The sequence below is a fragment of the Vibrio sp. 10N.286.55.E10 genome (assembly GCF_002872555.1).
Classification (GTDB): Bacteria; Pseudomonadota; Gammaproteobacteria; order Enterobacterales; family Vibrionaceae; genus Vibrio; species Vibrio crassostreae.
The window spans coordinates 57,672-167,341 of record NZ_MCSD01000002.1 but is presented as its reverse complement, the minus strand read 5'-3'; the positions used below and the strand labels follow the sequence as shown (position 1 = coordinate 167,341).

At 44.4% G+C, this 109,670-nt stretch carries 84 protein-coding genes, 1 tRNA gene and 1 riboswitch; of the genes, 53 read left to right on the top strand and 32 right to left on the bottom strand.

What is annotated here, in order from left to right:
• Positions 1-949: 949 nt before the first annotated feature.
• Positions 950-2,230 carry a sodium:proton antiporter gene (locus BCV39_RS01895; RefSeq protein WP_017061334.1) on the bottom strand — a complete coding sequence of 427 codons (1,281 nt, stop codon included), beginning with the start codon at positions 2,228-2,230 and terminating at the stop codon, positions 950-952.
• Positions 2,231-2,399: 169 nt separating this feature from the next.
• Between BCV39_RS01895 and metH the strand changes: the two genes are divergently transcribed.
• The gene (gene metH, locus BCV39_RS01890; protein ID WP_102433144.1) at positions 2,400-6,077 is read left to right on the top strand and encodes a methionine synthase; all 3,678 of its coding nucleotides are present in this window, start codon (positions 2,400-2,402) and stop codon (positions 6,075-6,077) included.
• A 115-nt stretch (positions 6,078-6,192) separates the two neighbouring features.
• Here the strand turns inward: metH and lysC are convergent, their stop codons facing one another.
• Complete coding sequence (gene lysC, locus BCV39_RS01885) at positions 6,193-7,560, bottom strand: lysine-sensitive aspartokinase 3 (RefSeq protein WP_102433143.1); 1,368 nt, start codon at positions 7,558-7,560, stop codon at positions 6,193-6,195.
• Between the two features lie 108 nt (positions 7,561-7,668).
• Positions 7,669-7,846, bottom strand: a riboswitch (Lysine riboswitch).
• 176 nt (positions 7,847-8,022) lie between these two features.
• Here lysC and BCV39_RS01880 point away from each other — a divergent pair.
• Positions 8,023-9,162, top strand: a complete 1,140-nt coding sequence (locus tag BCV39_RS01880; RefSeq protein ID WP_048618113.1) for an alanine--glyoxylate aminotransferase family protein — start codon at positions 8,023-8,025, stop codon at positions 9,160-9,162.
• 107 nt (positions 9,163-9,269) lie between these two features.
• Here the strand turns inward: BCV39_RS01880 and BCV39_RS01875 are convergent, their stop codons facing one another.
• From BCV39_RS01875 to BCV39_RS01860, 4 genes are all read right to left on the bottom strand, one after another.
• Complete coding sequence (locus BCV39_RS01875) at positions 9,270-11,033, bottom strand: PglL family O-oligosaccharyltransferase (protein ID WP_102433142.1); 1,764 nt, start codon at positions 11,031-11,033, stop codon at positions 9,270-9,272.
• Positions 11,034-11,129: 96 nt separating this feature from the next.
• A complete protein-coding gene (gene uvrA / locus BCV39_RS01870) occupies positions 11,130-13,961 on the bottom strand; it encodes an excinuclease ABC subunit UvrA (protein WP_102433141.1) in 2,832 nt (943 codons plus the stop codon).
• Between the two features lie 149 nt (positions 13,962-14,110).
• Positions 14,111-14,983 (bottom strand): UTP--glucose-1-phosphate uridylyltransferase GalU, encoded by an 873-nt coding sequence (gene galU / locus BCV39_RS01865; RefSeq protein ID WP_048657943.1) that lies wholly within the window; start codon positions 14,981-14,983, stop codon positions 14,111-14,113.
• A gap of 156 nt (positions 14,984-15,139) precedes the next feature.
• A complete protein-coding gene (locus tag BCV39_RS01860; RefSeq protein WP_029222919.1) occupies positions 15,140-15,787 on the bottom strand; it encodes a LuxR C-terminal-related transcriptional regulator in 648 nt (215 codons plus the stop codon).
• Positions 15,788-16,065: 278 nt separating this feature from the next.
• Here BCV39_RS01860 and BCV39_RS01855 point away from each other — a divergent pair, with 278 nt between their 5' ends.
• The 26 genes from BCV39_RS01855 (at position 16,066) to tldD (ending at position 46,865) form a co-directional block, all read left to right on the top strand.
• Entirely contained in the window at positions 16,066-16,623 is a 558-nt protein-coding gene (locus BCV39_RS01855) for a single-stranded DNA-binding protein (protein WP_017061342.1), read from the top strand.
• Between the two features lie 161 nt (positions 16,624-16,784).
• Complete coding sequence (csrD, locus tag BCV39_RS01850) at positions 16,785-18,800, top strand: RNase E specificity factor CsrD (RefSeq protein ID WP_048662719.1); 2,016 nt, start codon at positions 16,785-16,787, stop codon at positions 18,798-18,800.
• A gap of 2 nt (positions 18,801-18,802) precedes the next feature.
• Positions 18,803-20,245: an MSHA biogenesis protein MshI gene (locus BCV39_RS01845; protein ID WP_102432808.1), complete on the top strand. Its 1,443-nt coding sequence runs from the start codon at positions 18,803-18,805 to the stop codon at positions 20,243-20,245.
• Positions 20,245-20,892, top strand: a complete 648-nt coding sequence (pilO, locus tag BCV39_RS01840; RefSeq protein ID WP_102432807.1) for a type 4a pilus biogenesis protein PilO — start codon at positions 20,245-20,247, stop codon at positions 20,890-20,892. Before BCV39_RS01845 ends, pilO begins: the two co-directional genes overlap by 1 nt.
• Positions 20,885-21,217 (top strand): hypothetical protein, encoded by a 333-nt coding sequence (locus BCV39_RS01835; RefSeq protein ID WP_048657948.1) that lies wholly within the window; start codon positions 20,885-20,887, stop codon positions 21,215-21,217. The genes pilO and BCV39_RS01835 overlap by 8 nt, the downstream gene beginning before the upstream one ends.
• A 15-nt stretch (positions 21,218-21,232) precedes the next feature.
• Complete coding sequence (gene mshL, locus BCV39_RS01830) at positions 21,233-22,903, top strand: pilus (MSHA type) biogenesis protein MshL (protein WP_048657949.1); 1,671 nt, start codon at positions 21,233-21,235, stop codon at positions 22,901-22,903.
• Between the two features lie 52 nt (positions 22,904-22,955).
• Positions 22,956-23,795 (top strand): AAA family ATPase, encoded by an 840-nt coding sequence (locus BCV39_RS01825; protein WP_102432806.1) that lies wholly within the window; start codon positions 22,956-22,958, stop codon positions 23,793-23,795.
• Positions 23,796-23,797: 2 nt separating this feature from the next.
• Positions 23,798-24,964 (top strand): MSHA biogenesis protein MshN, encoded by a 1,167-nt coding sequence (locus BCV39_RS01820; RefSeq protein ID WP_102432805.1) that lies wholly within the window; start codon positions 23,798-23,800, stop codon positions 24,962-24,964.
• Positions 24,954-26,678: a GspE/PulE family protein gene (locus BCV39_RS01815; protein WP_048657952.1), complete on the top strand. Its 1,725-nt coding sequence runs from the start codon at positions 24,954-24,956 to the stop codon at positions 26,676-26,678. The genes BCV39_RS01820 and BCV39_RS01815 overlap by 11 nt, the downstream gene beginning before the upstream one ends.
• 12 nt (positions 26,679-26,690) lie before the next feature.
• Positions 26,691-27,914, top strand: coding sequence for a type II secretion system F family protein (locus BCV39_RS01810; protein WP_102432804.1), 1,224 nt, complete (start codon positions 26,691-26,693; stop codon positions 27,912-27,914).
• Positions 27,915-27,917: 3 nt separating this feature from the next.
• Positions 27,918-28,373 carry a hypothetical protein gene (locus tag BCV39_RS01805; protein WP_048657954.1) on the top strand — a complete coding sequence of 152 codons (456 nt, stop codon included), beginning with the start codon at positions 27,918-27,920 and terminating at the stop codon, positions 28,371-28,373.
• A 79-nt stretch (positions 28,374-28,452) separates the two neighbouring features.
• Positions 28,453-29,028, top strand: a complete 576-nt coding sequence (locus BCV39_RS01800; RefSeq protein WP_048657956.1) for a prepilin-type N-terminal cleavage/methylation domain-containing protein — start codon at positions 28,453-28,455, stop codon at positions 29,026-29,028.
• 35 nt (positions 29,029-29,063) lie between these two features.
• Complete coding sequence (locus tag BCV39_RS01795) at positions 29,064-29,555, top strand: type II secretion system protein (RefSeq protein WP_102432803.1); 492 nt, start codon at positions 29,064-29,066, stop codon at positions 29,553-29,555.
• A 122-nt stretch (positions 29,556-29,677) separates the two neighbouring features.
• Positions 29,678-30,175, top strand: coding sequence for a type II secretion system protein (locus BCV39_RS01790; protein ID WP_102432802.1), 498 nt, complete (start codon positions 29,678-29,680; stop codon positions 30,173-30,175).
• A complete protein-coding gene (locus BCV39_RS01785; RefSeq protein ID WP_102432801.1) occupies positions 30,172-30,534 on the top strand; it encodes a type II secretion system protein in 363 nt (120 codons plus the stop codon). Before BCV39_RS01790 ends, BCV39_RS01785 begins: the two co-directional genes overlap by 4 nt.
• On the top strand, positions 30,534-31,256 hold the full coding sequence (locus tag BCV39_RS01780) for a prepilin-type N-terminal cleavage/methylation domain-containing protein (protein WP_102432800.1): 723 nt from the start codon (positions 30,534-30,536) through the stop codon (positions 31,254-31,256). Before BCV39_RS01785 ends, BCV39_RS01780 begins: the two co-directional genes overlap by 1 nt.
• Entirely contained in the window at positions 31,246-31,704 is a 459-nt protein-coding gene (locus BCV39_RS01775) for an MSHA biogenesis protein MshP (RefSeq protein ID WP_102432799.1), read from the top strand. Before BCV39_RS01780 ends, BCV39_RS01775 begins: the two co-directional genes overlap by 11 nt.
• Positions 31,701-35,855, top strand: a complete 4,155-nt coding sequence (locus BCV39_RS01770; protein ID WP_102432798.1) for a DUF6701 domain-containing protein — start codon at positions 31,701-31,703, stop codon at positions 35,853-35,855. Before BCV39_RS01775 ends, BCV39_RS01770 begins: the two co-directional genes overlap by 4 nt.
• A 150-nt stretch (positions 35,856-36,005) precedes the next feature.
• Positions 36,006-37,049 (top strand): rod shape-determining protein, encoded by a 1,044-nt coding sequence (locus BCV39_RS01765; RefSeq protein ID WP_017062957.1) that lies wholly within the window; start codon positions 36,006-36,008, stop codon positions 37,047-37,049.
• Between the two features lie 94 nt (positions 37,050-37,143).
• The gene (gene mreC / locus BCV39_RS01760) at positions 37,144-38,031 is read left to right on the top strand and encodes a rod shape-determining protein MreC (RefSeq protein WP_048657962.1); all 888 of its coding nucleotides are present in this window, start codon (positions 37,144-37,146) and stop codon (positions 38,029-38,031) included.
• The gene (gene mreD, locus BCV39_RS01755) at positions 38,021-38,509 is read left to right on the top strand and encodes a rod shape-determining protein MreD (RefSeq protein ID WP_004735926.1); all 489 of its coding nucleotides are present in this window, start codon (positions 38,021-38,023) and stop codon (positions 38,507-38,509) included. Before mreC ends, mreD begins: the two co-directional genes overlap by 11 nt.
• A gap of 7 nt (positions 38,510-38,516) precedes the next feature.
• Positions 38,517-39,140, top strand: coding sequence for a Maf family protein (locus BCV39_RS01750; protein WP_102432797.1), 624 nt, complete (start codon positions 38,517-38,519; stop codon positions 39,138-39,140).
• A 20-nt stretch (positions 39,141-39,160) separates the two neighbouring features.
• Positions 39,161-40,630 (top strand): ribonuclease G, encoded by a 1,470-nt coding sequence (gene rng, locus BCV39_RS01745; RefSeq protein ID WP_017061363.1) that lies wholly within the window; start codon positions 39,161-39,163, stop codon positions 40,628-40,630.
• 10 nt (positions 40,631-40,640) lie between these two features.
• Positions 40,641-44,513 carry a YhdP family protein gene (locus tag BCV39_RS01740; RefSeq protein ID WP_102432796.1) on the top strand — a complete coding sequence of 1,291 codons (3,873 nt, stop codon included), beginning with the start codon at positions 40,641-40,643 and terminating at the stop codon, positions 44,511-44,513.
• Positions 44,514-44,587: 74 nt separating this feature from the next.
• A complete protein-coding gene (locus BCV39_RS01735) occupies positions 44,588-45,400 on the top strand; it encodes a carbon-nitrogen hydrolase family protein (protein ID WP_102432795.1) in 813 nt (270 codons plus the stop codon).
• 19 nt (positions 45,401-45,419) lie between these two features.
• Positions 45,420-46,865, top strand: a complete 1,446-nt coding sequence (tldD, locus tag BCV39_RS01730; RefSeq protein WP_008220563.1) for a metalloprotease TldD — start codon at positions 45,420-45,422, stop codon at positions 46,863-46,865.
• Between the two features lie 106 nt (positions 46,866-46,971).
• Here the strand turns inward: tldD and BCV39_RS01725 are convergent, their stop codons facing one another.
• Positions 46,972-48,351, bottom strand: a complete 1,380-nt coding sequence (locus tag BCV39_RS01725) for a PhoH family protein (protein ID WP_048657967.1) — start codon at positions 48,349-48,351, stop codon at positions 46,972-46,974.
• A gap of 466 nt (positions 48,352-48,817) precedes the next feature.
• Here BCV39_RS01725 and rapA point away from each other — a divergent pair, with 466 nt between their 5' ends.
• A complete protein-coding gene (rapA, locus tag BCV39_RS01720) occupies positions 48,818-51,727 on the top strand; it encodes an RNA polymerase-associated protein RapA (protein WP_102432794.1) in 2,910 nt (969 codons plus the stop codon).
• A gap of 110 nt (positions 51,728-51,837) precedes the next feature.
• Here the strand turns inward: rapA and BCV39_RS01715 are convergent, their stop codons facing one another.
• Positions 51,838-53,115 (bottom strand): divalent metal cation transporter, encoded by a 1,278-nt coding sequence (locus BCV39_RS01715; RefSeq protein ID WP_048657969.1) that lies wholly within the window; start codon positions 53,113-53,115, stop codon positions 51,838-51,840.
• Between the two features lie 158 nt (positions 53,116-53,273).
• Between BCV39_RS01715 and rluA the strand changes: the two genes are divergently transcribed.
• Positions 53,274-54,008 (top strand): bifunctional tRNA pseudouridine(32) synthase/23S rRNA pseudouridine(746) synthase RluA, encoded by a 735-nt coding sequence (rluA, locus tag BCV39_RS01710; protein WP_102432793.1) that lies wholly within the window; start codon positions 53,274-53,276, stop codon positions 54,006-54,008.
• Positions 54,009-54,042: 34 nt separating this feature from the next.
• The gene (locus BCV39_RS01705) at positions 54,043-55,005 is read left to right on the top strand and encodes a D-2-hydroxyacid dehydrogenase (protein ID WP_102432792.1); all 963 of its coding nucleotides are present in this window, start codon (positions 54,043-54,045) and stop codon (positions 55,003-55,005) included.
• Positions 55,006-55,109: 104 nt separating this feature from the next.
• Here the strand turns inward: BCV39_RS01705 and BCV39_RS01700 are convergent, their stop codons facing one another.
• The 4 genes from BCV39_RS01700 to argR form a co-directional block, all read right to left on the bottom strand.
• Positions 55,110-55,547 (bottom strand): universal stress protein, encoded by a 438-nt coding sequence (locus tag BCV39_RS01700; protein WP_010434405.1) that lies wholly within the window; start codon positions 55,545-55,547, stop codon positions 55,110-55,112.
• Positions 55,548-55,654: 107 nt separating this feature from the next.
• On the bottom strand, positions 55,655-58,234 hold the full coding sequence (locus BCV39_RS01695) for a TRAP transporter permease (RefSeq protein WP_048657972.1): 2,580 nt from the start codon (positions 58,232-58,234) through the stop codon (positions 55,655-55,657).
• Positions 58,235-58,489: 255 nt separating this feature from the next.
• A complete protein-coding gene (locus BCV39_RS01690) occupies positions 58,490-59,458 on the bottom strand; it encodes a TAXI family TRAP transporter solute-binding subunit (protein WP_017061374.1) in 969 nt (322 codons plus the stop codon).
• 342 nt (positions 59,459-59,800) lie between these two features.
• Positions 59,801-60,271, bottom strand: coding sequence for a transcriptional regulator ArgR (gene argR / locus BCV39_RS01685; protein ID WP_004740827.1), 471 nt, complete (start codon positions 60,269-60,271; stop codon positions 59,801-59,803).
• A 332-nt stretch (positions 60,272-60,603) separates the two neighbouring features.
• Between argR and mdh the strand changes: the two genes are divergently transcribed.
• Together mdh and BCV39_RS01675 are read left to right on the top strand one after the other, a co-directional pair.
• A complete protein-coding gene (gene mdh / locus BCV39_RS01680) occupies positions 60,604-61,539 on the top strand; it encodes a malate dehydrogenase (protein ID WP_009847834.1) in 936 nt (311 codons plus the stop codon).
• A gap of 125 nt (positions 61,540-61,664) precedes the next feature.
• On the top strand, positions 61,665-61,859 hold the full coding sequence (locus BCV39_RS01675) for a hypothetical protein (protein ID WP_102432791.1): 195 nt from the start codon (positions 61,665-61,667) through the stop codon (positions 61,857-61,859).
• Positions 61,860-61,959: 100 nt separating this feature from the next.
• Here BCV39_RS01675 and ispB read toward each other — a convergent pair whose 3' ends face one another.
• Positions 61,960-62,931 carry an octaprenyl diphosphate synthase gene (gene ispB, locus BCV39_RS01670; protein ID WP_048657974.1) on the bottom strand — a complete coding sequence of 324 codons (972 nt, stop codon included), beginning with the start codon at positions 62,929-62,931 and terminating at the stop codon, positions 61,960-61,962.
• A 268-nt stretch (positions 62,932-63,199) separates the two neighbouring features.
• Here ispB and rplU point away from each other — a divergent pair, with 268 nt between their 5' ends.
• The 6 genes from rplU (at position 63,200) to folA (ending at position 67,314) form a co-directional block, all read left to right on the top strand.
• Positions 63,200-63,511: a 50S ribosomal protein L21 gene (gene rplU, locus BCV39_RS01665; RefSeq protein WP_004740823.1), complete on the top strand. Its 312-nt coding sequence runs from the start codon at positions 63,200-63,202 to the stop codon at positions 63,509-63,511.
• A 19-nt stretch (positions 63,512-63,530) separates the two neighbouring features.
• Positions 63,531-63,788 carry a 50S ribosomal protein L27 gene (rpmA, locus tag BCV39_RS01660; protein WP_004735905.1) on the top strand — a complete coding sequence of 86 codons (258 nt, stop codon included), beginning with the start codon at positions 63,531-63,533 and terminating at the stop codon, positions 63,786-63,788.
• A gap of 264 nt (positions 63,789-64,052) precedes the next feature.
• Entirely contained in the window at positions 64,053-65,225 is a 1,173-nt protein-coding gene (gene cgtA / locus BCV39_RS01655; RefSeq protein WP_017061377.1) for an Obg family GTPase CgtA, read from the top strand.
• 329 nt (positions 65,226-65,554) lie between these two features.
• The gene (locus BCV39_RS01650; RefSeq protein WP_048657975.1) at positions 65,555-66,322 is read left to right on the top strand and encodes a threonine/serine exporter ThrE family protein; all 768 of its coding nucleotides are present in this window, start codon (positions 65,555-65,557) and stop codon (positions 66,320-66,322) included.
• A complete protein-coding gene (locus BCV39_RS01645; RefSeq protein ID WP_017062945.1) occupies positions 66,322-66,795 on the top strand; it encodes a threonine/serine exporter family protein in 474 nt (157 codons plus the stop codon). The genes BCV39_RS01650 and BCV39_RS01645 overlap by 1 nt, the downstream gene beginning before the upstream one ends.
• Before the next feature lie 39 nt (positions 66,796-66,834).
• Positions 66,835-67,314: a type 3 dihydrofolate reductase gene (gene folA / locus BCV39_RS01640; RefSeq protein ID WP_102432790.1), complete on the top strand. Its 480-nt coding sequence runs from the start codon at positions 66,835-66,837 to the stop codon at positions 67,312-67,314.
• Between the two features lie 56 nt (positions 67,315-67,370).
• On the opposite strand, the gene BCV39_RS01635 is transcribed toward folA, so the two are convergent.
• The 6 genes from BCV39_RS01635 to lptD form a co-directional block, all read right to left on the bottom strand.
• Positions 67,371-68,174: a symmetrical bis(5'-nucleosyl)-tetraphosphatase gene (locus BCV39_RS01635; RefSeq protein ID WP_048657978.1), complete on the bottom strand. Its 804-nt coding sequence runs from the start codon at positions 68,172-68,174 to the stop codon at positions 67,371-67,373.
• A gap of 29 nt (positions 68,175-68,203) precedes the next feature.
• Positions 68,204-68,584 (bottom strand): Co2+/Mg2+ efflux protein ApaG, encoded by a 381-nt coding sequence (apaG, locus tag BCV39_RS01630; protein ID WP_004735899.1) that lies wholly within the window; start codon positions 68,582-68,584, stop codon positions 68,204-68,206.
• Between the two features lie 88 nt (positions 68,585-68,672).
• Positions 68,673-69,488: a 16S rRNA (adenine(1518)-N(6)/adenine(1519)-N(6))-dimethyltransferase RsmA gene (gene rsmA, locus BCV39_RS01625; protein WP_017062942.1), complete on the bottom strand. Its 816-nt coding sequence runs from the start codon at positions 69,486-69,488 to the stop codon at positions 68,673-68,675.
• Complete coding sequence (pdxA, locus tag BCV39_RS01620; RefSeq protein ID WP_048662744.1) at positions 69,485-70,477, bottom strand: 4-hydroxythreonine-4-phosphate dehydrogenase PdxA; 993 nt, start codon at positions 70,475-70,477, stop codon at positions 69,485-69,487. Before pdxA ends, rsmA begins: the two co-directional genes overlap by 4 nt.
• Positions 70,464-71,762, bottom strand: coding sequence for a peptidylprolyl isomerase SurA (gene surA, locus BCV39_RS01615; protein WP_050646340.1), 1,299 nt, complete (start codon positions 71,760-71,762; stop codon positions 70,464-70,466). The genes pdxA and surA overlap by 14 nt, the downstream gene beginning before the upstream one ends.
• 42 nt (positions 71,763-71,804) lie before the next feature.
• Positions 71,805-74,153, bottom strand: a complete 2,349-nt coding sequence (gene lptD / locus BCV39_RS01610; RefSeq protein ID WP_102432789.1) for an LPS assembly protein LptD — start codon at positions 74,151-74,153, stop codon at positions 71,805-71,807.
• A 149-nt stretch (positions 74,154-74,302) separates the two neighbouring features.
• Between lptD and djlA the strand changes: the two genes are divergently transcribed.
• Entirely contained in the window at positions 74,303-75,157 is an 855-nt protein-coding gene (gene djlA / locus BCV39_RS01605) for a co-chaperone DjlA (protein ID WP_010434455.1), read from the top strand.
• 57 nt (positions 75,158-75,214) lie between these two features.
• Entirely contained in the window at positions 75,215-75,760 is a 546-nt protein-coding gene (locus BCV39_RS01600) for a DUF924 family protein (protein WP_102432788.1), read from the top strand.
• 93 nt (positions 75,761-75,853) lie between these two features.
• Here the strand turns inward: BCV39_RS01600 and BCV39_RS01595 are convergent, their stop codons facing one another.
• The 5 genes from BCV39_RS01595 to leuA form a co-directional block, all read right to left on the bottom strand.
• Complete coding sequence (locus tag BCV39_RS01595; protein WP_102432787.1) at positions 75,854-76,636, bottom strand: DUF547 domain-containing protein; 783 nt, start codon at positions 76,634-76,636, stop codon at positions 75,854-75,856.
• A 175-nt stretch (positions 76,637-76,811) separates the two neighbouring features.
• Positions 76,812-77,414: a 3-isopropylmalate dehydratase small subunit gene (gene leuD, locus BCV39_RS01590; protein ID WP_017061388.1), complete on the bottom strand. Its 603-nt coding sequence runs from the start codon at positions 77,412-77,414 to the stop codon at positions 76,812-76,814.
• Between the two features lie 14 nt (positions 77,415-77,428).
• Positions 77,429-78,841 carry a 3-isopropylmalate dehydratase large subunit gene (gene leuC, locus BCV39_RS01585; RefSeq protein ID WP_052880134.1) on the bottom strand — a complete coding sequence of 471 codons (1,413 nt, stop codon included), beginning with the start codon at positions 78,839-78,841 and terminating at the stop codon, positions 77,429-77,431.
• A 117-nt stretch (positions 78,842-78,958) separates the two neighbouring features.
• Complete coding sequence (gene leuB / locus BCV39_RS01580) at positions 78,959-80,050, bottom strand: 3-isopropylmalate dehydrogenase (protein WP_102432786.1); 1,092 nt, start codon at positions 80,048-80,050, stop codon at positions 78,959-78,961.
• 98 nt (positions 80,051-80,148) lie between these two features.
• Positions 80,149-81,696 (bottom strand): 2-isopropylmalate synthase, encoded by a 1,548-nt coding sequence (gene leuA, locus BCV39_RS01575; RefSeq protein ID WP_048657988.1) that lies wholly within the window; start codon positions 81,694-81,696, stop codon positions 80,149-80,151.
• Positions 81,697-82,264: 568 nt separating this feature from the next.
• On the opposite strand from leuA, the gene BCV39_RS01570 reads away from it, so the two are divergent.
• The 10 genes from BCV39_RS01570 to BCV39_RS01525 all read left to right on the top strand — a co-directional run bounded on the left by BCV39_RS01570 (position 82,265) and on the right by BCV39_RS01525 (position 97,232).
• A complete protein-coding gene (locus BCV39_RS01570) occupies positions 82,265-82,924 on the top strand; it encodes a TetR/AcrR family transcriptional regulator (protein ID WP_048657989.1) in 660 nt (219 codons plus the stop codon).
• Positions 82,924-84,261 carry an HlyD family secretion protein gene (locus BCV39_RS01565; protein WP_102432785.1) on the top strand — a complete coding sequence of 446 codons (1,338 nt, stop codon included), beginning with the start codon at positions 82,924-82,926 and terminating at the stop codon, positions 84,259-84,261. The genes BCV39_RS01570 and BCV39_RS01565 overlap by 1 nt, the downstream gene beginning before the upstream one ends.
• Positions 84,258-87,365 (top strand): efflux RND transporter permease subunit, encoded by a 3,108-nt coding sequence (locus tag BCV39_RS01560; RefSeq protein ID WP_102432784.1) that lies wholly within the window; start codon positions 84,258-84,260, stop codon positions 87,363-87,365. The genes BCV39_RS01565 and BCV39_RS01560 overlap by 4 nt, the downstream gene beginning before the upstream one ends.
• A gap of 208 nt (positions 87,366-87,573) precedes the next feature.
• Positions 87,574-88,098 (top strand): phosphatase PAP2 family protein, encoded by a 525-nt coding sequence (locus BCV39_RS01555; RefSeq protein ID WP_102432783.1) that lies wholly within the window; start codon positions 87,574-87,576, stop codon positions 88,096-88,098.
• 54 nt (positions 88,099-88,152) lie between these two features.
• Positions 88,153-89,223 carry an MJ1255/VC2487 family glycosyltransferase gene (locus tag BCV39_RS01550; protein ID WP_102432782.1) on the top strand — a complete coding sequence of 357 codons (1,071 nt, stop codon included), beginning with the start codon at positions 88,153-88,155 and terminating at the stop codon, positions 89,221-89,223.
• Positions 89,224-89,569: 346 nt separating this feature from the next.
• The gene (gene leuO / locus BCV39_RS01545; RefSeq protein WP_019826889.1) at positions 89,570-90,529 is read left to right on the top strand and encodes a transcriptional regulator LeuO; all 960 of its coding nucleotides are present in this window, start codon (positions 89,570-89,572) and stop codon (positions 90,527-90,529) included.
• Between the two features lie 201 nt (positions 90,530-90,730).
• Positions 90,731-92,539: a long-chain fatty acid--CoA ligase gene (locus tag BCV39_RS01540; RefSeq protein ID WP_102433152.1), complete on the top strand. Its 1,809-nt coding sequence runs from the start codon at positions 90,731-90,733 to the stop codon at positions 92,537-92,539.
• 460 nt (positions 92,540-92,999) lie between these two features.
• Positions 93,000-94,739 carry an acetolactate synthase 3 large subunit gene (locus BCV39_RS01535; protein ID WP_048657996.1) on the top strand — a complete coding sequence of 580 codons (1,740 nt, stop codon included), beginning with the start codon at positions 93,000-93,002 and terminating at the stop codon, positions 94,737-94,739.
• A 1-nt stretch (position 94,740) separates the two neighbouring features.
• Entirely contained in the window at positions 94,741-95,235 is a 495-nt protein-coding gene (gene ilvN, locus BCV39_RS01530; protein ID WP_008219984.1) for an acetolactate synthase small subunit, read from the top strand.
• A gap of 113 nt (positions 95,236-95,348) precedes the next feature.
• Positions 95,349-97,232, top strand: coding sequence for a diguanylate cyclase (locus BCV39_RS01525; RefSeq protein WP_102433153.1), 1,884 nt, complete (start codon positions 95,349-95,351; stop codon positions 97,230-97,232).
• A gap of 574 nt (positions 97,233-97,806) precedes the next feature.
• On the opposite strand, the gene BCV39_RS01515 is transcribed toward BCV39_RS01525, so the two are convergent.
• Positions 97,807-98,478, bottom strand: coding sequence for a GntR family transcriptional regulator (locus tag BCV39_RS01515; protein ID WP_019826885.1), 672 nt, complete (start codon positions 98,476-98,478; stop codon positions 97,807-97,809).
• Between the two features lie 176 nt (positions 98,479-98,654).
• Positions 98,655-100,067, bottom strand: a complete 1,413-nt coding sequence (gene pykF, locus BCV39_RS01510; protein ID WP_017061403.1) for a pyruvate kinase PykF — start codon at positions 100,065-100,067, stop codon at positions 98,655-98,657.
• Between the two features lie 429 nt (positions 100,068-100,496).
• On the opposite strand from pykF, the gene BCV39_RS01505 reads away from it, so the two are divergent.
• Together BCV39_RS01505 and glmS are read left to right on the top strand one after the other, a co-directional pair.
• On the top strand, positions 100,497-101,267 hold the full coding sequence (locus BCV39_RS01505) for a DeoR family transcriptional regulator (RefSeq protein ID WP_048614888.1): 771 nt from the start codon (positions 100,497-100,499) through the stop codon (positions 101,265-101,267).
• 105 nt (positions 101,268-101,372) lie between these two features.
• On the top strand, positions 101,373-103,205 hold the full coding sequence (glmS, locus tag BCV39_RS01500) for a glutamine--fructose-6-phosphate transaminase (isomerizing) (RefSeq protein ID WP_048657998.1): 1,833 nt from the start codon (positions 101,373-101,375) through the stop codon (positions 103,203-103,205).
• An 85-nt stretch (positions 103,206-103,290) separates the two neighbouring features.
• Here the strand turns inward: glmS and BCV39_RS01495 are convergent, their stop codons facing one another.
• The 6 genes from BCV39_RS01495 to rpsU form a co-directional block, all read right to left on the bottom strand.
• Positions 103,291-104,559, bottom strand: coding sequence for an O-acetylhomoserine aminocarboxypropyltransferase/cysteine synthase (locus tag BCV39_RS01495; protein ID WP_102433154.1), 1,269 nt, complete (start codon positions 104,557-104,559; stop codon positions 103,291-103,293).
• 204 nt (positions 104,560-104,763) lie between these two features.
• Positions 104,764-104,839 (bottom strand) — tRNA-Ile (locus BCV39_RS01490).
• A gap of 163 nt (positions 104,840-105,002) precedes the next feature.
• The gene (gene rpoD, locus BCV39_RS01485; RefSeq protein ID WP_048614894.1) at positions 105,003-106,847 is read right to left on the bottom strand and encodes an RNA polymerase sigma factor RpoD; all 1,845 of its coding nucleotides are present in this window, start codon (positions 106,845-106,847) and stop codon (positions 105,003-105,005) included.
• A gap of 99 nt (positions 106,848-106,946) precedes the next feature.
• The gene (gene dnaG, locus BCV39_RS01480; RefSeq protein ID WP_102433155.1) at positions 106,947-108,698 is read right to left on the bottom strand and encodes a DNA primase; all 1,752 of its coding nucleotides are present in this window, start codon (positions 108,696-108,698) and stop codon (positions 106,947-106,949) included.
• 119 nt (positions 108,699-108,817) lie between these two features.
• Positions 108,818-109,261 (bottom strand): GatB/YqeY domain-containing protein, encoded by a 444-nt coding sequence (locus BCV39_RS01475; RefSeq protein ID WP_017061409.1) that lies wholly within the window; start codon positions 109,259-109,261, stop codon positions 108,818-108,820.
• A 25-nt stretch (positions 109,262-109,286) separates the two neighbouring features.
• Positions 109,287-109,502, bottom strand: coding sequence for a 30S ribosomal protein S21 (rpsU, locus tag BCV39_RS01470; protein ID WP_004396009.1), 216 nt, complete (start codon positions 109,500-109,502; stop codon positions 109,287-109,289).
• Positions 109,503-109,670 lie beyond the last annotated feature (168 nt).

Below are 109,670 nucleotides of genomic sequence, written 5' to 3'. Positions count from 1 at the left end.
TCTCTCCACCCCTGCCATATACGAAGCCTCAGCAGAAATGCTGAGGCTTTTTTACATCTGTTACTTCTACGAAGCAATGTTGGGAGCTGGATCGCCAGCCCGGTCTAATCTCCGGAGTGCCGGCCCAGTCCACCCCTGTCATATTTAAGGCTCTAGCAGAAATGCTAGAGCCTTTTTGCTTTCTGAATCTAAGATACGCTATTAGTAAGCCGCGGATTTCCCGAATTACTAAAATAGAGGATGCAGGAATTTCGAATCTCTCCACCCCGCCATATCAAAGCCTCAGTAGAAATGCTGGGGCTTGTTTACGTCTGTTGCTTTGCCAGCTAGCTCGAATCTCCGGAGGGACCCAAGTCCACCCCAGGCTAGACTGCGCGTCCCGTAGAAATGCTAGAGCCTTTATTATTCCTGTCATCTTTAGAAGTTACACTGGAAATACCAAGTGCTCCTTTAGCTATCTCTATCTACTCAACCTCTTGAACTCCTGCTTTGTATAGCCTTGTCGAATATGAAGACTTAGTTCAAAACCAGAGCTTTCTGATCAACACTCATTTTGCTCTGCAGTTTTGCTAATTAATAACTAGCGATATTAACGCTATTTAAGCGAGACGTTGAGTCCTGTTGTTTTTGTTTCCACATGAAAGGTGAAGCCTTTCATCTGGCACTTATACAATCTTGAGAGTGGTTTATTGGGTAGACTCGCGACTGCGAATAGGAACTAGTTCTCTGTATGGTTGAACTTCCTGAAAGAGTTCTGGCCAAATCTAGTGTTTACCCTACATTGAGATTTTTGATTACTCCAATATCAGTACATCAAATGTCCTAGATACGATCGATGTGCTACATATACCTTTAGCTAGAGCTTCAGTGAGAAAATTGGTAAGTCTGATTTTCATCAGGTATAAAAAAGGCTACCTAAATTAGGCAGCCTAGTTTAATTTTTTAGATGTTAATCTAGCTCTTTCTCAGCTTGCTTCGCTTTTTCTATCATAGGAGTGATCGTCGAGCCCTGAACGAGAATCGAGAACACTACTACGGCATAGGTCATAACAAGGATTATCTCTTTAACATCTATTGCCTTATCTTCTATTACCCAGATACCTGAAGGGATTGAAAGTGCCATCGCTAGAGCTAGACCACCACGCAAGCCACCCCAAGTTAGAATCTTAATCGACCATGGGTTGTAAGTTCTAAAGCGTTTAAATCCGATGTAAGACAAGAAAACACTCAAGTAGCGTGCACTCAATACTAGAGGGACTGCGAATGCCATTAAGATCCAGTCTTCTTGGTGGAATTTGAATAGCAGCATCGACATACCAATTAATAGGAATAATACGCCGTTTAAGAATTCATCTATTAATTCCCAGAAATGATCTAGGTGATCTTCACTCTCTTTTGAGAATCCGATAAAGCGAGTCCAGTTACCAATCATGATACCTGATACCACCATTGCTAATGGTCCTGATACATGTAGAACTTCAGCAAACGCATAACCAGCAGTTGGGATGCCGATCGTCAATAGTAACTCCATCGAGTGGTCATCGGTGTTGCTGATTAGGTAGTGGAATACGAGACCTAAAACAAAACCGTAGACAATGCCGCCAATCGCCTCTTGAACGAATAACATGGTGACACTACCGACAGTCGGTGCTTCTGTACCGAATGCGATAGTAAATAAGGTTACGAAGATAACCAAACCAAAACCATCGTTAAATAGAGACTCTCCCTCGATTTGAGTAGAGATTCGTCTTGGCGCATCGAGTTTCTTTACGATGGCTAGCACGGCAATGGGATCGGTAGGGGAGATTAGAGAGCCAAACAGTAGGCAGTAAATTAGATCAAATTGAATACCAATAAACTGACAGAACCCGTACAGCACAAAACCGATAAAGAATGTTGAAAACAGCGTTGCACCTAATGCGAGTACTGTTATTTCCCACTTCTGGTCTTTTAGGTTTGGTAATTTAATCCCCAAACCACCGGCAAAGAGCAAGAACCCCAAGATTCCCTTAAGTAAGAAATCTTCAAAGTTGATACTGGCAACGGTTTCTGAGGCGATGTCAGCCAATTGGAACCAATTGTTTTGTCCCGCAATGATAATCAATAGAGATAACATCATTGAGCCAGCTGTGATGGCGATGGTTGTCTGCATTTTACCAATTTTGGTATTCACGAAAGCAATAAGCATGGCTGCAGCGGACAAGAAGCATAAGGTGTAATAGACCGACATTGGGATTCCAACATGTAACAAAGTATGAATATGAATTTTCGTTGTCTCATGCTCAAATAGCAAACATTTTTTTGTCATGAGTCGGTAATCAATTTCCTTTTTTAGACGTCTAGACTCCTTTTTAATGTGTGATAGGATGGAGGGATAATTAAAGGAATGAGGTTGTACCGTGGGAAGTAATGTAAGGCAAAAGATTGACGCTCTGTTGAAGCAACGAATTTTACTGATTGATGGTGGCATGGGCACCATGATTCAGGATTATAAATTGGAAGAGCAAGACTATCGTGGTGAACGCTTTGCTGATTGGCACAGTGACTTAAAGGGCAACAATGACCTTTTAGTTCTTACACAGCCTAAGCTTATCAAAGATATCCATTCAGAATACTTGGAAGCTGGGGCTGACATCCTCGAAACCAATACCTTTAACGCTACAACCATCGCTATGGCCGACTATGATATGGAAAGCCTTAGTGAAGAAATTAACTTTGCTGCTGCCAAGCTTGCTCGTGAAGCGGCTGATGAATGGACCGCAAAGACCCCAGAAAAGCCTCGCTTCGTCGCGGGTGTATTAGGTCCAACTAACCGAACTTGTTCTATCTCGCCTGATGTAAACGATCCAGGTTATCGAAATGTTAGCTTTGACGAGTTAGTTGAAGCTTATTCTGAGTCGACTCGCGCGCTTATTAAGGGCGGTTCAGACTTAATTCTTATCGAAACTATCTTCGATACGTTGAACGCGAAAGCGTGTGCTTTTGCGGTTGAATCCGTTTTCGAAGAAGTGGGCATTACTCTACCTGTTATGATCTCCGGTACCATTACTGATGCTTCAGGTCGTACGCTTTCAGGTCAGACGACAGAAGCATTCTACAACGCACTTCGTCATGTAAAACCTATCTCATTTGGATTGAACTGTGCATTAGGTCCTGATGAACTGCGAGAGTACGTTGGTGAGATGTCTCGCATCTCAGAATGTAACGTTTCCGCTCACCCTAATGCAGGTTTGCCTAACGCATTTGGTGAGTATGACCTTTCGCCTGAAGATATGGCTGAGCACGTTAAGGAATGGGCTGAAAGTGGCTTCTTGAACCTAATTGGTGGCTGTTGTGGTACTACTCCAGAGCATATCCGCCAAATGGCTGAGGCAGTTGAAGGTGTAACGCCGCGTCAATTGCCGGATTTACCTGTTTCTTGCCGTCTTTCGGGACTAGAGCCACTGACGATAGCTAAAGAATCTTTGTTCGTGAACGTGGGTGAGCGTACTAACGTTACCGGTTCTGCCCGCTTTAAGCGCCTTATTAAGGAAGAGCTTTACGACGAAGCCTTGAGTGTTGCTCGAGAGCAAGTTGAGAACGGTGCTCAAATTATCGATATCAACATGGATGAAGGGATGCTAGACGCTGAGGCGTGTATGGTTAAATTCCTTAATCTATGTGCGTCAGAACCAGAAATCTCGAAAGTGCCAGTCATGGTCGACTCTTCTAAGTGGGAAGTTATCGAAGCTGGTCTGAAATGTATTCAAGGCAAAGGTATCGTTAACTCAATCTCTCTAAAAGAAGGCAAAGAGAAGTTTGTTGAGCAAGCCAAATTAGTTCGTCGTTATGGTGCAGCTGTCATTGTGATGGCGTTCGATGAAGTCGGGCAGGCTGATACTCGAGAGCGTAAAGTCGAGATCTGTACCAATGCCTACAACATTCTTGTTGATGAGGTTGGCTTCCCACCTGAAGACATTATTTTTGACCCGAACATCTTCGCGGTTGCTACTGGTATTGATGAACATAACAACTATGCGGTCGATTTCATCGAAGCTGTAGGGGATATCAAGCGTGATCTCCCTCATGCGATGATCTCTGGTGGTGTATCGAACGTGTCGTTCTCATTCCGCGGTAACAATTACGTTCGTGAGGCAATCCACGCAGTATTCCTATATCACTGTTTTAAAAATGGTATGGATATGGGCATCGTAAACGCTGGTCAACTGGAAATTTACGATAATGTTCCAGAAGATCTGCGTGATGCTGTTGAAGATGTTGTATTGAACCGTCGTGATGATTCGACTGAACGATTGCTTGAAATGGCGACCGAATACCTAGAGCGTGCTGTCGGTAAGGTTGAAGATAAATCTGCTCTAGAATGGAGAACTTGGCCTGTAGAGAAGCGCTTAGAGCACTCTTTGGTTAAAGGTATCACCGATTTTATCGTTGAAGATACCGAAGAAGCTCGCGTTAATGCCTCTCGCCCTATCGAGGTGATTGAAGGCCCTCTAATGGACGGCATGAACGTTGTCGGTGACCTATTTGGTGAAGGTAAGATGTTCTTACCACAGGTTGTAAAGTCTGCGCGTGTTATGAAACAAGCGGTTGCCCACCTAGAACCATTCATCAATGCATCGAAAGAAGTGGGCGCAACTAACGGTAAGATTCTATTAGCGACCGTTAAAGGTGACGTACACGATATTGGTAAGAATATCGTTGGCGTGGTTTTACAGTGTAATAACTACGAGATCATCGATTTAGGCGTAATGGTTTCTTGTGAGAAGATTCTCAAGGTCGCAAAAGAAGAGAATGTCGACATTATTGGCCTGTCTGGACTGATTACACCGTCTCTTGATGAAATGGTACACGTTGCCAAAGAGATGGAAAGACAAGGTTTTAAGCTTCCTCTATTGATCGGCGGCGCAACTACATCTAAAGCGCACACTGCGGTCAAGATTGAACAAAATTATTCAGAACCTGTTGTATACGTAAATAATGCCTCGCGCGCTGTAGGTGTGTGTACTTCACTACTTTCTGATGAATTGAAGCCCGCTTTCGTTGAGAAGCTAGATATCGACTATGATCGCGTTCGAGACCAGCACAATCGTAAGAAGCCGCGCACTAAGCCTGTCACACTTGAAAGAGCTCGTGCCAATAAAGTCGCTATCGATTGGGATGCGTATACGCCACCGGCACCCGCTAAGCCGGGAGTTCACATCTTCAATGATTTTGATGTAGCTACTCTGCGTCAGTACATCGATTGGACTCCATTCTTTATGACATGGTCATTGGTTGGTAAGTACCCTGCGATCATTGATCATGAAGAAGTGGGTGAAGAAGCAAAACGTTTATTCAAAGATGCCAATGATTTACTGGATCGCGTAGAGAAAGAGAAGCTGCTTGAAGCGCGTGGTATGTGTGCCATGTTCCCAGCGAACAGTGTTGGTGATGATATTGAAGTGTATACCGATGAATCTCGTACCGAAGTTCTAAAAGTTCTACACAACCTTCGTCAACAAACAGAGAAACCAAAAGGCTTTAACTATTGCCTGTCAGATTACATTGCGCCAAAAGAAAGCGGTAAAGCGGATTGGATTGGTGGCTTTGCGGTAACCGGTGGTATTGGTGAGCGAGAGCTGGCTGATGAATACAAAGCGAAAGGCGATGACTACAACGCAATCATGATTCAGGCGGTTGCTGACCGATTGGCTGAAGCGTTCGCAGAGTATCTGCATAAAGAAGTGAGAAAGGATATTTGGGGCTACTCGCCAGATGAGGATTTGTCTAACGACGATTTGATTCGAGAGAAATACCAAGGTATTCGTCCAGCTCCAGGTTACCCTGCTTGCCCAGAGCATACAGAGAAAGGCACGTTGTGGGAGCTGATGGACGTTGAAAAGGCAATCGATATGTCATTAACGACAAGCTACGCGATGTGGCCTGGTGCCTCAGTGTCTGGTATGTACTTCTCACACCCTGATGCTAGATACTTTGCTATTGCTCAGATTCAACAGGATCAAGTGGATAGCTATGCTGACCGCAAAGGTTGGGACATGTTAGAAGCCGAGAAGTGGTTAGGTCCAAACATTAACTAGTTTGAATCTATAACGAGCTTTGATTCGTAAAGTTAAAAAGAGAAAGGGTTGCTGAATGGCAACCCTTTTTGTATTTGTGATTTAGTTATTTATCTGTCGATGATAAACGGACTTTCTATTCAAATAACTCTTGGTGTAGTTTTTGAATCGCCAACTTAGAAACAGATTCATCTAGCAAGAAACACAGGTTGTGTGGGCTTGCTCCGTAACAAATCATGCGTAGGTTGAAATCTTCAAGAGTGCCGAATACCTGCTTCGCATAGCCTTTGCTTTCGCTCATGTTGTTACCAATAAGCGCAACAAGGCATAGGTCGTGCTCAATATCGACAGAACACAGCTCTTCAAGCTCAAGACGAGCGGCTTCAGGTAACTCAGGAGCACCACCTGAAGTGTCTGTTTGATCCAGAGTGAGTGACACACTGATCTCTGAGGTGGTGATAAGATCGACCGAGATCTTATGTTTAGCAAGGATCTCGAATACCTTTGCCAAGAAGCCATAGGCATGGAACATGTTAGCGCTGCGGAGTGTAACCATAGTTTGGTTGCAGCGTAGGGCAAGCGCTCTAAATAGAGGGGAGCTTTCAACTTCTTGACGAATCCAAGTTCCACCGAGCTCTGGTGCTTTAGAAGAGCCGACAAATACTGGGATTTGGTGGCGCAGTGCAGGTACTAGAGTTGATGGGTGTAAGATCTTCGCACCAAAGTTTGCCATTTCCGATGCTTCACTAAAGCTGATCTCTGGGATAGGAGAAGCTTTAGGTGCAATACGAGGATCAGTGGTGTAGATCCCCGGAACATCCGTCCAGATTTCTAAACCAATCGCCTGTACAGATTCGGCAATCAATGCTGCTGAGTAATCACTGCCACCGCGGCCTAAAGTCGTGGTGTTACCTTCGCTATCAGCACCGATAAAACCTTGGGTCACGACAACTTGTTGTTGGCAAAGTGGCATAAGTTTCTGTTGCGCTAGAGCGGCAATATCTTCGAGTTGAGGTTCGGCTTTACCAAAATCATCATTAGTGCGCATCACATCTCTGATATCAAAGCGAACTGCAGGAGTGCCTCGTTCACGGATGATCTGAGCCAAGATGTGTGTCGACATCAACTCGCCACATGCGACAAGGTGATCAGTCAGTTTAGTGCTTGTTTGGAATGATGCAGCCTCTGCAGCGCTCGCAATGTCATCAAGAATGCTATGAACTTCTTTTTCGATGCTGATTGGGTCTGCGAGTTGGTCAAGAATTGCGTCATGAATGTTCGCTAATTGGGTCATCAATTCCTGACGACGAGCTTTGTCTTGAACACCATTTGCCAGTTCAACCAGCAAGTTAGTGACACCAGAGCATGCACTACTCACGACCAGTTTCGTGTTTGAGTTGTTTTCAATAATGACAGCACAGCGGCTCATTGCTTCAAAGTTGGCAACACTTGTACCACCAAACTTAGCGACATTAAAAGAACCAGCTACATTAGATGCACTCACGATATATCTCCCACGACTTCCTAAAATAAAATTACGGTTGGGTAATCCAACGTCCGATGTTTTTCGAAGAGAGTTTTAGAGCAAAAAGAGAGGAATTATTAGAATAGTAACCTCAGAAGCTCTTCACCATATAGAAATGGCGACAGTTGACGGGATTCAGCCCGCTCAACCGATAATAAAGGTCCTGCATTCTTTTATTATCTCGGCACTGCTCCCCATAAATGTTTTGTATTGGAAATGCGGTTCCACAAAACACCTGCCTGGGCAGTGCTCCTCTTCTGCTAGATAGCCATTTCATTGAACGTGTTTGCGGTAACAATGTCAATCCGTAACTTGAGATAATTGAAAAATAATTTTAACAATTATGTGACAGTGGTTTGACCTCAATACTTATGGCTAATTGCTGAGGTAATCAATTTGCTTTAGGGTGGATTGTTCACAACATTAACGTAAGGGATGTACATGTCTAATTTAACACTCACTACTGCTATCGATAGCTTTTATCCACCACACCGAACGTTAATGGGACCAGGTCCTTCTGATATCTCACCTCAGGTACTGCAGGCTCTAAGCCGTCCGACGATTGGTCACTTAGATCCGCTTTTTATTGCGATGATGGATGAGCTTAAACAGCTTCTTAAATACGCTTTTCAGACTGAAAACGAATTTACGATTGCCGTTTCTGCACCGGGCAGTGCGGGTATGGAGACCTGTTTTGTTAACTTGATTGAGCCTGGTGAAAAGGTGATTGTTTGTCGTAACGGTGTCTTCGGTGAGCGTATGCGAGAAAACGTGGTGCGCTGTGGTGGCGAAGCCATCCTTGTTGATGACGAGTGGGGCAAGCCCGTTTCAGTTGAAAAGGTAGAACAAGCATTGGCAGAAAACCCCGATGCTGTTGCGGTTGCATTTGTGCATGCAGAGACATCAACTGGAGCGCTATCTGATGCTCAAGCTATCTCAGCTATCGCTCGTCAGTTTGATGCGTTAACGATTGTCGATGCAGTGACATCACTTGGTGGTGTGCCATTGCTGGTTGATGAGTGGCAGCTAGATGCGGTTTATTCTGGCAGCCAAAAGTGTCTGTCTTGTGTGCCAGGGCTATCTCCGGTGACTTTCTCTCAGCGTGCCGTTGATAAAATGAAAGCCCGCCAAGCTCCAGTGCAAAGCTGGTTCTTAGATCAAAGTTTAGTATTAGGTTACTGGAGCGGAGAAGGTAAGCGCAGCTACCACCATACCGCACCTGTAAATAGCCTCTATGCTCTGCATGAGTCGCTGGTTTTGTTGAAAAATGAAGGCTTAGATAATGCGTGGTCTCGTCATCATGCGATGCACCAGGAGCTTAAAGAAGGCGTAGAAGCTCTAGGGTTAAAGTTTGTGGTTGATGAAGAGAGTCGCCTGCCGCAGCTGAACGCACTTTATTTCCCTGAAGGAATTGATGAAGCTAAGATCAGAACGCAGCTTTTAGAAGAATACAATCTTGAAATCGGTGCAGGGCTGGGCTCTTTGGCTGGTAAGGCATGGCGTATCGGCCTAATGGGTTACGGTGCTCGTAAAGAGAATGTTGCGCTGTGTCTCAAAGCGTTAAAAGATGTTCTGAAATAGTAGTGGCAATGAACTGAAATTAAAGAGAAAAGCGCCCGAGAGATCGGGCGCTTTTTTGTGTCTAACCGAAAGGTCAAAAATGGTGCTTCAGTTCCGAATTCTAAACATCACTCAGCAGATGAAACGGTATCTTCTGCTTGTGACACTTTCTTATACTGAACCTTTGAAAAGTCTCTATCTGGGAACAAGAAGCTTGCTTCACTACGAATTTGTTCCGCCTTGCTGTGATCCCCCAATCCTTGATAAGCAAGAATAAGGTTGCTGTAAAAAGCCGGCCTAGGCTTACTCTTGATGATCTCTAACGACCAGTCGATGTAAGGCTGGATAAGGCTCGGGTCTGCTTTATAGAGACCAATATTAAGGTATGTGCTGTATATGTCCCAATCATAGCGATCTTTCCAGACTACGGGGTTGGTTACTTGCTTAAGAATGTCTGGGTTTTTAGGCTTAGACAGCTCAAACTTAGTCAGGACATAGTTGGTATGCAGAGCGCTCAACATATAAAAACTGACCAAGATAGGTATTACTAAGCTCGATACTCGAAACAAGGTTTTACTGATGATACTGAACGGCTGTTGATAGTGTCGGGAAGAGCGTTGATCGACCCAGTAAATCAATATAATGAATGTTATCCAGTGAATCGCCGAGTGGTAAAAAGGATACTCAAGTTGAGAGTGCAAAAGGATTGGGATGAATAACGCGAGCAGGGCTAGACGCGTTCCCTTTGCAGAACTTGCTATGCGTGACATAACCAATATTGCAGCAATCAAGATTCCGATGATTGGTACTATGCCCCCTTCAACTCCCCAAAGCAGGAACTCATTGTGAGGGTGATCCATTGAAGGAAGGCCGGGATGATAGTTCGAGTTGAGTTGATGTTGGCGAGCCGTATACAAGGTGTACTCAGATTCAAATTTCCCGTAACCATAACCGGTAAATGGCTTTTCGATCATCATATCTAGAGCTTGTGGGAAGGTATAAGCTCGTGGGCTTTCTAGATTCACCTTCTTGCTAGCGATACTGTCTGTAGCACTGAGGTTAATAACCGTAAACGCAACAGCGATACCAACCACTACTGATATACACCATCCGTAGAAGCGTTTCTTGGTCGAGAATTTGTATAGATAAGGCAGAATGCAGACAAACCCAATGACGGCAGCTAACCATCCTGTACGTGATGCGATGATGATCAGCAGTGGCACGGTTAAAGTTGGGGTCAGATACAGTAAGAAAGACTCACTGATCTTATGGTTATATTTAGCGGGCTGCCTTGCTAAAAGGTAAGCTGAAAGCACAAAGCCCGTAGCAAGGAAGCTTGCCATTACATTCGGTTGTTGGAATATCCCATATGGTCGGTTTGCCGCTGTGTTGTAGCCAAATAGGTTGCCAGGCTCCAAGAAGAAATATTGCACATAGCCAAATAGTGCTTGTATGACAACAGCAAGCACAATGAACCACAACATGCGCTGCTTGTGCTTATTGCTGAATTTAAATTGCTGCAGCACGACGAATAATGCAAAGCCCGCCCACAATCCAAGCAAGCGTCCTGAAGCTCCTTGAGGAGCTGCATTGCTGTATAAAATGGGTAGTGTGAGTATGACGCAGCTTATCAACAAGCCAATCGTTAATTTTGAATACTTAAGTACTCGGTTGGTAGCGAGTTGGTAAAAGCCAATTGCTAGCGTGAAGCTTAGCGCCAGCCAAGTTGTTGGGTTAAATGATAACGCAAGCCCCGAGCCTCCAGGGTTAGGCATGAAAAAATGCATGGCTAACAAGAATACAACAGCTAAAGAAGCCAGAAATGCTTTGTTGAGTGGTAGCTGAGTGACCTGATTTTCTAGCTGGGTACCGCTAGTGTGTATTGTTGCCATAAATCCCTAACCTTATAAAAACAGAGCTTGTTCCTTCTGAAACAAGCTCTGTTACTTTAACATTTTTCTGTCTGCTCGCAGGGCGCTATTTTACACCTACTTCAAATTTAACATAGGCTTAAGGAAGCGAGCGGTGTGTGAACCTTCGACTAAAGCCACATCTTCAGGTGTACCTTCTGCAACAATCTCGCCACCACCTTGACCACCTTCTGGGCCAAGATCTAGGATCCAGTCTGCTGTTTTAACGACATCTAGGTTGTGCTCAATCACGACAACCGTATTACCGTGATCACGCAACCTATGTAGTACTGTTAACAGCTGCTGAATATCGTGGAAATGAAGACCTGTTGTTGGTTCATCTAGAATGTACAAGGTTTTACCTGTGTCTCGCTTCGATAGCTCACGCGCCAATTTAACACGCTGCGCTTCACCACCAGATAAGGTTGTCGCTGCTTGCCCTAAGCGAATGTAAGATAGACCCACGTCCATGAGTGTTTGCAGTTTACGAGCAATCACTGGAACCGGATTGAAGAACTCACGCGCATCTTCTACGGTCATTTCAAGGACTTCGTCAATGGTTTTGCCCTTGTAACGAACTTCTAGTGTTTCACGGTTGTAGCGTTTACCTTTACACACATCACACGGTACATACACATCTGGCAAGAAGTGCATCTCTACTTTGATTACGCCATCACCCTGACAAGCCTCACAACGACCACCACGCACGTTAAAGCTGAATCGACCTGGTTTATAACCACGAGATCGTGACTCTTGTGTGCCTGCGAATAATTCACGGATAGGTGTGAAGATCCCTGTGTAGGTTGCAGGGTTTGACCTTGGTGTACGACCGATAGGGCTTTGATCTATGTCTATCACCTTATCAAAATGTTCTAATCCTTTAATCTTTTTGTGTTGTGCAGGAACAGCAGTCGTGGCCCCGTTTAATTGAGTGTGGGCGACTTTGAAGAAGGTGTCATTGATTAGTGTTGATTTACCTGAACCTGATACACCCGTAATACAACTGAATAAGCCTACAGGAATTGTCGCGGTGACATTCTTTAGGTTGTTCCCCGTTGCGCCTACGATCTCTACGACCTTTTTCTTGTCGATAGGTGTTCTCTTTTCTGGCACTGCAATTTCTTTGGCGCCGCTCAGGTATTGGCCTGTCAAAGAGTTCGGGTTCTTGATGATGTCTTGCATGGTGCCTTCTGCTACCACGTGTCCACCATGCACACCTGCACCTGGGCCGATATCGATAACATGGTCAGCACAACGGATTGCGTCTTCATCATGTTCAACAACAAGCACCGTATTACCTAGATCTCTGAGGTGAACCAAAGTTTGCAGCAGACGTTCATTATCGCGCTGGTGGAGGCCAATCGATGGTTCATCCAGTACATACATAACGCCAACTAAACCGGCACCGATTTGGCTCGCCAAACGAATACGTTGCGCCTCACCACCAGACAGCGTCTCGGCACTGCGTGATAGGTTAAGGTAGTTTAAACCAACGTTGACTAAGAAATGCAGACGATCATTGATCTCTTTCATCACTTTATCTGCGATCTGCCCACGCTGACCGTCTAATTTCAATTCTTGGAAAAATTGTAGTGCGTCAGCAATGCTCAGTTCAACGATTTCCGGCAGTGTTGTATCACCAATGAAAACATTTCGAGCCTCTAATCTTAAGCGAGTACCATCACAGCTAGAACATGATTTGGTTGATATATATTTGGCAAGATCTTCACGCACCGCGCTAGATTCAGTATCACGGTAACGGCGCTCTAAGGTATTTAATATTCCCTCGAATGGATGACGCTTAACTCGAATATCACCTCGGTCATTGATGTACTTGAATTCCACTTCAGTACGACCTGATCCTTTTAGAATGATCTCTTGAGTCTTTTTCGGTAGAGAATTAAATGGTGCATACAGGTCAAAACCATAATGTTCTGACAGCGATGTTAGCATTTGGAAATAGTAGTAGTTCTTTTGATCCCAACCTTTGATCGCACCTTCTGCGATACTTAGGTTCTCATCCAAAATCACTCGGCTTGGGTCAAAATACTGCTGAACCCCAAGACCATCACAAGTACCGCATGCCCCAGCTGGGTTATTGAAAGAGAATAGGCGAGGCTCTAGTTCCTGCATGCTGTAGCCACACTTTGGACAAGCGAAGTTAGCAGAGAATACGATCTCTTCTTGGTCTGTTTCATCCATCCAACCGACGACAGCGATGCCGCCAGATAGCTCTAATGTGGTCTCGAATGACTCAGCTAAACGCTGTTGAAGATCAGGACGAACTTTGAATCTGTCTACCACGACTTCAATGGTGTGTTTCTTATGAAGTTCAAGTGCTGGTGGATCGGATAGATCACAGGTTTCACCATCAATGCGCGCACGGATAAAGCCTTGTGCCGCTAAGTTTTCCAGTGTTTTAACATGCTCACCTTTGCGTTCTTTGACGATAGGCGCCAGTAACATCATTTTTGAGCCAGCTGGTAGTTCAAGTACCTTATCCACCATTTGGCTGATAGTTTGCGCAGCTAGAGGGATGTTGTGATCTGGACAACGAGGTTCGCCAACTCGCGCATACAGTAACCTAAGGTAATCATAGACTTCAGTAATAGTACCGACGGTTGAGCGGGGGTTATGTGACGTCGATTTTTGCTCTATCGAGATAGCTGGAGATAAACCTTCAATGTGGTCTACATCGGGTTTTTCCATAAGAGATAGAAATTGGCGAGCGTAGGCAGACAAAGACTCAACATAGCGACGTTGTCCTTCTGCGTAGAGAGTATCAAACGCAAGTGACGACTTCCCTGAACCGGATAGTCCAGTGATAACCGTGAGTTTATCGCGGGGAATCGTTAGGTTAACGTCTTTGAGGTTATGCGTACGAGCGCCTCTAATTTCTATTTTATCCATCTCAATAGACCATGTAATTTTAAGTGGCTAAAGTATTACATAGAGTGAGATTTGTGCAAAGTTTTACTGGATAAAAAAACAGTAAAACAAAAAAGGTGACTCATCGAGTCACCCTTTTACCATTCGAAACGCTAGTTATTAACCAGTCGTTATGCTTCTTTCTTTGTCGAGTGCTTACCTAGCTCAATTTGCTTTTGGTCTTTTTTGTATAGGTTTTCGAAGCAGTAGTTTGTTGCTTCGATATAACCTTCAACACTACCACAGTCAAAACGTTGGCCTTTAAATTTGTAAGCCAATACACAACCCGCTTTTGCTTGTTTTAACAATGCATCGGTAATCTGGATCTCGCCGCCTTTACCTGGTTCTGTTTGCTCAATTAGTTCAAAGATATCTGGAGTCAGAATATAACGACCAATGATCGCTAGGTTGCTTGGAGCAGTACCTTGTTCTGGCTTTTCTACCATGTCATCAACACGGAAAAGATCATCTTTAATCATTTCGCCTGAGATAACACCGTACTTGTGAGTTTCTTCTTCAGGAACTTCTTGTACAGCAACAATAGAACAGCGGAACTGTTTGTATAGCGCAACCATTTGAGCCAATACACCTTGTTGCTCGTTAACACAAAGGTCATCGGCAAGTACAACGGCGAATGGTTCATCACCTACAAGTTCGCGACCCGTCAAGATAGCGTGGCCAAGGCCTTTCATCTCACGTTGACGAATGTAGGTGAAGTTTGCTGCTTCAATCGTTTCACGGATATTAACCAATAGATCTTCTTTATTGGTACCGCTAATCTGGTGTTCAAGCTCGTAGTTTTTATCAAAGTGATCCATGATCGAGTGCTTACCACGTCCAGTAACGATGCACATTCCATCCATACCAGCTTCAATAGCTTCCTCTACACCGTATTCAATCAGAGGTTTGTTTACTACAGGCATCATTTCTTTAGGCATTGACTTGGTTGCAGGTAAAAAACGTGTACCGTAGCCAGCTGCCGGGAAAAGGCACTTTTTGATCATGATAAGACCCTTTATCTATAATAATTATTGATTCAACTGAGTTGTTGATATTTCTGAGGGCAACTCTAGCATAAGTTATGTCGAAAATTCAGCAACAATAGCCATGGTTTACTAGAGCTTCCCTCAAAATTATCGTCAGACTAAGAGGTGGGTCGATTATGCAAGCAGGTTCTGGTTTGCCCATGCTATCGCTTGAACTCTATTTTTTACCGCAAGCTTACGGAATATCTGATAGAGGTGAGATTTAACCGTGAACTCACTAATAAACAAGTCATCGGCGATTTGTGTGTTTGAAGACCCTGATTGAAGACAGCGAATCACCTGAATCTCACGAATGGTTAAATCAACATTGGTTGGTGTCGTGTTGGTATTGACCATATTGCGATAATAAAACAACAGTTGATTGGTTACCTTCCTTGGCAGCCAGTTATCGCCATCAATGACTTCTTGAAGACCACGAGCAATCTTGTCCTTTTGTTCAGTGTTGTAAAAGAGTCCTTTTAGTACCCCATAGGTAAGAAGCTCTGAGGTTGGAAGTTGCTGGGGGACATTGAATAAAATGATTTCGTGATTTTTCCACATAACAGTCAGGTTAGGACAAATAACCAGTAGTTGTGGTACCTCTCTGTAATCGACGAGTAAGATCCGGTTACTCTGCTTTCTATCAACTAGCATTAATTCGTCGGGTGTCATTTTGTAGAGAATAATAGATAAGTGCTTTTCTATCTCTTTTACATGTAGATAGGTATCGTTTGGGTCGATGCACAGAAAGTGTAAAGTGCGAGCGTATCTTGATTTTCTCATTGAAACGTCCTGTTTGAGTGGGATTAGATTCCACGTTGTCATGCAGGCTTTCGCTTCTCTAGCACCTTGATAGTGACTTGCGTTGAATATCAATTATCAAAGTAAATGAGTGGTTTGTAAGTGGAGAAAAAAGCAACATCGCTCTGAATATCATGATTTGTTACGTTTTTATTCTTTGTGGTGGAGTGAGAATAGGAAGCGATTTATCACAACAGAAAAGCATGCTATTCTTGTGCGCTAAAAATTTTCTGAGACTATGAATTTAGACGGAGCAAATCATGGCTAGCCGTGGAGTTAACAAAGTTATATTAGTGGGTAACCTAGGTAATGACCCTGAAATTCGTTACATGCCAAATGGCGGCGCAGTAGCGAACATTACCATTGCAACGTCAGAGTCATGGCGTGATAAAGCAACTGGCGAGCAGCGTGAAAAAACAGAATGGCACCGTGTTGCTCTGTTTGGCAAGCTTGCGGAAGTTGCTGGTGAGTACCTGCGTAAAGGTTCTCAAGTTTACATTGAAGGTCAACTTCAAACGCGTAAATGGCAAGATCAAAGCGGTCAAGATCGCTACACAACTGAAGTGGTTGTTCAAGGCTTCAACGGTGTAATGCAAATGCTTGGCGGCCGTGCTCAAGGTGGTGCTCCTGCTCAAGGTGGCATGGGTAACAACCAACAGCAAGGTGGTTGGGGTCAGCCACAGCAGCCACAACAACAGCAGCAACAATACAGTGCTCCAGCTCAACAGCAGCCGAAAGCACCTCAACAAGCTCCTCAGCAGGCTCAACCTCAATATAATGAGCCGCCAATGGATTTTGATGATGACATCCCATTTTAAGCTCTGTTTTTAATATATTATAAAGACAGTATTAAATTGGAAAAAGCCGCGTTCATCGCGGCTTTTTGTTACCTACAATTCTTAACGCTTTATTTACAACGTCAATTTATAGTATAAGTAGCAATACGGTATAATGTGAGTTGAAAAGGATTTCGTTATTCATGAGATATACCCCGACACTAAAGTTGAGCACCCGATTGGTCGCATTTGTCACCGTGATAGTGATCAGCGCGATGTTCATTCTTTTTATTGGTGGCACACTTTCCTTTAAGCGTATTGGACAGGAATATTTAGACCATTATTTGGTTGGTATTGTCGACGTTGTAGATAAAGAGATGGAAGATCCCGACGCCGCGTATTCAATGCAGCGTTGGATGCCTAAAATGTTGCAGGCGAGCAATATTGTTGAGATGAAACTCTCGAACAAGACTGGCATCGTCTATCGTTTCAAAGATACCTCCCCACAAATTGATCCCAATCGTCTTTATGAGAAAAGCTTCATTTTAGAGCGTAATGAAGGGTATCGAATCGAATTTAAAGCACTCCCTCCTTATATTGGCTACAACTACTCAATGGAAGCGATGTGGTCAATTACTTTGGCTGTCGCATTGGTCTTGTTCTGTCTGGCTCGCGGTGTTCGTTGGTTGAAAGAGCAACTCATGGGTTCTGAGATCTTAGAAGAGCGAGGAAGAATGATCCTTGCTGGACAGGTTGAACCTCACGCAAAGGGGGATGAGCGTGAATGGCCTTATACGGCAAGTGAAGCCTTAGATGTATTGATTGAAGAGCTACAAGATGCTCGTCAAGAGCGAAGTCGCTTTGATACCTTTATTCGTACCCATACCTTCCTAGATAAACTCACGGGCACGGCAAACCGAGTTTTATTTGATAATAAACTGGAATCGGTACTGCATGAAAGTGGTGCTCGAGGTGGTGTGTTACTGATACGTATCGACGAATGGGAACAAGTTCGTGATGCTAACGACAAGCAAATCACTGACGGCTTTATTATTGAAGTCGGTGAAGTCTTATCGAATATCGTTCAGCGTTATCCAGATGTCATTTTTTCTCGCTATTACGAAGCGGACTTTGCTGTATTCATCCCTCACCAGGGTGCAAAAGATATTGCGACCTTGGCAGGTCAATGTTTAAGGCAGTTGGATAAGCTAACCCCGCCAGAGCCTTTGGAATCTGATAACTGGTGTCATATCGGTGTGACTATGTATACCGAAGGTGATCGTCACAGCCAGATCATGGATGAAACGGAAACGGCATTAAAGAGTGCTCAGTTAGAGCGTATTAATAACTGGAGCCGTTACCCGAAACAGAATAAGAATGAGTTGGATAGAGGCAGTGTTCGTTGGAGAACATTACTTGATAAAGCGCTGCTTCCTGAAAATTTAGTAATCTTTGCTCAGCGGTGTTATCTTATGCCGGAATCTGGTCAAGCTAATGAATTACATAGAGAAATATTTACTAGAATTCAGGATCCTGATAAAGGTTTATTGAAATCGTCTCGATTTATGCCTGCGGTAGAGCAAGTGGGTTATCAAGCTCAAATGGACCAATCGGTTCTAAAGGTTGTGTTGAAATCGCTGAAAGAATCAACTCAACCTATCAACTATTCGGTGAATCTGAATGTTACCCCGTTTGCTAATAAACAGCACTTTAAGTGGTTTAGGAGTGAGTTGTTACAGCTTTCTGCTCAGCACCGCTCTCAGCTTTCATTTGAGTTTCCAGAAGGGCACTTGATTGCTCATCTTGATTATATGAGACCGGTGGCAAAGATGCTACGAGGTTTAGGGTGTAAAGTTGTGGTTGGTCAAGCGGGGCGAACCATTGTTAGCACTCACTATATAAAAGACTTAAAGGTTAATTACATTAAGCTTCATCGAAGCTTAATCAAGAAAATTGATCAAAGGCATGAGAATCAACTGTTTGTCCGAAGCTTAATTGGGGCATGCGGTGACTCTCCAACTCAAGTTATTGCCGTTGGAGTCGAGACAAAACAAGAGAAGAATACTTTGATAGAGTTAGGCATTAACGGCTATCAAGGAAGATATTTCGACGAAGAACAACAAATTATCCCTTTGCCTAACCACGTTGAAAAGGCTGCAAAAGCGGAATCTGTTGTAAAAGTTGGACGAAGAAATCGATGGCGTAAGAGTAGTAGTTAAGAATGAATTTTAAAGCGATTTTAGACAAGATAAAGCCAACGAATAATAAAGGTAGCTCGCAAGTTGTCCTGCTGGGCAATGATGCCATTTATATTTCATCGACAGAACAAGAACCTCAAGTAACCAGTATTCCCGTGGTTAATGGGGACTGGGAGAGTGCGCTAAAAAAATTGCTTAGCAGTGAGGCGTTTGCCAGTAATCGTCTCCAGTTGGTTGTCTGTGCTAACTACTACCAAACCTATCAACTTGATAAACCGGATATTCCAGAGAGTGAATGGTCGGTTGCGTTGCCATTTTTACTCAAAGATCTCGTCTCTGAAAGGGTTACTGAGATCACGGCGAGTGCGGTCGCGCTTCCGACGTCGAACAAGCTGCAAGTGTATGTCTTGCCTAAAAAGCTGTTAGATAAGCTTTTAAATATTGCCAACTCGGTTCAGATCGAATTAGTTGGAGTAGCTCCTGAAGATGAAATCTGGGGTTACAGTGCTGGCGAGTTGTTTAACTTCATCCTTTTACAGCGCAGCGCTAATTCACACTTTAAGTTGGGTGCGTTTGTTGAAAATACCGTTTGTTTTCAAAGAACGATTCGCAGTGTTGTTCCACCTTTAACGGGTGTTGCGTCAAGTGCTCTACAGTTAGACGGTCTCGCTTTAGAACTTCAACGCTCGATCGATTACCTTTCTTCACAAATTAAAGGTACGCAGCTTCACCAGCTGAAAATTTGCTGTGACGAAGAAGATGAAGCAGAGTTACAAAGTGCCTTAAATAGTACATTGAGCTCGACAGTTTCATTGTTGGTTGAAGATGAACGTGATAATTCAGAGAGTTTGTTGGTTAAACTCGCAGCTGAAAAAGAGACGTTTAAGGTCAATCTTTACCCTGAACATCTTAAGCCTAAAAAAGAATATTTTACGCTGACCAATGTTGTTGCGAGCTGGGGGCTAGTTTGTGTTTTATTGCTTGGTGGTTACTTCGCGATGCAGTACCAAGTATCTAATCTAGATAAAGAACTAACAGCCCTGCAACAAGACTCGAATCAACTTAACAAGCAAGTTAACCAATTGAATAGTAAGTTAACTCAACACAAACCGTCCCCAGAGAAAGTGGCGGCCGTTGCGCGTCTCAAACGTGAGACTCAAGCAAAAAAAGAGGCTTTGAAGGCGGTCGGGCAATACGACGAATCCCAACAAGTCGGGTATTCTGGCGTCATGAATTCCTTAGCTAAACTAGGCCGAAATGACATCTCTCTTTCGCACATCTACATGACCCACGATACTTTAGATCTTAGTGGCTTGGCTCGTAACGCAAATGTCGTTCCGAACTGGATTGGTCAGTTTAAAAGTGAGCTTAATTTAGTTGGACGTGCTTTTGAAAAACTAAAAATAGGTCGTAATGATCAGGATGTGGTGACGTTTGAGTTAAGTACTCGTCGGGAGAGTAAATAATGCAGCAGTGGAATCAACTTAGCGATAAGTTTCTTGCATTGAGCCAAAGAGAAAAATGGCTACTTTTCGTGTGTGGTTTTGTTGGCCTATCCATGTTGTTGTTTACCTTATTGGTAGAGCCCGCGTATCTCAACTTACAAGCGAAAAATGCCAAGGCGACCAGCCTGACTCAATCAAACCAAAGGCAGCAAGGTGAGTTACTTGTTCTACAAGCTAAGTTAAACAAAGACCCAGATAAAGAAATTAACCTCGAATACAAGAAACTAATGCGAGAGAGCCAAGATCTTTCATTGCAGCTTTCAGAGATTGTCGACGGGTTGATTACGCCTTCTCAAATGTCGCAATTATTGGAGAGTGTTCTTAATGCCGGCAATGGGCTTAAGCTTGAATCGCTAGAGTCGTTAAAACCAGAGGCGATTTCGAACAATAAAGAAACCAGTGAATATTCAGGCTACTTTCTTCACCCTGTGAGAATGGAACTAACAGGTAGTTACTTTGATATTTCAGCTTACCTTCAAGCACTTGAGTCTCTTCCTGTTAGCTATTACTGGCGCACATTTGAATACACGGTAGAGGAATATCCTAAAGCTCGACTGGTGTTCGAGGTTTATACATTAGGTACCAGACAGGAGTTTATCGGTGGTTAGAACTCTTTTGTTGTTTCTGCTGTTTAGCAGTTCCGTGGTGTGGGCTGAGCAAGATCCAACGGCGCCATTAGGCTGGCTTTCACCTCAACAGAAAACGGCACCTGCTAAGAAAGCACCAACTCGCTATCGCTTACCTTCTTTAGAAAGCATCGTGTGTAAGGGAGATACGCCTTGCTATGCGATTATGAATGGTCAGATTCTCGGCCAAGGGGAAACGATCAGAGGGTACCGAGTTAAGAACATAGATCCAGAATACGTCACTCTGCAGAGAAGCTCTAAGCAGTGGAAATTAGAGATGTTCTCTTTAGATGTTAAGAATAATTAAGGTTAGAGTGAAGACATGCGTAAACTTGTAGTTGCAATCCTAGTGTCATCTTTGGTCGGCTGTTCGATGGGGCATAGAGATCCTGTTGAGATTAAAGAATCTTTAAACGAATCAATTAATGAAGCCAATAGCAGAGCGCTTCATGAGCTGCCTTCGTCGGTACAAGATGACCTTATGCCTCAGCTTAGTTCTGACTCTATGTCTCCGGGGATGGAAACGGTTAAGCGTTTTCGTATTCAGGCAAAAGGTGTTGAAGCGAGAACCTTTTTTGCAAGCTTAGTGAAAGGTACTGAGTATAGTGCTGCTATTCATCCAAGTGTTTCTGGAAAGCTCACTTTTAATTTAACCGATGTGACGTTAGATGAAGTGCTGGCTGTTGCTCAGGACATGTATGGCTACGATATTGAAAAGCGTGGAAAAGTCATTCAGGTTTACCCTGCAGGTTTACGTACAGTAACGATTCCTGTTGATTACTTACAAGTTAAACGTTCTGGTCGCTCATTAACGACGATCACGACAGGGACTATCACGACTTCTGATTCAAACTCGTCGAGTTCTTCCAGTTCCAATTCAAATTCGTCGAATTCATCCAACTCTTCTAACTCATCGAATTCTACATCGAACGGTGGTACAGAGATTGAAACGACCTCTGAAAGTGACTTTTGGCCACAACTTGAAGCCGCCGTTGCTCACTTAATTGGTTCTGGTGATGGACAGAGCGTCGTTGTTACCCCGCAAGCCAGTGTGATTACTGTGCGTGCTTATCCTGATGAAATCCGTGAAGTTCGTGAGTTCTTAGGCATTTCTCAGAAGCGCTTACAACGCCAAGTGATCTTGGAAGCAAAGATCATGGAAGTGACTTTGAGTGATGGCTACCAGCAGGGTATTAACTGGACCAAGATGTTCTCGTCAAATGGTACTAACTACACAATTGGCATGGGCTCTATTGTTAAAGATGCAGCCGGTACGATAATCCCAGGTACATTGCCAGGGATGGACCCAATTGGTGCAGCTTTAGGTGGTCAATCTAACCTAGTTGTTTCTGGTGGTAGCTTTGAAGCAGTATTAAGTTTCATGGATACACAGGGAGATTTGAACGTGCTGTCTAGCCCTAGAGTGACAGCTGCGAATAACCAGAAAGCGGTTATTAAAGTCGGTACTGATGAATATTATGTAACTGATTTATCAAGTGCGGTTGGTAGTGGCGATAACGCGAATGTCGCTCCTGAGGTTGAATTAACCCCGTTTTTCTCTGGTATCTCTTTGGACGTGACACCTCAGATCGATGATAAAGGCAGTGTGTTTTTACATGTCCACCCGGCAGTTATTGAGGTGGATGAAGAGGTCAAAGAGCTTAACTTGGGTTCAACAACGGGGGTCGTGACGCTTCCTTTGGCAAAAAGCTCTATTCGTGAGTCTGACTCAGTGATTCGTGCTCAAGATGGTGATGTTGTGGTTATTGGTGGCTTGATGAAATCAAATACCAGCGATGTAACCTCTAAAGTTCCATTCCTTGGTGATATTCCAGCCCTCGGCCATTTATTCCGTAATACCAGTCAGTTGACGCAAAAAACTGAGCTTGTGATCTTGCTTAAACCGACAATCGTCGGTGTGAACACATGGCAAACAGAGTTAGAGCGTTCTCGAGATCTGCTTCAACAGTGGTTCCCAGATGATGAAGAGTAGTTACTTACTTTTTCAATGTAGATTGGCAGTATCTAACTAAGCTAGGTTACTTATGTATCAAGCTCATTTTGGTTTTGAACAACTGCCATTTACCTTAACGCCGAATACCGATTTTTTTTATGGTTTAGCGCCTCACTTTGAAGCGATTCAGACGGTAATATCGGCGTTAGAAATGGGCGAGGGCGTGATTAAGGTCACCGGAGAGGTCGGTACTGGAAAAACCATGGTTTGCCGGATGCTGGTCAATCACCTAAATGATTGCACAGCTCTAATTTACCTGCCAAACCCTGTGCTCTCAGGTGCAGACTTACGCCAAGCCGTTGCTAAAGAGCTCGGTTTGACTATCGACAGTGAAGCAACCTTGGTTGATAACATTCAGCATAAGCTCATTGAATTGCACAATTCGGGTTTAAGAGTGGTGGCAATTCTTGATGAAGCTCAGGCTCTATCGGATGAAGCTCTCGAAACACTAAGGCTGTTTGGCAACCTTGAAACAGAAGATAAGAAGCTGCTGCAGATGGTTTTATTGGGGCAGCCTGAGCTGGATGCTCGACTAGAGGCTTACCATCTCAGACAGCTTCGCCAAAGAATCACGTTTAGCTCAACTTTGAGGCCGCTGACTCTCGATGAAACGGTGGCGTATATTGATAACCGGATCGCTAAATCTGGTGGTAATCCTGAGTTGTTCAGTTTGAATCAAAAAAAGGCGATTTGTCGATCGTCGTTAGGTATCCCTAGATTGATCAATCAACTTTGTCATAAGGCTCTATTGCTTTCGTTCAGTGAAGATAAGAAAAGTATCGACAACCAGCATCTGTTTTCCGCTATGCATGAAACATACGATGTGTGTAAGCCTAAATTTAAAACGCCAATACTGTGGGGTTGGAATTAATTATGAGCGTCATTAACAACGCCTTGTCTGAATTGGCAAAGAAAAAATCAGCGACTTCGATTGAAGCGGCAGTCGTACCTAAAGTAAAAACACGTTCCCCATTGGTTTGGGTCACAGCCGGTTTTACTCTGAGTTTAGCAATGGGCGGTTGGGCGATATCGCAAGGTCCAGTGATTGAGCAGCCAATCTTAACTCGAGATTTACAGGTTCAGGTTTCTGTCGTTGATGATTCAAATGGTATTCAGGAAGCGGTTCAACCTATCTCATCACCAACTACGAAATTGGTGACCCTAGACACTGCCAGCTTTTCAACAGAAAACACTGCGATGGTAAAAAGCGCTAAAGCTAAGCCAGTCGTATCTGAACCGGTTGCAGCGTCTATCCCACAGCCGACAAAACAGCAAGCATCAACGAAATCTCTAAGCGCGCCTCAAACGACTAAGACTGAAATTCCTCAGCCGACTTATGTTGCTAATGTGGCAAAAACAGATTCAGCCTCAGCCTCTATCTCTAATGGGTCAGTAACTTCTGGTGGTTCAGGAAATAACGGAATGTTGATCGAACAGGTTGAGTTAACACCTGCGCAGTTATCTGTGAATGCACAAGGGCGTGCTCAAAAAGCGCTTGATGCGAATGATCTTACTGGTGCTCTGAAAGGCTACACTGAAGCTCTACGTTATACGCCACGAAATGAAGATGTTCGTCAGAAACTCGCGATTCTCTATTTTGGTAAGGGTGATACACGTAAAGCGTACGAGCTGTTTCAGTCAGGGATTAAGCTTAATATTAACAGCGAAAAGCTACGCTTGGGCCTATCTAAGCTTTTGGTTAAAGCAAACCAAGCAGAAGCGGCTTTGAGTCCATTGATACATTTACCGCCAAATCCAACTCAAGATTATCTAGCTATGCGTGCAGCATTGAGTCAAAAGTCTCAGCAAGAAGAAGTGGCCTTGGAAAGTTACCAAAAGTTGGTTGAGATTGATTCAGATAATGCTCGCTGGTGGTTAGGCTTAGCGATCCAGCAAGAACGTCAGCTCGATTTCGTAGCAGCTAAAGCGTCATACCAAGGTGCGTTAACCAGAGTAGGTATCTCATCTCAATCACAAAGCTTTGTGCGTGACAGGTTAAAAATACTCAATGCTTTAGAGGAGAGCGGCGATGCAAATTAGATTAAGAAAAAGGCTTGGTGATTTGCTTGTCGAAGAGGGCATTATCACGGAGACTCAAGTTGAGCAAGCACTGGCTGCTCAGAAAAGCACCGGTCGTAAGCTGGGTGATGCACTGATTGAACTTGGCTTCTTGTCAGAGCAACAGATGTTGAGTTTCTTGTCGCAGCAGTTAGCGATTCCTCTTATTGATCTAAGCCGAGCTGTTGTCGATGTTGAAGCGGTACAGCTTTTACCGGAAGTACATGCTCGTCGCCTTCGTGCATTGGTGATTGGACGCCAAGGTGACACTTTGCGTGTTGCAATGAGCGACCCTGCCGACCTGTTTGCCCAAGAATCTTTGCTTGGTCAGTTAGGAGATTACGCACTTGAATTCGTTGTCGCTCCAGAGAGGCAATTAGTTGATGGCTTCGATCGCTATTACCGAAGAACTAAAGAGATCGCCTCATTTGCTGAGCAGCTTCACGCTGAACACCAAGTTAATGATGCCTTTGATTTCGATATCGCTGAAGAAGACAGTGACGAAGTTACAGTAGTAAAGCTAATTAACTCGTTATTTGAAGATGCAATCCAAGTCGGCGCTTCTGATATCCATATAGAGCCAGACTCAAACGTACTGCGTCTTCGTCAGCGTATTGATGGTGTGCTGCATGAAACATTGCTGAACGAAGTGAACATTGCTTCTGCACTTGTACTGCGCTTAAAGCTGATGGCAAACCTCGATATCTCAGAAAAACGTCTTCCTCAAGATGGTCGCTTTAATATCCGTGCTAAAGGTCAGTCGGTTGATATTCGTATGTCGACCATGCCAGTGCAGCACGGTGAGTCTGTCGTGATGCGTCTGCTTAACCAATCTGCAGGACTACGTAAACTTGAAGCCTCGGGTATACCGAGCGATCTGTTGGTTCGTCTTCGTCAACAGCTGCGCCGCCCGCACGGTATGATCTTGGTTACTGGGCCGACAGGTTCGGGTAAAACCACAACCCTGTATGGGGCATTAAGTGAGCTCAACGAACCGGGTAAAAAGATCATTACCGCGGAAGATCCGGTGGAATACCGTCTTCCTCGTGTGAACCAAGTTCAGGTAAACCCTAAGATCAATCTCGACTTCTCTACAGTCCTAAGAACCTTCTTGCGTCAGGATCCCGATATCATTCTTATTGGTGAGATGCGTGACCACGAAACGGTTGAGATTGGCTTGAGAGCCGCGCTGACTGGCCACTTAGTATTAAGCACCCTCCATACCAATGATGCGGTAGACAGTGCACTGCGCATGATGGATATGGGAGCACCAGGTTACTTGGTCGCGAGCGCTGTTCGAGCGGTCGTTGCACAGCGATTGGTTCGCAAAGTTTGTACCGATTGTAAGGTTGAGGATGAGTTAGATGAACCTCGTAAGCAATGGCTGAGCGTTCGTTTCCCTAACCAAGTGGGTGTGCCGTTTATGAAAGGCCGTGGCTGTCAGAACTGTAATTTAACCGGTTACCGTGGGCGTATTGGTGTATTTGAAATGTTGGAGCTAGAACAAAACATGATGGATGCACTAAGAGCGAATGATGCAGTTGGTTTTGCTCAAACGGCGAGACAGTCTGAAAACTACAAACCGTTATTGGCTTCTGCGATGGAACTGGCTCTGCAAGGTGTTGTGAGTCTCGATGAGATCATGCATCTTGGCGAAGGTGATGCTTCTGGTGCCACCGACCCAATTTATCTTTAGGGGTAGAGTGATATGCCAACGTATCGTTATGTAGGTCGCAGCTCTGATGGTAGCCAAGTAAGTGGTCAATTGGATGCGAATAACGAAGATCTTGCTGCTGAAAGTTTGATGAGCAAGGGGATCATTCCAACCTCTATCAAACTAGGTAAAAGTGGCGGTTCAGTCTTAGATATGGATGTATCGAGCCTGTTCTCTCCGAGTGTACCTTTAGAGGTGTTGGTTCTGTTTTGTCGACAGTTATACAGCCTAACCAAAGCTGGCGTACCACTATTACGGTCGATGAAAGGCCTTACCCAAAACTGTGAAAATAAGCAGTTGAAGGCTGCTCTCGAAGAAGTGGTTGCTGAGCTAACTAATGGTCGAGGGTTGGCGGCATCGATGCAGATGCACTCTAAGGTGTTTAGTCCGCTGTTTGTCTCGATGATTGGGGTTGGTGAAAATACCGGTCGTTTAGATCAGGCTCTACTTCAGTTAGCTGGATACTATGAGCAGGAAGTTGAGACTCGCAAGCGAATCAAGACCGCGATGCGTTATCCAACGTTCGTGATTAGCTTTATTCTGATTGCGATGTTCATTCTTAACATCAAGGTGATTCCGCAGTTCTCTAGCATGTTTGCGCGCTTTGGCGTCGACTTGCCGCTACCTACACGTATCTTGATTGGTATGTCGGAATTCTTTGTGAATTACTGGGGCTTAATGCTTGGCGTGATCTTTGGCCTTATTTTTGCGTTTAAAGCCTGGGTTAAAACAGACAAAGGCTTGGAGAAGTGGGACCGATTACGCTTAAAAATGCCGGTTATTGGCGGGGTAGTGAATAGAGCACTATTGTCACGCTTCTCACGTACGTTTGCTTTGATGCTAAAAGCGGGCGTGCCACTAAACCAATCGTTAGCTTTATCCGCTGAGGCTTTGGATAACCGTTTTCTAGAGCTTCGAGTTCAAGCAATGAAGTCAGCCATTGAAGCCGGTAGTACGGTCTCATCGACCGCGGTCAACAGCGAAATTTTCACACCGCTAGTGATACAAATGATTTCAGTTGGTGAAGAGACGGGTCGTATTGATGAGTTGCTACTTGAAGTGGCTGATTTTTATGATCGCGAGGTCGATTACGATCTAAAAACCTTAACCGCCAGAATTGAACCCATTTTGTTAACCATCGTTGCGGGCATGGTGCTGATTTTAGCACTAGGTATATTCTTGCCGATGTGGGGCATGTTGGATGCAATCAAAGGCTAGGTGATGCTAAATAACCTACAACGCTCACGTTTTGTTATTTGGACTGTGGTTATTCTTTTTCTTATTGTCGGTGTGCTTTCGGCATTTAAAACGGTAGAAGAAGAAGCGACTAATACGGCATTTATTGTGGCGAGCAAGCGGATTTTAGAACAAGCCAATTTGTTCAAACAGCAGTATTTGTTATCAGGCTCCGAGCAAAACAATGATCCGGAGCACCCCAAAAGTTATAGTCGAACAGGCTGGTTAAAACCGATTCAAGGTACGGAGCGAGACTGTAATTATTGGCTGGATCAATTGTATCCCCAAGGGAGCATTTTAGGGCTAAGATCTCCAAGTGTTGAAGATAAAAGTGATAACATACTGTTTCACTGCGCTTATCATTATGCTGATAAGTATCAGCTAGATATATTGCTCGAAAAAGAAAGGTTTAGTGTGAAAGCCAATATTTTGGCTTTGTGAAAATATTGACAGTTTTTGTATGGTTTTATACGTGCGCGAATGTATAATGCGCGTTAATAATTAGATGAGTAGGTAGAAAATGCTTAAGAATCAAAAGGGTTTCTCCCTTGTCGAATTAGTGATAGTGATCGTGGTCGTTGGTTTATTGGCGGTTGCTGCATTACCTCGTTTTCTCGATGTAACTGATGAAGCCAAGAAATCAAGCATTGAAGGTGTCGCTGGTGGTTTTGCGACCGCTGTTTTGTCGGCAAGAGCACAGTGGGAAGCAGAAGCAAGACCGTCAGAGAAGATTGGTGTTGAGACATACAATACTGTAAATTATGATGGTGTTGATTTTTGGTTAACAAGATCAAAGAACAGTAGCAACGTCGATACTGACTTTCGAGATGGCTATCCGTGGACTCTGAACAATAATTCGAGCACCGCGCCACAAGATATTTCAGATGAAACATGTTCTGAGTTGATGGAAAACTTGCTGCAAAATCCACCTAAAGTGGGTCCTATCTCGGATGTTGCTAACGACTCAAACTACAAGTATTCAGCGCAAGCAAATTCTGGTGATGCAACCTGTACTTACGTTCAATTGGAAGGTAGTACAGAGCATGAATTTGTTTACGAAATTAAAACTGGTCGTGTGACCGTAACTTTGCAGTAAGTCTGCGTAAAATTAAACATAGAGAGAGCTTAACTATGAAAAGACAAGGCGGTTTCACCCTAATCGAACTAGTGGTTGTAATTGTTATTCTAGGTATTCTTGCTGTAACTGCGGCACCACGTTTCCTAAACCTGCAAGATGATGCTCGTGAGTCTTCACTTCAAGGTCTAAAAGGTGCAATTGATAGTGCTGCTGGTATCGTTTATGGCAAAGCTGCTGTAGAGGGCGTTGAGTCTCAAGAGTACACAGCAACGCCAACTCCAGAAGTAGAAGGCATTACAACTTCTTTTGGTTACCCAACAGCGGATGCTGATGGTATTGGTGCAGCAGTTGTTGGCTTATCTACAGATTGGGCTGTAACTGCTAGTGTTGCAAATACCAGTATTACATACTCATTTGTAGGTGCTAATGCTAACGCAGCGGCATGTGTCGTTACTTATACGCAAGCTACTGGTACAACAGCGGCAAGTGCTGCAACTACTACTGTAAATTTAGGTACTGCAACTGATGGCTGTGGTGGTGACTAGATTTTTGTTCTAGACCAGCTTCGGCTGGTCTTTTTTTGTATCTAATATGTTTAAACTGCTACTTTATCCTTCCATACAGTAATTTATAATCTAGATAGTCAAATTAACCAATTAAGGCTTATATGAATACAAAGCCAAACAAAGGTTTCACTCTAGTAGAATTAATTGTGGTGATTCTTTTACTTGCGATTATCTCTGTGACAGCTATCAGCCGATTTGGTGGTCGCCAAATTTATGAATTATATGCTCTTCAAGAGCAGGTCTCTTCTGTTATACGACAGATTCAGCTCAATAGAATGCAATCGAATATGGATATGTCTGTGTCAGGTGCTGAAAGTTTACGTTTAGTAGCTGCGAACAATTGTATCGGTTCGCAATCTGCTTGTGATAACACATCTGAAACAAGAAGTGATGTTATCGTTAGTGATGATTATAGTTTCGCGTCTGTACCTACCTCTAGCTACACTTTTCCAATCGAATTCAACCTTTTAGGTAACCCTGAAAATACCGCCTCATCTGGTGTTCAAATTACCATCTCATCCAATAATAGTTCAGACAAGGCTTGGGTTTGTATCAATTCTCAAGGTTTTGTTTATCCAAGTAATCAGGTATGCCCATGAAGTACGTAAATAGTGGCTTTACGCTTATCGAGTCGATCATTGTTATTGTACTACTTGGTTTTGCAATGCTCGCATTTACTACTTTTCTTGCACCACAATCCGCGCTTTCAGGGCAAGTGAATTATTCCAACCGAGCTTCAGCATTAGGTCAAAGTATTATGACTGATCTTTTAGCTCGAGATTACGGCTCGGTTAGCTCAGGGACTCCAATTGAAATCGGTAGCACTTATACTAATTTTGATGTGGATTTGGTTGTTGACAACGATACACCAACTGCTTCGATGCAGAAATTTACGTTAACAATCACCGCAAGCAATAATCCTCCTATCACCTTAGTTGCTTACAGAGGGGAGTATTGATGAAGGGGAAAGGGTTTACGCTTATAGAGATGATTTTAGCTATTGTCATCTCAAGTATCGTCTTGCTTGGTGTCGCGAATTTTACTGAGCTTGGTATGAGAGGCTATTTTGGCTCTGTAGAACGCTTTCGACTGCAAACTGAAGCCAGGTTTGTATTGGAAAAGCTTTCTCGTGAAGTTAGGCATGCTGTACCTAACTTGTTCCCTGCTTCTGTAAGTAGCGGTTGCGTATCATTTTATCCAATTGTTGACTCGGGTTTTTATGCTATATCGGGGGCAGATATTAACTTCTTAGTTAGTGATACTGGAGCGACAAGTAGTTCATTACAATCTATGTCTTTGGTTATAAATCCGACTAGACCACATACGGATATCAGTAACCTCAATAATATATACCCCCTTGATAGTGTGGTTCCTCCGAGCGCATCCGCTGCCTATTTTTCTATTCCAAATGGAGCTAACACTCTTGTTAGTGAATCTGTAGGTAAAAGGCACTACATTTTTGACTCAACTAACCTTGTGGAGTATTGCCTTACGAGTAGTAATTTACTAACTCGTAATGGTGTCACAATAAGTGATCGAGTTATGAGTGAGAATAGTACTCTGAGTTATCAACCTGCGGATGTTCAGAGTAATGGTGTTGTTGAGTTGACTCTCGAGTTTGCAGAAAATAATGAGTCCACAGTGTTTGAGCAAGATATACAGGTGATTAATGTCCCGTAAAGCAAGCCAAAGAGGTAGTGCGCTAGTCATGGTCATCTTTATTATCGTGGTGCTTGGTTTCTTAGCGACAAGTTTGAGTCGAACGAGTTGGTCAGATAGTGATTCAAACACTCGAGTTGTACTTGGTACACAAGCTTGGTTACTCAGTCATTCTGTTAATGAGTATGTTATGACTCAGTTTTATCCGGACCCTGATCCTCAGGCTTCTTCTGCTGTTGCTAGTGTTTGTAGCAGTAACGATCTCCAGCCTGGTGGTGGGATTTTTACGGTAGCAAGCTCTATGGTTAACACCGCTCCGGTGAATTGTTCTCTTGAGCGAATACAGTGTTCCAATCGGGGAGAACTTGATGGCTTTGTTTTCTATGTTCTAGAGTCTTCGGTAATTTGCGGTTCCGGTGTGAGCCAAGTGCAACGTAATCAAGAACTTTGGGTGAAGGAGGCTGAATGAAGCATCTAAGTATAATATTTGCGCTGCTATTTTTTTCTTTTCCTGCTTTCGCAGATTTTTCTTCGTCTCAATGTAGCTCACTTCATGCTGGAGACGATTTCTCTGTATGGTTTAAATTAGATCCTTCATCTGGGCAAGACACTATTTATGCAACCAAAAGGAACGGTGGTAGCCCGACGCCAATTTGGAGCAATGATAGTGGCGTTCGAAACCCTGTCATTGATGATAATGAAACATTAAATGGTGAGTTTTATGAAGTTTGGCTTGAATATGAAAGTAGCTCGAATAAGTCAGGATGGCTAACTTATAATTTATGGGAAGGAAACTCTTGGCGACAAGTTGGTTCGCCTCAATTTGCTGACCTTTCAGGGCTTTCTGCAGCGATTGCTGTATCGGGAGATGGAGCGAGTGAGGTTCAGTGTGATGATGGTATAACTCAACCACCACCAAGCTATGTCTCGCAAGCGCAGTACCAGTTTGGAGTTGCGCAATGTACAGGCTCAGAATGTAAGATTCCTCTAAATAAACCCTTCACGAATACACCACTTGTGTTCGTAATGCCTACTATTACTTCAAATAATCCTGACTTAGATGCTCCCGCAACGTTAGTTGTAACTAATGTTACGAAAACGGAAGCCACTATCGAGCAAATTAAAGCGCCTAAAAATGGTGGGGGCGCTGATTTAAACAGCCAGCCAATGACTGAGGTGAGCTATCTTGCCATCGAGCCTGGTGTGGCTGATTTTAATGGTCATGAAGTTATTGCTGGTTACTTGGATACGAATAGATACAAATCAAAAAATGGCACAAATGGTAATGCCGAGTCCGTTGCATATTCTACATTTGGAGCCCAACAAGCTTTTAATTCCCCAGTTGTTCTTCATCAACTTCAAACAAGGAATAATGGTAGTAGATGGGTGACATCCGGAAAACTTCTTGGGGGCAATGACAATAATGAAGCGAGGCTATTTTTAGAGTTATCGGCATCAAGAGTTGGCAATAATTACCAAGAAGAACGGGTGGGTTTTATCGCAACAAATTCCACAAGTGGCTCAATGCTTGAAGTCAATGGGTACAGGGTTCAATTTGCAAGAGGGTATGATACACCCAGTCAAAACGGTAATGACCCAATGTTGGATGGCTGTGAGGATAAGTATGCTACCACCTCTCTAACGAATGTTGATGGAATCATCGCCAATAAACAAGAGCGGGCTGGTGGACACGGAGGCTGGTTGCGTCGATGTAATATCAATAACGATCAGGTTAGTTTTGTTGTCGATGAAGACTTTAGAGACCGCACGCATATACCTGAAGAGGTTGGTTACTTTGCTTTTGAAATGGAAGATGTTCCATTAGATATATGTGATGTTGCTCCATATGTGGTTCAGTCTTGGGGGGATAATAGTAGCTTATTATGGACTTCAAATACGGCCTCGATTCAGATTGAAGGTACCTACCAGTCTAGTGGGCAAGTAGGCATATGGGTTGACCCGACAAACCCAACCGTTAACCCAAAGACACAATGTGATGGCAAGGAGTGTGTAGAGAACTCATCGCTATATATAACTGAGCCTAATATTGTCGATCTAGATTTACCAACAGGTCAAAATGTGGATGCCGGTTGGCAAGAAATCAACTTGGTTAGCGGTAAGTATAATACAGTATCCGCTGGAGGTTCAGGTACGATTAACTTGACTGGGGATACCTATTATATTGAGCATTTGATTGTAGGTGCTAGCGGTAAAATAATATTATCTCAAGATACTAAAATCTATGTGAATAGTTTTGAATTGTCGGGGACTGGGCAGGTCATCAATAACGATTTTAAACTATCTATATGGGCTGAAAATTATAAAGGTCATAATGCGTTAGTCCAAGTAGAAAGGAATTTGAATGCGCTTATTTTTAGTCGTGATAAAGTCCTTGTTGCTGGTGGTAACGGCCTTATAAATGGTCGAGTAACTGCGAAAAATATAGAATTACGACCTGATGGGAAAATTATTGATAATGGCCAGTTTTGTCCTGTGCAACCATCAGATTATCAATTGGATTTGACGCCTAACAAAGACTTCTCTCTATTGTGTGAAACTCCACAAGTGACGGTCACCGTAACTGATTCTCAAGGGAATCCAGCCACTGAGCAAGTTGAAGTTTATATTACGACACCTACCGGCATAACCGTTGATAGTGTTATTGAGGGACGCCATAACGGTGGCAACTCTTATTCGACAAATTTATCTGGGATATTAACACTCGGTTTGGATGCTGACTCAATTGGTACTTATAAAATTGAGGCTGAACTGGCGTCAGACTCCAATCAAAGTGACTCTGGCGACTTTTTAGTATCACTATACAAGTTTGAAGCAAGCGATATATATGCTGTAGCCGGTCTGGCTGCGAGCTTTGACCTGAAAGCTTTGGCTTGTAAAGATGATACGGCAACACCTGTTTTAGGCTATCAAGGGGATAAAACTCTCAATGTCTCGGACTTTTCATTGGTGAACCCCACTTCTACCCAGGGAGCCGTTGATGGAAACTTATTGGTAAAAAGTAAGAGCGACTGGAGCGATACCTCGGTAGTCTTTGAATTTGACAGTTCCGCTCAAACTACTGGTTCAATTATTTACAGCGAAGCGGGTAAGGTTAGCTTCAAACTTTCCGATCCTACTTTTGAATGCCCTACAGGATATGATTGTGAAGATAATGACGGTGAAAGTTGGGATGCATTAGAAGGTGTCGTCGATGTCTATGTCAGACCTTGGAAATTTGCCATCTGCACGAGCAATAATTCTGATGGAAACAGTAGTGGTGGGAGTGCGTTTGCTGCTGCTGGGGAAGAGTTTGACGCGTTTGCTAAACCTATTCGGTTCACGAGTGATGCAAGTCAGCAATGTAATAATAGCTTGGTAACACAAAACTATTTGCTTTCTTCAGGTGCAGTAGGTGCAACTCATACATTAGATACACCTAGTAACAGTGGTGCAGTGTTAGGGAGTTTAGAGCCGACTAGTCAACTTACTCAATCTAGCTCAGATATAGTACTTGCTGATAACGGCTATAAATTTAAAAATCTAAAATACTCAGAAGCGGGTAGCTTTAACTTCATTGCGACAGAAACTGGGAGTTTCTACGGTTCAATTTTAGGTGGCTTCTCTGGCAGTAAATCAATTGGCCGCTTCTATCCGAAGTACTTCCTGCAAGAGAACCCTGAATGGAATGTCGCGAATCAAAACGACATTGCTTATTTGAGTCAACCTTACGACTCAAGCGTTCATCAAGTGTATCCAATGGCATCTGGTGAAAGCAGTGTTGGTAGCGCGCTTAATAACTATCAATTTTTCGCCTCGAGCCTACAAGCTAATTTTGGTGTTCTAGAGGATACAGCTGTCGATAATCGGTTCTTACTAGATACTGATGCTGGGTCTTGGTTTACAGAACGCAAGCACTGGTTGTTGAGTGATAGTGCCGCTGTTCTTGAGCGAGTTACGGATTCTGATGGGGTTAGCCGCAAGGATAATCCCTTTAATACATCGGATACTAACTCTACCGTTACTCATTTCGGTTTAACGGTAGGCGGTGCTGATCCTGTGTCATTTACGGACTCTGACCCTGTTACTGATTCGGCAGTATTCCCAGTCCAACCTCCGGCCCGCTATGGTCGAATGGCGCTCGATGATATTGGTGGCAATTCCGGTTCTACTTTAACGATTCCACTTCGTGCTGAGTTTTGGAATGGCAGTGAGTTTGTTGTTAACGAGGATGATGACCGTAGCACATTCAATGGGGCTAATTCTTGTAAACAAGTGATCTGGCATAGCGACGGTGCGACAACCACGTTAGCTTCGCTTAACGGCAATGACAGCGTAGATGATGGAGAGGAAGACGTAGCTGCGAACCAAAACACGCCTTCTGGTACAGATGCACCTCGTGAGCAAGTCCGCTTGTGGTTAAGAATGGATGACTCAAAACCAACCACTAAAACTAGTGAAAACTCTATTACTTGCTCAGGTAGCGATCAAGAGCAACCATGGTTGCGCTACAACTGGCGACAGTTAGGCGATGAAGATCCCTCTACCGTAGTCACATTCGGCATCTACCGCGGTAACGATCGAGTGATCTATCGAGGAGAAAGTGGCTTAACAGGTCAGTAATAATATAATTTTTGCCCCTTAAGTTAGGAATCTGTAAGAAATTACGGGTTTCAGTCCATGTTTGTACTTCAATGCCTTGCCGTAACAGCAAGGCATTGGTACATTTAGTGCAATTTTTGTCTTCTAATTCTTGCAGGATGAGCGAAGAATATGTTTAAAAAACTTCGTGGCATGTTTTCAAACGACCTATCGATTGATTTAGGTACAGCCAATACCCTTATTTATGTAAAAGGCCAAGGCATTGTTCTTGATGAGCCTTCAGTTGTAGCTATTCGCCAAGATCGTGCGGGTTCTGCAAAGAGTGTCGCTGCTGTTGGTCACGCTGCTAAGCAAATGCTTGGTCGTACGCCTGGTAACATCTCAGCGATCCGTCCAATGAAAGACGGTGTAATTGCCGACTTTTACGTAACGGAAAAAATGCTTCAGCACTTCATTAAACAAGTGCATGACAACAGTGTGCTTAAACCAAGCCCTCGCGTTTTGGTTTGTGTTCCTTGTGGTTCTACGCAAGTAGAGCGTCGTGCTATTCGTGAATCAGCATTAGGTGCTGGTGCTCGTGAGGTTTACTTAATCGATGAGCCAATGGCTGCAGCGATTGGTGCTGGCCTACGTGTCTCTGAACCAACAGGTTCAATGGTTGTTGATATCGGTGGTGGTACTACTGAAGTTGCGGTTATCTCACTGAATGGTGTGGTTTACTCGTCTTCTGTACGTATCGGCGGTGACCGTTTTGATGAAGCGATCATCAACTACGTTCGTCGTAACTACGGCAGCTTGATCGGTGAAGCGACGGCAGAGAAGATCAAACACGAAATCGGTTCAGCTTACCCTGGCGATGAAGTAGAAGAGATCGAAGTACGTGGTCGTAACCTTGCTGAAGGTGTGCCTCGTAGCTTTAGCCTAAACTCAAACGAAATCCTTGAAGCACTTCAAGAGCCTCTATCTGGCATCGTATCTGCAGTAATGGTTGCACTAGAGCAGTGTCCGCCAGAGCTAGCTTCTGATATCTCAGAAAACGGTATGGTACTAACAGGTGGTGGTGCACTGCTTAAAGACCTTGATCGTCTGTTAACAGAAGAAACAGGCATCCCTGTTGTTGTTGCAGAAGAGCCATTAACGTGTGTTGCTCTAGGTGGCGGGAAAGCTCTAGAGATGATCGACATGCACGGCGGCGATCTGTTCAGCGAAGAATAATATCTAGTGTTAGGCTCTTTTATTATCTAGTTTTATGTAAAGAGCCTAGGACCTTGTCTATAGGAACAAATGTAGCTCTAGGACCAAATATAGAATGAAGCCAATTTTTGGTAGAGGTCCCTCTCTACAATTGCGCCTGTTTTTTGCTGTAATTTTATCAGCCAGCCTTATGCTGGCTGATAGTCGTTTAGATGCTTTCTCAAATGTCCGCTATCTATTGAACAGCATGGTTGCGCCTATCCAGTATGCAGCCAACTTGCCTCGCACTATGTTCGATGGTGTATATGACCGTTTTAGCACTCGCAAAGGGCTAATCGAATCCAACCATAATATTAAACGAGAAGTCTTGCGCCTGAAGAGCGAACTGATTCTGCTTGAGCAATATCAAGAGGAAAACAAACGCCTTCGTAAGCTATTAGGCTCACCGTTTATCCGTGATGAGAAGAAAGTCGTCACAGAAGTTATGGCCGTTGATACTTCACCCTATCGTCACCAAGTCGTGATCGACAAAGGTCAGATTGATGGAGTATATGAAGGTCAACCGGTGATCAACGAGAAAGGCATTGTGGGTCAAGTGACCTTTGTTGCTGCTCATAATAGCCGTGTCCTTCTACTCACTGATGCAAACAATGCGATTCCCGTGCAGGTTATTCGTAATGACATCCGTGTGATTGCTTCGGGGAATGGCATGATTGACGAGATCCAGCTAGAGCACATTCCAACCAGTACTGATATACAGGAAGAAGATCTGTTGGTGACATCGGGTCTTGGTGGGGTGTATCCAGAAGGTTACCCAGTCGCCTATGTTACTGCCGTTGATTACGACCCGAAACGAGAATTCGCCGTTATCAAAGCAGAGCCTGTGGTTGAGTTCGACAAGCTCAGATACTTGCTGCTTGTATGGCCTGATGAAAATAAACAGATGCAAGCGGATCAATCCAGCATAGAACAAGCATTGTTAGAGGATGAAGATGGCCAATAGCGTTTTAAGAAGCAAGGTCGTAATTGGCTGCTCATTTTTAGTAGCCCTTATTCTGCAAACGATCCCTTGGCCTGGTAGCTTAGATCTATTTAGACCATCTTGGTTGCTGCTGGTTACGTGTTACTGGGTTTTGGCTCTGCCACATCGTGTTAACGTAGGTAGTGCTTTGATTCTAGGCTTATTGTGGGACCTTTTGATCGGTTCTACTCTGGGTATTCGAGGTATGATGATGGCAATAGTGATGTACATTATTGCCATGAACTTCCTCGTTATTCGTAACATGGCGCTATGGCAGCAAGCGATGATCATTGCTGCGTTAACGGTGTTGTTTGAGGTATTGATCTTCTTTGGTGAATATTTGATCCAAGATGTCGTTTTCAACCCATTATCGCTATGGAGCGCATTGATAAACTGTATACTTTGGCCTTGGATGTTTTTATTAATGAGACGCGTGCGTCGCCATTGGCATGTGAGGTAGTGTGACAATGCAAAAGAAACATTTAGTTTTGGCATCCGGTTCACCACGCCGCAAAGAATTACTATCGCAACTCGGTTATGAGTTCTCTGTCCTTGTAACCGATGTTGAAGAGTGTAAACACGCTCAAGAAACCGCCGAAGAGTATGTTAAGCGACTATCTTTAGATAAAGCCTTAGCGGCATTGTCTTTATTGAAAGATAACCCTTCTGAAAGGCAGCATGTCGTTCCTAGTTCTGATACTGTAAGTAATGGCTCTGAGATAGTCGTTCTTGGTTCTGATACCGTCGTTGTTAGTCAAGGGCAAGTGCTTGAGAAGCCTAGCGATTTTTCTGACTCTAAGCGTATGCTTACTCAGTTAGCGAATGAACGTCACCAAGTGATGACGGCGGTTTCTGTGGTTTCAGAAGAAAAACAAAGAACAGAAATCATTATTACCGACGTATGGTTTAAACCCCTCAGTGAAAAAGAAATAGAACAATACTGGCAAACAGGGGAGCCATGCGATAAAGCCGGTAGCTATGGGATCCAAGGTTTGGGCGGACGCTTTGTTACCCGAATTGAAGGTAGTTATTACGCCGTTGTCGGCTTACCTTTATTTGAAACGGACCAGCTACTGCAAGAATTCTTATAATTACTAATCTGAGGTGCACCATGAGTGCTGAATTGTTGCTGAACGTGACCCCGAGTGAAACTCGTGTGGCCATGATTGAAGGGGGGGCTCTTCAAGAGATCCATGTCGAACGAGATGCTCGACGCGGTATCGTAGGAAATATCTATAAAGGACGTGTAAGCCGTGTTCTTCCGGGAATGCAGGCGGCTTTTGTGGATATAGGCCTTGAAAAAGCAGCTTTTTTACACGCCTCTGATATTGTTCCACACACTGAATGTGTTGCTGAAAATGAAAAGAAGCAGTTTCAAGTTCGTGACATTTCAGAGCTTGTTCGTCAAGGGCAAGACATTGTGGTGCAAGTGGTCAAAGACCCTCTTGGAACTAAAGGTGCTCGCCTAACCACGGATATCACTCTACCGTCTCGTTATCTGGTATTTATGCCGGGCGCAAGTCATGTCGGCGTTTCCCAACGAATCGACAGCGAGTCTGAGCGTAACCGTCTTAAAAAAGTCGTGTCTCGTTACTGTGACGAACACGGTGGCTTCATCATCCGCACTGCGGCTGAAGGCGCTGACTCGAATGAACTTGCACAAGATGCCGCTTTCTTGAAGCGACTTTGGCTAAAGGTTCTTGAGCGTCGTGGTAAACACAAAGCGCGCACTCGCTTGTATGGTGAACTTTGCCTAAGCCAACGTATCTTGCGTGATTTTGTCGGTACTGAGCTGAGTAAGATTCAGGTCGATTCTCGTCTAGAGTATGAAAACCTAAAAGAGTTTACCTCTGAATACGTGCCAGAGCTGACAGACAAGCTTGAGCTGTATGAAGGTGATAAACCTATCTTTGATATGTACGATACCGAGAACGAAATTCAGCGTTCATTGGATCGTAAAGTCGAATTAAAGTCTGGTGGATATTTGATTATTGACCAAACTGAAGCGATGACCACTGTTGATATCAACACTGGCGCGTTTGTTGGTCGCCGTAATCTAGAAGAGACGATTTTCAACACCAACGTAGAAGCGACTCAAGCGATTGCTCGCCAGCTACGTCTGCGTAACCTAGGTGGCATCATCATTATCGACTTTATTGATATGTTGTCAGAGGAACATCGTAAGCGAGTACTAACTTCTTTAGAGGCTGCGCTAGATAAAGACCGTGTGAAAACCAATATTAATGGCTTCACGCAGCTTGGTTTGGTTGAGATGACTCGTAAACGTACTCGTGAAAGTATTGAGCATATCCTGTGTTCGAGCTGTCCTGCTTGTGAAGGTCGCGGCAGTGTGAAGACCGTTGAAACCGTTTGTTATGAAATTCTTCGAGAGATCACGCGAGTGAATCGTGCATATGACGCCGATAAATTTGTGGTTTATGCGGCAGCTGCCGTAGCTGAGGCGTTAGAGGGCGATGAATCTCATGCGCTTGCTGAGCTTGAAGTCTTTATTGGTAAGCAAGTTAAAATCCAGGCTGAGCCTCTGTACATACAAGAGCAGTTTGATGTTGTTATGATGTAATGGAAATTTTGTGAGCTCAAGCGTTACTCTGATTCTACGTGCATGTTTATGGTTAGTGGTTACTCTCTTAGTAACGCTAGCCATTGCCGTAACTACACTGCGTGTAGCCTTACCCAATTTAAATAAGTATCAATCTGAAATTGAGCTTTGGGTAAACCAACATTCCGGTTTTGATTTTTCAATTCAAGACGTGGGCGGTTTTTGGCGTAACACTCACCCTTCTATTGCTCTGCAAGGCGTTAAAGCCAGCCTTCCTAATGCAGAAGATGTGACCTTTTCTGTCGAGCGTGTTGAAGTCGAGTTTGACTTGATTCAATCGCTTGTTCAAATGCGTCCGGTTGTGGCCGATTTGGTCATGAATCAAATGTATCTTGATATCCGTTCTATTGATCTGTTTGCCGGGCAAAATGGCAAAGACGAACCTAAAGATCCCGGTTCTTCCAAGCGAGTGGTACAAGAGCTCGATAATTTACTGCTGAAAACTTTGGTGGATGTGACCGCTAAAGATTCCTCTCTTTTGTATCGCACTATCTCTGATGAAGAACGTCAGCTTGATATCGAAACTCTGAAATGGCAAAACTCTGGTAAGCATCACCTTGCGGAGGGTGTGGTAAGTATCAAAGATGCCAATCTAAACTCTTTGTCAGTGAGTGCTAACTTTGTTGATGGCGGCTCGTTAACGGATATGACGGGCGAGTTTTATGTCAGTGCAGACAGCATTTCGGTTAAGCCTTGGTTAACTCGTTATATGCAGGCGGAATCCGGCATTGAGACGGGCACTGTGAGCTTGAATAGCTGGCTAACACTGCGTAATAGCAAACCTGTGAGCGCTTATGTTGAAGTTCTGCCTTCAGAGTTGACTTGGAAGGAAGATGGTAAGCATGACCTGATGCTTGAGTCAGGTATCTTTAAGTTGTCTCCGATTGATGATGGTTGGCAGGTAAATGGTCACTCACTTAATTTGAGAACTGACGATACGCCTTGGCCTGAGCTCGACGTTGCGTTCAAGTGGAACCAAGGTCCTTGGGAGCTCAATGTCTCTGAATTAAACATTGAGACAATTACGCCGTTGATTAAGCTGATGCCTGACTCTGAACAATCAACCAAAATGATCAACGTATTGGCGCCGGGCGGTACTGTTTCTGATATCCGTGTCTCAATGGATTCGGGAATCGATAGCCTACGCTACTCTGCCAGCTTTTCTGATCTTGCGATTGAGCAATGGGATTTAGTTCCAGGTTTTAGCCAAGTGTCAGGCAGTGTGTTTGGTTCGGCTTCGGAAGCCAAAGCTAGTCTGCATGTGATTGATGATGTGTTCCCATATGGTGATGTTTTCCAAGCCCCTTTGAACATCAAGCAAGGTCAGGTTGATATTGTTTGGCAGCAGGATGAAAACGGCTGGAAACTGTGGTCGGATAAAATCACGGCAGCCACACCAGACTTACAAGTACTAGGCGCATTTCGCTTAGACTTTCCAAAGGATGCGAGCCCATTCTTATCCTTCTATGGCGAAGCGGACGCTTACAATGTAGGTGAAACATGGCGTTACCTGCCGACACTGGCACTTGGACAAGACCTGACCGATTACCTTTCAACTGCGATTCAAGCCGGTAAGGCTGATACCGTAAAGCTATTGTGGCATGGTGATTTATCTCATTATCCCTACACTAATCATGATGGTATTTTCCAAGTTTGGGTCGGATTAGAAGATGCTAAATTCAGCTTTGATACAGCATGGCCATTGATTACCGACCTTCAGCTCGATCTGCTATTTGAAAATGATGCAATGTATCTAGATTCTCGCTCAGCACAGCTGATGGATGTGACTGCAGATCGCATCACTGGACGTATTCCTTATCTAGGGGAAGGCGGTCATATTGAGATTGAAGCCAAGGCAACGGCGTCTGGCAATGCGGTGCGTGATTACATGACGGCTTCGCCACTGGTTGACTCAGTAGGGGCCGCGTTAACCGCACTTCAAGTGAGTGGTGATGTCTCTTCCGAGTTCCAGCTCAATATTCCGTTTGATTCTGAAAGAGAAGCAAGAGCATGGGGTTATGCTGACCTTAGTGGTAACCATGTTGAGATTGAAGCGCCGCCAATGGTGCTTGAGAACACCACGGGCCGTATCGAGTTTGATAATGACGTAGTGACAGCAAATGGCCTCGCCGCTGATTTGCTTAAGCAAGGGATATCGCTTGATTTTAAAGGTCAGAATGATGGCCCTGGCTACGCAGTTGATATCGATGTGTTAGGCGATTGGGATGTTAAACCTTTAGAACCTTACATTGGTGAACAATGGCTAAGTCGCTTATCTGGTCATGCGCAGTGGCAAAGTCAGATTGATATCCAACTGAATGACATCGGTTTTACCTACCAATTGGATTTGCAGTCTGATTTAAAATATCTCGCGAGCGATTACCCATATCCATTGGCCAAAAAGTCATTGGAAAGTGGCTCTGCAAGGCTACAAGCATCGGGTAACCAAGAGTCGATTACTGCGCGTTTGCAACTGCCGAATACTAAGTACCAAGCTGAAATCGATATTACAGGTGATGTGCCTGAGTTAACGGCGACTAACTTAGTTCTGGGTCGTGGTGGCTATAAAATTAGCCCTGTTGTGGGTCATCATGCACTGATTCGTACTGACAAGTTTAATGCGGATGATTGGTTATCTGTCGTGATGGAACCTGTACAGCCGTCAACCGCTGTGCTGAGTCAAATGAACACGCCAACCATTCCTGCGCCAAGTCGTGTGACCTTCGAAAGTAAAGAGCTGATTCTAGGTGGTATCTCTTGGAATGACGTTGATTTTAGTGCTCGTAAGAACAAGCAAGCTTGGCAAATGGAAGTGTCTAGCCAAGAGTTAGAAGGCGATATTAATTACCTGCCACCTTACGATTTGACCGTTTCACTGGATCGTCTACATCTGTTCGTTCCTGAGTGGAGCGACAAGAAAAATCAAGAACAACTGCTGCAACGTAAAGCACAAGAAGCGCCATTGATCTCTCAGCTAGATAGGAAGATCCACGATGTGATGCCAAACCTGACCCTGACGTTGAACGACTTTTGGCTACAAGGCTACAAGGTTGGTAAGGTCGATGTTGAAATGACGAGGAACGAAGACCGTATCGAGTGGAACAAAATCCAGGTTCGAAGTGGTGGCAACAAAGCGGATGTGAGTGGCTGGTGGGAACTGCAAGGTGACAAGAGTCATTCATCATTAACCGTTGATGTTGAAGGTGAAAACAACAGTGAGTTGATGGAACGCTTTGGTATCACTTCAGGAATTCAAAAAGCACCATTTGCGTTAGAAGCTCAACTTGGTTGGGATGGTTCGCCTTGGGGCATTAAGATGGACACCCTTGATGGCAACGTGAAAACCAAGTTTGGTAAAGGCATTATCTCAGATGTGAGCGGCGCGGCTCGTCTACTTGGTCTGTTTAGCCTAGATTCGATCATCCGTAAGATGCAGCTCGATTTCTCAGATGTGTTTGATAAAGGCATGGCATTCAACAGCATCACAGGTACGGGCGAGATCCAAAACGGTATCTTCCTGACTAATGACTTGAATATGGATGCGGTGGCGGGTGAGATGAAGATCAAAGGCATCGCCAACCTAAATACGCGTCAGGTTGATGCAGAAGTGAACTTTACTCCAGATATCACTTCTGGAATTCCGGTATTAACGGCTTTTGCGGTAACCCCTCAAACGGCGCTGTACGTATTGGCGGTGACCACGGTTATTTCGCCGGTTGTTGAAGTCTTTACCCAAGTTAATTATTCGGTGAAAGGGCCATTGGATTCACCAACGGTGAGCGAGCTTTCTCGTAGCTCCGGTGAGTTCCAGCTACCAGAGAAACTCAGAAAGTTAGCCGAATAGGCCTTATATCCTAGTCAGCGAATATACGGTGAAATGCTGATTTCTGAATCATAATGAATGGAGGAGCGATACACATGGATTGTGTTGGGTTGATTCAAATGACATCTGGCCCTAGCCCTGAATTGAACTTTGAGTACCTTGTTCAAGAGGTAGCAAAGTGCAAAGAGTTAGGGGCGAAGTGGGTTGTGTGCCCTGAAAACGCGTTAGTCTTTGGCAGTAAAGCTGACTATCACCAGTATGCAGAGCCTCTAAATGATGGCCCACTGCAAAAGAAAATCTCTGAGCTAGCAAAGCTTCACCGAATTTGGATCGTTATTGGTAGTATGCCGATAAGCACAGCTAAAGGCGTGACTACCACAACCTTGGTGATTGACGATTTTGGCAGTTTAGTGGCTCATTACGACAAGCTACACATGTTTGACGTAGATGTCGCCGATGCCCATAAGTGCTATCGAGAGTCGGATATTTTCACACCGGGTGACCAAGTTGTGACAGCGGAAACGCCTTTTGGTCGCTTAGGTTTGAGTATTTGTTATGATGTGCGTTTTCCACACTTGTATTCTGAGTTACGTAAGCAAGGTGCGCAAATCATAGTGGTTCCAGCTGCGTTTACCGCAGTCACCGGACAGGCGCATTGGGAAGCACTATTAAGATGCCGTGCGATCGAAACACAATCGTGGATCGTCGCGGTAGGGCAAGGTGGCAAACACCCTTGCCAAAGAGAAACATGGGGACACTCTATGGTGGTTGATCCCTGGGGAAGAGTGGTCGCACAGTTAGATCAAGAACCTAAAAGTATGGTGGTTGAGATAGATACGTCCAGTTGCGAATCAATCAGGCAAAATATGCCCATCGCGCAACACTCTCGATTTACCAATCAATTTTAATTACAAACAAGAGCCATCTATGAGCATTAATCAAATTGAAGAAGCGCTACTGAACCCAACAGGGCTTACGGAGCAAAATATCGCAGATACATTGGCGAGCATTGCTACCCGCCAAATTGATTATGCTGATATCTACTTTCAGTCTAGCTGGCACGAATCTTTGGTGCTAGAAGATAGCATTATTAAAGACGGCTCTTTCAATATCGATTGCGGTGTTGGTGTTCGTGCAGTATCTGGCGAAAAGACCGGTTTTGCTTACTCTGACCAAATCCAATTGGATGGTCTTAAACAGAGCGCAATTGCGGCTCGTGGTATCGCGAAGCAAGGTCAAAACGGCAAGGTTCAAGCGTTTAAGCGCAACTCTAACCAAACTTACTATGATGCAGTTAACCCGCTAGCGAGCTGGGAAAAACAGCAGAAAACGGAACTACTGAAATCATTGGATGCTTACATTCGTACGAAAGAGCCTATGGTGACTGAGGTATCTGTGAGCCTAAGCGGTGTACATGAGCAGATGCTGGTTGCTGCGACTGATGGAACTTACGCTGGCGATATTCGTCCGCTGGTTCGTCTATCAATCAGTGTACTTGCTCAGAAAGGCGATCGCCGTGAACGTGGTAGTGCTGGTGGCGGTGGTCGTTTTGGTTACGACTTTTTCCTAAGCGATGACAAAGGCACTCAGGTTGCTTACCAATTTGCGGATGAAGCGATTCGCCAAGCGCTTGTTAACCTTGAAGCAGTTGCTGCGCCTGCTGGTGCAATGCCTGTGGTTCTTGGTTCTGGTTGGCCGGGCGTTCTTCTACACGAAGCCGTAGGCCACGGTTTAGAAGGCGACTTTAACCGTAAAGAGTCTTCAGTATTCTCGGGTAAAGTTGGCGAGCAAGTCACTTCAAGCCTATGTACGATTGTCGATGACGGTACATTGACTGATCTTCGTGGTTCATTGAACGTCGATGATGAAGGTGTCAATGGTCAGTACAATACGTTAATCGAAAACGGCATCTTAAAAGGTTACATGCAAGATAAGCTGAACGCTCGCCTAATGGGTGTAGCACCGACAGGTAATGGTCGTCGTGAGTCTTACGCGCATCTTCCAATGCCACGTATGACGAATACATACATGCTACCGGGCGAACACACGCCGGAAGAGATCATCGCAACGGTTGAGAAGGGTATCTATGCACCGAACTTCGGTGGCGGTCAGGTGGATATTACATCAGGTAAGTTTGTATTCTCAGCTTCTGAAGCGTACATGATTGAAAACGGCAAGATCACTCACCCAGTGAAAGGCGCGACGCTAATCGGTTCTGGTATTGAAGCAATGCAGCAGGTGTCTATGGTCGGTAACGACCTAAGTATCGACCGTGGTGTTGGTGTGTGTGGTAAGGCTGGTCAAAGTGTACCAGTGGGTGTTGGTCAACCAACATTGAAGCTAGACTCGCTAACTGTTGGTGGTACTGAGTAACTCAGGTTAGCCTCAACAAGTCTGTTTAAAAAATTAATTGAAAAGCGCCTCCAATGTGAGGCGCTTTTTGTTTTTATATTACTGATTCAGTAAGCGTATAGAGTCACTACATGTTCTCTTCTGCAAACTCAGCCAGTCGGCTTCGCACTACACCATTGAGGTGGATGTTGGCACTGCCTTCGAAGTTTTTAAAACGCTCGACCATGTAGGTTAAGCCAGAGGTCACAGGGGTTAGGTAAGAAGAATCTATCTGCGCTAGGTTTCCAGAACAGATAATCTTAGTACCTTCGCCACAACGAGTGATGATGGTTTTGATTTGTGAAGCGGTGAGGTTCTGACACTCATCGAGAAGTACAAACGCATTCTGAATTGAACGTCCGCGCATGAAGTTAATCGATTTAAACTGGATATTGGCTTTGTCACAGATGTACTTCATCGACCCTTCGGTACAATGGTCGTTCTTGTGCAGCGCTTCCAGTGTATCGGTCACTGCGGCTAACCAAGGCAACATCTTCTCTTCCTCAGTACCAGGAAGGAAACCTATCGACTCACCTATATCAGGTGTGTTTCGGGTTACGATGATCTTATCGAACTGCTTACGTTCAATGGTTTGCTCAAGTGCAGCAGCCATGGCGAGCAGCGTTTTACCACTCCCTGCCGCACCAGTTAGGATCACCAGGTCAATATCAGGGTCGAGCAGGGCATCAATCGCCATTCCTTGGTAAATGTTTTTTGGCGTGATGTCCCAAGCTCTTCGGTTCATTAAGCGTTCACGGCTTAAGTCCCTGAGTGTGATGGTTTCGGTATCAATCTCTTCAACTCTTGCTGCAAAGTCGCTCTCTTCATCAATCACATATTGGTTGAGGAAGGTCGGCTCAAAAGGCGCTCTAGCTAAGGTGTGCAGTGTCTTTCCACCTAAACTTCTGCTCTCGACATTGTCGATACCATCCCAAAATGATCCTTCGAGCTGTTGAAAGCCTTTGGTGAGATATTGAATATCATCAATCAGTTGGTCTGTTTGATAGTCTTCAACAAAGCGAACACCAGCGCCTTTGGCTCGTAAGCGCATGTTGATGTCTTTGGTGATGAGAACCACTTCGCGTGGCGCGCGTTTGTTTTGAAGGTAGAGTACAGCGTTGAGGATTCGGTTATCGCCTGCCTTGTCGTCGGCAAAGGCTTTGATGCTTTCTTGAAGTTCGTAATCGGCGAGTATTGAAATACTGCCTGAGGCTTTAATGTCTTTGGTGAAAGGGATACCTTCCGATATTTGGTCTGGTGTAGCTTCCCTGAATAGATCTTCGAGAGTTCGTATCGCAATTCTCGCATCTCGGGCAACGTCTCTCTTACTGTCTTTGATTCTGTCTAGTTCTTCTAGCACTGTCATGGGGATAACGACATCGTGCTCTTGGAAAGAAAATATAGCGAAGGGTTCGTGAAGTAGGATATTGGTGTCTAAAACAAATAGCTTCCGGTTGGTCTCGCCCATAGCATCTCCTTGCCGACGTGCGGCTTGCCTTGCATTCATTGAACGTAGATAAAGCTCATATAAAGATTAGTATCTGATTCTGGTGATAGTCAACTACTCACCTAAACTTCATCTAGAGGAATACCACCATATCGTTGTAGATGACTATGGCGTATTCGTTTGAGAGCAGCAATCTGCTACCTATAGATTAACCATGATTTTTTGACAGTTTGATTGCACTGGCGAAAACAGAAAAAAAGCACGAAATCATCTCCTTTAGGCGTGACCTAAATCACAGCATCGAGTAAGATTAGCGACCTTTTTCTGCACCATTTTCTTGAGATATTTATTATCTAGAGCGCACTTAAAAAGTGGCTGCAAACTAGGCATTTTTGGCTATATTTTTAGTTCAGGAGCGAGAACGTTCTTGTTTGAAACTGCAGTTAAAAAGACCAAATTCCAACTATAAGATTGAGGTAGTCGATTCATGACATTTGCTTTGGGGCAACGCTGGATAAGCGATACGGAGAGCGATTTAGGTTTAGGTACCGTTGTAGCAATGGATGCTCGCACAGTGACACTAATGTTTGCAGCGTCAGAAGAAAACCGTGTTTATGCACGTACTGATGCTCCCGTAACCCGAGTAACGTTTAATGTCGGCGATGTCATCGAATGCCAAGAAGGTTGGTCTCTGTCTGTCGAAGAAGTTATCGGAGACAAAGGACTGCTAACCTACTTAGGTACTCGCGAAGATACCCAAGAAACAGAAGTCACTCTGCGTGAAATCTTCTTAAGTAACCAGATCCGCTTTAACAAGCCACAAGATAAACTGTACGCAGGTCAAATCGACCGTATGGATAACTTCGTGTTGCGTTACCGCGCGTTGAGTAACCAGTACCAACAACACAAGAGCCCTATGCGTGGCTTGTGTGGTATGCGTGCTGGCTTGATCCCTCACCAGCTATACATCGCTCATGAAGTGGGCCGTCGTCACGCTCCGCGCGTTTTACTGGCTGATGAAGTTGGCCTAGGTAAAACCATCGAAGCGGGCATGATCATCCACCAACAGGTGTTGTCTGGCCGTGCTGAACGAATTCTGATTGTGGTTCCTGAAACTCTACAGCACCAATGGTTAGTAGAGATGATGCGCCGTTTCAATCTGCACTTCTCTATCTTCGATGAAGAGCGTTGTATTGAAGCGTTTGCTGAATCGGACAACCCATTTGATACCCAGCAGTACGTTCTGTGTTCTTTGGATTTCCTACGTAAGAGCCGTAAGCGCTACGAGCAAGCACTTGAAGGCGAGTGGGACTTGCTGGTTGTCGATGAAGCGCATCACCTTGAGTGGAGCCAAGACAAACCAAGCCGCGAATACCAGGTGGTTGAAGGCTTAGCGGAAAATACGTCTGGTGTGCTACTACTAACAGCAACGCCTGAACAACTAGGTCGTGAGAGTCACTTTGCACGTCTGCGTCTGCTTGATCCTGACCGCTTCTACGATTACGAAGCATTCGTTGAAGAAGAAGACCAATACGCACCGGTTGCTGATGCTGTTACTGCATTGTTCTCTGGTGTGAAGCTTGAAAACAGCGCGAAGAATCAGATTACTGAACTGCTTTCTGAGCAAGATGTAGAGCCGCTGTTTCGTGTTATCGAAGGTGATAGTAGCGAAGAAGAGCAAGCGTTAGCTCGCCAAGAATTAATTGATAACCTTATGGACCGCCATGGTACTGGCCGTGTTCTATTTAGAAACACGCGAGCTGCAATCAAAGGCTTCCCTAAGCGTAATGTAAACCTACTGCCTATGGAGATTCCAACGCAGTACACAACCTCAATGCGTGTATCTGGCATGATCGGTGGCAAGATGGCTCCCGAAGCTCGTGCTATGAAGATGCTGTACCCAGAAGAGATCTTCCAAGAGTTTGAAGGTGAAGACTCAAGCTGGTGGCAGTTCGATTCACGTGTTAACTGGTTGATTGAAAAAATCCAAGATAAGCGTAGTGAAAAGATCCTAGTGATCGCATCACGTGCAAGTACGGCGCTTCAATTAGAGCAAGCACTGCGTGAGCGTGAAGGTGTGCGTGCAACCGTATTCCATGAAGGCATGTCGATCCTTGAACGTGATAAAGCGGCGGCTTACTTTGCTCAAGAAGAGGGCGGTGCTCAGGTTCTGATCTGTAGTGAAATCGGCTCTGAAGGTCGTAACTTCCAGTTCGCGAACCAGCTAGTAATGTTCGATCTTCCGTTCAACCCAGACTTGCTTGAACAACGTATTGGTCGTTTGGACCGTATCGGTCAGCTGCGTGACATCGACATCCATGTCCCTTACTTAAAAGGTACGTCACAGGCGATTCTTGCGCGTTGGTTTGATGAGGGTCTAAATGCATTTGCAGAGACATGTCCAACTGGTCGCACAGTTTACGACAAGTACTCAGATGTTCTTATCGAAATGCTGGCTTCTGGTAATACAGAGCAGCTTGATGAAGTGATTGAAGAGTCTGCCAAGCTAAATCAAAGCCTAAAAGCGGATCTAGAAAAAGGCCGCGATCGCCTATTAGAGATGCACTCAAACGGCGGCGACAAAGCACACGAAATCGCAGAGAAGATTGCATCAACTGATGGCGATACTAACCTAGTAACGTTTGCACTGAGCTTGTTCGACACGATTGGTTTGAACCAAGACGACAAGGGTGAAAATGCGCTAGTCGTGACACCATCTGAGCACATGATGGTACCAAGCTACCCTGGCTTACCATACGAAGGCGCAACCATCACGTTCGATCGTGATACAGCCCTTTCTCGTGAAGACATGAACTTCATCAGCTGGGAGCACCCAATGATTCAAGGCGGTATTGATCTGCTACTGAGTGAAGGTGTGGGTGCATCAGCGGTATCATTGCTGAAAAACAAAGCGCTGCCAGTGGGTACTATCCTGCTTGAGTTGGTTTACCTTGTGGATGCGCAAGCACCGAAACGCAGCGGTATCAGTCAGTTCCTGCCTAAGACACCAATTCGTTTGATGATGGATGGCCGTGGTAACGATCTATCTGCTCAGGTTGAATTTGATAGCTTTAACCGTCAGCTAAGCCCTGTAAACCGTCACTTAGCGAGCAAACTAGTGAACTCGGTACAAGGCGAGATTCACAAGCTAATCGAAGCGGGTGAGACGCATGTACTGCCGAAGGTTGAAGAAGTTCGTCAGCAAGCTCAGAAAGATATGCAAACTAACTTGAACGGTGAACTAGAGCGTCTACAAGCGCTTAAAGCGGTGAACCCGAATATTCGTGATGAAGAGCTTGAGGTTATCGAAGCTCAAATCAATGAACTGACAGGTTACATCAGCAAAGCTCAGGTTCAGCTAGATTCATTACGCTTGATTGTGGTTTCTCACAACTAGTTTGAATTAGCGAAATGCTTCAACGAAATAAGGCCTTCATTACGAAGGCCTTATTGTTATCTAGCGTTTGAAAGATGTACTGGTTGTTGAAAGGTGTATTGACTGAGGAATTACATCAACCACTTCCACCAAACAAATACCGCTAGGAAACCAAATAGGTAAACCAGACCCGCTACAGACAACCATTTTAGTTTGGTGCCAATCGCTAGAGCTTCAGGAAGCTTGGCTTTGTTTACCAAAATGAAGTTAAGCAGAGCGAAGAACGGTGTCGTTGCAAACGCAAGTACCATCGCAAAATCCAACATTGGCATCAGCGCAGCACTAAAGAACATCACAATCGCCAAGGCCGCGATAGAGACAATGATGATCCAGCCTTGCAGCATGCGTGGGCTCGACTCTTTTTTAAATAATAGTCGCTGTGATTCAGCAAGTACGCGTGAGTAGCCATCGATAACGGTAATGGTGCTGCCAAAGATACAGAAGAAAGCGACGATGGCGATCAGTGGACGAGACCATTCACCAATCGTAGAAGCATAAATACCGACTAACTGGTGAGTAAAGCCAACACCAGAGCGAGACAGTTCAACCCCCGAGCCGTGAAGTACCAGAGCGCCTAACGCAACGAACACTAGTGCAAGTAGTGCAGTACCAATGTAGCCAACATTGAAATCGAATAGCGCTGATTGAGCCGTGACTTCTTGTTTCTCTTTTTGGCTCTTTAGCCACATAGAGGTGATGCTGGATATCTCGATAGGCGCAGGCATCCAACCCATAGTCACCACGATAAAGCCAATAGCAGCCAATGACCAAGGCGACGGTGGAACAAAAGCAGCATCAGGTTCGACTGGAGAGCCTATAGCAATGGCGACTGCAGCTAAGGTTGTGATGGTCAGGATCGCCATGATCGCCTTAGATAAGGTATCAAGAGCACGATAGTGGCCTGCAAATAGAATGATCAAGCATGTTGCTAAAACGATCATGCACAATGTGCTGGTGGCTAATTCGAAAGGAACAAAGTAGCTAAGTAAGCTTGCACTGAATAGCAACAAAGCAGCCGTGTTCACGACGGCGGAAATGGCGCTCAATATTGAAAAGATCACAAGGTATGGGCGACCTAGGTTAGAGTAGCCCTCAACCAAGCTTTGACCTGTTCCCAATGTATATTGGATACCGGCTCTAAAGAATGGGTATTTAAATACGTTAACCAGAATAATAAGAGCGGCGAGTTGCCAGCCATAAATCGCACCAGCTTTGGTCGAGGCAACTAAATGTGAGCCACCTACTGCCGCAGCAGCCATCATGATGCCAGGGCCAAGAGACTTGATTAAACTTGATAGGGGAGCAGAGGTTTGTGTTTTTTCTGTGGTTGTTTTAACCGTACTTTCCATCATTTTTCCTTTGATGCTGACTTCTTATTTTCCGTTACCCTATCAATACCATGTTTTGTAAAGTCGTCAACTTTTATGTACGAAAATGTTGGGAATTGTATTTAATAATAAACAAATCAACCGTAAATTATTTATTCACCAGTAATTAAGAGGCTTCAATGGCGTTAGAACAGTACACACCACCACGTGAACCGTGGGTCGACATTGTCTATCAAGATGACGATATTCTAGTGGTGAACAAGCCAGCAGGCCTACTTTCAGTGCCGGGAAGGTTACCAGAGCACTACGACAGTATGTGGAGTCGGTTGGTTGTGGATTTTCCGGAGATTCAGGTTGTGCATCGGTTGGATATGTCGACATCAGGCTTGATGTTGTTAGCTAAACATAAGCAGGCTGAGCGGCATTTGAAGAAGCAGTTCCAATATCGACTGACACATAAGCTCTATTACGCACGAGTGTGGGGGGCAGTAGAAGAAAAAGAAGGGCTTATTGATCTGCCACTCATCTGTGATTGGCCGAATCGCCCTAGGCAGAAAGTGTGTTTTGATGATGGCAAGCCATCAAAGACTCGTTATGTGGTAGAGCAAGAAGAGACTCAAACCACTTTGTTGAAGTTACTGCCGATTACCGGTCGCTCTCATCAGTTGCGTGTGCATTGTATGGAAATAGGGAACCCAATTGTTGGCGACGAGTTTTATGCAACGCCTGAAGCTTTTGAGTATAGCGATAGATTAGCTTTACATGCGTGTGAACTGAGCTTCTATCATCCGGAGAACAACCAACTGTTCAAAGCCTTTGTTCCTTGTGAATTTTACCCTCAAGCGTCACCACAAATTGAACAGCACTTTGAAATTGCGCCAGAGCTTCCAGACTACAGAAAGCTAAAAGCTTAGAATGGTGTCATCAATACCAATTCAAGGAAATACAATGCCGAAGCTGAAAGTGGTCTTTCTCGACCGAGCTACCATCCCATCTCAAATCAATTTAAAACCTCTTAGCTTTGAACATGAATGGATTGAGTTTGATTTTACTGCTCCAGAGCTCGTTGCTGAGCGCGTTGCGGGAGCAGATGTTGTTATCACCAATAAGGTTGTGCTCAACGCTGATAATTTAGCTCAAGCGCAACAACTCAAGTTGATCGCTGTTTCTGCGACAGGTGTCAACAATGTTGATGTGGAATACTGCAAGGGCAGTAATATCGCAGTGGCTAATGTGCAAGGCTATGCGACTCAGTCGGTACCTGAACATGTGATTGCTATGCTGTTTACGCTAAAGCGAAATCTTGTTGGCTACCATCAAGACATTGAAGCCGGGGAGTGGCAGAAGGGTAAGCAGTTCTGTTTCTTTACTCATCCGATTCAAGATGTAGCGGGCAGCACATTAGGTTTAATGGGCAGTGGAAGTTTAGGGCAAGCCACCGCGATATTAGCTAAAGCGATAGGCATGAATGTCATTTTTGCAGAGCGCAAAGGGGCTGACTCTTGTCGAGAAGGCTATCTGCCTTTTGAAACTGTTTTAAAGCAAGCGGATGCGATCAGTCTGCATTGCCCTTTGACTGATGCGACTCGCAACCTGATTTCAGAGCGAGAGCTCGCGATGATGAAACCGAGTGCAGTCTTAATCAATGCAGGGCGCGGTGGATTAGTTGATGAGCAAGCCTTAGTTGAGGCTTTGAAAAAACATGAGATTGCAGGCGCAGGTATGGATGTATTCACACAAGAGCCTGCAGACAATTCGAATCCACTCTTGGCTAACAGTCACTTACCTAATTTACTGCTAACGCCTCATGTTGCATGGGGCAGTGATAGCTCAATTCAAAAGCTGTCGGATATCTTAATGGACAACATAGATGGCTTTGTCGCAGGTAATCCGCAAAACTTAGTGCGTTGATTCTTGAGATCTTTATTACGATTGGTATTAAGCGAGTAGAGTTCAAAACAAAAAAGGTTGGCTTTTGGGCCAACCTTTTTAGATCGTTATGTCGATTAAGTGATTTAGCCTTGCGGCTTAACTACCAATACATTGATTGGTGAGTTCTGTACCACTTTGCTTGCAACAGAACCAAGAACCACTTTGTCGATTTTCGAACGCTTATGGCTAGGCATCACAATAAGGTCGGCGCCAAGCTTTTCTGCGTAATCAAGAATCGTCGTGTAAGTTTTACCTTCAGCTACGTGAACCTTATACACCACTTCATCGTCGATGTGTTTGTCGGCAAACTCTTTCAGCTGATTTTTAACATCAAGCTTCATTTGGTTCGCCGCATCTTTCGGGAAGTAAGACGCCACCATCGACATGTGAATGCCCGGTAGTACGTTCAGAATGTGGATTTCAGCATTGCTGTGTTTCGCGTGCCATACCGCTAGCTCGACTGCTTTATCAGAAAAGCCTTTGTCGTTAAGATCAACGGGAACAAGGATTTGTCTATACATGTATTCGTCTCTTTTTGAGCAGCGCTTAGCACATACCAAACGCTGTAATTATCTTTTCCATGTAGTAAAAAAGCCAAATAGAGTAGAGCGCTACTTGGCTCTATCCATTACGCGCTAATCTCATCCTTACGAGCACGCCTTCTTTGGTTCATCGCTAAACCAATCAAAATCAGTAGGGCAGGTAAGAATACCCACTCTTTCATTGGTCGATCTGCATCTTGGATAACGGATTTAATTTCCCAATCAAAGTCAATGCCAGCGGCTTCTGCAGGGCTACCAAACTCAACCATATCAACAATCATCTTGTTGTCAGCTTGTGTCAGCATTAGGCCCATTGAAGCAATGCGGTCTTCACTTGTTGTCGCAGAATCTTCAAATGGAAGGCGGACTGTCTTCTCAGAATAGTTACCTTCTAAGTTTTCGCCACCTACTCTCAATTCAAGTGATTGTCCCACAGATAAATTTTCTGTGATTTGAGCGATCTCAACTCCTGGCGAAAGAACTTTCTCTGGATAAATCATGTCCCACCAGAAACCTGGGCGGAAGAAAGAGAAAGTCAGAACGATAAGCAGTATGGTTTCCCACCACTTGTTCTTAGTGAACCACCAACCTTGAGTTGCTGCTGCAAAGATAAGTACCGCAGTAACCGAAGAGAAAATCGTTAGCGCTAAATGCCACCAAGAATCAATGCCCATCAACAGTAGTTGGGTATTGAATATGAACATGAATGGTAAGATTGCGGTCCGGATATCGTAGGTAAAACCTTGAATACCTGTACGAATCGGGTCTGATTTCGCAATCGCTGCTGCGGCAAATGCTGCCAGACCTACCGGAGGTGTGTCATCCGCAAGAATACCGAAGTAGAACACGAATAAGTGCACCGCAATCAGTGGGATGATAAGACCGTGCGCAGCGCCCAGAGTAACAATTACCGGCGCCATTAGCGTTGATACAACGATGTAGTTTGCTGTGGTTGGTAAGCCCATGCCTAGGATCAAGCTGATTACCGCGGTGAATAGCAACATAAGAATGATGCTACCGCCTGAGATGAACTCAACGAAATCAGTCATTACAAGGCCGATACCCGTTAGAGTCACCACACCAACAACCGTACCTGCGGCAGCTGTCGCTACACCGATACCAATCATGTTACGTGCGCCTGAAACCAAGCTCTCTGCTAGATCAACGAAACCAGCTTTAGTTTGCTCTGCAAGATCGTCTGATTTGTTCATCAGAGTCATCAAAGGACGCTGAGTGATCAAAATGAAGATCATGAAGACGGTTGCCCAGAATGCAGATAGACCTGGCGAGAAACGTTCAACGGTTAGACACCAAACTAGCACTACGATAGGCAGTAGGAAGTGCAAACCAGATTTAATTGTTGGACCTGGATCTGGAACTTCTTTCAGGTCCGCATCGATTTCCATGCCGCCTTCAGCTGCGTATTTTGCTGATACGCGAACCAGAGCAACATAAGCGATCAATAGCGCCACAGTTACGATCGGTGTTGCAGCATCGCCAAATACATCTTTCGTCCAACCCACACCGTAGTAAACCGCGGCACTAATAACACATAGACCTAATATGGTGCCAGTGAAAGAGAGTAGGCTTTGTACGATAGTTGGTGTGTGACGACGAGGTAAGCCGGTCATGCCAGCTTTACATGCTTCTAGGTGAACGATGTAAATCAGAGCTATGTAAGAGATCAGAGCTGGCAGTAGCGCCGCCTTGATAACTTCCACATACGAGATGCCCACATACTCAACCATCAAGAATGCCGCAGCACCCATGATCGGTGGCGTTAGTTGGCCATTGGTTGAAGCCGCAACTTCTACCGCACCTGCTTTTGTGCCCGGGAAACCAACACGCTTCATTAGCGGGATAGTAAAGGTACCTGTGGTTACCACGTTTGCAATAGATGAACCTGATACCAGACCAGATAACCCAGAGGCTACAACGGCTGCTTTTGCTGGGCCGCCTTTCATGTGACCAAGCAGAGAGAATGCAACCTTGATGAAGTAGGCACCAGCACCAGCGCGTTCTAGCATTGCACCAAACAGTACAAACAAGAATACGAATGACGTTGATACGCCAAGAGCAACACCGAATACACCTTCCGTTGTTAGCCACAGGTGCGACATTGCCTTGTTCAGGCTTGCACCTTTATGGGCGATAACGTCTGGCATGTGTGGACCGCCAAAGGTGTAAAGTAGGAATACTGCCGCCACAACCATAAGAGGTGGACCTAAAGCGCGTCGTGTTGCTTCAAGCAGTAAAACCATGCCGAATACAGCAGCAACAATATCGAATGTTGTTGGTGCGCCCGAACGACCGGCAAGTTCAGTGTAGAAAATATATATATAAGAAGCTGAAAAACTACCTACTAGCGCCAATATCCAGTCGACTGCAGGAATGCGATCCCGAGGCGAGTTCTTCATAGCTGGATAAGCGGTAAAGGCTAGGAAAATAGCAAACGTAAGGTGAATTGCTCGAGCTTCAGTGTCGTTTAAAATTGCGAAGTTAAAAATGAACGGCAGCGGAGATGCATACCAAAGTTGGAACAGTGACCAACATAGAGGCACAAACCATAAAATACGGCCTTGGATACCACGAGGGCTACGCGCACCAGTATCTGATTGTGCCACCATTTCTTGCACATCTGGAGACGGTGATGTTGTCTGCGTCATGTACTTTATCCTTATTATTGATGGTCTGCCTTTTCTTACGAACAACCAAACGTTATTTATTTCCTATCTAGTGTAGTGAATGGATAGGGAAATGCGTTCTTTGTTCGTCTTTGTCTTAGGCTTGATACGAAGGTAAGTCCTCCAAATTGGAGAAACTTAAAGGGTTGCTCTTTTCACTTAAGTTATTTTTATAAAACGTGAAAAGCCAATAAGGAGGGCTAGCCTCCTTATTGGTGTAGTAGGCTTAAAGTAGAATTACTTTAGAAGGCCCACTTCTTTGTAGTATTTTGCTGCGCCTGGGTGAAGAGGGATAGAGATACCCGCTTTAACCATGTCTTCTTTTTTCAGGTTCGCAAATGCTGGATGTAGGCGTTTGAAAGTGTCAAAGTTTTCAAATACTGCCTTAGCAACGTTGTATGCAACTTCTTCAGAAACGTCTGAAGTTGTTACCATTGTTGCTGCAACACCGAAGCTGTTTACGTCAGCGTCAGTACCACGGTACATGCCAGCAGGAACTGTGCTGTAAGCGTAGTATGGGTTTTCAGCTACGATCTTGTCGATCTGTGGACCCGTTGCTGAAACCAGTTTTGCATCACAAGACGTTGTTGCTTCTTTGATTGATCCGTTCGGGTGACCAACCATGTAGATAAATGCATCAATCTTGTTATCACAAAGTGCTTGTGAACGCTCAGAACCTTTAAGTTCAGAAGCAAGCTTGAAGCTGTCGTTCGTCCAACCCATTGCGTCCATTACAACACCCATCGTTGCACGGTCACCAGAGCCTGGATTACCAATGTTTACGCGCTTACCAGCTAGGTCAGAAACATTGTTAATGCCAGCATCGGTACGAGCGATGATGTTGAACGGTTCTGTATGTAGAGAGAACATAGCGCGAAGTTTCTTGTATTCGCCCTGATCTTTGAACTTACTTGTACCGTTGTAGCCGTGGTATTGCCAGTCCGATTGAACAACACCGAAATCTAGTTCACCAGCACGGATGGTGTTAACGTTGTAGATTGAACCACCAGTAGACTCTACAGAACAACGAATGTTGTGGTCTTTGCGGCCCTTGTTCACTAGTTTACAAATTGCACCACCAGTCGGGTAGTAAACACCCGTCACTGAACCAGTACCAATTGTGATGAACTCTTGAGCGTTAACAGCGCCAGCGCCCATTACAGCAGCTGCAATAGCACCAACTTTAATAAGTTTGGTAAATGCCATGAATTTCCCTTCCTTTATTCATTATTAACCCTGAAACAAGTGTAGTCGTTTCTGGAGTTTCCTATTTGGAAACGGCACCTTTTTCAATCCATGTGATGAAAAAGTGGCTGAATAATATCAAAAATTGGCAGAAAATTACTCGAATGTTAAAAGATATAGCTAAAAAATCTAACAAATGATGTCTAGATCTCGTGTTTAATTTGCTACTGAGTTTTTTAAAATCAATGATTTAGTGTAATTTCGGGAAGGGTGTATGGATATTCTAGGATGTGATTTGGATCACGAAGCGAATAGATGTTCGTGATCCATTAGTAAGGCTGATAGTTATGAAACAGTGAGCAATTATCCTGCGTATTCAAACAGTTCGCACACAGAATCAAACAGTTGCTTAGTGGTAACCGATAACGTTGGAGTAATAAAGATAGTGTCATCACCCGCGACCACACCCAGTATGCCTTCCGACTTACCTAGTGAGTCTAATAAGCGAGCGATAAGCTGAGCTGCACCAGGGCCAGTGTGTATCACAACTAATGCATTGTTGTGGTCAATATCTAGTACTAATTCTCGTAAAGAGCTAGAAACTGTCGGAACACCCAGTTCAGCAGGAAGACAGTAAACCATCTCCATTTTTGCGTTACGAGTTCGAACGGCACCAAACTTGGTTAACATACGCGAGACTTTAGACTGGTTGATGCTTTCAAAACCTTCGTGTTTTAGTGCATCTACAATTTCGCCTTGTGAGCCAAAACGTTCTTCTTTTAGTAAGGCTTTAAATGCACGAACTAAGTTGTCTTGCTTTTCTGTATTGCGCATATGTCATTCTTATTCATTAACAAAGATGTTTGCATATTCTCGCATACATATTCAATTTTAGCCAAAACATCCCTGTAATTTGTTAGTCATATCACTGTAAATATTTAATAGAATAATGTGTTATTTGCGACGACTTATTTTGTTATTTCAGTCGATTATCGCCATAATGCGAACTTGCTGTGTAGCACGGTTTTATTGACTTGCGCGAAGTCGCAAAGCTAGCGTTAATTGATTGTAATCACTTTGTGATTAATATAGTTTTTTAACTTAGATTTAGCTCAAGAATTACCCTACAAAGAATCTATAAGAGAAAGCTCTCAAGGAGAATAACAATGAAAGTAGCTGTTATTGGTGCCGCTGGTGGCATCGGTCAAGCCCTAGCCCTACTACTTAAGAACCGCCTACCTGCTGGTTCAGATCTTGCACTTTACGACATCGCTCCGGTAACACCGGGTGTTGCTGCCGATCTTAGCCATATCCCAACGCCTGTTTCGATCAAAGGTTACGCGGGTGAAGATCCAACACCAGCACTAGAAGGTGCGGATGTTGTACTTATTTCAGCGGGTGTTGCTCGTAAGCCTGGTATGGATCGTGCGGATCTTTTCAATGTGAACGCTGGCATTGTTAAGTCTCTTGCAGAGAAAATCGCAGTTACTTGTCCTACTGCTTGTGTTGGTATCATCACTAACCCAGTAAACACAACAGTGCCAATCGCAGCTGAAGTACTCAAGAAAGCAGGTGTTTACGATAAGCGTCGCCTATTCGGTATTACGACTCTTGATGTGATTCGTTCTGAAACGTTCGTTGCTGAACTAAAAGATAAAGATCCAGGCGACATCCGTGTTCCTGTTATCGGCGGTCACTCAGGCGTAACGATCCTTCCTCTGCTTTCTCAAGTTGAAGGCGTAGAGTTCACTGATGAAGAAATTGCAGCGCTAACGACTCGCATCCAAAATGCAGGTACTGAAGTAGTAGAAGCTAAAGCTGGCGGCGGCAGTGCGACACTGTCTATGGGTCAAGCGGCTTGTCGTTTCGGTCTTGCTCTAGTGAAAGCGCTTCAAGGTGAAGAGAACGTGATCGAATGTGCATACGTTGAAGGTGAAGGCGAACACGCACCATTCTTCGCTCAGCCAGTTAAGCTAGGTAAAGAGGGCGCAGAAGCGATCCTTAGCTACGGTGAACTGAGCGATTTCGAGCGTAACGCCTTAGACAGCATGCTTGAAACACTAAATGGCGATATCGAGATTGGTGTTGAGTTCGCTAAGTAAGCGATACAGCATTTAACTCAATTTAAAATTACTAATAAATGCCGGTCATTATGATCGGCTTTTTTGATCCTTGGATTTGCCTCGTTCGTAAATAGTGTTTTAGAGATGCAAGTGGGGCAGCAGTTATGAGTCGTATTCAAAAAGGAATGAACGTCCATTTCCATTTAGGTAGATTGGGAAAGATCCTTGTTATAGATGAGCAAGAGCAATTTGCGCTGGTTGAGTCATACAACAGCCACGAGCAGTACGCAGTGCCGCTGGAAGAGATAGAAGAAGTCGAAGCTCAACTTCCGTTGTCGTTAGAGTCGAGTCGTTATTGACAGTGGATTTGAAAAGATTTTCGTGAGGATCAAAAAAAGAGCCCTGAGGCTCTTTTTTATTATCTATGTAATGTCGCTATATAGAAGACAGTCTACAAAGTTACTTGCTGCGTTTAACAGCCAAGTGTGCAAGTGTGGTTAGTGCTTGCTTATATTCAGAGTCAGGCAGTACAGAAAGCTCAGCAATCGCTTTGTCGGCTTCTTCATAGGCTTTATTAGTCGTGTACTCTAATGAGCCTGTGTCTTTCATCACCGCCATAATGTCGTCGAGACGTTCCATGCCGTTCGCTTTCTCAATTGCTTCACGAATCATGCTTGCTTGTTCAGGAGAACCATTGTGCATTGCATATAGTAAAGGCAGCGTTGGTTTGCCTTCAGCAAGGTCGTCACCAACGTTCTTGCCCATCTCTTTACCATCAGCAGTGTAGTCCATCACATCGTCAATCAGTTGGAATGCGGTGCCTAGGTATTTACCGTAGTTTTGCATTGCCGTTTCGATTTCTGGTGATGATTCGCTAAGGATGGCACCGATTTGTGTTGCGGCTTCAAACAGGCGAGCGGTCTTAGAGTAGATCACTTGCATGTAGCTTTCTTCAGTGGTGTCTGGGTTGTTGCAGTTCATTAACTGTTGAACTTCACCCTCGGCAATCACGTTTACTGCTTCACTCATTAGTTCAAGGATCTTTAAGGATCCTAGCGTTGTCATCATTTGGAATGAGCGAGTATAAATAAAGTCACCCACCAAAACGCTAGCAGCATTACCAAAAGCTGCGTTGGCTGTCGCTTTACCGCGTCTCATGTCCGATTCGTCGACGACATCATCATGAAGTAGGGTTGCTGTGTGAATAAACTCGATAAAGGCTGCAGAGGTGATATGAGCTTCACCTTGGTAACCAAGTGCGCGAGCAGATAAAAGAGCAAGCAAAGGGCGTAGGCGTTTGCCACCACCGCTAACGATATAAAAACCAAGCTGGTTGATTAAACTTACGTCAGAATTAAGTTGGGCTTGAATTGTTTCATTCACTTTTGCCATATCATTGGCAGTAAGCGTTTGGATAGCTTTAAAATCCATTGTTCATCCGGCTGAAGTTAGACCCTGTAAGGCTTATACGTTGTATTTAATTGTTGAATAATACACTAAAAAACGTTGATTAATACATCGCTAAAGGGCATGATTGCCGCACTTTTCTTTGGCGAACAGGTTTTCGCCAATTTTTTAAAAATATGGCTTGTCATAGCGCCATGATTCCCGTAGAATCTGCGCCCTATTGATTAGTTTAGCGCACACCCGAGTTGTACAATTAACAACCATAGGCTGTGCGGAAAAAGCGGAGTAAAATATGTACGCTGTTTTCCAATCTGGTGGCAAACAACACCGAGTAAGCGAAGGTCAAACACTTCGTTTAGAGAAATTAGACGTTGAAACTGGTGCAACTGTAGAATTTGATAAAGTTCTTCTTGTTGCTAACGGCGAAGAAATCGCTGTTGGTGCACCTCTTGTTGAAGGTGGCAAGGTTACTGCAGAAGTAGTACAACACGGTCGTGGCGATAAAGTAAAAATCGTTAAGTTCCGTCGTCGTAAGCACTCGCGTAAGCAAGCTGGTCACCGTCAGTGGTTCACTGAAGTGAAAATCACTGGCATTAACGCTTAAGTATTAGGAGAGTTTAACAATGGCACATAAAAAAGCTGGCGGTTCTACTAATAACGGCCGCGATTCAGAAAGCAAACGTCTTGGTGTTAAGCGTTTTGGTGGTGAATCTGTTCTTGCAGGTAACATCATCGTTCGTCAACGTGGTACTAAATTCCACGCTGGCACAAACGTTGGCATCGGTAAAGACCACACTCTTTTCGCTCTTACTGAAGGTAAAGTGAAATTTGCTGTTAAAGGTCCTAAAAACCGTAAGTTTGTAAGCATCGAAGCTGAGTAATTTAATCTTTAATTAGATTATCTTATTAGCTTTCAAGCTGAATTCAAAAGCCCTGCCGATTCGGCAGGGTTTTTTATTTATAGCGAGAATAAAAAAGCAGACGCTCTTGCCTTAGCTTTAATAAGCTTAGCAAAGAACCTCTCCTTCTTTGTTCCTTGGTTGCAGGTCGGCCTAGATCTTAGGTGATCGATCTAAACACGGATCTGCTAGAATTTATATCACTCCTTGATGAGTGGTAACGCAACGTAAGTGCGGAGTTAAAAAATGAAATTCGTTGATGAAGCGGTAGTAAAAATAGAAGCCGGTGATGGCGGTAATGGTACAGTTAGCTTTTGGCGCGAAAAATTCGTCGCTAAAGGTGGCCCTGATGGCGGCGACGGCGGTGATGGTGGTGATGTTTACATCCAAGCGGATGAGAACTTAAACACACTGATCGATTATCGTTTCCAACGTTTTTACAACGCAGAGCGTGGTGAGAACGGTCGCGGTGGTAACTGTACTGGTAAACGTGGTAAAGACATTACACTGAAAGTGCCTGTAGGTACTCGTGCAGTTGATATCCACACCAACGAAATCGTTGCTGAAGTTGCTGAACACGGCAAGAAAGTGATGGTTGGTAAAGGTGGTTGGCACGGTCTTGGTAACACGCGTTTTAAATCGTCTGTTAACCGCGCTCCTCGTCAAAAGACAATGGGTACTAAAGGCGAAGTTCGCGAACTGCGTTTAGAGCTTCTTCTATTAGCTGACGTTGGTATGCTTGGCTTACCAAACGCAGGTAAATCTACTTTTATTCGTTCAGTATCTGCTGCGAAACCAAAAGTGGCTGATTACCCGTTCACTACCTTGATCCCAAGCTTGGGTGTAGTGAGTGTTGTTCCTGAAAAGAGCTTCGTTGTTGCCGATATCCCTGGTCTAATCGAAGGTGCAGCTGATGGCGCAGGCCTTGGTATTCGTTTCCTTAAGCACCTTGAGCGCTGTCGTGTTCTTCTGCATATGATCGATATTATGCCGATCGATCAATCTGATCCTATTCAGAATGCACTGACGATCATTGATGAGCTTGAGCAATACAGTGAAAAAGTTTCACAAAAACCTCGTTGGTTAGTGTTCAACAAAGTTGACCTAATGCCAGAAGACGAAGCAGACGAAAAGATTCAAGAAATCATCGATGCTTTGGGCTGGGAAGGCGAGTACTTCAAGATCTCTGCAGTGAATAAAATCGGCACCAAAGATCTTTGCTTCAAACTAGGTGAGTTTATGGAAAACCTACCTCGTGAAGTTGTAGAAGTTGAAGAAGAAGAGAAAGTAGACTTTATGTGGGATGACTACCATAAAGATGCAATGAGCGGTAAGAATGTCGTTACTGAAGATGACGACGATTGGGATGATTGGGATGACGAAGAAGATGACGGTCATGTTATCTATGTTCGTGACTAATCCCTCTTAACTTCTCATAAATCATCGGTCGCTTTTTCCAAGTACACTGATAGTTTTATTAAACCGCAATGAAAATTGCGGTTTTTTTGTATCTAAATCATTATGTACTGTCGAATTTTAATGCAGACTTTATTTCTAGATAATTAATACCAATCGTAGTAAATAACTGGTCACCCTAGCTTGTTAAAACGCTCGATAACTGCGTTAGAGATTTTGATTGTAGAATAACTACTTATCGAAAATCTCTGCCTTGTTCTCAAGCTTTTTTCTTGCGCTATTTCTGAACACTTACTTACTGTGATTGGTATAACGCCTATGGGAAGGAAATCATGGCATCAAAGCAAAGAGCGATCTCAAGACTTGTCGCTCAATCGGGACAAATGTTATTGGCTCACGGAGCCGAGAGCACACTGGTCGGCGATATCATGCGCCGTATCGGCATTGCTTGTGGGGTGAATGAGGTTGAAGTCGCACTGTCAGCCAATGCGCTTGTTGTTACTACTGTGATGGATGATCACTGTATTACCACCACTCGAAGTTGTGCTGATCGTGGCATTAACATGCAGGTTATCACTGACATTCAACGCATTTGCATCATGATGGAGAAGGGAATTCTTGATTATGATTTGGCGTATAAAAAGATTCAAAACATAAGCCCCGAGCGCTATAACCGTTGGCTAGTGGTTGTGATGATAGGATTATCATGTGCCTCTTTTAGCCGTCTTGCGGGCGGAGATTGGCAGGTATTCATGATGACTTTTATTGCTTCAGCCTGTGGCATGATCGTCAGACAAGAAATTGGGCATCGTCATTTCAATCCTTTATTAAATTTTGCGATCACCGCATTCGTTACCACTACCATCTCTGCTCAAGCCGTACTTTACAATATTGGCGGACAGCCCACGATCGTGATGGCTTCATCGGTATTGATGTTAGTACCCGGCTTCCCTCTGATTAACTCTGTCGCTGATATGCTTAAAGGCCATATTAATATGGGGTTAGCGCGCTTTACCATGGCCAGCTTATTAACTTTGGCGACGAGCTTGGGTATTGTGGCAGCGATGAGTTTATCTGATGTTTGGGGATGGGCGAGCTAATGAGTATTTTCGAACTGTTTTTAGGTTTGCTCAATGATATGTTTTTCGCCGCGATTCCTGCGGTTGGATTCGCATTGGTGTTTAACGTCCCGCAACGCGCTTTAATTTATTGTGCACTTGGCGGCTCTATCGGCCATGGTAGCCGTTATCTGATGATGCACTTTGGTATTCCAATCGAATGGGCAACGTTCTTTGCCGCGACGGTGGTTGGCATGATAGGGGTTCATTGGTCACATAAACTGTTAGCGCATCCTAAGGTATTTACGGTTGCTGCCTTGATTCCTATGGTCCCAGGCGTGTTTGCCTTCAAGGCAATGATTGCTATGGTAGAGATTAACAGGGCAGGCTATACGCCTGAGTTACTGGCAATGTTGATGGAGAACTTTTTGAAATCAATGTTCATTATCGCTGGACTGGCGGTTGGCTTAGCTGTACCAGGGCTGTTATTCTACCGACGCAGACCTATCGTCTAGCATCAAATCTCTTTCAGTTAAGGACAGGACTTTCGATTTATGATCATCAGTATGATTGCAGCAATGGCAAACAACCGTGTAATAGGTAAAGACAACCAGATGCCTTGGCACTTGCCTGCGGATTTTGCATGGTTTAAACGCTCGACTATGGGTAAGCCTGTAGTCATGGGGCGTAAAACCTATGATTCGATCGGGCGTCCTTTACCTGGTCGATTAAATGTTGTGATTAGCCGTGATGCGAACTTGGAAATTGAAGGGGTGACGACGGTTACTTCGATTGATAAAGCACTAGAGCTGGTCAACGATGTCGATGAAGTGATGATTATCGGTGGTGGTTCAATCTATGAAACTTGCCTACCTAAAGCAGACAAGTTGTATCTGACTTATATCGATTTTGATGTCGATGGAGATACACAATTTCCAGACTGGGGTGAAGGTTGGAAGCAGAGCTTTAACGAGAGCTATCAAGCTGACGAGAAAAACAAACACAACATGGAGTTTGTGATTCTAGAGCGTTAAGTCCTAATTTAAAAACACTTGCGCTGCTGCACGAGTAGCGCAAGTGTTTCGTATATCTACAACGCTTTTTGAGTAAAAAACTGTTTGTCTTCCCAGCGAAGTGCGGTTAAGTCTCCTCCCCAAACGCAGCCAGTATCAAGTCCAATCACGTCTTTTCCGTTATAGCCTTCAAGTGCAGCCCAGTGTCCAAAAACAACGGTTTTATCGAGCTTTATGCGTTGTGGAAGGTCAAACCACGGTACTAATGGTTCATCGGTAATTTCATTGGGTGGTAGCTTACATGCCATGTCGAGTCGACCGTCTTCAAAACAGAAGCGCATTCTTGTAAGGCTATTGATTGCATAGCGATAGCGCTCAATATCATGTAAATCCTGATGCCATAAATCAGGCGTGTTGCTGTACATGTTTTCGATAAGCCATTGCCATCTGTCCGACTTCAGCAAGGATACAACCTCTTGATTTTCGATACGTGCTGTTTCTATGCTCCATTGCGGCGAGATACCTGCATGGCACATCACGAACTCCGGGTGTTCTTGAAGCAAAGGTTGTTGCCTTAACCATTCGAGTAGTCGTTCACGATCTTCAGCATCAAGAATCGCTTGAGTCTTATCTTTTGGTTTCGCTGGAAATAGCCCTAAGGATACCGCCAGAAGGTGCAAGTCGTGGTTGCCTAATACAACCTTAGCTGCGTCACCAAGGCTACGAATAAAGCGTAGAGTTTCCAATGATTTTGGGCCTCGAGCGACTAGGTCTCCAGCTACCCATAAGGTATCTTGGTGTTTATCAAAGTTAATAGCTTCAAGCAGTAATTGAAGTTCGTCGAAGCACCCTTGGATGTCTCCGACAATATAATTCGACACAATAATTTCCTGTAGATACGGATGTACGGCTAATTAAGAATATTAGGGATTGCGAGTCTGAATGGGTCAACTTCGGTAATAAAATCAATGCCCTTGTTATCGGTCATCACGTAGTGACCTTGCATAACGCCAACAGGGGTTTCGATGACAGTGCCACTTGTGTAGGTGTATTCGTCGTTGGCTTCAATCACGGGTTGTTGCCCAACCACACCATCACCCTCAATGGTGAGTTGCTTGCCGTTAGAGTCGGTAATTAACCAGCGGCGAGACATAAGCTGCACCGTTGTTTTACTTAGATTTTTGATGGTAATAATGTAGGCGAAGACGTAACGATTCTTCGTTGGCTCAGATTGTTCTTCTATGTACTTAGAGTGAACCTGGCATTTGATACAAGGCGTAGATATATCCATATTCGCACCTTTTGTTGTTGATATACTTAATGTAATTAAAGTATTACATAAAAAAGGCTCCTAACCGAAGTGTAGGAGCCTTTTTTATTTATTTGTCAGCGTTGTGACTATCGTACAACCAGTTTGCCATGTCGACAAACTGCTCGAGCGTTAAGTTCTCAGGACGCATGCTTGGGTTGATACCAAGCTCTTCCAGTACTTCCTTATCGATCAAGCTCTTGTAGCAGTTGCGAACCGTTTTACGACGCTGGTTAAAGCCTTCACGACATACGCGATCAAGCCATTTCAGATCTTTTGCCGGGTAAGGCAGCACTTCGTATGGCTGTAGGCGAACAACTGCAGAGTCTACTTTCGGTGGCGGAACGAAGGCCGTTGGTGGCACTTCTAGCACAGGTGTCACTTTACAGTAGTACTGAGCCATCACAGTAAGACGGCCGTAAGCTTTGCTGCCTGGGCCAGCGGCTAGACGGTTAACTACTTCTTTTTGAAGCATAAAGTGCATGTCTTGCACGTCTTTATGGAATTCAAAAAGGTGGAACATCAATGGTGTAGAGATGTTGTATGGCAAGTTACCAAAAATACGTAGCTTGTTGTTTGGTTTAACCAGTTCTTGGAAGTCAAACTTCATCGCATCGCCTTCACGGATTGTTAGCTTATCAGCCAGATCCGGATGGTTACGCAGACGTTCTGCAAGGTCTCTATCCAATTCGATAACAGTAAATTTATCGACAAGCTTACCCACAGGCTCAGTAATAGCGCCTAGACCAGGACCGATCTCTACCAAGTTTTGACCAGGTAATGGGTTAATGCTCGATACGATGCCATCAATAATGTATGGATCGTTAAGGAAGTTTTGACCAAAACGTTTACGCGCTTTGTGCCCTAAGTGGACATCATTTCTCATTGCTTTTTCTCTACTAATTCAATGGCGTGCGTGAGCGCTGTTCTAAAGCTCCCTGTATCGGCTTGGCCTTTCCCTGCCAAGTCTAAGGCGGTACCGTGGTCGACTGATGTGCGAATAAACGGTAAGCCAAGCGTGATGTTCACTGAGCGACCAAACCCTTTGTATTTCAATACCGGGAGTACTTGGTCGTGATACATACCTAAAACAGCATCTGCATCTTGCAAATATTTTTCATTAAAGATGGTATCTGCTGGCAATGGGCCAACTAAATTGATGCCATCTATTTGGCGAATTTTTTCTAGCGTCGGGGTGATGGTTTCAATTTCTTCACGCCCTAAGCAACCATCTTCACCAGCATGTGGATTCAAGCCACACACGTAGATAGTTGGTTTCTCAATAGCAAATTTTTCAACCAAATCTTTATTCAGAATAGTAATAATTTGCTCTAATCTGTCTTCGGTCACTGCTTGAGATACATAAGCTAGTGGGATGTGAGTTGTTACTAGTGCAACACGCAGCCCTTCAGTTGCCAACATCATCACCACCAGTGGCGTATTGGACTTCTCTGCAAAGAACTCGGTATGGCCGCTAAAAGCAACGCCAGCTCGGTTAATTACACCCTTGTGAACAGGGCCGGTGACAATAGCATCAAATTCATCATTCATACAGCCAATTGCTGCGGTTTCTAAAGTATTTAATACGTAATGACCGTTAGCTTCGTTGAGTTGGCCTGCAACCGCCGTTTCAGCTAGTGGAACGTGTTTCACTACCAGTGTACCAGCGCGTTGAGGTGTCTTAGCTGCACTTGCGTCATAATCCAGCAGATCGACTTCGATGCCAAGAATTTTAGCTCGCTCGGATAGCAGTGTTTTATCAGCACAAACCACGAGTTGATGAGGCCAGCTTTCTTGAGATAGAGCCAGAGTTAAATCTGGACCTATACCTGCTGGTTCACCTGCGGTTATGACAATACGTTTAGTTGCTGTCATCTTGGTCGTCCTCAACCATTTCAACAAAGGCACTTGCTCTTACTTCTTGTAGCCAGGCGCCAGCTTCTTCGTTGAATTTACGGTTAAATAGAATTTGGTAAGCTTTGTTTTTCAAAGCTGAATCGGTACGGTCTACTTCGCGACGGTCTAGTACTTCAACAATGTGCCAACCGTGCACGGTTTTGAATGGCGCACTGATCTTACCTTCAGGTAGTGTTTCTACTTGGTGTTTGAACTCTGGTACATACAAATCTGGTGTTTGGTAGCCTAGCTCACCATCTTGTACTGCAGAACCTGGATCTTGACTGTATTGCTGTGCAAGGTCACCAAAGCTCGCTTCACCTGCGTTTACGCGGCGCGTGATTTCTTCAAGTTGCTCTTTCGCGCCATCATCACTCAAGATTACTGTTGGCTTAATCAGGATGTGACGAGCATTAACTTCTGTTACTGCAACGGTTTCTAAGCCTTTCACATCTTCAATTTTTAGAATGTGGAAACCTACACCGCTACGGAAAGGGCCAATGATGCTGCCTTTATTTTGCATTTTGATTTGGTCAGCAAAAATGGTTGGCATCTCTTCTTTACGCATCCAACCCCAATCACCACCTTGCAGCGCTTTAGGACCCTTAGAGTAAGTATACGCCATGGTGCTGAAATCTTTGCCTGAGTTCAGTTCTTCAACTAGCTCAGTAGCTTGCGCTTCTAACTCTTCTTTGGTTTGGTCGTCATTAAAGCGCAGTTGAATGTGGCCAATTTTGTATTGAACGGTCGCATTAGTCTCTTGCGCTAAGATATCTGCTAGGTTATCAACTTCCGCAGGAAGAATATTGATACGGCGACGAACTAAGGCGTTACGAGCTTCACTTGCTGCAATCTCTTTTCTTACTTGCTCTCGAAATGCATTGTAGCTAAGGCCTTCTTCCGCAACCGATGCGGTAAGTTGTTCAACCGTTTGGTTGTTGTCTTTCGCGATACCTTCGATTGCTTGATCGAGTCTAGCATCATCAATACGTACACCAATACGTTCCGCTTCTTGAGTTTGAATTGTATCGATGATCAGCTTTTCGAGCACTTGCTCATTGAGCACGTCTTGCGATGGCAGTGTTTGACCGCTTTTTTTAGCGTTTGCACGCAGCGTCTTCATCGAAGCATCGATGTCGCTTTGTAAGATAACGCCTTCGTTAACGATAACTTTTACGCTGTCTAGCTCAACCGGTGCTGCAAAGCTTGTTGATAAAGTACAAGTCGCTGCAATAGCAATTAATGTGCGTTTCCACAATGTCATGTGTAATCCTTTAAATTTACTGACATTTATCAGCAAAGAAAATTAGTTGTTTAAGAAGAATGGGCGACCATAGCTCAATGAGTTGTCTGAGCTACTATCTCCAACGGCGCCAGAGTCAGAGCCGATATTGGTACCAAAGCCGACAATACCGAAGTTCACACTGAAATTATTTTCGTAAACTGGCGTCGCGTTTGATGTGTTGATGTAATCACCTTCCCAGCTACGCAATTGGTTGCTGTAGGTGAAGCCGATATACCAACAATCCGATTTATAATTGAGTCGTGCTAACCATTCTAATTCTTCTTCTGTTGTTAAATCATAGAAGTATTGAGCACTGGCATTCCATTTTGGTGAAATTTGGTAAGCGCCGAGTAAGCCTGCTTGAGATATACCATCTTTGGTAATTGAGCCAACATTAAAATCGACGGTATCTTCAATATACTCTTTAGTTACGTAGCGGTAGTTGGTTTGTACGTAACCGCCCGCAAAGCGGTACTCGAGAGTACTGTTTGCCAGTTGCATCGCTGATGTATCAATATCGTATTGTACACCGCCGTGATAAAACAGGTAATCGTCGTAGTTAAAGTCGACCTCAACAGCCCAAGAAGAGTAGTTGGAATTTCTATTTGCTTCGTCTTGGTTTAAGTTTTGTTTTGTGTCTTTATCGATATAAAAGATTTGGCCAAAAGATATATTAAGTCGTTCTTTATATTCATCATCAAAGAAACGTGAGGATGCACCGTAGCTGACTTGGTTTGCTGCAGCAATTCGATCTACGCCGCTGTATTTGCGACTTCTGAATAGGCCATAGTAGTCGGTCTGCAGTAGTGTCGTATCGTAAAGACCAATGTCACTTTGATCTTCTTCTGGTACGTAAAGATACTGAACTTGAGGTTCGAGTGTTTGAGTGTAATTGCCCACAATTTTTGTATCACGTTCAAGAACGATACCTGCGTGGCTTCTAAACTCTGGAATAATACGGCTTACTGATTCTTCCAAGCCTTCATAATCAGAGCCTGCGCCGGTATCAACGCCATCAAGGTCTTGTTGATAGTAAGTACCAAGTAGTCGAGCTTCTGTTGTCCAAGTACCCCAAGTATTGCCTACAGGAATGGTAATGCCAGGTTCCACGTGAATACGGTTCGCAGATGGTTTACCTGCAGCGTCGGTATCAAATATCGAGACATGACTGATCATGTCGAAATCTAAATGCTCCATCACTTCAGGAGCATAGTAGTTGTACTCTAGTTGGGGCATCAGGCGATAAGGTAAATTATTGCTCGTTGTCAGGACTTGGAAATCCCGTACAAGCACAGAAGCATCCCAGTTCTGAGAACGGTAGGTTGCTTTACCTTCTTGCAATAGTTGGCCATCTTCACGATTACCAATACTGCTTGAGCTAACGTCAGTAAAGTAATCAATGTCACTGACTTTGGAGTAATCAACTTCAAACAACCATGACTCTTGGAAAATCCCGGTATGCTCTAGTTGAGCGCCCCAGCGGTCACCTTTCTCTTTGAACTTCTTATCATCGGGCAGGTATTCAGACTTGATACTACCCGAACCGAAATCGCTCAAGTAACGGAATTTACTATTAAGTTGCGTTCCACGTTCTTGCATGTACTTAAAAGTGGTTTCTAAGTCGTAGTTTGGTGCCAAGTTCCAATAAACTGGGATTTCAGCTTCAAAACCGTCGCTTGAACCGTATGAAACTGTTGGATACAAGAAACCGGTTTTACGAGTATCACCAATAGGAACCGTTAAGTACGGTAGGTAAAATACCGGAACACTTTGGATTTCAAAGCGTGGGTTATAAAAAGTGGCTTGTTCTTCGTCTTGGTCGACATCGATGCTCGATGCTCTTAGACGCCAAGCATTGTCACCAATCGGGCAAGAGGTAATCGAGCCATCTTCAATCTCATAAACCGCTTTACCTGTTTTTGCGATATAAACAGCATCTCCGCGACCGGGCTCGCAAAGGAATTCATAATCGGTGTTCTCAAGCGTCATTTCATCTGTAGTCAGATTATTGGTCGCTCTGTCTGAGATAGATTTGATTTGACCATCACTAAAGTTTACGTTGCCTTCAGCTACAACGATATTTTCTTGTTGGTGCAGGGTTACGTTATCGGCAAGGATGGTCTTGTTCCCTTGCGTAACGACTACGTCACCTGAATATATTGCCTTGTCACCATTGATAGCTTCTAAGCGATCTGACTCAACGTGAGCGGGTAGCTGTGTCTCGTTTTCTGCAGCGGGCTCGATCAAGCATTGATCTATAGAGGGCATTTCCTGCACACTACTATCGGTGATTGTTTCAGCTTGAGTTGTCGACACGTATAACGCCGTACTTATAGACGCGGCTAACAAGGTGCGGGAAAAAGATTGCATGAAGTTGAACTATCCTGTGTCACTAGATGAAGGGTTGATCTAGTATCAATCCAATTAATAAAGCATTTTCCTTATGATAAAGGAAATAATAGCATTCAGCATCATCAGACAGCATTACTCAGATAAAATTCATAGATAGAGAACACATAATGCAAATATTTGGCAAAATTTTGGGCGCGTTTTTTGGCTTTTTATTTGGAGGGCCACTCGGTTTAGTTTTTGGTCTGTTTTTAGGACACCAATTCGATAAAGCTCGCCGATTGAACCAATCAGGCTTCAATAGTTCTGGTTTTGGTCGAGGTCCAAGCCAAGCAGAAAGACAGAACGAGTTTTTTAAATCCGCTTTTGCGGTTATGGGGCACGTTGCTAAAGCGAAAGGACAGGTAACGCCAGAAGAGATTCAACTCGCTTCCACCATGATGGAACGCATGAACCTGCATGGCGAACAACGCAAAGCGGCGCAAGATGCATTCCGTGACGGCAAGGAGAGTGATTTTCCATTAAGTGATGTACTTGAGCGTGTGAAAATCTCATCGGGTGGCCGTTTTGATTTGCTACAGTTCTTTTTAGAGCTACAAGTATCTGCTGCATTTGCGGATGGAAGTTTGCACCCGAGTGAACGTCAGGTTTTGCATAAGATAGCGCAAGGCCTTGGGTTTTCGGCAGAGCAACTAGAACGCCGCTTGCAGATGCAAGAAGCGGCATTCCGTTTCCAGCAGCAAGGTGGAAGCTTTGGTGGCCATCAAGGCCATGGGCAATCATCAGGTTGGCAACAGGCTTCACAACAGAACCAGCTAGGCGACGCATATAAGGTTCTTGGTGTGAGTGAAAGTGCTGACGGTAAAGAGGTGAAGAAAGCCTACCGCAAACTGATGAATGAACATCACCCAGATAAACTGATGGCGAAGGGCTTACCGCCTGAGATGATGAATGTCGCGAAAGAAAAATCGCAAGAAATTCAAAATGCTTATGACTTGATAAAGAAGGTCAAAGGTTTTAAGTAATCGAACACTAAACCGAGTAATAACAAAGTTACTCGGTTTTTTATTAAAGGGAATTATATGACGGTAATGTATCAGGATGTTCTAGAGTTTTGGTTCGATGAGTTGACGCCTAAAGATTGGTTTACTGGCGGCGCCGAGATTGACACTTTGATAGAGTCTCGATTTTCTGAATTGCATAAAGCAGCCATTCAAGGCGAGCTATTTGAGTGGCGCCAAACTGCGCAAGGGCGATTGGCTGAGATTATCGTGCTTGATCAGTTTTCTCGAAATATTGGCAGAAATAGCTCTGCTGCATTTTCGGCTGACCCGATGGCGTTGGCTCTAGCGCAAGAGGCGGTAGCGGGTGGTTTTGATCACCAGCTTAACGAGCAACAGAAAAGCTTCCTGTATATGCCTTATATGCACAGTGAGTCTCTGTTGATTCATGAGCAAGCCGTGGAGCTCTTTTCTCAAACGGGATTAGAGCATAATTTGGATTTTGAGTTGAAGCACAAGGTCATCATTGAGCGCTTTGGTCGCTATCCACATCGCAATGAGGTGTTAGGGCGAACCTCTACGCCTGAGGAAATAGAATTTTTGCAACAGCCGGGTTCAAGCTTTTAGTTCTAGAAAACTGTCAAATAGATCAAAAGAGGCGAGTGTTTAATAAACAACTCGCCTCTTTTTTCGTTTTAGTTGCGTGCTTAGCTACTGAGGCTAGTTTGCTTGGTTGAGTGACCAGTCGTAGTCATAACTGATGTTTTGAGTATTGGTTACTGTTTCAGTTCGATATTGGTTTAAGTGCTCAAAGAGCTGTTTCTCTGTACCAAAATCTACAGCAAACCACTCGTAAATTGATGATAGTTGGAGCTTCTTATTTGTAACCAGTACGCCTTTATCACTATCTACAAACTCACTAGCTGCTTGTTCTAACAAGGCTTCAGTATTATCAGGGGTAAAAGCTTGAGGTTGTAGGTTAGGGCAACCTAGGCTGGCACAGTTCACTGCATAATGGGAGCGAGGGTCTTGCCAAATCGGTCTTAGGATTCGATGTTCAATATCGTTGAGTGTCAGTGACTTCCCGTTAACGACCACCACATCATCTCCCCATGGTCCAAAACTAAATAACCCGCCGAGCTTGGTAATCGATTTGATTGGGTAAGCCTCAAGAATCAAATCGACCGTCACAGCGTTGTATAGATTAACCCAATAGGCATACTGCTCTGCTTTTGAATAGTCGAGTGGGTTTACCTGTTCTAACTGCTTAATGTATTGCTTCAGTTTTGATTTGTCAGCCGCAGTCACTGCTTGATAACGAACTAACGTATTTTGTCCCTGTTTAGTTAAGTAGTTATCGAGAAATTGCTGCCAATCTTGATGAGATACTTGTTCTAGATTGGTTTCATTGCTTTGATTCCAGTACGGCCACAGTTCAGATTTAGGCGCCGACCAAGCTAAGGTTGAGAAAAGTAGGCTGATAATAACGAGTAGTTGTTTCATGGCATTCTCCTGATGACTGACTACTAAGACCTTATGCTTTACGATTTTCTTTCATGGCTCTTCAGTTAAATTACAGACTTAAGTCTAATAAATATATTCAGCTAAATAAAAAAGGTTGGCACTAGGCCAACCTTTTATGTGTACACAAAACAGTGCGATTCTATTTCAATACTTCTTATTTTAGGAAGCTAGGAATCTTAGCTTCAAACTCTGAAATCTTATCGGCGTGTTGAAGTGTTAGGCCGATGTTATCTAGGCCATTCAGTAAGCAGTGACGACGGAACTCATCAATTTCAAACGAGTACTCTTTACCGTTCGCGCTAACTTTCATTGCTTCTAGGTCAACCGTGATTTCTGCACCTTCATTCGCTTCAACGAATTGGAATAGCTCATCCACTTCTTGCTCAGTCAATCGAACTGGCACCATTTGGTTGTTGATCGAGTTACCGTAGAAAATGTCGGCAAAGCTTGGCGCAATCATCACTTGAATGCCGTAATCAGCAAGTGCCCAAGGTGCGTGTTCACGAGATGAACCACAACCGAAGTTTTCACGAGCTAGAAGAATTGAAGCGCCTTGGTAGCGAGCTTCGTTCATTACAAACTCAGGGTTTGGTTGTTGGCCTGCATCGTCTAGGAAGCGCCAATCGTGGAACAAGTGTTTACCAAAACCGATGCGGTTTACTTTCTGTAGAAACTGCTTTGGAATGATCGCATCAGTATCGATGTTGGCCGTATCTAGAGGAACGACTAATCCGGTGTGTTGTTGAAAACCTGACATGTTAAATCCTCTAATTAAAGTTCACGAATATCGACAAAGTGACCAGCGATAGCTGCTGCGGCTGCCATTGCTGGGCTAACTAGGTGCGTACGACCATCACGGCCTTGGCGACCTTCAAAGTTACGGTTTGATGTAGAAGCACAGCGCTCTTGTGGACCTAGACGGTCGTTGTTCATTGCAAGACACATAGAACAGCCTGGTAAGCGCCATTCAAAGCCGGCTTCGATGAAGATCTTATCTAGGCCTTCAGCTTCAGCTTGTGCTTTAACTTGCTCTGAACCCGGAACGATAAGCGCTTGAACATGTTTCGCTACTTGACGGCCTTTCGCTACCGCTGCTGCTGCACGCATGTCTTCGATACGAGAGTTAGTACAAGAACCAACGAACACTTTATCTACGTTGTAATCAGATAGAGATTTACCGGCTTCAAGGCCCATGTAAGCCAGCGCTTTTTCTGCAGATGCTTTTTCTACAGGGTCAGCGAAGCTTTCAGGTGCTGGGATTGGTGTGTCTACCGAGATAACCTGACCTGGGTTTGTTCCCCAAGTGACTTGTGGTTTGATGTCTGCCGCTTCTAATGTAACAACCGCATCGAATTTAGCGTCAGCATCGGTTTTCAATGTGTCCCAGTATTCAATTGCCGCTTCTAGGTCTTCGCCTTGTGGAGAGAATTTGCGACCTTTGATGTATTCGTATGTTGTTGCATCTGGAGCAATTAGACCCGCTTTAGCACCCAACTCGATTGCCATGTTACATACCGTCATACGACCTTCCATCGTAAGGTCTGTAATTGCCTCACCACAGAATTCAACCACGTAGCCAGTACCGCCAGCCGCTGTTGTTTTACCGATGATCGCTAGCACGATGTCTTTTGCAGTGATACCCGGAGCAACCTTACCTTTTACTTCGATCTTCATGGTTTTAGCGCGAGCTTGTTTTAGCGTTTGCGTTGCTAGAACGTGCTCCACTTCAGAAGTACCGATACCGAATGCTAAAGAACCGAATGCACCGTGTGTTGCTGTGTGTGAGTCACCACATACGATGGTCATGCCCGGCAGAGTAATACCTAGCTCTGGGCCCATTACGTGCACAATACCTTGGTATTTGTGGTTTAGATCGTAAAGCGTGACACCAAATTCTTCACAGTTTTTCGATAGCGTTTCCATTTGGATACGAGCCATCTCACCAGAAGCGTTGATGTCTTTCGTTTGTGTCGATACGTTGTGATCCATGGTCGCAAAAGTTTTGCCTACTTGGCGAACTTTACGGCCTTTTTCACGCAGGCCATCAAAGGCTTGTGGCGAGGTTACTTCATGGACTAAGTGGCGATCGATATAAAGAATTGGTGTTTCGCCCTTCGCTGCAACCGCAACGTGAGCGTCATAAACTTTTTCGTATAAGGTTTTTGCTTGCTGGTTTGTCGACATAGCTTTTCTTCCTTGGGAGCATCAGTCCCAGTGTTTGTTTCGAGCCAAGTCATGCGGTTTACGCTGACTTGGCTTGATATTATTCTTATGTACTTGCTTTTAATCGGAGTATTTAGCTTATGAAGCTAAGATGTACTCAGCGATCTTGTCACCCATTTCAGAGGTAGTCAGTGCTTGGTTGTTACCTGCAAGGTCTGCTGTTAGCTCGCCTGCTGAAAGCGCTTTAGATACCGCTGCTTCGATGTCTTGTGCTGCCGCTTCTTCGCCTAGGCTGTAACGAAGCATTAGTGCTGCAGAAAGGATTTGCGCTACTGGGTTTGCGATGTTCTTACCTGCGATATCTGGTGCGCTGCCGCCTGCTGGCTCGTATAGGCCGAAGTTGCTTTCGTTCAAGCTAGCAGAAGGAAGCATACCCATAGAGCCTGTAATCATTGCGCACTCATCAGAGATGATGTCGCCGAAGATGTTTGAACACAGCATTACGTCAAACTGAGAAGGATCTTTGATTAGCTGCATGGTCGCGTTGTCGATGTACATGTGGTTTAGCGTGACATCTGGATAATCTTTTGCAATATCTTCGACAACTTCGCGCCATAAGATAGAGCTCTGTAGAACGTTCGCTTTATCGATTGAGTAAACGTTTTTGTTACGTAGGCGTGCCGATTCAAACGCAATCTTTGCAATACGTTCAATTTCGTAGCGGTGGTAAACCTCAGTATCAAATGCTTTTTCAGTTGCGCCTTCGCCTTCACGACCTTTAGGTTGGCCGAAGTAGATGCCGCCTGTTAGCTCACGTACAACCACGATGTCGAAACCGTTACCTGAGATGTCAGCACGTAAAGGAGAGAAAGACTCTAGACCTTTATGGATTTGTGCTGGGCGTAGGTTACAGAACAGTTGGAAGTGTTTACGTAGAGGAAGTAGGGCACCACGCTCTGGTTGATCGTTTGGTGGAAGGTGTTCCCATTTAGGACCGCCGACAGAACCAAAAAGTACTGCGTCAGATTCTTCACAGCCAGCTACTGTTGCTTCTGGAAGTGGACAGCCGTGGTTATCAATCGCAATACCACCAACATCATACTCTTCGCGAGAAAAGCTAATCGCGTGCTTCTTTTCGATCGCGTCTAGCACTTTATGTGCTTGTTGCATTACTTCTGGGCCAATGCCATCACCAGGTAGTACGGCAATTTTGTATGATTTATCAGTCATGTTAATCCTTTAATTCTTTGTTACTGAGCTATTTGGCTCGTTTTAAATTTTGTCCCTAAAGCCAATAACATCGGCTCTAGGGCACTGTTATTGGGTATTTAAACTGTCGCGATTTTTTGCTGTTTCATTTCAGCAATGGTGTCGGCACGTTGAATGCTATTGATAACATGCAGTAGCGCCTGACCAGAAGCTTCAACGATATCGGTTGATACGCCTGTACCGTGGTACTTGCGGCCTTTATAGTTAGCAATAATATCAGCTTGGCCTAGGCCATCTTCGCCTTCACCTTTGGCGGTAAGGTCGAATTTATCCAATGCAATTTCGTAACCCGTTAAGCGGTAAATACATTGATATAGCGCATCAACAGGACCGTTACCGACAGCCGCTTCGCATTTCTCTTCATCACCACATTGAAGCTTGATGCTGGTGGTAGACATAACACTACCAGATTGTACGCTTAGGTAGTTAAGTTTATAGAAGTCATCTTCGTCGCGCAGATTTGCGAAGTGCATTAGTGCTTCTAGGTCGTAATCGAATACTTGGCCTTTACGGTCAGCAAGCTTCAAGAAGTCTTCGTACAATGAATCTAGGTTGTACTCATTGTCTTTGTAGCCCATAGCGTCCATGTGGCTCTTAACGGCTGCACGACCACTGCGGCTGGTTAAGTTCAATGCTTTGTTTTTCAAGCCAATAGACTCAGGCGTCATGATCTCGTAAGTGTTCTTGTTCTTAAGCATGCCGTCTTGGTGAATACCCGAAGAGTGGCTGAATGCGTTAGCACCAACGATTGCTTTATTGTCTTGAATTGGCATGTGGCAAAGCTGGCTAACCAACTTACTGGTACGGTGAATCTCTTTATGATCCAAGCCTGTGTGAACACCTAAAAGCTCTTGACGAGTTTTGATGATCATTGCTATTTCTTCTAAAGAACAGTTACCCGCACGCTCACCAATACCATTGATTGTGCCTTCAATTTGTCTAGCACCCGCTTGCACAGCTGCAATTGAATTAGCAACCGACATGCCTAAGTCATCGTGACAGTGAACAGAGATGATCGCTTGATCGATGTTTGGTACGCGATCAAATAGCGTTTGGATAATGCCACCAAACTCATTCGGTACTGTGTAGCCTACGGTATCTGGAATGTTGATGGTTTTTGCGCCAGCGTTAATTGCTGCTTCAACCATACGACATAGGTTGTCGATAGGTGTACGACCGGCATCTTCACAAGAGAATTCAACATCATCGGTATAGTTACGCGCATGCTTTACCGCTTTCACTGCCATCTCGACAACATCGTCGTAGCTGCGGCGTAATTTGTCTTGTACGTGAACCGTCGATGTAGAAATAAAGGTATGAATACGGAACTGTTCAGCCACTTTTAGTGCTTCGGCTGCGGCATCAATATCTTTCGCTACTGCACGAGAAAGCGCACATATACGGCTATCTTTAATATTCTTTGCGATGGTTTGTACTGATTCAAAATCGCCTGGTGATGACACAGGGAAACCCGCTTCAATAACATCTACCCCCAGTCGTTCAAGTGCATAAGCGATCTGTAATTTCTCTTTTACCGTTAAGCTTGCAGCCAACGCTTGCTCGCCATCACGTAAGGTCGTGTCAAAAATTATCACTTGATCGTTCATGGGTGCTTCCTTATATCGATAATGAATCGATTGCTATCCAAATTATTATTAAGAATGATGTTCTTTTAAAAGTGCCAGTTACAAAAAAACCCGCTCAGCGCGGGTTTTAATATTTGTGTAGTTCTTGACCCACAACTTACCCGCGCGATTGGTTCACGATAAGGAGAAGTTTCAGCAGTCGAGAAGAAGAAAAAATCATTACACAAATATCCGTAAATAAACTGTTAACACCATATTTACCGCAATTTATTCTGAGCGTCAAACAAGAAAATCCAATATCAGCGTGCATTGGCGACGTTTTTGTTTGGTTTGTACTGTTTTGTGTTGAGTTATTGGCTAAATCATCTGATTGATGGTTTTGTATTGGGGGGTTAGTTTATCGTTTGGCTTATGTGTAGGTTAAAACTTTGTAGTAAATCTTTTTGATGGAACGATTCACCAAAAAAATCACAAGCGTGACCAAATTAATTAATCACTTGATTAAATAATGAGTAATTAATCTTCTACTGTTACGCCTGTTTATCTCTATAATTAATCAGATGATTAATTATAGAGATGGATTTTTTCCATGACGGCACGAAAAGCGGGGCGACCTCAAAAGAACTTAGATGTTCGACAGTTATTGATTGAGCATGCTCGTGATCTGTTTGTCGTTCTGCCATACGACAAGGTTTCGACACGCCTGATTGCTGAGCGTGCGGGTGTCAATATTGCGATGATCCGTTATTACTTTGGCAGTAAGGCCGGGCTGTTTGAAGCCATGCTGCGTGAAACGCTACGACCGATGCAATTGCAGATGCAAAGGTTGGTTGAAGAAGGTAGTCATGAGAGCTTTCTTGACCTAATGCGGACTTACTACAAAGAGATGGTCAAGGTACCTAAGTTTCCTCGCTTGCTAGCCCAAGTGATGAATATGCCTCCCTCTGAAGTGCAAAGAGAATTGCTCGAAAAGGTTTTTCACGATGTCGCTAAGCCAGCTCAGGATGTCATTTTTGAAAAACTGGTTGAACAAGGCGTGTTAAGAAAAGAGATGGATCCCAAACTCTGCCGCGTGTCGTATATAAGCTTGATGGTGTTCCCGTTCATTGCGCCCCCACCTTTGCTTGCTATTCATGGTATTGAGATTAATGAAGAATTTCTTAACCGCTTAATCGAACACAACATTAAATTGATGACAGAAGGCTTTATAAATACGCCTAGCCCTTCTTCTGTGCAGGACCAAAGATAATGAAAATAAATAAAAAACTACTCTTCTTTCCAGCACTTGCGGTTGGTGTGATTGGCCTTGTCGCCGCGATTAACTTGAAGCCGGATCTTCCAACCAAACCTGCGGGTGATAGAGCCCGCTTAGTTGATACAGTAAGCCTAGAGCAACAACTGATAGCGCCGTTAGCGGTTGGCTTTGGCAAGGTGGTGCCGAAAGTCGAATGGAAAGCAATTGCCGAGGTAACAGGGCAGATTGTCTATCGACATCCAGATCTTGAAAAAGGGCAGGTGATCCCTGCAGGAACGGTCGTGCTCAAAGTTGATCCATTGGATTACGAATTGAAACTGATACAAGCAGAGGCGGATCTAAAATCAAGCCAAACCTCATTAGCGAAATTGAATCAAGAAGAAGACAACCTTAATCAGACTCTTAAGATCGAAAAGAATCGCTTAGTGATCAGTAATAAAGAGTTACAACGTAAACAGGATCTGCGTAAGAAAGGGCTGACTTCGCAGTCTGATGTCGATCTACAAAAACAAAGTGCGCTATCTCAACAGAAGTTGGTATTAGATATCGCGAACCAAATCGCATTAATGCCAGACGAAAAACGTGTTGCGGAAGCGGTGATTAAGGTCAATGTATCTAAATTCAAAGAGGCGCAACGCTCTCTCGATAAGACTACCGTCACTTTACCAAGAGCGATGCGAATTGCTCAAGTTGATATCGAGAAAAATCAAGTGGTTAACCTTCAACAAGAGATGTTTATTGCTCACGGGATTGATGTCATGGAAGTGGAGGCGCAACTTTCTATTCACGATATGCAAACTTTAGCCTCCAGTTTTAAGCAGTTCCCTCGCGATACCGCAGGAATTCCTAATCCTTATGAAGCGCCAATCAAAGCAAGCATCCAACTTAACAGCGGTAACCTGAATCTTAGCTGGCCTGCGAAGGTAGCAAGAATCAGCGAAACGGTTGATGAAAACCAAGCGACGGCGGGGATTATTCTCGAGATCGCTCAAGACTATTCACAACTGCAGCCAGACAGCGCAACGCCGTTGGTTAATGGTATGTTTGTAAAAGCCGAGATTGAAGGTGTAGCGAATCTGAGTTGGGTTGTGCCGGAGCGAGCACTGCATGGTGATAAGGTTTACTTGATGGATGACAATCAGCGTTTACAAGTGGTGAATGTTGAAGTGCTTTATCGCAGAGACAATCAAGTGGTTGTGAGTGGTGAGCTACAAACCGGAGACAAATTGGTTCTAAATGATGTCCTGCCAGCTATCGAGGGCATGTTATTGAAAGAGTCGAACTCTGAAGAGGCTGAGCTTGAATCGGATACTCAGGAGAGTGCGTCATGATCAAGTTCTTCTCTAGGCACCCAACAGCAGCCAACTTGTTGATGCTTGGATTGTTGATCATGGGTATAAGCTCATTATCAACCATCAAACGTGAAACCTTCCCCGCTTATGATCCGCCTTACATTATGGCAGCCATCGTTTATCCCGGCGCTTCTCCACAAGAAGTGGAAGAGAGCCTATGTGTGCGAATGGAAGACGCGGTAGATGGTTTAGCCAACATTGAAGAAACTCAGTGTGAGGCGATCGAAGGTAGCGCCCGTTTAATTCTGAAGTTGAATGAGAAAGCGGATATCGGCCGAATGCTGGTGGACGTGCAAACTCAGATCAACTCGATCAATGACTTCCCAACTGAGATTGAATCACCTGTCGTACAAGAGCTGGATTGGAATGAGCCAGTCGTTGATATCGCCATCACAGCCGAAACGTCGTGGCCGGAACTTAAAGCCTACGCGGAAGATCTTAAACGTATTATGAAGCTTGACTATGATGTTTCATTGGTCGATGTCAGCGGCTTCTCGGATCATCAATATCGTGTTGAGTTGGATACCCAAGCGATTCGTCAGTTGGGTTTGAGCGTCGGTGATATTGCAGATCAAATTGGTCGTCAGAATGTGAAGCTTCCGAGTGGTAACGTTGAAACACCTGATAAAAACTTCCTGATTCGTTTTGACGAGAGACGAATCACACCGGTTGAACTTGAAAGTATCGTGGTTGGTTCTGCGCCTAATGGCTCGGTGATCCGTTTGAGAGACATAGCCAAAATAACCGACCGCTTTGAGCTGGATGAACAGAAGGTGTTATTTGATGGCAAGCCTTCGGCGCTGCTTAAGATCAGTAAGAACAAAGAAGACGATGCGCTGCGAATCAAAGAGAACGTAACACGATTCGTTGAAGATCAAAGCGCGATTGCTCCTGACGGTGTGACACTACAAATGACCAACGATCTCTCCTCTGTGCTGTGGGATCGTTTAACCATGATGGCGCGTAATGGCTGGCAAGGTATTGTGCTGGTGTTCGCCACCATGTGGCTGTTCTTCAGCTTACGTTATTCATTTTGGGTAGCGGCGGGGTTGCCGGTAGCCTTCCTTGGTGGTTTGTTTTTGATGGCCAATCTTGGTTTATCGATTAACATTATGTCGCTGGTCGGACTGTTGATGGCGATTGGTATCATGATGGATGACGCCATCGTGATTGCCGAATCGATAGCGTCCCATTTAGATCGGGGGCAAAACGTTGATGATGCGGTGTACAACGGCGTTAAGAAAGTGTTTCCCGGAGTGTTGTCTTCTTTCTTAACCACGGTGTGTATTTTCGGTAGCTTACTGTTCCTAGATGGCGAGATGGGCGCGGTGCTTAAGGCCGTTCCTCAAGTCTTGATTTTGGTGCTGTCGTTGAGCTTGATTGAAGCCTTCCTGATCCTACCTAATCACCTATCTCATTCATTACACAAAGAAAAGAATGACAAGCCAGCGCTGCGTTTTAAGGTTGTGTTGCTTGAGAAGTTTGAGAACTTCCGTAATACCACTTTGATGAACATGGTTGAGAAAGTCGTGACGTTCCGCTACGCCTTTATGGGCGGAGTGATTACGCTATTGTTGCTTTCAGTAGCCTTGATTGCTGGCGGGGTTGTTAAGTTTCAACCTTTCCCTGAGCTGGATGGTGATATTGCCGAAGCGCGTATCATTCTTCCACCGGGCGCATCACTGTCTCAAACCGAAAAAGTCGTCGATAAAATTGTCGCGTCGGCTGAGCGTTTGAACAAGCAATGGAGCGAAGAGGTTGAAGAAGGCAATACACTGGTCGAGCACATAACTAGCCAATTCAATGCTAACGCCGATGCCAATGAATCTGGCCCACACCTAGCCACAGTGCGCTTAGACTTACGCGGAGCAGAGAGTCGTAATACGGTGATCGATGATTTCATCGATGCATGGCGAGAGGACATCGGTGAACTTGCAGATCCAATCTCACTGGTATTCAAGCAACCCACCATGGGGCCGGGTGGTCGCGCTATCGAGATTCGAGCTAAGCATGATGACCTAAGTGCATTGAAATCCGCTTCTCTGGATATTCAGGAATACCTTAATCAGTTCGATGGCGTGCACGGCGTGCTTGACGACATGCGTATGGGTAAAGAAGAGATCTTGGTGAAGCTGCGTCCGGGAGCTGAAACCTACAATGTGAATGGGCAGATGATTGCTTCCCAATTGCGTGCGGCTTTCTTTGGTCAGACAGCGGATGAGATTCAAATCGGTGTTGAGAATATCTCGATTGAAGTGCGTCTTGATAAAGAGCAAGCGGGCGACATAGAGCAGCTGGCCAACTTCCCGATCATCACCGCAGATGGCAGTCAGATCCCGCTAGCAACGTTGGCGACGTTAGATTTCCAACGTAATTACGTGCGAATTCAGCGTATTGATGGGCTGAGAACCATCAGTATCTTTGGTGATATTGATAACAAGAAAGCGAGTTCATCCGCGATCTTGGCTCAGTTCCAAAAAGATGAAGCCGCCAAACTTATTCAGAAGTACCCGGGTTTACGCTTTGATTTCGAAGGGGAGGCCAAAGATGCGGCTAAGACTGGAGCCTCTATGGGCAAAGGCTTCTTACTCGGCTTATTTGGCGTGTTTGCGATTCTTAGCTATCAATTCCGAAGCTACTTAGAGCCTGTGGTTGTGATGTTGGCGATTCCACTGGCGTTCATTGGTGTCGTTGTTGGTCACTGGTTGTTAGGTCACGCACTGAGTATGCCAAGCATGATGGGTTTTGTGTCGCTCGCTGGGATCGTGGTTAATGATTCGATTTTGTTGGTGCAATACATACGTCACCATGTCGATGAAGGAGATAGCGTACATGATTCCGTTGTTAAGGCGAGTCGTGAGCGGTTCCGAGCGGTATTTTTGACCTCAATGACAACCGCCGCAGGTTTACTACCGTTATTAACCGAAACCAGCTTGCAGGCTCAGGTTATTCAGCCACTGGTTATTTCAATCGTATTTGGTATTTTTGCTTCGACCTTATTGGTGCTGTTTATGATCCCTGCTGCTTACGCAATATTGGCGGACTTTGGTTTAGTGAAAAAGCACGAGCCTCTCTCGCTATAGACATTGGAAGCAAGAAAATAAGTAATAAACAATAAAGCGGCCTAGTGCCGCTTTATCTTTATAGGGTGTTTTTTCATATCCTTGGCCCGAGCGGCTGCACTGCGCATCCCAAGGAAATTTCATTTTAGTTCATTCAAAACGTCACTTAACTGTCATTTGTTGAGCATAACTTGAGCCTTAACTGAATAAGGATTGTTAAGGAGATCGTATGCGTACAATCGAACCTATTGTCCGTTGGGATGTGGCATTTTCTGTTTTCTGTTTAAAAAACCGTTATAGCGGGCAACATGCAACGCTCAGTAAAGCGGTGTCTCATACTGGAGATGGACACCTTTACGTGTTAATTGCATTGATTGCTTTGTTGGCTGATAGCAGTACTGGCCGAGATTTTCTATTGGTCGGTTTAACCGCCTTTGCTATCGAGTTGCCTATCTACTGGCTCGCGAAAAATACCCTCAAACGCCGCAGACCGGCAGAGTTCTCTTCACTGCTTTATTCCCACATTGTGCCATCCGATAAATACAGCCTGCCATCTGGGCATTCCGCGGCGGCTTTTGTTATGGCGACCCTAATCGGACATTTCTATCCGAGCTTATATCTCTTTAGTTTGTTTTGGGCGATCGCGATCGCTGGCTCTCGAATCTTACTTGGTGTGCACTTTTTAACAGACGTACTGATAGGTGCCGCCTTGGGCATTGCTTGTACGAGTCTAGCTATCAGTTTCATTCTGTAATCATTTTTTTGGCAATCTCTGCCGCGTTCAAGTGGCAACTCTAAAGGAAAAAGTATGAAAATCTTATATGGCGTACAGGGCACTGGAAATGGTCATATTACACGAGCAAGGGCAATGGCTGTCGCGTTTCGTCAGCAAAATATCGATGTCGACTTTCTATTCTCTGGAAGAGATGAGAGCAAGTACTTCTCGATGGAAGAATTTGGAAACTACCAAACCCGCAGTGGCTTAACGTTTTATAGTGAGCAGGGGCAGGTGAAATACGGCAAGACATTCATGAAGAACAACATCTGGCGATTTCTGAGTGAGATTAACCAGATCGATCTGACACCATATGATTTAGTGCTTAACGACTTTGAACCCGTGACCGCTTGGGCAGCTAAAAGACAGGGCGTACCTTGCATAGGGATAAGCCACCAGAATGCGTTTCGTTATGATGTACCCAAAGAAGGGGGTAACTGGATTGAACATTCAGTGATTCAACATTTCGCCCCAACCGCGCACTCAATTGGGTTGCACTGGTATCACTTTGAACAGCCGATACTTCCTCCTATTGTTCATACGCCGATCGCTCACACGCTAGTTGGTGAGCAACAAACCAAAACAGCACAAGACTTTACGTTGGTCTATTTGCCATTTGAGGATCTTGAGTCGATCTCAGAGCTGCTGATGAAGTTCATTTCGCACAACTTTGTCTGTTACCACCCAGATGTTATTGAGCATAGCCGAGTCGAAAATATTGAGTTCAAACCACTCAGTCATGCGGGCTTCCAATTCGACCTTAATCAGTGCTCAGGTGTGGTCGCAAATGGCGGCTTTGAATTGCCGTCTGAAGCTTTAACCTTAGGGAAGAAATTGCTTCTCAAACCACTTGAAGGGCAGTTCGAACAACAGAGCAATGTGGCGACGCTAGAGGCTCTTGGATTAGCTCAGACCATGACCTTTTTAGATGCAGCTATCTTGCGTGCTTGGCTCAGTGAAAAACAGGCTGAAGTGGTCACCTATCCAGACGTGGCAAGTGCACTCGTTGAGTGGGTATTAGCGGGAAATTGGTCTAATCAAGATGACTTAAGAAAGCAACTTTGGGACAAGGTAGACTTTCCACGTTATGCATCACTCACCTAACTCATAAGTGTTATTTCTGAATCAGCTGGCCAACTAATTCATCGGTTCAATAAATTGTAACAATTGTAACCAAAAGATAGAACAGCTAAATAAGTCGAAATCAAACTCATAAGTTGAGCTTTTTATATTTTTTTATAACTCTATAAATTACTGATTTTTAGAAGTTATTTAATCATTAAGGTAAAATAAAATTATTCTTTATCAATCTTGTTGGTAGCTCGAGATGTATTGGTTAATAGTAATGTCAATCCGAAAAACATCGGTCTGATAAATATAAGAATTAGTGGTTATCTATTCTCATACCATTACCAATTTAACGCTGTCGAACCGACAAGAGGCAACTTGAATGTTAGATAAAAAAGACGCAATGAGTGCTATTGCAAGCTACAGAATGGAAAGCACACTTCGTGGAGTCGACTTAAATCTTTTGACTGTATTTGATGCAGTTATGCAAGAGCAAAACATTACACGTGCAGCTCACAATCTGGGTATGTCTCAGCCTGCTGTAAGTAACGCTGTTGCTCGTCTAAAAGTGATGTTTAACGACGAACTATTCATGCGTCAAGGTCGTGGTATTCAACCGACTCAACGTGCTCGTCAGTTGTTTGGTCCAATCCGCCAAGCGCTACAATTAGTACGCAACGAACTACCAAGTTCTGTGTTCTCTCCGGAGTCGTCTTCTCGCCTGTTCAAACTTGCGATTTGCAGCCCTTGTGACATGCGTTTTGCACCTAAGATTATGTCTACAATCAACGACCAAGCACCGAGCGTTAAACTGCACATGGATGCTGAATTCGATCGTCAACTTTCTGAGCGTATGCGTTACCAAGAAATCGACTTCGTTATCGATTACGCTCGTTTTGATGAGCAAGGCTTCTCAAGCACTGAAATCTTCCAAGACGAGTTAGTTGTGGTTGCTTCTGCTTCTCACCCACGCATCAACGGTGAAGTTTCTGCGGCAGAGCTGCTTAACGAAAAGCACGCAAAACTGTCTCGCATCCATGGTCAACGTAGCTTCTCTGAGCAAGCTTACCGTGACCTAGATTGCACGCCTTTCTACGAAGGTACGAGCTTGAGCAACGTTCTTTACGTTGTAGGCCAATCTGAACTAGTAACAATTGCTCCTCGTTGGATGGTTGAACATGCTGCAAACAAAGAGCAGCTTCAGATTCTAGATTTCCCATTCGATAATGCGGCGATTTCTGGCTTCCTAAGCTGGCACGAATCAAGTGAAAAGGATAAAGGACACATTTGGTTACGAGATCAGTTAATGATGATCTGTGGCGAAGTAGTGGCACTTAACTAGACACTAATCCCTATGATTTATAAGCCCTAAGCTAGGAGTCTGGCTTGGGGCTTTTTTGTACCTGCTATTTTTGTTGATAGAAAACTTAGCGTGAGACGTACTATTACTTATAACTTTGAGCTTCATCAGTTGCCTTTTCCATGATCAGAGGTACACTTGTGCGCTCAAAAAAGCTTACAGGTGTAAGCCAAAGGTAAAGAGATGGCCAATTTAGATTTTCATATCGTAAAAAGACTTCGTGACCAAATTGCCCAAGGCGGCAACCGTACAGCTTTGAAGCACAAAGTAGACAATGTATGGCAAGGCATTAGCTGGGAACAGTTTGGACAACAAATCGATACGCTTTCATTAGCACTGTTGGCTCAAGGACTGAGAGTTCAGGATAAGATCGGTATCTATTCGAACAATATGCCTCAATGGACCGTGGCAGATTTTGCATCTTTACAAGCACGTCTTGTGACTGTGCCGATTTATCCAACCAACACAGCAGCGCAGTCGTCTTACATCATCCAAAATGCAGATGTGAAGATCTTATTCGTTGGTGAGCAAGTTCAATTCGATGCGGCAGTTAGCCTGTTTGAAGAGTGCGAGCAGCTAGAAGTTGTTGTAGCTATGTCTGATGACATCGACCTGCAAGGACACAGCTTTGCCGTATCTTGGAATGACTTCATGGCGCGTGGCGTTGAAGCACAACAAGCAGAACTTGACGCGCGTCTTACTGATGCAAGCATGGATGACTTACTGACTCTTATTTATACCTCTGGTACTACAGGTCAGCCAAAAGGCGTAATGCTTGATTACACTAATATTGGTTACCAGTTAGAAGGCCACGATGAGCGTCTTAGCCTAAGTAAAGACGATGTCTCATTGTGTTTCCTACCTCTGTCACACGTATTTGAGCGTGCTTGGACGTTCTACGTTCTCTATAAAGGCGCAACCAACTGCTACCTGCAAGATACGATGCAAGTGCGTGATGCGCTAAGCGATGTGAAACCTACCGTAATGTGTGCGGTTCCACGCTTCTACGAGAAGATCTTCTCAGCTATTCACGAGAAGGTATCTAAAGCGCCGTTTATCCGTAAAGTGCTATTTACTTGGGCGGTGAACATGGGAGCGAAGCTTTCAGTTTGTCACCAGGAAGGCCGTACTCCATCGTTAATGCTGAAGAAGAGCCATGCACTAGCCGATAAGCTTGTGCTGTCTAAACTGCGAGCTTTGCTAGGTGGTAACATCAACTTCATGCCATGTGGTGGCGCGAAGCTAGATGAGACGATTGGTCGCTTCTTCCATGCTATCGGTATCAACGTAAAACTTGGCTATGGCATGACAGAAACTACAGCAACAGTATCTTGCTGGGATGACCGCTGTTTTAATCCTGATTCGATTGGTATGTCGATGCCGGGTGCAGAAGTGAAGATTGGTGCGAAGGATGAAATTCTTGTTCGTGGTCCAATGGTGATGCGTGGCTATTACAAGATGCCAGAAGAGACGGCTAAGACGTTTGACGAGCACGGCTTCCTGAAAACTGGTGATGCGGGTCATTTTGATGAAAATGGTAACCTGTTCATTACTGATCGTATCAAAGAGTTGATGAAAACCTCTGGTGGTAAGTACATTGCACCGCAAGTGGTTGAAGGCGCGATTGGTAAAGATCACTTTATCGAACAGATTGCTGTTATTGCTGATACACGCAAATTCGTTTCTGCGCTGATTGTACCTTGTTATGACTCGCTAGAAGAGTACGCCAAAGAGCTTAATATCAAGTATCACGATCGCGTTGAGCTTGTTAAGCATCACCAAATCGTTGAGATGCTAGAAAAGCGTGTAAATGACTTACAGCAAGAGCTGGCTAAGTTTGAGCAAGTGAAGAAATTCAAACTGCTACCGAAAGCATTTTCGATGGATGATGGTGAACTGACACCAACTCAGAAACTGCGTCGTAAAGTTATCAACGATAAGTATCAAGACGAAATCGAAGAAATGTACAACGAAAAGCCTAAAGATAAGTAGTTTTCTGCTTAGATAAATTTTCAGTTGTTTAAAAATCCCCCTACGAATGTGATTGCATTTTTAGGGGGATTTTTTGTATCTAATGACACAGCACTATGTGCGAAAGCGCACACCAACAGGCTCGCTGTTTATCGATAAATAGCGTTCTATCGAAATATTAAGTGCTTTTTTTTGCCCGCGTACTAGTTTTTAAAACTAGTTGTTAAGGTTGGTTTGGGTTTTATTTGATGCTTTGAGCTAATAGTTGGTTTTTTGGCACAGTTGCCGAATAACAGGTGTTAGACCAGATGATAATAAAGCGTTAAAGTTGTTTCGTATTACTGTTTGTTGTTATCACGACAGACAGCCATAGCCGAAAAAGTGGAAGTATTTCGAATTAGGCTACGAATAAGCCCTAGACTATGAAAAACCAGCCCAACATGTTCACCAAATATGATTGGAAACTGGTGAGGAGAGCAATATGACAACAAAACCTGAAACAGCAATGTTATCCGGCGCTGAGATGGTGGTGCAGTCTCTAATTGAAGAGGGTGTAGAACAAATCTTTGGTTACCCAGGTGGTTCTGTACTTGATATCTACGATGCGCTGCATGCTAAAACTAATGAAATTAAACACGTATTAGTACGACACGAACAAGCCGCTACCCACATGGCAGATGGCTACACTCGTTCTACCGGTAAACCGGGTGTAGTACTTGTGTGTTCTGGTCCAGGTGCGACCAATACCGTTACTGGTATTGCAACAGCCTACATGGACTCAATCCCAATGATTGTTATTTCTGGTAACGTACCAAATAACCTTATTGGTAACGACGCCTTCCAAGAGTGTGACATCGTGGGTGTATCCCGCCCGATCGTTAAACACAGCTTCTTAGTTAAGAAAGCGGAAGATATCCCTGAAGTCGTTAAAAAAGCATTCTATATTTCAACGACAGGACGTCCTGGTCCTGTGGTTATTGATCTGCCAAAAGATATCTTAAACCCACAAATCAAACTTCCTTATGAATACCCAGAAACGATCAAAATGCGTTCGTATAACCCAACGGTTACGGGTCATAAAGGTCAAATCAAAAAGGCACTAAAAGCCCTTCTTGAAGCGAAGAAGCCGGTACTTTATGTCGGTGGTGGTGCGGTTATTTCTGAGGCAGATAAGCCGCTGTTAAAATTAGCAGAGGCACTGAATTTACCCGTGGTAAGTACCCTAATGGGGCTTGGTGCTTTCCCTGGCACCCATAAGAACTCTTTGGGCATGTTGGGTATGCATGGTTTGTATGAAGCCAATATGGCGATGCACAATGCGGACTTGATCTTTGGTATTGGCGTGCGTTTCGATGACCGAACAACCAATAACCTAGATAAGTACTGTCCTGATGCGAAGATCATGCACATTGATATCGACCCATCTTCGATCTCTAAGAACGTAAAAGTGGATCTACCGATTGTAGGTTCTGCTGAAAAAGTTCTAGAGAGTATGGTCAACCTGCTGGTTGAGCAAGGCGGCACCAATGATGTAGAAGCAATGGAAAGCTGGTGGAGTGAAATCAAGGTGTGGCAAGATCGTGATTGCCTAGCTTATGAAAAATCTTCAGAGTGCATCAAACCACAACAAGTTATTGAAACACTTCATAAAGTAACTAATGGTGATGCTTACGTAGCTTCGGATGTAGGTCAGCACCAAATGTTTGCAGCATTGTACTACCCGTTTAACAAGCCACGTCGTTGGATTAACTCTGGTGGTCTAGGCACGATGGGCTTTGGTCTGCCTGCTGGTATGGGCGTTAAGTTTGCAAAACCAGACGAAGAAGTGGTTGTAGTAACCGGTGACGGCAGTATTCAAATGAATATCCAAGAGCTGTCGACTGCGCTGCAATACAATATTCCCGTTAAGATTATTAACCTTAACAACCGTTTCCTGGGCATGGTAAAACAGTGGCAAGACATTGTTTATCAAGGTCGTTACTCTAACTCATATATGGACTCTGTTCCTGATTTTGCTGCTATTGCTGAGGCTTATGGCCACGTTGGTATGCGTATTTCATCTCCGGATGAACTGGAATCAGGTTTGGAAAAAGCACTAGCGATGAAAGACCGTTTGGTATTTGTCGATATTAGTGTGGATGACACCGAGCACGTATACCCAATGCAAATCAAAGGCGAGGGTATGGATAACATGTGGCTAAGCAAAACGGAGAGAACATAATATGAGACACATTATTTCACTACTAATGGAAAACCAACCTGGTGCGCTTTCTCGTGTAGTTGGCTTGTTTTCTCAGCGTGGCTACAACATCGAGTCTTTGAACGTATCGCCAACCGATGATCCGACGCTGTCTCGTCTTAATGTAACCACTAACTCGAGCGAAATGCAGCTTGAGCAGATCCAGAAACAGCTGCATAAGCTAATCGACGTACTAAAAGTGCAAGAGGTCTCTGAGCTTGAACACATCGAGCGTGAGCTGTTGATGGTTAAAGTTCGCGCGAGCGGCTTTGCTCGCGCAGAAGTGAAGCGCACAGCAGATATCTTCCGTGGTCAGATTGTTGATGTAACGGCTTCGCAATATACGGTTCAAATGGCGGGTACGAGCGAGAAACTGGATGCATTCATTCAGGCGCTGTCTGAAGTAACAGAAGTGCTTGAAGTGGCTCGAAGTGGTGTTGTTGGTATCGCACGAGGCGAACGTGCGTTGAAAGCCTAGACGATAAGTCTTTAAAAAATATATTTAAAGCCGCTTTTTTAAGCGGCTTTAATTTTGTTAATTTTTTAGAGTGCTATAATCCCGCGCTGCACTTCCATTCATCTGAGTTAGCAATGAGAAATAAAAAATCAATAATTACATTGCTGATTATCTCTATCATATTGTCTTCTGCAGTATGCCTGTATTATTTGCAGCGTTACAAAGAAGTAAAACAGCAGAGCTTTGACTACTCAGCTAAGCAAGCTGTCCATCAACTAGTGTATGCCAAGCGAGATTATGATCTTCTCAAGACTCAGTTAGTCTCGGTAATGGAGCTACTCAGTCATAGCCAGAGCTTGGTTAACTTTGCTTCTTCTCCCTCAGACCAAACCAAAGATCTACTTGAGGAGGTCTGGCAATCTGTTCTTGTGAATCAGAAGTGGTATACACAAATTCACCTATTAGATATCACAGGTAAAGAGCTGGTGCGCGTTAACTATTCTTCTGATACCGGTAGGGTGACGTTACCCCAGCAACTGCAAGATAGGTCGGATTCTAACTACTTCCAATACGCTCAAAAACTAGAAGCCGAACAGATTGGCGGCTGGGGGATTGAGCTTGAAACGGAGCATGGTGAAGTCACCTTTCCTTATTCGCCAGTAATCCGTGTATTTACCCCGGTAGAAACCCCTGACAAAAGAGTGGGCTATCTAGTCATTAATCTCGATGTATGGGGCTTATCGTCGCGTCTTAGCTTTTCACCTGATAACGACCTTAGAGCTGAAGTTATCAATGAAGCGGGTTATTTCATCGCGAGTAACAACAGCGATAAGTTGTTCGGAGACGCTATTCCTGAAAGAAAGAGTTACAACCTGAAAAATATCGCGCCAAAGACGTGGAATGCGATCTCCAATGAGCAGGTGGGGTACGTTTTTGAAGGTGACAACTTGTTTGCCTTTAACACGGTTATGCTTGCGAACAGTCAAAAGGTCCATTTGCTGATTCAACTTAATCAGAAGCAACTGATGGAGCGGGCTGAGCGTGACCTGAATGATTTGGCCTACGAAGAGATCATTGTTTTGATTACGGTGCTGATTTTCGCCTTCCCGTTTGCTTACTTGGTGACGCACTATCGACGCCGAAGCCTTGAGAGTAAATTGGCGCGCGCCGCATTGAATGGCATGTCGGCAGTGATGATCTCTGACAAGCAGCACCGCACAATGATGACCAACAACGAATTTGAAAACATGACAGGGTACTGCAAAAAACAAGTTATCGGTCAGAATGCCCTGCAGTTGTTGCTTGAGAATACCGACCAAGTACTCTCAAGTTCGGCTATCTGGAGTCATTTAGAGCAAGAAGAAGTATGGGAAGGGGAAGTTCAGTGTAAGAACAAACTGCGTATTCCTTTTACAGCGATCATGCGAGTGCATGTGGTCAAAAACAATTCGGGTAAAGTCAGCTACTACATCACCTCGTTGGTGGATATTTCCGTGAGGAAGGAGCTTGAAGTACGTTTGAGGATCTTAAGTGAACGTGACTCTTTGAGTAACCTTTGGAATAGACGAAAGTTCGAAGAGCAGCTCGCGTATTATTCTCGTCTGGTAGAGCGTTACCCCAATGAATCGACGACTTGCTTAGCTTTAGTCGATATCGATAACTTCAAGCGAATCAACGACGAACTTGGTCATGACGAAGGCGACCGGGTGATAGCAAGTGTCGCTAAGCTTCTGCAAGATAGCCTTCGCGGGACTGACTTTGTTGCACGTGTCGGAGGAGAAGAGTTTGCACTGTTGATGCCACACACCTCACTATCGGAAGCAAAGCGCGTATTGGATCGCTTGCGAATCGAGATTGAACTGGCAGCCGGAACTAAGGTCACGGTGAGTGTTGGCTTTACTGATTTAACAAGTAACAGTACTCGCTCATACAAGTGTGCCGATGTTGCGCTTTACGAATCTAAATCGTCTGGTCGTAATACGGTCTCTATGTGTCCTAGCTACGATGATGTCGCTTAGCTTAGCTTTAATCCTTTCTTCTCTTTGCTTCACCTCTTCAAGCTGGCCCCGACTCACTTTATCTCTCCCCCTTTTTCTAGGAATCTCACTTTTGAGCGACCTATGTCACAAAATCTATACAGTTAGACTAAAGTCTAATGCCGGTGAAAATTTGAGCTAAAATGAACAATAAGTAAACTACTTTGCTTCAGATTACATCGTGTTAAACGATGTAATAAATAGAGTGTTTACCAGATGTAAAAGGATGACACCGTTAACTTAATTCAACTGATTAGCTAGCTTTTTCAATGATTTGAGAGGCAGCAGTAGAATTAGGTTAGCTGGAGCAAGAGTTTGGGGATCATACAGTCTGGTTAAAAGAGGCGTGGTATGTTTGTCGATTTTTTAGTGAGGTTAACCATAGGCACATTAGCCATTCTTGGCTTTCAGCTGAGTGCATTGTATTTTTTACCTATGGTTGTGCTGCTCAATACTCATCACAAAGAGTTTTTTGGGTGGTAGTTCAGTCGTGATACTGAAACAAAAAACGGAGCCGTTGGGCTCCGTTTTTATTTAGTTAGAATCTATCTTGGCATTATGCTGCTTCGATAACTTCTTCAATTCGTTTCATTGAACCTAGCAGGTGTTGATCAAGCAGTTCAGTCGCTTGTTCTACATTCTTAGACAGTACTAGTTTCATGATCATTTCGTGTTCATCAATATTGAACAGATCATCTGATGCGCTTTCTGCAGACATAGCGAGGAAGCGGTAACGTTTTACTTGGTTGATCAGGTCATCAAAGAACTTAAACATGTTTTCTGAATCAGCGCCTTCAAGTAACGCAACGTGGAATTGTTGGTGACGCTCTTCCCATTCAACACAATCAAACTCTTCAGATACGTACTGTACTCGTGACAGTTTATGGTAAGACGTTAGTACATCCAGCTCCCAGCTCTCATCACCCGCTGAAATCGCCTTTTTTAGTAGAACAGACGAGACAACACGAAGGCTTTCGTATAGGTCATTCAATTCTTTCTTTGATACAGGAGATACCCAGCAGCCTTTCTGTGGCTCTAGTTTTACGTATTTGCTCCAAGATAACTGTACCAAGGCTTCGCGAATAGGAGATGCGCCAACGTTGTAGCGTGCTTTTAGATCAGCAACAACGAGCTTTTGACCTGGGGTTAACTCACCATTAAGAATATCTTGGCGAATCATCTTTGATACTTTGTCAGTGAGCGTAGGACTAGACATTACAAACCTCATCTATATATGATTTCTAGTCTGCTAATCCGTCTCTTAGAAAGAGCCAATTGGAAGTTAACAGTACGTAGTTCTATTGTGATTGATAATACAGCGTACTGAAAAGTTAGGCAAGATTTTGTTTCATAAAAAAAGAGGGCCGAAGCCCTCTTTTATATTTTATGCGAATCGGTTCATTCTTATAGAACGTGAACAGATGCCGTATTTGTAGTACCAGAAGCTACTAGAGCACCAGAAACCATAACTACGATGTCGCCTTTGTTACCTAGGCCAGATTGTAGAGCGATTTCTTTACCGTTGATGTAGAACGCGTCTGTGTTCTCGATAGAGTCAACAAGAACAGGCTTAACACCTTTAGTAAGAACTAGCTGTGCAGCTGTCTTTTCGTTAGTTGTTAGAGCAAGGATGTTTGCAGTTGGGAAGTACTTACGTACTGAACGTGCAGACTTACCGCCTTCAGTTGCAACAACGATTAGAGGAGCAGCTAGCTTCTCTGCTGTGTCTACAGCGCCTTTACATACTGCTTCAGTGATGCGTAGACGTGGGCTGTCTAGACGAGAACCTAGCTCAGCTTTAAGAGCTGAATCAGTACGGTTCGCGATTTGAGCCATGATAGTAACAGCTTCAACTGGGTACTTACCTTTAGCAGTTTCACCAGAAAGCATTACTGCATCAGTACCATCCATAATTGCGTTCGCAACGTCACCCGCTTCAGCACGAGTTGGACGTGGGTTGCTGATCATAGAGTCAAGCATTTGAGTTGCTGTGATAACCATCTTACGTGCGCGGTTACACTTCTCGATCATCATCTTCTGAGCGAAGATTACTTCTTCAGCTGGGATTTCAACACCTAGGTCACCACGAGCAACCATGATGCCGTCAGAAGCTTCAAGGATTGAATCGAAGTTATCAACACCTTCTTGGTTTTCAATCTTAGAAATGATGTGGATGTTCTCGCCGCCGTTAGCGTTTAGAAGCTCACGGATTTCTTTAACGTCTTCTTCTTTACGGATGAAAGAAGCAGCAACGAAATCAACGCCTTGCTCACAACCAAACTTAAGGTCAGCTTTGTCTTTCTCAGAAAGAGCAGGAAGTTGAACAGAAACGCCAGGAAGGTTAACACCTTTGTTTTCGCCTAGAGCACCGTTGTTAAGAACTTTACACTTAACTTCAGTTTCTGTTGTTGCGATAACTTCCATTTCGATTAGGCCGTCATCAACAAGGATAGTGTTACCCGCTGTTAGGTCTTTAGCGAAACCTAGGTAAGTTACTGCTACTACGTCTTTGTTACCAACAACTGTTGCGTCAGTTGTGAAAGTGAACTCTTGACCAGCTACTAGATCTACGTCGTTACCATCTTCAAGTTTGATAGTACGGATTTCTGGACCTTTAGTATCTAGAAGGATAGCAAGTTGCTCACCTTTGTTTTCCATTACTTTACGGAAGTTCGCGATACGAGTGCCGTGCTCTGCGAAATCACCGTGAGAGAAGTTAAGACGCATAACGTTCATGCCAGCATCTACTAGTTCAGTTAGCTTCTCTACAGATTCAGTTTTAGGGCCAATCGTACATACGATTTTGGTCTTTTTCATGGAAGGTACTCTCCGGTAAGTATTGTTACAATTTGAAATTTATTTAAGTTCTGAAGATTGGTCCGCTACATCAACATTTTGTGCCTGTTGTGTAAAAGCGCGGGACTTCCAATATGTCCTTCAGAGTTGTAAGTCTTTCATCAGTTTTAGTCATTTTATGACCAAAATAATTTGATTCAATATCGGTTTTCTGTGACTTACCCCACTATATAGGCGGTAAGTTGCAAAAAAATAACAGTCAGTTTTGTAATTTTTTTTCTTTTCGGGTGCGGATTCTACCACCTAATGAGTTCAATATCACTGCTTAACAATTGTCTTAGGACAAGGTTTTATCGCTATTTATTAATTTTTTGGATCAAAATAAATGGACTAAATAGTTTCGTTGTAACTATAATATGTTTCATATCGAAACTTAGTGGCCTTTTTTAAATGTCGAAACGAAACACCCAGCTCAGAAGACATGCAATTTCTAACCTAGTGAATGAAAAAGGGGAGGTTAGTGTTGATGAATTATCCGCTAAGTTCGAAACCTCAGAGGTCACTATTAGAAAGGACTTGGCGTCTTTAGAGAAAAACGGTCAGCTTTTACGCCGTTATGGTGGTGCGATTTCGTTACCGAAAGAGGTTGTCAACGAAGAACTGGGTCAACAAGTTTCGACTCGAAAGGTTTCATTGGCAAAAGCCGCTGCAGATTTAATTCGCGACCATAACCGCATCGTGATCGATAGTGGCAGTACTACCGGTGCCCTAATTCAGCAGCTAAATGCTAAGCGTGGCTTGGTTGTGATGACCAACTCATTGCACGTCGCTAATGCGCTTAATGAGCTTGAAAGCGAGCCGACGTTATTAATGACTGGCGGCACTTGGGATACCCATTCGGACTCTTTCCAAGGCAAAGTCGCAGAGTCGGTGCTCCGCGCTTACGATTTTGACCAACTATTTATCGGAGCAGATGGTATCGACCTTGATAGAGGCACAACTACGTTTAACGAACTGGTTGGCCTGAGCAAAGTAATGGCTGAAGTGTCACGAGAAGTGATCGTGATGGTTGAGTCGGAAAAAGTGGGACGAAAGATCCCGAACTTAGAGCTGGCATGGGAACACATTGACATCTTAATTACCGATACAGACTTGGGCGAAGAATCTAAAGCAAGTATCGAATCACATGATGTTCGCGTGATCCTGACTGATCCAGCGTAAAAACAAATTAAAATATTATGCATTTACCTTCCTATAATTGATCTTAATAAAGATATGGCCTTTGCTTGCTGCCAATAGGAATAAAAAAATTGATGGAGTGAAACTATGTGTGGAATTGTTGGTGCAGTAGCACAGCGTGATGTAGCTGAAATTTTAGTAGAAGGCCTTCGTCGCCTAGAATACCGTGGCTACGATTCAGCAGGTGTCGCTGTAGTCGATACTGAATCTAACCTAACTCGTGTGCGCCGCCTTGGTAAAGTACAAGAGCTAGCAGACGCAGTCGATCAGCAACATGTGATTGGCGGTACTGGTATCGCTCATACACGTTGGGCGACGCACGGTGAACCATCTGAAGCGAATGCACACCCACACATGTCTGGTGATATTGCAGTTGTACACAACGGCATTATCGAAAATCACGAAGCACTGCGTGCTCTTCTTCAAGAGCGTGGTTATGTGTTTACTTCACAAACGGATACTGAAGTTATCGCTCACTTAGTTGAATGGGAACTTCGCACTTCTGATTCATTGGTTGAAGCGCTTCAAAAGACAGCGAAACAATTAGACGGTGCATACGGCACGGTGGCGGTTGATCGTAAAGATCCTAGCCGTATTGTAGTTGCTCGTTCAGGTAGCCCAATCGTTATCGGTTTTGGTGTGGGCGAGAATTTCCTAGCCTCTGACCAACTTGCACTATTAAGCGTAACTCGTCGTTTCATGTACCTAGAAGAAGGTGATGTTGCTGAGGTTACTCGTCGTGATGTAACGGTATTTGATGTAGCGGGCGAGCGTGTTGAGCGTGACATCGTTGAATCAAACGCAGAGCACGATGCTGGTGATAAAGGTCAATACCGTCACTTCATGCAAAAAGAGATTTTTGAGCAGCCAACAGCATTAGTCAACACGATGGAAGGTCGTATCTCTGACACCTCTGTAATCACTAATGCAATCGGTGTTAAAGCTGAAGAGATCTTAAGCAAGGTAGAACACGTGCAGATCATCGCATGTGGTACGTCTTACAACTCAGGCATGGCAGCTCGTTACTGGTTTGAGTCTCTAGCAGGCGTAAGCTGTGATGTAGAGATCGCTTCTGAGTTCCGTTACCGTGATTTCGTTGTTCGCCCGAACAGCCTTTTAGTGACTCTGTCTCAGTCTGGTGAAACGGCGGATACGCTTGCTGCACTTCGTCTTGCAAAAGAGAAGGGTTACATGTCAGCAATGACCATCTGTAACGTAGCAGGTTCTTCGCTTGTTCGTGAGTCTGATTTTGCCTTTATGACTCGCGCAGGAACGGAGATCGGTGTTGCTTCTACTAAAGCCTTCACAACACAGCTAGCGGCTATGCTGATGATGGTAACGTCAATTGGTCGTCTACAAGGTCGTATCAATGAAGAGAAAGAAGCGGAAATCGTTCAAGCACTTCACCAACTGCCTGCTGATATCGAGAAAGCATTAGCGTTTGATAAAGAGATCGAAGCACTGGCACCTGATTTTGCTGATAAGCACCACACACTGTTCTTGGGTCGTGGTGAATTCTACCCAATCGCGATGGAAGCATCTCTTAAACTGAAAGAGATCTCTTACATCCACGCAGAAGCATACGCGGCTGGTGAGCTTAAGCACGGTCCTTTGGCTCTTATCGATGCAGATATGCCAGTTGTCGTTATTGCACCAAGTAACGACTTGCTAGAGAAGCTGAAATCAAATGTTGAAGAAGTCCGTGCTCGTGGCGGTCTGCTGTATGTATTTGCAGATGAAGCTGCTGGTTTCGAAAGCGATGAGAACATGAAGATCATCAAGATGCCTCATGTAAGTGAAGTAACTGCATCTATCTACTACACAGTACCAATGCAGCTGCTGTCTTACCATGTTGCGTTGATCAAAGGTACCGACGTTGACCAACCTCGTAACCTAGCGAAAGCTGTAACGGTTGAGTAATCGACAGCTTATCTAAGAAATAGATAATAAGAAGCCCATCCTGTGATGGGCTTTTTTATGTCTGTTACTTAAAGCTGTAGCGTCATTAAGCGCTAAGTGCTTGCTCTAGGTCAGCCAAGATATCGTCAATGTGCTCGATACCTACTGAGAGGCGAATCATCTCTGGTGATACACCGGCTTGCTTTTGTTCTGCTTCGCTTAGCTGACGGTGTGTTGTAGAAGCAGGGTGGCAAGCCAGAGACTTGGCATCACCAATGTTCACTAGGCGCTTGAAGATTTGTAGCGCGTCGTAGAAGCGGACACCAGCTTCATAACCGTCCTTCAAGCCAAAAGATAGAATAGCCGATGGCTTACCCTGCATGTATTTTTCAGCAAGCGGGTAGAATTCTGAGCTAGGCAGACCAGCGTAGCTTACCCAACTGACTTTTTCGTGTTGGCTGAGGTATTCTGCCACTTTCAATGCATTCTCTGTGTGTCGCTCCATACGTAACGACAATGTCTCCAAGCCTTGCATCAACATGAAAGCATTCATTGGCGACAGTGCTGCACCTGTATTACGTAGGGGAACCGTTCTAGCTCGACCAATAAACGCAGCCTCACCAAATGCCTCGGTATAAACCACGCCATGATAAGAAGGCTCTGGCTGATTAAAAACAGGGAAGCGCTCTTTGTGCTCTGCCCATGGGAATTTTCCTGAATCGACAATCACGCCACCGAGTGTTGTACCGTGACCACCAACGTATTTAGTTAGCGAGTGCACCACAATATCGGCACCAAAATCGATAGGTTTACACAACACCGGAGTTGCCACCGTGTTATCGACAATCACAGGTACACCTTGTGCGTGAGCAAGCTCAGCAACACGTTCTAAGTCGATAATATTGCCTGCTGGGTTACCGATACTTTCACAATAAACCGCCTTGGTCTTTTCATCGATCAGTGCCGCTAAGCTTTCTGGTTTATCGTCTTTAGCAAAGCGAACCTCTATGCCTTGGTTTGGCAGCATGTGCGCAAATAGAGTGTAAGTACCGCCGTAAAGCTGAGGCGTTGAAACGATGTTGTCACCGATTTGTGCCAACGTTTGAATGGCGTAGTTGATCGCAGCGCTACCCGCACTCACCACTAAGCCTGCAATGCCACCCTCTAAGGCCGCCATGCGTTTTTCCAACACATCGTTGGTTGGGTTCATTATGCGAGTGTAGATATTACCGGGTACCGCAAGATTGAAGAGGTCGGCGCCGTGTTGTGCGTCATCGAATTCGTAAGCAACGGTTTGGTAAATAGGGGTCGCAACTGATTTGGTGGTTGGATCAGTGTCGTAGCCGAAGTGTATCGAGAGCGTTTCGTCTTTCATGTTTCTTCCCTGAACTATTGAATTATTTGCGTACTCTCATATTGCCGATTTTTTTATAAAAGAAAAGTATGTTTAGTCACAGAGAGGCAATTGGAATTGTGTGCGGGATGATTCGTTATTGGTTAGGAAATGCAGGGCGTAAGTTGTACAGATTTAGAAAAGCAAAAAGCCAGAGCAGCATGAACTGTTCTGGCTTTTCTAATTTGGTGGCCCCTCCCAGATTTGAACTGGGGACCGAACGATTATGAGTCGTGCGCTCTAACCACTGAGCTAAGGGGCCGTAGGGCATAGATTATAGGGGAAGCGTTCAATGGTGTCTAGACACTATAAGGGGCAATTCCGCTTACATCTTAGCCACTTAAATCACACAGATAAAAAAAAGGTGAGCCAACGCTCACCTTTTCTTATTTATGCTTAAAAGCTAACCACACTTGAGTGTGCGATTACTCGTCTAGGAAGCTACGCAGAGTTTCTGAGCGGCTTGGGTGACGAAGTTTACGCAGTGCTTTTGCTTCGATCTGACGGATACGTTCACGAGTTACGTCGAACTGTTTACCAACCTCTTCAAGAGTGTGGTCAGTATTCATGTCGATACCGAAACGCATACGCAGTACTTTAGCTTCACGAGGTGTTAGGCCAGCAAGAACGTCTTTAGTTGCACCGCGTAGGCTGGTTGCCGTTGCAGAGTCTAAAGGAAGTTCTAGCGTTGTATCCTCGATGAAATCACCTAGGTGCGAATCTTCGTCGTCACCGATTGGTGTCTCCATTGAGATTGGCTCTTTAGCGATTTTCAGTACTTTACGGATCTTGTCTTCAGGCATTTGCATGCGTTCAGCCAGTTCTTCCGGAAGTGGTTCACGACCCATCTCTTGTAGCATTTGACGAGAGATACGGTTTAGTTTGTTGATCGTTTCGATCATGTGAACCGGAATACGGATAGTACGAGCTTGGTCGGCAATCGAACGAGTGATTGCTTGACGGATCCACCAAGTAGCGTAAGTAGAGAACTTGTAACCACGACGGTATTCAAACTTATCTACCGCTTTCATCAGACCGATGTTACCTTCTTGGATTAGATCCAGGAATTGTAGACCACGGTTTGTGTACTTCTTAGCAATCGAGATTACTAGACGTAAGTTCGCTTCAACCATCTCTTTCTTTGCACGACGAGCTTTCGCTTCACCGATAGACATGCGACGGCTGATATCTTTGATGCTTTGAACAGTAAGAGACGTTTCACGTTCGATCATATCCAGTTTTTGGATAGAGCGACGGATGTCATGCTCGTTACGTTTAATCTTTTCTGCGTATGGCTTGTCTGAAGCAAGAACTTCATCCAACCATGCTTCGCTAGATTCGTTGCCAGTAAATAGAGCAATGAAAGATTTCTTCGGCATTTTGCCGTACTCAACCGTTTGACGCATGATTAGGCGTTCTTGAGTACGTACACGATCCATAGAGTTACGCAGTTCGTTTACTAGGTAATCAAACTGTTTTGGTGTTAGACGGAACTCTTTGAATACGTCTTGCATCATTGTCGTTGCAAGCATTGCTTTCGGGCTTTCATGGCCGTACTCGTTGATCGCTAGTTGACGATTCTGGTAGCTAGTACGAAGTGCTGTGAACTTCTCAAGAGCAAGTTCAGGATCGATACCTGTATCTTCTTCTTCCTCTTCCTCGTCGTCTTCTGCGTCTTCTTTGTCTTCGTCTTCCAGATCAGTTTCAGCAAGTTCTGAACCGATGTGAGTCGCCGTTGGCGCAGCTGTGCCATCGTCGTCTGGGTCAACAAAGCCATTGATTAGGTCTGTTAAGCGAATCTCTTCTGCTTGTACGCGGTCAAACTGTTCCAAGATGTATGGAATAGTGCCTGGGTACTCAGCAACCGATAGTTGAACTGTATTGATACCATCTTCAATACGCTTCGCAATGTCGATTTCGCCTTCACGAGTCAGTAGTTCAACTGTACCCATTTCACGCATGTACATACGAACTGGGTCAGTAGTACGGCCAATCTCGCTTTCTACGCTTGAAAGCGCAGCAGCTGCAGCTTCGGCTGCATCTTCATCTATATTGGCATCGTCATCATTAAGTGCTAGATCATCAGCATCAGGTGCAGTTTCAACTACCTTGATACCCATGTCGTTAATCATTTGAATGATGTCTTCTACCTGTTCAGAATCCACGATTTCTGCAGGTAGGTGGTCGTTTACTTCGGCGTAGGTCAGATAGCCTTGTTCCTTGCCTTTAATAACAAGTAATTTAAGCTGTGACTGCGGATTTTGATCCATAGATGATATCCAACTTCAGGTCTGGTGAAGGACGTTGCATTCTCAAATGCAAACCAATTATGTTAACAAATTTATTAAATGCTGACTAATCAAACAGGGTTACGCTTTTAGATCTAGCATTAAAGCTAGTAGCTCCCTTTTTTCTTCGGCTGATAAACCGACGCTTCTTGCTTTGGCCTGCAGGTTTTCAATTTGTTTTTCAACGCACTGGGCAAGTATATTGTCCAATGAGTCTAAAAATATGTCTTCTTGATTGTCTTCGTCGAGGGGGATTTCCCAGCTCGCGAGACGAGACAGAAGAGCCTCATGTTTAGTGTGTCGCCAATGCTCTAATAATTGGCCTGTGTTGATATGGGGATGCGCATGGCATTTATCAAGTACTTCGACGAATAAACTTAGTCCAGGCAGCTGTAAGCCTTTGACACTTGATAAATCCGGTACCATATCAGCATAGCTCGGATTTTGGATAAGCAAAGCGATAACTTCACGCATTGGAGTGCGTTTCAGCTCTTTATGCGGTTGAGGTGTCGGGTTCTGTGTATGAACACGCGCTCGTCTTAATTGGTTATCAAATCCAGTGCGCTCATCGAGCAGTTTTTCGAGCAATTCTTGGAAGTAACTGTCAGGGATTTTGTTAATCAATGCGCTAGCGTGCGCGCGCAGTGCCGATTTCCCTTCGGTTGTTCCCAAGTTTAACTTGTGTATTTCAATCAGGTTATCGAACAAATAGGTCGAAAGCGGTGTCGCATTTTGAACAAGCTGTTCGAAAGCGGCTTTGCCGTGTTCTCTTATATAGCTGTCTGGGTCTTCACCGTCGGGCAAGAATAGAAACTTGAGTGTGTTACCGGTTTTCAGGTACTCAAGGGCATTTTCTAGTGCGCGCCACGCGGCTTCTTTACCTGCTCGGTCACCATCGTAACAACAAACCACTGTGCTGGTTTGGCGGAACAGCATTTGAACGTGGTCACCGGTTGTCGATGTGCCCAGTGATGCTACTGAGTAATCAACACCATATTGCGCGAGTGCCACGACATCCATGTAACCTTCAACCACAAGTATTTGCGGCGGTTCACGGTAGGCTTGCAGCACTTCATAAAGGCCGTAAAGCTCTTTACCTTTATGGAAGATAGGCGTTTCTGGTGAGTTGAGATATTTTGGAGTACCGTCTTCTAATACACGACCACCAAAACCAATCACACGGCCACGACGATCGCGAATCGGGAACATTACGCGTCCACGGAATCGGTCGTATCGGTTACCTTTATCGTTCTCAATTAACATGCCGCCAGTTACGAGCATGTCTTGGGCTTCTTTCTGTTGGCCAAAGTTCTTACGAACTAAGTCCCACTCATCGGCCACATAACCAATGCCAAACTTCTGGACGATCTCGCCCGAAAGGCCACGATTCTTTAGGTAATCAATCGCAGGTTTGTTGGCTGATATTTTCAGTTGAGAGCGGTAAAAATTACTGATACCGCCCATCAAATCGTAGAGGTTACGTTTTTGTTCGCTGTTGGCTCTTGGTGCTGTTGATATCTCGCCGCTGCGTTGCTCTCTAGGAACATCGAGGCCTAAGAAAGAGGCAAGCTCTTCAATCGCTTCAACAAAATCGAGACGTTCGAACTCCATAATGAAGTCGATAGCATTACCGTGTACGCCACAACCAAAGCAGTGATAAAACTGTTTTTCTTGGCTTACGCTAAAAGAAGGGGTCTTTTCGTTGTGGAATGGGCAACAAGCACCATAGTTTTTGCCTTTTTTCTTAAGTTTCACGCGTGCGTCCACTATGTCGACAATGTCGAGACGCGCTAGGAGATCATCAATGAAACTACGCGGGATGTGTCCTGCCATAAAACCTTAGAAAAATGCACTAACTGAGAGTGTGGATAATAATAGTTTGAATAGGTTACAGATACAAACAAGCCGTGCGTTCCGAAGGATTGCACGGCTTGTTGCAATTTGATTTGGGATTAAGCGAGTTTAGAACGAACTAAACCACTAACTTTACCCATATCTGCACGCCCTTGAATTTGTGGTTTCAAGATAGCCATTACTTTACCCATGTCTTGCATGCCCGCTGGTTGAGCTTCGGCGATTGCGCTATCAAGTAGTGCAATAACTTCTTCATCACTTAGCGGTTGAGGCATAAAGCCTTCAAGTACCGTAATTTCTGCTTTTTCCACGTCAGCAAGATCTTGACGATTTGCTGATTCATATTGAGCAACAGAATCGCGACGTTGCTTAACCATTTTAACTAATACAGCAAGAATGTCGTCGTCGTTCAGAGTGATCCGTTCGTCAACTTCACGTTGCTTAATTGCTGAAAGAGCTAAGCGGATAGTGCCAAGGCGCGGTTTGTCCTTGGCTTTCATCGCTAATTTTTGCTCTTCTTTGAGTTGTTCAATAAGAGCCATAACTCAGTCCTTATGGATTAAGTTATTAGTACAGGCGAACGCGACGTGCGTTTTCGCGAGCTAGCTTCTTAGCGTGACGCTTTTGAGCTGCTGCTTTAGCGCGTTTGCGAACTGTAGTTGGCTTTTCGTAGTGCTCGCGACGGCGAACTTCAGAAAGGATACCTGCTTTTTCACAAGAGCGCTTGAAACGACGTAGTGCAACGTCGAACGGTTCGTTTTCACGTACTTTAACTATTGGCATATGCCTTTCACCTCAGGGGTTATTCATTATCGCTGGCTACTCAGTACCAAATCAGAGAAGTTACCCATCGAGCTAACTCTCTATTTGCGTTTGGCCATTAACCAGCTTGATCAAAAATGGTGCGGAATTTTAATCCGATCACAGTGGCTTTGTAAAGCACTTTGTCGA

Bases quoted from the DNA above. Each gene is read 5' to 3' on its own strand.
- BCV39_RS01540 (WP_102433152.1), top strand. From the start codon at position 90,731: ATGGCCAATTTAGATTTTCATATCGTAAAAAGACTTCGTGACCAAATT.
- BCV39_RS01600 (WP_102432788.1), top strand. From the start codon at position 75,215: ATGACGGTAATGTATCAGGATGTTCTAGAGTTTTGGTTCGATGAGTTG.
- BCV39_RS01700 (WP_010434405.1), bottom strand. From the start codon at position 55,547: ATGTATAGACAAATCCTTGTTCCCGTTGATCTTAACGACAAAGGCTTT.
- apaG (WP_004735899.1), bottom strand. From the start codon at position 68,584: ATGGATATATCTACGCCTTGTATCAAATGCCAGGTTCACTCTAAGTAC.
- BCV39_RS01650 (WP_048657975.1), top strand. From the start codon at position 65,555: ATGGCATCAAAGCAAAGAGCGATCTCAAGACTTGTCGCTCAATCGGGA.
- BCV39_RS01715 (WP_048657969.1), bottom strand. From the start codon at position 53,115: ATGGAAAGTACGGTTAAAACAACCACAGAAAAAACACAAACCTCTGCT.
- BCV39_RS01845 (WP_102432808.1), top strand. From the start codon at position 18,803: ATGAATTTTAAAGCGATTTTAGACAAGATAAAGCCAACGAATAATAAA.
- BCV39_RS01775 (WP_102432799.1), top strand. From the start codon at position 31,246: ATGTCCCGTAAAGCAAGCCAAAGAGGTAGTGCGCTAGTCATGGTCATC.
- djlA (WP_010434455.1), top strand. From the start codon at position 74,303: ATGCAAATATTTGGCAAAATTTTGGGCGCGTTTTTTGGCTTTTTATTT.
- BCV39_RS01565 (WP_102432785.1), top strand. From the start codon at position 82,924: ATGAAAATAAATAAAAAACTACTCTTCTTTCCAGCACTTGCGGTTGGT.
- BCV39_RS01805 (WP_048657954.1), top strand. From the start codon at position 27,918: ATGCTAAATAACCTACAACGCTCACGTTTTGTTATTTGGACTGTGGTT.
- rpoD (WP_048614894.1), bottom strand. From the start codon at position 106,847: ATGGATCAAAATCCGCAGTCACAGCTTAAATTACTTGTTATTAAAGGC.
- uvrA (WP_102433141.1), bottom strand. From the start codon at position 13,961: ATGGATAAAATAGAAATTAGAGGCGCTCGTACGCATAACCTCAAAGAC.
- BCV39_RS01550 (WP_102432782.1), top strand. From the start codon at position 88,153: ATGAAAATCTTATATGGCGTACAGGGCACTGGAAATGGTCATATTACA.
- mshL (WP_048657949.1), top strand. From the start codon at position 21,233: ATGCGTAAACTTGTAGTTGCAATCCTAGTGTCATCTTTGGTCGGCTGT.
- csrD (WP_048662719.1), top strand. From the start codon at position 16,785: ATGAGATATACCCCGACACTAAAGTTGAGCACCCGATTGGTCGCATTT.
- rsmA (WP_017062942.1), bottom strand. From the start codon at position 69,488: ATGAGAAATGATGTCCACTTAGGGCACAAAGCGCGTAAACGTTTTGGT.
- leuC (WP_052880134.1), bottom strand. From the start codon at position 78,841: ATGTCGACAAACCAGCAAGCAAAAACCTTATACGAAAAAGTTTATGAC.
- BCV39_RS01595 (WP_102432787.1), bottom strand. From the start codon at position 76,636: ATGAAACAACTACTCGTTATTATCAGCCTACTTTTCTCAACCTTAGCT.
- rpmA (WP_004735905.1), top strand. From the start codon at position 63,531: ATGGCACATAAAAAAGCTGGCGGTTCTACTAATAACGGCCGCGATTCA.
- rplU (WP_004740823.1), top strand. From the start codon at position 63,200: ATGTACGCTGTTTTCCAATCTGGTGGCAAACAACACCGAGTAAGCGAA.
- BCV39_RS01825 (WP_102432806.1), top strand. From the start codon at position 22,956: ATGTATCAAGCTCATTTTGGTTTTGAACAACTGCCATTTACCTTAACG.
- BCV39_RS01570 (WP_048657989.1), top strand. From the start codon at position 82,265: ATGACGGCACGAAAAGCGGGGCGACCTCAAAAGAACTTAGATGTTCGA.
- mreD (WP_004735926.1), top strand. From the start codon at position 38,021: ATGGCCAATAGCGTTTTAAGAAGCAAGGTCGTAATTGGCTGCTCATTT.
- BCV39_RS01895 (WP_017061334.1), bottom strand. From the start codon at position 2,230: ATGTCGGTCTATTACACCTTATGCTTCTTGTCCGCTGCAGCCATGCTT.
- rluA (WP_102432793.1), top strand. From the start codon at position 53,274: ATGGCGTTAGAACAGTACACACCACCACGTGAACCGTGGGTCGACATT.
- BCV39_RS01750 (WP_102432797.1), top strand. From the start codon at position 38,517: ATGCAAAAGAAACATTTAGTTTTGGCATCCGGTTCACCACGCCGCAAA.
- BCV39_RS01705 (WP_102432792.1), top strand. From the start codon at position 54,043: ATGCCGAAGCTGAAAGTGGTCTTTCTCGACCGAGCTACCATCCCATCT.
- BCV39_RS01525 (WP_102433153.1), top strand. From the start codon at position 95,349: ATGAGAAATAAAAAATCAATAATTACATTGCTGATTATCTCTATCATA.
- ilvN (WP_008219984.1), top strand. From the start codon at position 94,741: ATGAGACACATTATTTCACTACTAATGGAAAACCAACCTGGTGCGCTT.
- leuB (WP_102432786.1), bottom strand. From the start codon at position 80,050: ATGACTGATAAATCATACAAAATTGCCGTACTACCTGGTGATGGCATT.
- BCV39_RS01765 (WP_017062957.1), top strand. From the start codon at position 36,006: ATGTTTAAAAAACTTCGTGGCATGTTTTCAAACGACCTATCGATTGAT.
- leuO (WP_019826889.1), top strand. From the start codon at position 89,570: ATGTTAGATAAAAAAGACGCAATGAGTGCTATTGCAAGCTACAGAATG.
- mdh (WP_009847834.1), top strand. From the start codon at position 60,604: ATGAAAGTAGCTGTTATTGGTGCCGCTGGTGGCATCGGTCAAGCCCTA.
- pykF (WP_017061403.1), bottom strand. From the start codon at position 100,067: ATGAAAAAGACCAAAATCGTATGTACGATTGGCCCTAAAACTGAATCT.
- galU (WP_048657943.1), bottom strand. From the start codon at position 14,983: ATGATCAAAAAGTGCCTTTTCCCGGCAGCTGGCTACGGTACACGTTTT.
- BCV39_RS01535 (WP_048657996.1), top strand. From the start codon at position 93,000: ATGACAACAAAACCTGAAACAGCAATGTTATCCGGCGCTGAGATGGTG.
- BCV39_RS01810 (WP_102432804.1), top strand. From the start codon at position 26,691: ATGCCAACGTATCGTTATGTAGGTCGCAGCTCTGATGGTAGCCAAGTA.
- BCV39_RS01815 (WP_048657952.1), top strand. From the start codon at position 24,954: ATGCAAATTAGATTAAGAAAAAGGCTTGGTGATTTGCTTGTCGAAGAG.
- leuA (WP_048657988.1), bottom strand. From the start codon at position 81,696: ATGAACGATCAAGTGATAATTTTTGACACGACCTTACGTGATGGCGAG.
- BCV39_RS01675 (WP_102432791.1), top strand. From the start codon at position 61,665: ATGAGTCGTATTCAAAAAGGAATGAACGTCCATTTCCATTTAGGTAGA.
- ispB (WP_048657974.1), bottom strand. From the start codon at position 62,931: ATGGATTTTAAAGCTATCCAAACGCTTACTGCCAATGATATGGCAAAA.
- mreC (WP_048657962.1), top strand. From the start codon at position 37,144: ATGAAGCCAATTTTTGGTAGAGGTCCCTCTCTACAATTGCGCCTGTTT.
- glmS (WP_048657998.1), top strand. From the start codon at position 101,373: ATGTGTGGAATTGTTGGTGCAGTAGCACAGCGTGATGTAGCTGAAATT.
- BCV39_RS01780 (WP_102432800.1), top strand. From the start codon at position 30,534: ATGAAGGGGAAAGGGTTTACGCTTATAGAGATGATTTTAGCTATTGTC.
- BCV39_RS01820 (WP_102432805.1), top strand. From the start codon at position 23,798: ATGAGCGTCATTAACAACGCCTTGTCTGAATTGGCAAAGAAAAAATCA.
- surA (WP_050646340.1), bottom strand. From the start codon at position 71,762: ATGACATTGTGGAAACGCACATTAATTGCTATTGCAGCGACTTGTACT.
- cgtA (WP_017061377.1), top strand. From the start codon at position 64,053: ATGAAATTCGTTGATGAAGCGGTAGTAAAAATAGAAGCCGGTGATGGC.
- leuD (WP_017061388.1), bottom strand. From the start codon at position 77,414: ATGTCAGGTTTTCAACAACACACCGGATTAGTCGTTCCTCTAGATACG.
- BCV39_RS01880 (WP_048618113.1), top strand. From the start codon at position 8,023: ATGTCTAATTTAACACTCACTACTGCTATCGATAGCTTTTATCCACCA.
- pdxA (WP_048662744.1), bottom strand. From the start codon at position 70,477: ATGACAGCAACTAAACGTATTGTCATAACCGCAGGTGAACCAGCAGGT.
- BCV39_RS01725 (WP_048657967.1), bottom strand. From the start codon at position 48,351: ATGGGCGAGACCAACCGGAAGCTATTTGTTTTAGACACCAATATCCTA.
- BCV39_RS01515 (WP_019826885.1), bottom strand. From the start codon at position 98,478: ATGAGGTTTGTAATGTCTAGTCCTACGCTCACTGACAAAGTATCAAAG.
- BCV39_RS01855 (WP_017061342.1), top strand. From the start codon at position 16,066: ATGGCTAGCCGTGGAGTTAACAAAGTTATATTAGTGGGTAACCTAGGT.
- BCV39_RS01560 (WP_102432784.1), top strand. From the start codon at position 84,258: ATGATCAAGTTCTTCTCTAGGCACCCAACAGCAGCCAACTTGTTGATG.
- BCV39_RS01735 (WP_102432795.1), top strand. From the start codon at position 44,588: ATGGATTGTGTTGGGTTGATTCAAATGACATCTGGCCCTAGCCCTGAA.
- BCV39_RS01875 (WP_102433142.1), bottom strand. From the start codon at position 11,033: ATGGCAACAATACACACTAGCGGTACCCAGCTAGAAAATCAGGTCACT.
- BCV39_RS01475 (WP_017061409.1), bottom strand. From the start codon at position 109,261: ATGGCTCTTATTGAACAACTCAAAGAAGAGCAAAAATTAGCGATGAAA.
- tldD (WP_008220563.1), top strand. From the start codon at position 45,420: ATGAGCATTAATCAAATTGAAGAAGCGCTACTGAACCCAACAGGGCTT.
- rapA (WP_102432794.1), top strand. From the start codon at position 48,818: ATGACATTTGCTTTGGGGCAACGCTGGATAAGCGATACGGAGAGCGAT.
- rng (WP_017061363.1), top strand. From the start codon at position 39,161: ATGAGTGCTGAATTGTTGCTGAACGTGACCCCGAGTGAAACTCGTGTG.
- pilO (WP_102432807.1), top strand. From the start codon at position 20,245: ATGCAGCAGTGGAATCAACTTAGCGATAAGTTTCTTGCATTGAGCCAA.
- BCV39_RS01555 (WP_102432783.1), top strand. From the start codon at position 87,574: ATGCGTACAATCGAACCTATTGTCCGTTGGGATGTGGCATTTTCTGTT.
- dnaG (WP_102433155.1), bottom strand. From the start codon at position 108,698: ATGGCAGGACACATCCCGCGTAGTTTCATTGATGATCTCCTAGCGCGT.
- BCV39_RS01495 (WP_102433154.1), bottom strand. From the start codon at position 104,559: ATGAAAGACGAAACGCTCTCGATACACTTCGGCTACGACACTGATCCA.
- BCV39_RS01785 (WP_102432801.1), top strand. From the start codon at position 30,172: ATGAAGTACGTAAATAGTGGCTTTACGCTTATCGAGTCGATCATTGTT.
- BCV39_RS01505 (WP_048614888.1), top strand. From the start codon at position 100,497: ATGTCGAAACGAAACACCCAGCTCAGAAGACATGCAATTTCTAACCTA.
- BCV39_RS01695 (WP_048657972.1), bottom strand. From the start codon at position 58,234: ATGACGCAGACAACATCACCGTCTCCAGATGTGCAAGAAATGGTGGCA.
- BCV39_RS01770 (WP_102432798.1), top strand. From the start codon at position 31,701: ATGAAGCATCTAAGTATAATATTTGCGCTGCTATTTTTTTCTTTTCCT.
- BCV39_RS01645 (WP_017062945.1), top strand. From the start codon at position 66,322: ATGAGTATTTTCGAACTGTTTTTAGGTTTGCTCAATGATATGTTTTTC.
- folA (WP_102432790.1), top strand. From the start codon at position 66,835: ATGATCATCAGTATGATTGCAGCAATGGCAAACAACCGTGTAATAGGT.
- BCV39_RS01795 (WP_102432803.1), top strand. From the start codon at position 29,064: ATGAAAAGACAAGGCGGTTTCACCCTAATCGAACTAGTGGTTGTAATT.
- argR (WP_004740827.1), bottom strand. From the start codon at position 60,271: ATGCGCAATACAGAAAAGCAAGACAACTTAGTTCGTGCATTTAAAGCC.
- BCV39_RS01860 (WP_029222919.1), bottom strand. From the start codon at position 15,787: ATGAGAAAATCAAGATACGCTCGCACTTTACACTTTCTGTGCATCGAC.
- BCV39_RS01790 (WP_102432802.1), top strand. From the start codon at position 29,678: ATGAATACAAAGCCAAACAAAGGTTTCACTCTAGTAGAATTAATTGTG.
- BCV39_RS01800 (WP_048657956.1), top strand. From the start codon at position 28,453: ATGCTTAAGAATCAAAAGGGTTTCTCCCTTGTCGAATTAGTGATAGTG.
- lptD (WP_102432789.1), bottom strand. From the start codon at position 74,153: ATGCAATCTTTTTCCCGCACCTTGTTAGCCGCGTCTATAAGTACGGCG.
- rpsU (WP_004396009.1), bottom strand. From the start codon at position 109,502: ATGCCAATAGTTAAAGTACGTGAAAACGAACCGTTCGACGTTGCACTA.
- BCV39_RS01690 (WP_017061374.1), bottom strand. From the start codon at position 59,458: ATGGCATTTACCAAACTTATTAAAGTTGGTGCTATTGCAGCTGCTGTA.